Raw genomic sequence first — 110,842 nt, forward strand, 5'->3', positions numbered from 1 at the left:
ACGGCGAGTTGCTGTCGAGCTGGAAGCGGATGCGGTTGTAATCGACGCCGGTCACGGTCTGGCTGTCGAGGCCGAACAGCGAGTGCTTGAAGGTGAAGGTCTGACGGTCGCCGACCTGCTCCTGTCGGTGGCCGATGCCGAAATAGCCACTGCGGCTGAGTTGTTGGGTGGCGGTGTCGAAGTTGTAGTTCTCGGCGTTCTGCCAGCGGCGCTGGGCCTTGAGGTAATACAGCTCGTTGCTGGCGCTGACCGCGTCGTTGATCTGCCAATCCGTGGTCAGGCGCGTCCACTGATCGTTGTAGTGCTGCTGGTCGTCGCGCACGTTGTAGTTCTTGTAGCGCAGGCTGTCGTGCAACCGGCCATTGATCAGCGGCGTGCCAAAGTAGTTTTGCGGGTGCTGGTCGCCGTAATCGTGGGCGAGGGTGAAGGCCAGATCATCGGTGGCCTGCCAGCGCAGGGCAGCGCTGATGAAATCGCTGGACGAGTCGCCGCGATCAATCCAGCCGTTGCTGCGCAAGCGATTGAGATTGAGGCGATAGCTCAGGGTGTCGGTCAGCGAACCGCCGCTGTCGAAGGCCTGCTGCTGGCTGTCGTAGGAGCCATAGCCGACGCGCACATGGTTTTCGATTTCACCTTCGAACGGCTTCTTCGGGGTCACGTTGACCACCGCGCCGGTCGCGCCTTCGCCGTACAACACCGAGGCCGGGCCGCGCAGCACATCGACGCGTTCCACCGACCAGGTGTCGACCGGAAAGGTCACTGTGCCCATGCCGCTGTACATTCGATTGCCGTCATACAACTGCATCACCGAACTCTGCCCGGTAAACCCGCGTGCCTGCAACGAGGTGCCGCCATCGCCTGGCGTACCGGTGCGGCTGATGCCGGTGCTGCGCGACACGGCGTCCTGCACGCTGCGATCGCCCCGGGCGCGAACCTGTTCGCCGCTGAGGCTTTGGACGCTGGCAGGGGTTTGCATGGCGTTGAGATTCAGGCGCGAGCCGGCGGTGGTCGGCGTGTTGAGGCTGACGCTTGCGTCGTCGATGACCGGTGCGCTGATGGTGCCGGTGGGCAGTGTCAGCGCCTGGTTGTCGGCATGGGCGTTGTTCAGGCCGAACAGACAGAGGCTGGACAAGAGGTACTTGTTCATCGGGGTGGTGAATCACTTCTTCAAAAGAAAGCCCGCAACTTTTGGTTGCGGGCAGAGCGGCATATTTGCGTTATACAGTAACACTAAAAAATACCGGAGTTTAAGCCCCAGCAGTTTATAGATCTGTCTAAACCGCGCATCTCGCCTGCTTCACGATGAAGTTGAGGCAGATTCAGCTTGGCGGCCCAGGCGCGACAACAGCAGGCGATCCAGCAACCACACCACCACCAACGAAGCGCCCACCAGCGGGAAAATCACCGCCAGCGCGAGCATGATCACCACCCCGGTTTTCCATTTCGGCAAATCATGACGCAGCGGTGGCACACCCAACTTGCCCTGTGGCCGACGTTTCCACCAGATCACCACACCACTGACGGCGCTGAGCAAAATCATCAGGCAGATCAGTAGCACGACGATCTGATTGAAAGTGCCGAACATCTTGCCTTCGTGGAGCATCACGCCGATTTCGGTGGCGCGGGCCACCGCGCCGTACTGCTCGAAACGCACATCGGCGAGGACCTTGCCGGTGTACTGATCGACATGCAGGGTGGCGTCGTTGCGAGGGTCGTCGGCGAACACGGCGATGGTGAATACGCCGGTCGCGGTGGTTGGCAGGGTGATGCTGTAACCCGGCTCGACCTTACGTTGGTTGGCGATGTCCTGCACTGCTTGCAGGCTGATGGCAGGCGCGGCGGGGCCTGCGTGGGCGTCACCGTGGGCCATGTGCTCGGCGTGATCGCCGGACATCGGCATCGGCGTGTTTTCCATCGCCCATGGCACGGTCTGGCGGGTGGCGCTGTTAAGGCTGCGGGCCTCGACGTCAGAGGTCGGCACGTTGTCCCACATGGCGGCCGGGAACACGTTCCACACCTGTGCGTATTGTTTGCCCCAGAAGCCGGTCCAGGTCATGCCACTGAGCAGCATCACCAGCAACAGGGTCGCGCCCCAGAACCCGGTGACGGCGTGCAGGTCACGCCACAACACGCGGCCGCGACTGTTCAAGCGCGGCCAGAGAATCCCCGCTGCCTGACCGCGCGGCCACCACAGGAAAAGCCCCGACACCACCAGCACCACGCCCCATCCGGCGGCCATTTCGATGAGACGGTCACCGACAGTGCCGATCATCAATTCGCCATGGATCGCCCGGGCGATGGCTTGCAGGTTCTGCTTGGCATCCTGCTCGCCGAGGATGTCGCCGTGGTACGGGTCGACGAACACATTCAGTTCGTGCCCGGCGTTCTTGACGACAAATTGCGCACTGCGCTCGGCGTTCAACGGTGGCAGGTATTGCGTGACCTGGCCTTGTGGGTAGGCGCTTTTCACCCGTTGTAGCAAGTCGTCGGCCGCAACAGTGTGGTGCCCGGCCGGGACGTTGAGCAGGCTGCTGTACATCAGCAAATCGAGCTGCGGTTTGAACAGGTAAACGATGCCGGTCAGGGCCAGCATCACCATGAAGGGCGCGACGAACAGACCGGCATAGAAATGCCAACGCCAGGCCAGGTTGTAGAAATTCGGTTTGGGCTTTTGCATCACGTTTGCTCCGCTTGGCTTGGATCTTTTAGTTGTTCTGCATTGGGTGGAACACCGCATTACCCCTGTGGCAGCGGGCTTGCTCGCGAAGATGGCGGCACAGCCAACATTGCTGGCGCCTGATACACCGCTTTCGCGAGCAAGCCCGCCCCCACAGGGGAGGGGGGGCAGCTTCGTTAGAAACTCATGTCCACCTTGGTCCAGAGCGTGCGCCCCGGTTCATTGATGGCTTGCGGGTCGTTGGCCGGGTAGCCGAAACCGGCGTTGCCCGCCAGGTTCAGGTGTTCGGCGTAAGCCTTGCCGAACAGGTTGTCGACGCCGGTACTGACCTTCCAGTGCTTGTTGATCCGGTAGGCACCGTTGAGCGAGAACACACCGAAGCCCGAACTCTTGTCGTAGTCCTTGCCGACCACGTTGCCCTTGTTCTGGTCGATACGGTTTTGCTTGGCCACCACTCTCCACAGTGCACCGGCGCTCCAGTTGTCTTCGCTGTAAGTCAGGCCCAAACGTGCGTCGAGCGGCGGCATCTGCGGCAGGGCTTTGCCGTCGCTGCTGTTCTTGCCCCAGGCGTAGGCCAGGGTTGCATCGGCTTTCCAGTGATCGGTGAGTTTGTAAGCCGTTCCGAGTTCACCGCCCATGATTCGCGCGTCGATGTTCTCGGCGCGGGAGGTCGTGCCCATCATCCCGGGGGTGTAATCGAACAGGATGTAATCGCGCACCACGCCGATGTAGCCCGACGCCCAGGCTTCGAGTTCGGCGCTCTTGTAGTTCACGCCGAAATCGAACTGGGTGGTCTTTTCCGGTTTGATCGAGTCGAACGCGTTGACCGAACCTGCGGGGCCCGACTTGGGCGAAAACAGTTCCCAGTAATCCGGGAAGCGCTGCACATGGCCGAGGCCGGCGAAGAGCGTGGCCGGGCTGTCGGCCAGGTCATGCTCGTAACGCACGAAGCCGCTTGGCAGTGTGTCGGCACGGGTGTTGTCGGCGGTTGGATTGGGGCGCGACATCATTCCCGAACCGGTGCTCTGCCGATAATCCTTGGCTGACGCCCGGTCGACCCGAGCGCCGGTGATCAACCGGTCACGGTCCGCGGCGTACCAGGTCATCTCGCTGAACACGCCATAGTTATGGAAGTCGGCGTCCTTGGTATACGGCAGATCCTTGTAGGTATCGATGCCCATCGAACTGCGCTGACGGTGTTCGTTGGTCTGTGCATCCAGCCCGGTGATCAGTTGGATATCGGCCCAGCGCCAGGTCGCTTTGATGCGTGCGCCGAGGGTCCGGCGATCAACGTTGGAGGCCATGGGGCCGGCCATCATCCCCGTACCGGACGGCGTGCGCAGGGTGTAGTTGTCCATCACATGGTCGGCGTAGTTGTAGTAGACCTGTGCTTCGAGTTTCTCCAGCACATCGCTGATGTTGGACTTTTCGAAACGCAGGCCGAGGCTTTCGCGCAGGAACTGCGAACCGTCCATGCCGCGACCGGCGTAGCGGGCTTCGCCGTCGCCCTTGCCGGCAGTCAGCTCGATCAAGGTGTCGGCGTCCGGGGTCCAGCCGAGCGCAACATCGCCGTTCCACTTGTCGTAGCGTGAAGCGACAGTGTCATTGTTGCCGTCGCGATAGTCGTCCGAATGCGCGGTGTTGCCGATCACCCTTACATAACCCAACGGCCCGCCGGCAGCGGCGTCGATGACCTTGTCGAAGCGCCCGTGGGAGCCGGCCAGGATGCTGGCATTCACCCGCGTGCCGAGTTCGCCGAAGCTTTCCGGTTCACGGTCGAACAGCACCGTGCCGGCCGATGCACCGGGGCCATAAAGCACGGTTTGCGGGCCTTTAATGACGGTGAGCTTGTCGTAGGTTTGCGGCGAAATGTACGAGGTTGGCGCGTCCATGCGGCCGGGGCAGGCGCCGAGCATCATGCTGCCGTTGGTGAGAATGTTGAGCCGCGAACCGAACATGCCGCGCAGCACCGGATCGCCGTTGGTGCCGCCATTGCGCACCAGGGCGAAGCCCGGAATGGTCTTCAGGTAATCGCCGCCATCACTGGCCGGCACCGGTTGGCGCGGGTCCTGGGGGTTGGTGACAACGGTCAGTGGCGAACTCGGTGCAATGGCGGTGATCACCGTCGGGCTCAGTTCATCCGCGTGTGCGGCGTGATCATCGGCCAGCACCAGGGGGGACAGCAGGACGCCGCAAAGGACGGCGGTCGCGTGCCTGAAACGAATACGCGATTCGTTCAAAGCGAAGGACGCCTGGGCAGCGCCCGAGCGTGGAACAGCAGAAAACCTGGACATGACAATTTCCATCAAACAGTCGTAAACGACACAGCCGGCAGCCTGAAGCTGTCTTCTCAACCGTGTGCAATCAGAGGGGGTGTTTACGCGGCGACGGGCGGGGCGCGGGGGCGGGCGCCGGGGAAGAAGGTTGGCCGGGCATGGCCCAGGCGCGGGGAGGGCGGGGTGAACGTGTTGGTGTGGGCGATGCTGAACGCGGTAAACGTGCCGCCACCGGTCAGCGCCGGGCAATTGAACAGCAGGCTGCAATAACCGCACTTTGCCCACAGCGCATGATGCGAGGATTGCGGCGGGCAGTGTTCAGCGCTGGGTTTGGCATCGTGCCGGGCATGATCCATGCCCGGCATGTCCATCGACATCTCCATGCTCATCGGCATGGAGGTCGAGGCGTGTTGATCCATCGGCATCGACTGAGAAATCAGTGGGCCGATGAAAATCATCAACATGGCGAACAGGGCAATCCAGCTGCCGCAGGTCAGGTGTTCAGTCTGACGGCGTTGCAGGGATGGCCTGGCGCTCAGCGGGCGCATGGGCGTCGTTAACCGTATCGGTTATTGGGCGTGCGCGTGTTCCGGCATGTCGTGCGGCGGTTTTTTCTGCACGGCGACTTCGACGGTGACGTCCCCGGCCTTCTCGAAATGCATCGTCAGCGGAAAGCGTTTGCCGTCGCTGAGCAGGCTGCGATCGGTCGGGTTGGGCAGCATGACGTGATAGGCCATCGGCGCGAACGTCACCTTGCCGCCGGCCGGAATGTCTACGCTCGGCACTTGCTGCATCTTCATCAGATCGCCCTGCATCACATGCTCGTGCAATTGCGCTTCGGGGGCGATAGGCGAGTCGACACTGAGGAGTCGATCGGCCGTTTTGCCGGCGTTATGAATCACGAAATACGCCGCGACGGTGGGTGCGTTGGGCGGCAGTTCCTGCGACCACGGGTGGGCGATTTCCAGTTCCCCGGCCTTGTATTCATGGGCATGGGCAAAACACGCAGGCAACAGCAACGCAGCGAGGACGATGATTTTTTTCAACATGGCAGTTCTCCAGAACGATTTGAAACGCAGGTCAATTGCGCGAACAAATCAAACCAGAGGGGAAGCGCGGGGATTGAGGCTCGGCCATTGCTGGCGCGGTGTGGGTGTTTGCAGTGAAACCGGCGCGACGCTGCGATGGCTTTCGTAACGGGCGAAATACAGCTGCGGCGCATGCCCCGGCAGCGCCACCAAAGGCGCCGACCCGGAGCAACACCAGCAATGCTGCATGTTGGAATGGCTGTCGCTGGGCGGGGCTTGCTGATCCGTGGCGCCGATGTCGATCGCCACCATTTTCGTCCCGCTGCCGGTGCAGAAACTGCTCCACAGCAGTTGTTCGGCCGGTGAATTGGCCGCTTGCGCCATCGCCCCCGTCATCGGCATGGCGAGCATGTTGAACAGCACTGCAAAGCAGGCGATCCAGGCAATGGCTAGCCGTTGTCGGTTCATGGGACAGATCCGTTGGGTGGGCGATCAGGCGCGGCTATTTAGCCTGATCGGGGCCGATAAGTAAAAAAGCGTCGTGCGGTTTGGTGTCGCAGCGCTCTCTTCAATTACTTGCTCAGTTCACTGGTACGGCATGAACCTGCATATCGACACCAAGCGTAGCGCGGATTACCGAAAATATTCTGGCCAGGTTGTCCATGCTCGGATTACCGTTGGCTGACAGCATTCGATGCAGGCTTTTACTGGGTTTTTGGGTCTCCCTTGCAAGCTCTTCGAAGCCGACCGTCGCGTTAACAAGATCGCGCAAAATGATCCTCGCCATTTCTGGTTCGCCATTCAGGAACAGCGTAGCGGCCTCATCCAGCAATGCTTGAGCAAACTCCGGGTCTCGTTGGGCACGTTCTGCAATTGAATGTTTGTAGCTTCGAGTGAGAACCATCAAATTACCTCCGGTCCTGTTCAGCTTTTTTTCGAGTTCGAAATTCGGCTATCAACGCTTTCGCCTGTTTGATGTCTTTTTTTGTGTGGATTTGTCTCCTCCTCCGAACAAAATGATCAGCCGTTTTCCTTCTTGTACGAGATAGATTCTGTACCCTGGTCCCCAATTGATTCAGTATTCGCCTAGACCGTCGAACCATTTGATGTTGGAAGTGTTGCCCATTTCCAATCGAATCATTGCATTAGAAACCTTGATTGGCGCCTGTACGTTCAGCGTGGAAATCCACCGGCCAAACGGGCTTGATTCATCTTCCTGCAGATATTCTTCGAGTGTGATCACGGCTGGCTCAGAAGGTAACGAATAGGTTACTTATCACGCAAGCTATGGATCTTGCCCTACAGGTCGATTGCCTCCAACGCAGCCAGTGTTTCTTGAAGCGACAGAAACTCCCGATCAGCCCCCGGCAACCCCGGCCGCTTCAACACCAGAACCGGCACCCCACGCTCGCGCGCCACTGCAAGCTTCGGCTCGGTCGCGGTGCTGCCACTGTTCTTGCTGATCAGCACATCGATTTGCCGTCGCTCGAACAACGTCCGTTCATCCTCCAGCAGAAACGGCCCGCGCGCGCCGATGACTTCGCAGCGTTCGTTGCCGGGATAAACATCGAGGGCGCGCAGGGTCCAGAATTGATCCGCCGGGATTTCGTCCAGATGCTGCAACGGTTCGCGACCGAGGGTGAACAGTGGGCGGCGAAACGGCGCCAGAGCGCTGATCAATTCGGTCCAGTCGCTGACTTCGCGCCAATCGTCACCCGGTTGCGGCTGCCATGCGGGGCGGCGCAGGGCCCAGCAGGGGATGCCGGTCAGTTGCGCGGCGGTGGCGGCGTTCTGGCTGATTTGCGCGGCATAGGGGTGGGTGGCGTCGAACAGCAGATCAATGCCTTCGTCACGGATGAATTGCGCCAGCCCTTGGGCGCCACCGTAGCCGCCGATGCGCACCTGGCAGGTCAGGTCGGTGGGCACACGGCCCACCCCGGCCAGGCTGTAAATGTGCGAAGGCCCTAAAGTCCGGGCGATGGCCAGTGCTTCGGTCACGCCGCCCAGTAGCAAAATGCGCTTCATGCAAACCCTCCTGCGTGACCGACGATGCCGCCCTGACGGTCAATCGCAAACACTTCGACCTGTACCTGCGCCGGCACCACGCTGCGGGCGAAATTCAGCGCATGACGACACACCTCATCGCCCAGCGCGATCCCCACCGCACTGGCCATGGCCAATGCCTGCTGGCTGGTGTTCGCTGCACGAATGTCGCGCTGCAAACCTTCATCGGCACCGATGGCGGCGGCCCATTCGGCCAGTTGCGGCAAGTCGATGCTGGAATGTCGCGAGTGCAGATCCATATGCCCGGCCGCCAATTTACTGATCTTGCCGAAGCCACCGCACAGGCTGAGTTTATCCACAGGCACCTTGCGCAGATGCTTGAGCACGGCACCTGCGAAGTCGCCCATTTCGATCAGGGCGATTTCCGGCAGGTCGTAGACCCGGCGCATGGTGTCTTCGCTGGCGTTGCCAGTGCAGGCCGCGATGTGCAGAAAACCGTTGGTCTTGGCGACGTCGATGCCTTGATGGATCGATGCAATGTACGCCGCGCAGGAAAACGGCCGGACGATGCCGCTGGTGCCGAGGATCGACAGCCCGCCGAGAATGCCCAGGCGCGGGTTCATGGTTTTCAGCGCCAGCGCTTCACCGCCCTCGACATTCACCGTGACCTCGAAGCCGCCAGCGTATCCGGTCTCGGCGGCGAGCAGGCTCAGGTGGTCGCTGATCATCTTGCGTGGCACCGGGTTGATCGCCGGTTCCCCCACGGCCAGCACCAGGCCCGGGCGTGTCACGGTGCCAACGCCCTTGCCGGCCATGAAACGAACGCCTGGCTCGGTCATCAGTTGCACCTGCGAGTAGAGCAGCGCGCCGTGGGTCACGTCCGGATCGTCGCCGGCGTCCTTGATCGTCCCGGCTTCCGCGCCGTTGTCGGTCAGTCGACAGAACTCCAGACGCATCTGCACCTGTTTACCTTTGGGCAGCACGATTTGCACGGCGTCGGCTGCAGTGCCGCCGAGCAACAGGCGTGCGGCGGCGAGGCTGGTGGCCGTGGCGCAACTGCCGGTGGTCAGGCCGCTGCGCAGTGGTGCGGGTTGTTCGGCGGTTTCGTCACGCATCGAGAGGTTTGACCAGATCGAGCAAGGTGATCGGCAGCGCCTGACGCCAGGTGTCGAACTCGCCCAGGGGTTGCGCCTGGGCGACGTGGATGCGCGTCAGCTCGCCGCCGTAACGTTCGCGCCAGTTCATCAAGGTGATTTCGCTTTGCAGGGTCACCGCGTTGGCGACCAGACGGCCACCGGGTTTGAGCTGCTCCCAGCACGCCTCGAAGACACCTTCGCGGGTTACGCCGCCACCGATGAAAATCGCGTCCGGGCGCTCCAGACCGGCGAGAGCCTGCGGCGCACGACCACGGATCAGTTGCAGCCCCGGCACACCCAGCGCCTCGCGGTTGTGTTCGATCAATTGCTGACGGCCCTCATCGGCTTCGATGGCCAGCGCCCGGCAGCCCGGGTGGGTGCGCATCCATTCGATGCCGATCGAGCCGCTGCCGGCGCCGACATCCCAGAGCAATTCGCCCGGCGTCGGGGCGAGGCGGGCGAGGGTGATGGCGCGCACGTCGCGCTTGGTCAGTTGACCGTCATGCCGGAAGGCCGAGTCGGGCAGGCCGGCGAGGCGCGACAGACGCGGAGTGTGGCTGTCGGCCAGGCATTCGATGGCAATCACATTGAGATCGGCCGTCGGCGCGTTGTTCCAGTCATTGGCGCTGCTGTCGAGCCGCCGCTCGGCCGCACCGCCCAGATGCTCCAGAACGCTCATCCGGCTCGCGCCAAAACCACGATCACGCAACAGCGCCGCCACAGCCGCCGGGCTCTGCCCGTCGTTGCTCAACAGCAACAGGCGCACGCCGCTGAACAATTGGGCATTGAGCGCCGCCAGCGGCCGGGCGACCAGTGACAGTGTCACCACGTCCTGCAATGGCCAGCCGAGGCGGGCAGCGGCCAGCGAACAGGAGGACGGCGCGGGCAGAATCAGCATCTCGTTGCTCGGCACCTGACGCGCGAGGCTGGCGCCAACGCCGTAGAACATCGGGTCACCGCTGGCCAGCACGCAGACGGCCGCGCCGCGTTGTTCCAGCACCGGCGCGAGGGAAAACGGGCTCGGCCACAACGCCCGCTCGCCGCGAATGCACACTGGCAGTAAATCCAGTTGCCGCTGGCCACCGACGATCCGCGAGGCGCCCATCAGGGCTCGCCGGGCGTTTTTGCCCAAGCCCTTGAAGCCGTCTTCACCGATTCCCACAACCGTCAGCCAGGGTGACATCTATATTCCTCTAAACATGTCGATCCGACGGGCAGACTTTTCATGCCACCGGACAAAGCAGGCATAATACCGCGCCTTCGTCCACGAAGCGCCTTTCCCACGCAGCCGGTCAGCCCCTTGAACGAACGCCCGATGTCCACCGCCATACGCCCCTCGGCCTGCCCGGGGTTGCTGCGTATCGTCCAGGCATTGGACGGTGGCATCTGCCGGATCAAGCTCAATGGCGGCTCGATCACCGCGGATCAGGCCGATGCCGTGGCGCAGGCTGCCCAGCAGTTTGCCGGCGGCGTGATCGAGGCGACCAACCGCGCCAACCTGCAAATTCGCGGGATCGGCTCGCACAGCGCCGCCCTGATCGACAGTCTGCTGGCCGCCGGTCTAGGGCCGCGAAGTGCTGCCGGCGACGATGTACGCAACCTCATGCTCAGCCCTGCCGCCGGTATCGACCGGCAGATGCGTGTCGATACCCGCGCACTCGCCGCGCAGATTCTCGACACCTTGCAAAGCCACCCACGCTTCTCTGAGCTGAGCGCCAAGTTCGCCGTGCAACTGGACGGCGGGGAAGCGCTGGCAATGCTCGAACATCCGCATGATCTGTGGCTGTCGGCGTTCGAACACGACGGCGAAGTGCTGTTGGCGTTCGGGTTTGCCGGATGCCCGACGGACCGGGCAGTCGGCGCCGTGTCGCTGGAAAACGGCCATGCGCTGGTCGTGGCGGTGCTGACGTTGTTCCTTGACCTGGCCCGACCAGAGCAGACGCGCATGCGTCATTTGCTCGAAGAGTTGCCCATGCGGGCCTTTCTTGAGCGGTTGCGAGAGCGTGTGCCGGTTAAATCGGTCATGGGCTGGCAGCGCGCATCAGCGGCGGATGATTTGCACATCGGCGTTCATCCGCAGCACACCGATAACCGGGTCTATGTCGGTGCCGTGCCGCCACTGGGGCGTCTCGACCCGGTCATGCTGCGTGGCGCGGCACAACTGGCGCGTCAGTTCGGTGATGGCAGCCTGCGTTTCACACCCTGGCAAAGTCTGTTGCTGCCCAACGTGAAACCGTGTGACGCGGCGCAGGTGCTGCGCAGCCTGCAACACCTGAACCTGTTGACGCAGCCCCTCGAACCGTTGGCGCGACTGATCGCCTGTACCGGTTCTGACGGCTGTGGCAAAGGTCTGGCCGACACCAAACAGGATGCCCGCCTGCTGGCGCCACTGCTGCCCCCGGGTGTGAGTGCGCACCTGTGCGGCTGCCCGCGTTCGTGCGCCGCCGCCCACTGTGCCCCGGTGACCTTGCTGGCCGTCAGTCCCGGTCATTACGACCTCTATTTTCGCGATGCTTTGCTGCCGGGATTCGGCGCGTTGCGCGCAAGCAACCTTACTATTGAAGCGGCCGCGACCCTGCTCGACGCCCGCTCTCGGAGCTCCCTTGATGCTTGATTACATCCGCGACGGTCAGGAGATCTATCGCAACTCCTTCGCGATCATTCGCCGCGAGGCCAATCTGGCGCGCATCCCGGCCGACCTGGAAAAACTCGCGGTGCGGGTGATCCACGCCTGCGGCATGGTCGAGGCTGTCGACGGTCTGCAATTCTCGGCAGGGGCCGGCAAGGCCGGGCGCGATGCGCTCGCTGCCGGTGCGCCGATCCTCTGTGATGCACGCATGGTCTGCGAAGGCGTGACCCGCGCGCGTCTGCCGGCCAACAATGAAGTGATCTGCACCCTGCGCGATGAGAGCGTGCCGGTGCTGGCGCGTGAGTTGGGCAACACCCGTTCTGCCGCCGCGCTGGAACTGTGGCGGCCGCATCTGGAAGGCAGTGTGGTGGTAATCGGCAACGCGCCGACCGCGCTGTTCTATCTGCTGGAAATGCTCGACGCCGGGGCGCCGAAACCGGCGCTGATCCTCGGCTTCCCGGTGGGCTTCGTCGGCGCCGCTGAATCGAAAGCCGCGCTGGCGGCCGACAGCCGAGGCGTGCCGTTCGTGATCATGCAAGGCCGGCTCGGTGGCAGCGCGATGGCCGCCGCCGCCGTCAACGCCCTCGCCACGGAGATCGAATGATGCAGGCAAAAGGTCGTTTGATTGGCCTGGGCGTCGGCCCCGGTGACCCGGAACTGATTACCGTCAAGGCGCTGCGCCTGCTGCGCGAGTCGCCCGTGGTGGCGTACTTCGTGGCCAAGGGCAAAAAGGGCAACGCATTCGGCATCATCGAAGCGCACCTGCAAGCAGCACAGAACCTGCTGCCATTGGTTTACCCGGTGACCACCGAAGCGCTGCCGGCACCGCTTTCCTATGAACAGGTCATCAGTGATTTCTACGATGAAGCGGCCCAAACGGTGGCCGCGCATCTGGATGCTGGTCGCGACGTCGCGGTGATCTGTGAAGGGGATCCGTTCTTCTACGGCTCCTACATGTATTTGCACGATCGCCTCGCCAGCCGTTACGAGGCGCAAGTGGTGCCGGGCGTGTGCTCGATGCTCGGCGGCGCTTCGGTACTCGGCGCGCCGTTGGTGTATCGCAATCAGAGCCTGTCGGTGCTGTCCGGGGTCTTGCCCCATGAAGAGTTGAAACGACGCCTGGCCGATGCCGATGCGGCGGTGATCATGAAGCTGGGGCGCAATTTCCCCAAAGTGCGTCAGGTGCTCGAAGAGCTCGGTCTGGCTGAGCGCGCGCTGTATGTCGAGCGCGCGACCATGGCCAATCAGAAAATCGTGCCGATGGATCAGGTCGAGCCGATGTCCTCGCCGTACTTCTCGCTGATCATCGTGCCTGGCGAGCGGTGGCAAGGCTGATGACTCACTCCACACCCGCCATCGTCATTCTCGGTCAGGGCAGCCTGGCCACCGCCCGCCGTATTCAGCAGGTATACCCCGCTGCGCAGATCCATGGCCTGGCCGGTCGGGTCGAAGGCGCTGACTGCACCTATCCGGAGTTCGGCGCCACGCTGCGTGACTTGTATCAGCAGGACACGCCGATCATTGCCCTGTGTGCGGCCGGGATTGTCATTCGCACGCTGGCGCCGCTGTTGCTGGAGAAGGGCGCCGAGCCTGCGGTTCTCGCCGTCGCCGAAGACGGCAGCGCCGTGGTGCCGCTGCTTGGTGGCCTCGGCGGCGTGAACGTCATGGCGCGGGAAATCGCCGCCGGGCTGCAAGTCGCCCCGGCCATTACGACCAGCGGCGAGCTGCGTTTTGGCACCTGCCTGCTCAATCCCCCGAGCGGCTACGCACTGGCGGATCTGGAGCTGGGCAAGCGTTTTGTCTCCGATCTGCTGGCCGGGCACAGCGTGCGCATCGAAGGCGCCGCGCCGTGGCTGGCGCAGGCACAGTTGCCGGAAGATCCGCAGGCGCAGCGTTCAATTCATGTGAGCAGTGCCGAGCGCGAAGCCAGCGCCAATGAGCTGCTGATCTATCCGCGCAGTGTGGCGGCGCTGGTCAGCGCCGACGTCGCCGATCTGCCAAACACCCTGCGTACAGCGTTGCACGACGCGAAAGTGGCGGTGCAATCGTTGGCGTGTCTGGTGGCGATCGACACGCAGATGGCTTCGGCGAATCTGCGTGAAGCGGCGTTGGAACTGGGCGTGCCGCTGCGGTTTATTGGCGCAACGGACGAACTCCCGGCATTGCCGGGCGTGTCGATGATTGAATCTGTACACGGCATCACTTTGGCTCTCGCTGAGCAACCGTTGGACATCGCGCAAGTTGGGCGTGCGCGCGGTCGTCTCGCCGTCATCGGCCTCGGCCCCGGCGCTGCCGAACTGATGGTGCCAGCGGTGAAAGCCGAACTGGCCCGCGCCACCGACGTGCTCGGCTACGAAACCTATGTGCGTATGGCCGGCCCGTTCCGTGACGATCAGGTGCAGCATTGCACCGACAACCGTGAAGAGATGCAACGTGCCCGCCACGCCTTCAGGCTGGCGGCTGCCGGGCGTTCGGTGATTGTGGTGTCGTCCGGTGATCCGGGGGTGTTCGCCATGGCTGCGGCAGTGCTCGAAGCGCTGCACGAGTCCGATGACCCGGCCTGGCACAGCGTTGATCTGGACATTCTTCCGGGCGTCTCTGCTTCACTTGCCACCGCCGCTCAGGCCGGCGCGCCGCTGGGGCATGATTTCTGTGTGATGTCGCTGTCGGACAACCTCAAACCCTGGTCGATTATCGAAAAACGTCTGGATCTGGCCGGCGAAGCGGACCTGGCACTGGCCTTCTACAACCCGATCTCCCGTGCGCGCCCATGGCAATTGGGCCGCGCGCTGGAAATCGTGGCGCAACATCGCAGCGCCGAAACGCCCGTGGTACTGGGGCGAGACATCGGGCGTCCGGGGCAGACCTTGCGTACGACGACCCTCGGCGCCTTGACCCCCGATCAGGTGGACATGCGCACCATGGTGTTGATTGGTTCTTCCACCACTTGCACTTTTGCCCGTGCCGGCGGTGGAGATTGGGTCTATACGCCACGCTGGTATGGGGAAAAACCGGTTTCTTGAAAAAAACCATCGTTGCAGCGTCGAGAATGTTGTAAGCAACTTCAAGTCGACGTGACATCGGGTTAATACTTTTCGCGTTTAAAGTCAGTGCGTATAAACAAGGCCGCGAACCTTCCGGGTTCGCGGCCTTGTGCGTTTATTGGTTTGAAATGCCCCGGCGCAGTTGTTGCCGAATTATGCCGTTGTCGACGCTGAATGTTGTTCAATGTTTCGTTTGACATTACTTGCGTTTCTTCACTTTTGAGTGCTCCGTGTTTACGCCTTAGTTTTGTCCGACTTTTGAATAGTTGATTCAAGGATGAGAGCGATGAAAAAGAATACGGATGACTACAGGTTCATATCGGCTGAAGATTATTCAGCACTTCAAATGGCATTGAGCGAGTTTGCCGGTTCCGCCGAATACACGGCACTGGCCACGTACTATCAATTGTTCAATCAAACGCACAATGAAGCCGAACAATGGCTGTCGCTGAAACTTTTCCAAGAGTCGCTGACAACATTGCTGGACCGCAAGAAGACACCCGTGCCTGTGGAGATCAATCGGATTAAAAACTGGCTGAGTCAGTCGGAGGCGAGGCTGTCGGCGACGGTGGACATGCTTCATGGCGTCGCCCGGCCAGTGCCGAAGATCATGCACTTCGTCTGGGTTGGTGGCAGTGAAGTCGGTGACATCCAGCGTGATTACATGAACATCTGGCGCGCAGTACTGGAGCCTGAGGGGTATCGGTTCAATCTCTGGTTCGACAGTGATGCATTGTTGGCGTTTGAGATGAACCGGGTGATTCTCGACAGTGCAAGAGCGCATGCCATGGAGGCGGGAGGCGACAAGGTCACCCACCCCAACTACCTGGCACGGATGATCGAGGATCGCGCACGGGTGTTGAAACACCAGATGTTCGAGTATCTCGAACAACCGCAATGGCGCGGTCAAGCGGACGCGGCACGCATTGACCTGATGGTCCGCGCTTACGGCAAGGACCGTGCAACCCTCGACGCCTTTCGCCAGCGCTGCCTTGAGACGCATCTGGCAATGGCCGGCCAGGATCTGCAGTTGCGTGACGTCAGGCATGAGTTCTCCGACCACTTTTTACAGGATGTCTACCAGCGAGAAGTCGCCCTGCGTGGCAATTTTGCCGCGGCCAGTGATGTTGTGCGGTTGCAGGCCGAGTATTTGGAGGGTGGTCGTTACAGCGATATGGATTACTTGCCACCGCTGGCCGATAAGTTGGGTGGGGTGGATATCAGTGGTTTCGATGATGTACAGCGGTTGGGTGTCTTGCAGTTGTTACTCAATCACAACGAGGCACTGATGCCGGGACGGGATCGCGCACGTTATGCGGATAAAACCGACAAAATTCCTGCCAGTCACAAGGCGTCGCTGCTCGCTTTCGCGCGCGGCAAGCCGGATGCCCGTGACATATTTGTTCCATCGGCCGATGCGCGAGTGCCCGAGAATGGATTTCGCATGGGCATTCAATTCGACCGACAAATGAATGCGCACTTCCTGGCACATCCTCGTAGTGGTATGACCCTGTCGATCATGCAGTTGATTCGCTTCAATTATGACGCTTTGCAAACCGTTGAACGCAGGGCTGCCGAGGCGGGTATCAACTGGTCGGAAATCGACAAGTTGTCGGGTCTGATTGAAAACGTCATGAACGAAAAAAGAGCAGAAGGAAAGCTCACGCCATCAGTCGAAGATTTTCTGAGTCATTTGGCTCAGTCCATTTTAAGTTACTACCAGGACGGTATTCGCATCGACGCTCGCGGCACAATAAACCTGACGGGCCCCGGTGCCGCCAACATAGGTTTGCGGGGATATATCGAAACTCATCTTCAAACCGACTACGTCGGCATCATGAACAGACTGGCGCTGAGTGAAGGCTATAACTTCAATACCGAAGAGGAAACGATCTCCGGCTGGACCGTCAATGCCCAGCCTGAAGAGTGGTTGGCGAAAGAGCAGGAAAAATGGCAAACCGGCAAACTCAAATCACGTTATGCCGGCAATCTGGCAGAGTTGCTGAATCAGCAGACCCTGACGTTCAAACAAGGCTGGCCGGTGATTGAAGGCAAGCCGGTGCTGTTGACCTCGGTATTGCAACAACTGATGGATGAGTTGGGCGAACCGTTCAATCGTGCAATGAAGGACAAGTTGAGTGGTGACATCACCTTCAACAAAAACGTTTCCATCGGATTCGACGCACGCCAGGAAATCCTCGCGCAGCCTAACAGTGACTTACCCGTTTCTCATGGGGCGCAGTCCACCACAAACTTGAACGAGCTGTTCTCCCATGTTGCTCACGGTTCACTGACGCTTGAGCAGTTGAGCCCGCTGCAGCGGGTCATGCTGGGCGGTATTTTCGGTGCCATGCACCTGGATGCCAACGGGTTTGCCGGCGCATGGCAAGAGGTGCTGACTATCGCTCGCGAAACCTCTGAAGGGGGAGTGTTTGCCCGTTTCAATGCCATTGAAAAAGCCTTGCGCCAGCGTCCGTCACCGGCATTTCAGGCAGGCCTTGCGCGCGGTGGCGTATCCGACAAACACACGGCGCGCGAACTCAAAGTGCTCGCGCTCAACGAACCGCTGACTCTGAGTCAATGGGGCGAGCGCCTCGGGCAAATCAACAACACCGCGCAACGTCACTATCACCTGCGCATCCTCAATCGCGGTGCCCAGGTTCGTGAGGCATTTGTCAAGGCAGGCGCCGTTTCTTCCCGGCAGGTGCCGCAAGACCTGCTGATGCAGACAACCGGTGACCCCGGCCGCAGGTGTTATCCGCTGGCACTGTTGATGGCGGCGGCACTGCCTCGTGGCGAGTCAGCGGAGCGGGCGTTGATCGGCAGGGTGGCCAACGCCAGCCAGACCCCTGAAGACGCAGACGCCCGGACCTTGCAGCAGGCGCTGGATGAATTGCATGACTTGCCTCTGAGTGATGTCGGCAAACCGTTGGGCAGCCAAAGCCTGGAACACATCGCACAGGCGCTTGAGGCGAAAACGGCGCCCGTCGTCATGCTGCTCGATACCGGTAATCACGCCCTGCTGGTGGCGAAAACCAGAGTGGGTGATCAGAGCGTCTATCGTTTTTATGAGCCGAACTTTGCGATCTATGGGTTTGCAGGTGTACAGGAACTGAAGCAGGGCGTGGCGCATTACCTGAGTGCCGAGAACGGCGCCTTGGCCAGGTTGTACGGTCTGGGTGACGGCGTTCATCCGCAATTCAACGTCATCGAGTTGAATACCGCGGCGATTGCGCAAAAGGTTGCGTCGGTGAATCTGCTGCTGGACGGCTTTGTGCAAAACTCCGCCGTTGTTGACACGCAAACCGCCACGGTGTGGGACAAACAAGCCATCGCGCGTACACGCTCGTTAAACGACAACAGCCGGATGGGGGCCAGTCTGGCGCAACTCGATGCTCGGTACTGGGCAGGTGAGCTTGAACAGGCCACTCATGCCTTGCGCACTGAACACAAAGTGGGGCGCGAGTATTTACCCCTGCTGGAAACGGTTCGGGAAGATTCCGATAGCCGTTACAGCGTGACGCTGGTGGATGCGCGCAACCCGCAAAAGACCTTGAATATCACCACCCTCGATTCGCGGCTAAGCAACGTCAAAAAACATGTGCAGCGTCTGGTGAAAAGCCTGGCGGGCGCTGACCGCGCATCGGGTGAAGCCGATGGCGGCAGTCGTTTGAGTTTTGCCTTTGCGATCCAGACGCTGATCACCGAAATGCGTCATCGCGACTATCAGGCCGGGCACGGGCAGGTACCGGCATTGTCGATAGCCCTGCAGGTGCAGGTGTATGTCAGTTACGCCCAGTTGGGGTATGGCGTGTTGAGCGATTCGCTACAGACAATCCGCCTGGTGCGTCAGGTGGCGGCCAGTGAGCAGAGTCTGGCGCTACGCCAATCGTCATTGTCCGGACGGCTTCTGGGGCGTGCAGCCACAGGCGTCGGAACTGTTTTTTCCGTGGCCAATATCGGCTTCGACATTTACGGCCTGGCGGTTGCCACCCACCAGGAGCAGCGCTCGCGGCTGGCCACGCAACTGGTGTTCGATGCGTCAGCGCTGGGGCTGGATATCGTCGCACTGGCCGCGGGTGGAACCGTCGGCGCTGCCGCCGCTATTGTGTCAGTGCCGTTGCTCGGTGTTGGCATCGGTGTATCGGCCATCGCCAGTAACCTGGGGCAGATCAGCGACAAGGCCCGGGCCGTGGGTGCCCATTTGCGCAAGATTCAGAATGCTTACGGAACGGCCGGTTACACGCGCAAGGGCCGTGTGCTGCGCTTCGAACCGGAGGCGGTCGTCACGCGCTTGGATCTGCAAAATAGCCAGGTTTATTTTGACAGCCAGAAGTTCTACCCCATGGATCGCGCAGGGTTGGAGTTACCGCAGTACAACGATGATCCGAAGCGAATTCATCAAGCCATCGATATCCGTCAGTCGCTGGGACTGCCCGGGCGAATCGATCTGGTCAGGGTCGTGCCCGACGATATCCAGACGGTCGTGCTGCCGTGTACGCCGACCTGTTATTACGGTTACGAATACCAACTCGGAACGCCGGGTTTTGCCTACACGCCAATGCCCGGAGAATGGCACGAACCACGGGCCAGCAGCGAGGTCCCGACATCCTTCGCCTCGTACGTTGTGCCTGGCCTGGCATTGCTGGATTACGCCAGCGGTAGCATTGAAACCTGGTACCCGGATTTGCGTAACAGCGCAGTAGAAAAGCTGGAGTACGACGAGCATGGTCATCAGCGTTTCTATTTCACGGTCAACACACCGTTTCCGCACATTCTCTACAAACTGCACCCGGTCTATAAGCCGACGACGATCGAGGTGCAACTGGACGAGCATGTGCGTCAGTTGGTGGTGCCGGAGCTGCCGGCGGAGTGGAAAAATCTGGTTTCCTATGAAATCACCGCTCAAACCGGGCTCTACCATTTCTGGCTCACACCAGGGATTGTCGCCGTGACGCTCCCGCAAGGGCGCGCTCAATGGGTGGTTCGCGCGCCTTGGGCCAGCCTCGAACGCGTGACCTTCGACGATCCCCAACTGAAGGTCGACGGCATTGTGCTCAATGCCTTCGACGGGTTTATTGAGCTGGCCGGGGGCGAGTTATTCCGGATCGACTGGAATGACCTCAGATTGCATCTGGTCTCGATCACGCTTGATGCCAGCCGCAGCATGGCGCAGGTTCTGGCACATCTGCGTAAACGGGTAAACGAGCAGCGATGGGTGACCGGGTATGTGCCTCTTTACGCGTTCAAGGTGCCTTTCACTCCGGGTGAGCGATCGGTGTTCACCACCGCTTTCTATGATGTGCTGCGGGATCGAATGTTGTATGCCCGCAATCTGCCGGTTGTTGTCAGGGAGGGGATCGTGCTCGGTGGTGCCAGCGTCGACCATGCCTGGTTCTACCACCCTGATCACGCGACGGTGTGGTGTGTCGACGCGGTCACCGGCACAGTCGTTCACCGTTTTCGTTTGATGAACCCGGCGAGTGGCTCGAAGATCATCGGCTGCCTACAGGATGACGACGGTACGCTGCGGGTATCGCAACGCATGCTTGAGCAGACGGAGGTCGAGGTCACGTTGCATTACCGGATCGCGGATTGGAACGTGGTGCTGACGGGGATCAAGACTTCGTCTCTTGCGCGCGACTATGTCAACAAGCCAGGCGCCGTGTACTGGGCTTCCCTTATCAATCACTTCGCGACGCCACGTCCTTTCAGGGATGAAACACCGGGCATGATGGCCGGGACAAGCACCTGGCAATCCGCCTTGTTCGTTCACGCCCGGGCCTACATTCTTGAAGGTCTGCACGATCAGGCCTGGCTTGGCGAGGGTGGCACCGGCAAGTACTTTCGCGCCGAACTGGGCAGTGACCGGGACATGGTAATGCTGATGCCGCATGAGCCTGATGACTTCGCGATGCTCTTTTACAGCAAGCAAAGCCGGCTGATCAGCCGAGGCGTGGCGCCTGGAGTGGCGGGTGGTTTTTATCGAAACGAAGTGCTTGAGCGTGACGTCATCGCGGTCACGCAGGCTGGTAAACGCTACATCGCCACCAAGGCCGATGGCCGGCTATTGGAGATCGATAAACACGGTGCTCTTGAGTTTGTCGGCCTCGGCCAGCAATGGCTGAAAAGGCACCCGGACTGGCTGACCGCGCTACCTGCGCTGGCCGAATCGTACAAAGGCGCACCTTTCCCGATCATCGGGTTAAGCAACGTGTCCGGTAGTGGCTTCGTGGCTGTGTGGTGCATTGACGGGCAGGGAGTGCTGGTCGACAACGCCGATGGCAAGGAGCTGGAACTGCTGGGGCTGACGCCTGACAAACAGGCCGTCTGGCTGCTGGATGTTTCTGTGGGGCAGCTTTACCGGCAGGCGTTGGTCACGTTCGAGACGTTGCGCCAGGCTTTTGCCGATGGCACGCGGCTGGTGTCTGCCGAGCAACTGCCGTTGGTACAAAAAGTCTGGCCGCAATGGGCGTTCGTCCAGGTGCTCAAACATGGGCAGGGTCTGTTGGGGCGCACCCGCGAAGGTATCAATCTGGAACTGCTCGACCAGCAGCCTGCTCGCATCGTCAGTGTCGAGAATCAGTGGTCGCAGGTTCAGGGGCAGACGCCTGCACAGTTGCAGGCGCGTTTGAAGGCGCTGCTGGATGGGCAATCCCACGCCTCGGTACTGCAAGTCGAGCAGTCTGCGGATCGCTATCAGTATTACGTGCCGGAACTGGATCGCCTGTTCGCTGTTACAGGACGGGCCGACGGGCAGTGGGCGGTGTTTCTCGGTACTCGCCAGGCGTCGATACCGATGCTGTTTGACCCGATTGACGGCCTGATCTTCAGCCCTGACGCTGCCGATCGTTCGTGGGGGCCCGGTAACTATGCGCATCGTGAGGAGGACGTCCTGTCGCTCGAGTTGAGCGGTGAGATCGCGCAGGTTATGGAGCTGTTACCCGACGGCGTCGACACGTTGATTCTGGCTTTCGGTTCGCAGGTGTCGAGCTATCGGGTGTCGGAACAGGCGTGGCAGCGGTTGAGCTGCATCGTGGTCGATAGTCGGCGTTCTTCAGGAGATCAAATGCCAAGCGCTTGCACACTGGTTCTGGACATGGCCGCCAGCGAGCGGCTGATGATGTCGCTGGTCGATGGGCAACTGGTGTTCACCGATCCGGACAATGCTCACAGCCTGATTGTGCGAGACGTGAAATCCGATGAGGGTGAGCCGGGTGTGCCAGTGCAGATAAGTGTCCGGATCGATGGTCAGCACCACATGCATGGGGTCGAACATTGGCTGAAAGCCTTGTCGCAAGCCAGAGTCGATCAAGGGGTTGCGACCCTTGAAAAGGTCATTCAAAAGATCGTCTGAAACATCGAGCCAGACTAAAAATAAAAGGTCGTGAACAAACAGTTCGCGACCTTTTTAATTTTGATGCCGGGCAGGAATGGGCCCACTGGCGGGCTCGGCGTTCGCTGGGTAGACGTTGTCGATAACCCTGCTCAGTGCACCAGATACCCTTTAACGCCGGTAAAGATAATCTGCGCTGCCAGTGCGCAAACAAACAATCCCATCAAGCGACTGACGATCTGCAAACCCTGATCGCCGAGAATCCGTTCGATACGGTTGGACAGATAAAGCACCACGCCAACGGTAAAACTGGCCAGCGCAATACTCATGATCGCCGTGAGTTTATCGTCCCAGTGCGGCTGGCTGACGCCCATCACCAACAAGGCACCGATGGTGCCGGGGCCGACAGTCAATGGAATGGTCAGGGGGACGATAGTCACATCCTGCTGCACATTGTCGGCCTGCACTGCGGGTTTGCCCTGTGCCATGCCCAGTGCCGAAATGAACAGCACGCTGCCGGCGCCGATGCGGAACGCATCCACAGTAATGCCGAACACATCGAAAATCACCCGTCCGAACAAGTACAGCAGAACGCTGGAGACCAGCGTGGCGACGGCCACTTTCCAGGCCAGGCGGCGTTGCTCCTTGCGCGAATAGCCACGGGTCAGGCTGATGAAACAGGACAGCACGAAGAACGGGCTGTAGAGAACCAGCATTTTCAGGTAAACGCTGAATAACACGTGGAGCATGGTCTTGGCTCGCAGCAGTAGAGTGTAGGGAGAAGTCTATCAGTCGTTCAAGGACTTGTGGGTATTGTCTTTTAGAGTGTTATGCATAGTTGTTTGTTTGCTTGTTAGTTGCTGTTTTTTTGTTTTGGTAATTGGTGTTACATGTTTAAGTTTGTGCGTTCTTGGTGGGTTGGTTATTGTTGTTTTCGCAAGTTCATGAGGACTTGTTTAAATGATGATAAGGAATTCGTTATGAGTAACCAAGTAATGCAACAAGGGTTTATTGCTAGCTGCTTAAAAGATATTCAGCAGTATGAGGTCGATCAAGTGCCTGCTATTCATAGTCGCAGTTTTACCTCGGGTATTACCGCAGGGGATGCTGTTGAAGTACCGGGTAAAGGCTCTATCGTGGGTGAAGGTATCTTGTCCTTTACGGGTAACCTCAGTGAGGTAAATCGAACCGATGCGCAAAATGCCTTTCTTTTCGCCAGCCTGGCGGCGAACAAAAAGTATCCTCAGGAAGATCAAGGCCAGGATTGGTATCTTCATTTCCGTAAGGCCATGACCTCCACGGGCTGGACGCCTACCAGTATCTACTACAGTGATCTTGAAGTCGGCGGCACCAGTGTCCGCATGGACAAACTGGTGTTGGAGATTCTGGGCTCTGTGCTCGCGGGTGTCGCAGTGCCCGGTCCGACCAGCGCATTGATGCTGAAAGTGGCAACTGATGCCGTTGCGGCCCTCAGCAAACGTGAGACGGCGTTAACGCTGTATGAACGAAACCTTCTGAATAACGGCGTAGGTGGTATCTCCACCGGTGCCTGTACCGAAGTAAACGGCGTACCCAAAATGGCTGTCGGTGCCGTTCGTTTTCTGCGCAGGAACACATCGGACAAAGTGTTGTTTGTCGATGTGGATATTCGCAACGTAAAAATGTACCGCGGCGAAACAGTATTTGAAAAGAATAATGATGTCGCCAACGCAACGCGCGAGTATATCCGCAATGCATTGGGTCTGAATGCGCTTACTAAAATTGAAGAGTTCGAGATTTAATAAGTAACGCAGGGCAGTCGAATGTCGACTGCCCGTTTTTATATTCAAGGGGATGATATGGTCGACGAATATTTAACGGTGGTTGTTGGTAATTCCATTGTGCTTGTGCCTGAGGCTGATGGTGTGGCGGCTTACGACGATCAGCTCAACTCGACCTTGCTGGCGCAATTGGTGGCTAATAAAAAGGTCGAAAAATCCACCGGGATAAACTGGTATGACGCTTATGTAGGTGTTCTCGATGACTTCTGGTTGCGCCAGAAAAAGACGAAACAGACATGGGAGTTCAGTCTTGACGCCGAAGAACTCGCGCCCGACGTGTTTACTGCCATGTTGACTAACGGTGCTTTGGGTGAAACCCATACAATCGCCACGGTTCTAGCGCGAATTGCAAAGTTGCCGGGCGACGATCCCGCGCTCCAACTGCTGCGCCGTTGCATGCAGGCATCAGTTGAGCCCGAGCCGAGCGCAGAGCCAGCGCCGCTGGCGGATGTACGTTTGCTGGTGATATGCGCGAAATCTCCCACCTCGATCACCAGTGCGTATGTCGAGTTCAAAACTCGACGAGTATTAGGCCCCAATCCATTCCAGCAGCCATACCCCACTTGTGATCTGCAAGGTTTGGTTTACGTGCATCACGCTCGGGCAAATCTTTCCGAAACCCTTTACGGCCCTGCGCGTGATGCGATTGCCTTGAAAGTCAGCGGCAAGGTCGCGGGCAATGTTGCGACGTTGACCCTGCCAACGGAGATTGAATCATGACGGATCAGATGACACCGCAAGCAGCGGTGGTGGGGGGTAGCGTTGTGTCATTTGCCGGTGGCCTGCCCGCGTCACACCGAGATGACATCTGCATGAGCACCGCTTATGCACAAAGGGCTACGCGCGCGGCGTTTGAAGATGGGTTATCGGGGGACTGGTTCGAGTACTACCGCAACGTACTCAAGTTTGTCGGTTGGGATGTGCCGAAGCCACAAACCTTGCCGCCCTTGCAGAACAATCTGATGGCCGGCCAGGGCGCGCAGCGGATCTCAACCCTCATGGGCGAGGCGTTTTCCGAGCCCATGCGTCGTGCGCTGGTGGCGATGGAGCGAAACGCATCGGCGCGAGATGTGTTCGAGTCCACCAGCCTGCACGGCAGTGTCGGTATCTTTCAATTGATCCCCTGCATCATGAGCGGGCCGAACAAGGTGGAGATGGGCATTTATTCTCGACAGTTCAAGATTGAGCGCCAGGTGCCCGGATTCCTGTACTCCGAGGATGAATCACTGGTCTGCGAAAGCGTTGAGCAATTTGCAGCCATCACCTTCAACACACTTCACTACGCCCAGTTTCGGGAAAAGGTCAAAAAGTCGGTGATAACCGGCTCGCTTAAATACCTGAGCAGTCTCCAGATTTGATCGAATCGATGTACAAGGCCACTCAGAAGGTCGATGCCGTCCGGTTTTGCTGGTCACGCTGTGCGACCCAATGTTCGACCAATTCACGCAACTGCGACAGTTCGACAGGCTTGGACATGTGCCCGTCCATCCCGGCCTGGCGCGCGCGTTCCTTGTGCTCTGCAAGGATGTGCGCCGTCAGCGCGACGATTGGCGTGCGGATGCGTTGGTTGCTGACTTCCCAGGCGCGCAATTGCTGCGTCGCGGAGAAACCGTCGAGAATCGGCATTTCGCAATCCATCAATACCAGGTCGTATCGCTGGGCTTTCATCGCTTGCAAGGCTTCTTCGCCGTTGCTGGCGGTGTCCGGTTGCAGGTTGAGCTTGCCGAGCATGCCGCGAATCACTTTGGTCGAAATCGTGTTGTCTTCGGCGACGAGGATGCGGAAGTCGCTCGGCACTTTTGCCGCCGTGGCGGGGGTGACCACTTGCGGCTGGAACACCACCTGGCCTTTGTTGCGCTGGTTGAGTTCGTCCGCCAGGGTTGTCTTGAGGGTGTAGCCCGCCACCGGTTTGGCCAGAATGCGTTTGATCCCCGAGTTGCGCGCAATGATCTTGCTCGGCGCATTGCTGATGCCGGTGAGCATGATCAGCAGGATGTCGTGGTTCAGGCTCGGGTCTTCCTTGATCTTGGCCGCCAGTTGCATGCCGGTCATGCCTGGCATGTTCTGATCAAGTAGCACCACATCGAAGTAATCGCGCAGGTGCGCCTTGGTACGCAGCAGCGCCAGCGCCTCCTTGCCCGATGGCACGGCGCTGACGTTCAAGCCCCAGGCGCTGCATTGCTGCACCAGTACTTTGCGGCAGGTGTCGTTATCGTCGACGACCAGTACCCGTGCACCTTGCAGCGGACTGTCGAGATCGGAGGTGGGGTGTTCGAGACGGTCGGGGTCCAGTGGCAGGGTCAGCCACAAGGTGCTGCCCTGATTGGCGCCGCTCTTGATACCGAATTCGCCTTGCATCAAACGGATCAGTTGGCGTGCGATCACCAGCCCGAGATTACCGCCCAGACGATTGGCCGAAAGGAAGTGCTTGCTGTGCAGTTCGGCGTGCATCAGGGCATCGCGCTCTTCCTGCTCCATTGGCGCGCCGCTGTCTTGTACGGCAATACGCAGGCGTGGCTTGGCGCTGCGCTCGTCGAGAGCGACGACGATCAGCACTTCACCTTCATCGGTTTTCTTCAGGGCGTTTTCCAGCAGGCTCAGCAACGTTTGACGCAGACGGGTCGGGTCACCGCTGATGACCCGTGGCACTTGCGGCTGAATGAAGCTGATCAGTTCGACGTTCTGTTGCTCGGCCTTGGCCCGATAGATGCTCAGGCAATCGTCGATCAGGGCGTTGAGATCGAATTGCACGTCATCGAGTTCGATCTGTCCGGACTCGAGCTTGGAGATGTCGAGGATCTCGTTGATCAACGTCAGCAGTTCGTTACCGGCACTGTGGATGGTCTGCACGTAGTCGCGTTGCTTGACCGATAACGGCGTGCCGAGCAGCAGTTCGGTCATGCCCAGCACGCCATTCATCGGCGTGCGGATCTCGTGGCTGATCTTGGCGAGGAATTCGGCCTTGGCGTTGATCTCGGCATTGCTGGCGGCCAGGTCGCGGCTGATGCTGAAACGACTTTCGGTGATGCTGCGCTGGCGCTCGCCCAAAGCGATGCTCATCAGCAGGCCGCTGATGCAGATGAACGCCATCAGGGTCATGATCAGGCCTTGCGGAGCGACCAGGGTCAGCCCCAGCAGCGCTGGCAGGATAATCAGTGTGCCGATGTTGAACACAACCATTGCTGCGACGAACAGGCGTGCCGGACGATAACCCTTCTGCCAATGGTAGGAGCCGACCAGCAGCATGCTCAGGCCGGCGAGGGCCACCAAGGCGTAGGTGATGATGTTCAGCGGCAGGGTGTTGACGAACAACAGCAGCAGGCTGCAGATCACGATGAACAGAATGTCGCCCAGCAACAGTTTATTCAGCGGGTGCGGGCCGAGCGGAGCGAAGAATCGGTAGGCGAACATCAAACCCGCCGGGGCGGTCAGCAGCAGCGCCAGATAAGCCCCTGGGGTCTGGATCGCGTGCCAGTTCGGCAGCCAGGGGCCTGCGAGGTTAAGCAACAGCAACAGGCTCAGACTGAGCAGAACTTCGCAGACCGCAAGCCACAGACTGCTGCGAGAGCGGGTGTAGGCGTAGCGGATGAGATTGTGCAGGATCAGCATGCCGAGGCAGCCGAACAGCAGGCCGTAGAGCAGCGTCTGGTTGTGGTTGGCCGCGCTCATCACGGCTGATTGCAAGGTGATGTACGGACGCAACTGATGGTCGGAAACCATCCGCAGATAAACGTCGAGGGGCTTGTCGCTCTGGGGCAGCGGCAACAGGAAGTCACTGCTCGGCAGCGGCCGCTCGGACTGGGGCTGGTCGTTGCCGGTGTTGCGTTGCTCGATCAGCTTGTCGCCGTCCAGCACGTACAGATTGAGGTGTGAAAGGTCGGGGGCGAAGATGCGCAGCACTTGTTCGTGCTTGCCGGGCGCCAGTCTGAATCGCAGCCACAACGCGCCATCGGGCTCGGCTGCCGTGAGGCGGTCAAGGTCGATGGGGCTGAATTGATTGGTGTAGCGGGCTGAGCGGATGTCGCTCAGTTGCAGATTGCCCTGATCATCAAGCAATACCGACCAGCCACTGCCTTGTGCGGCCAGGGCCGGGAGCATGCAGAGCAAGGTCAGCAGCGTGACGGTGAAGCTTATGGCAATCCTGAGCCAGCGCACGGCGAAATCCCTTCGTAGGTTGATGCCAGAATATAACGATGCGCGGCGGCGGAACAGCCCGGCGAGGAACGGTATCCCAGGCCGGACTTGATGCACAGCTTATTCCTGGGTTTCGCCACGTTCACGGGCAATGGCGCGGTAGCCAATGTCCTTACGGTAGAAGCAGCCTTCCCAGTCGATGGCCGCCGCCAGCTTGTAGGCTTGCTGCTGAGCTTCGCCGACACTGGCGCCCATGGCAGTGGCGCAGAGTACGCGACCACCGGCCGTCACCACATTGCCATCCTTCAGCGCAGTACCGGCATGGAAGACTTTGCCTTCCAGGCCTGCGGCTGCGTCCAGACCGTTGATCGCTGCACCCTTGGCGTAGTCGCCCGGGTAACCGCCGGCGGCCAGTACAATGCCGACGCTTGGACGTGGGTCCCATTGCGCTTCAACTTTGTCCAGCGCTTGTGCCAGAGCCGCTTCGACCAGCAGAACCAGGCTCGACTGCAGACGCAGCATCACCGGTTGGGTTTCCGGATCACCGAAACGGCAGTTGAACTCGATGACTTTCGGGTTGCCCGCCTTGTCGATCATCAGACCCGCGTAGAGGAAACCGGTGTAGACGTTGCCTTCTTCGGCCATGCCGCGCACGGTCGGCCAGATCACCAGATCCATCACGCGCTGATGCACGTCGGCGGTGACCACCGGGGCAGGGGAGTAAGCCCCCATGCCGCCAGTGTTCGGGCCGCTGTCGCCGTCGCCGACGCGTTTGTGGTCCTGGCTGGTGGCCATGGGCAGTACATTCTTGCCGTCGACCATGACGATGAACGACGCTTCCTCACCGTCGAGGAACTCTTCGATGACCACGCGCGAACCGGCGTCACCGAAGGTATTGCCGGCGAGCATGTCGCGCACGGCGTCTTCCGCTTCAGCCAGCGTCATGGCAACGATCACGCCTTTACCGGCGGCCAGGCCGTCGGCCTTGATCACGATCGGCGCGCCTTTTTCACGCAGATAAGCCAGGGCTGGCTCGATCTCGGTGAAGTTCTGGTAGTCGGCCGTCGGGATCTTGTGGCGCGCCAGGAAATCCTTGGTGAAGGCTTTGGAGCCTTCCAGCTGTGCAGCGCCGGCGGTCGGACCGAAGCAGTCCAGGCCACGGGAGCGGAACAGATCAACCACGCCAGCCACCAGCGGCACTTCCGGGCCGACGATGGTCAGGGAAACGTTTTTCTCGGCGAAGTCGGCAAGCTGCTCAAGGGCCAGCACGTCGATGGCGACGTTCTCGCACTTGGCTTCGATCGCCGTACCGGCGTTGCCCGGCGCGACAAAAACCTTCTGTACGCGCGGATCCTGAGCCACTTTCCAGGCCAGGGCGTGTTCACGGCCACCGCTGCCAATGATCAAAACATTCATTTCTAAAACCTCGGATGACGCTCATTCTGGAGGCAGCAATGAAGCTGCTTTTTTGTGGGAGCGGCGGTGCGACGATTCGACTTGCTCGCGAAAGCGCAGTGTCAGTCGAAACCGTTGTCGCTGACAGATTGCATTCGCGAGCAAGCCCGCTCCCACATTTGGATCGCGTTGAATCAGTGACGGAAGTGGCGCATGCCGGTGAACACCATGGCGATGCCGGCTTCATCGGCCGCTGCAATCACTTCAGCATCACGCATCGAACCACCCGGCTGGATCACCGCAGTGATACCGACCTTGGCCGCGTTGTCCAGACCGTCGCGGAACGGGAAGAACGCGTCCGATGCCATGACCGAGCCCGCCACTTGCAGGCCGGCGTGTTCAGCCTTGATCGCGGCGATACGTGCCGAGTTCACGCGGCTCATCTGGCCGGCGCCGACACCGATGGTCTGACGGTTTTTCGCGTAGACGATGGCGTTGGATTTAACGTACTTGGCGACTTTCCAGGCGAAGATCAGGTCGTTGATCTCTTGCTCGGTCGGAGCGCGCTTGGTCACGACTTTCAGGTCTTCGCTGCCGATCATGCCGATGTCACGGCTCTGTACCAGCAGGCCGCCGTTGACGCGCTTGTAGTCCCACGCGGCAGCGCGGTCAGCCGACCACTCGCCGCAGGCCAGCAGGCGCACGTTGGCTTTGGCCGCCACAATGGCGCGGGCTTGTTCGCTCACCGACGGGGCAATGATCACTTCGACGAACTGACGCTCGACGATGGCTTTGGCGGTTTCAGCATCCAGTTCGCGGTTGAAGGCGATGATGCCGCCGAACGCCGATTCGGTGTCGGTGGCGTAGGCCAGTTCGTAAGCTTGACGAATGCCGCCTTCGGCGTCCGGGCTCACAGCCACGCCGCACGGGTTGGCGTGCTTGACGATCACGCAGGCTGGCTTGACGAAGCTCTTCACGCATTCCAGGGCAGCGTCGGTGTCGGCCACGTTGTTGTACGACAGCTCTTTGCCCTGCAGTTGGGTCGCGGTGGCGATACCGACTTCGGCCGGTTTGGCTTCAACATAAAACGCCGCGCTCTGGTGCGGGTTCTCGCCGTAACGCATTTCCTGAGCCTTGATGAACTGGCTGTTGAAGGTGCGCGGGAATTCGCTGCGACCTTCAGTGCTCAGTGTCTCGGCAGCCTGGTTCACGGTGCCCATGTAGTTGGCGATCATGCCGTCATAGGCGGCGGTGTGTTCGAAGGCCTTGAGCATCAGGTCGAAACGCTGAGCGTAGGTCAGGCCACCGGCTTTGAGGCTTTCGAGGACATTGGCGTAATCGCTGGCGTTCACCACGATCGCTACGTCTTTGTGGTTTTTCGCGGCCGAACGGACCATGGTCGGACCGCCGATGTCGATGTTCTCGATGGCGGTCGGCAGGTCGCAGCCAGGCTTGTTGATGGTGGCTTCGAACGGGTAGAGGTTAACGGCAACCAGATCGATGGGCTTGATGCCATGCTCGTTCATGATCGCGTCGTCGATACCGCGACGGCCGAGAATGCCGCCGTGGATTTTCGGGTGCAGGGTTTTCACCCGACCGTCCATCATCTCTGCGAAACCGGTGTAATCCGCGACTTCCACTGCGGCAACGCCGTTGTCCTGCAGCAGCTTGAACGTCCCGCCGGTGGAGAGGATCTCGACGCCCAGCGCTTCTAGCTCCTTGGCGAATTCGAGGATCCCGGTCTTGTCGGAAACGCTGATCAAGGCGCGGCGGATCGGCAGGCGGGTAGTCTGGTCGGTCATCTCAATTTCCATCAAAAGCAAAGGAAGTCAGCAAAAAAGGCGACCGGTTTTACGCGGGCGCCTTTCTGGTTTGATTGAATGCTTACAGCAGATCGTACTGCTTGAGTTTCTTGCGCAGTGTGCCGCGGTTAAGTCCCAGCAGCTCACTGGCCTTGGTCTGGTTGCCCTTGACGTAGTTCATCACGCTTTCGAGCAGGGGAGCCTCGACTTCGGAGAGCACCAGGTTATACACGTCCGTGACGGACGCGCCCTCAAGGTGGGCGAAATAATTGTGCAGCGCCTTCTCGACACTCCCGCGAAGGGTCTGACCTTCTTCGCTCGGGGTGTTGAGGTGCTGTTTCAAATTCACGTTGTCGCTCACGGGTGTTGTTCCACTCACTAAAGTCTCGGTCATCATCGTCATGCGGCCACCCCTTCTTCGTCCCCTGTCAGGCTCTTGTAACGCTCGGCGAAGAACTCCCGAACGTTGGCGCATTGTGTTTCCGTACCATCCAAACGATTGAAGTGGGCGCGAAACTCCCTGGCGCCCGGCAAGGTTGCGAGATACCAGCCCACATGCTTTCGAGCAATGCGTACGCCCATCACGTCTCCATAGAAAGCGTGAAGTGCGGCCAGATGCTCAAGCAGAATGCGTTCCACTTCGACCAGCTTCGGCGCCGGCAATTTCTCGCCGGTACGCAGGAAGTGATCGATCTCGCGAAAAATCCATGGCCGCCCTTGAGCGGCACGGCCTACCAACAGGCCATCGGCACCGGTCGCGTCAAGCACGTAACGGGCCTTTTCCGGTGAATCGATATCGCCATTGGCAAATACCGGGATCGACACGGCCTGCTTGATCGCGGCAATCGTGTCGTACTCGGCAACGCCGGTGTACAGATCGGCGCGAGTGCGGCCATGCACTGCCAGCGCGGTGATCCCGGCCTGCTCGGCGATCTTCGCCACGGTCAGGCCGTTCTTGTTGTCGCGATCCCATCCGGTGCGGATCTTCAGGGTGACCGGCACATCAACCGCGGCCACGACGGCCTGCAGGATCTCGGTCACCAATGCTTCATCTTTCAATAACGCGGAGCCGGCGGCCTTGTTGCAGACCTTCTTTGCCGGGCAACCCATGTTGATGTCAATAATCTGTGCGCCCAATTCGACGTTGGCCCGTGCCGCCTCTGCCAGCATTTGCGCGTCGCCACCGGCAATCTGCACCGAGCGTGGCTCGGGATCGCCTTCGTGGATCATGCGCAAGCGCGACTTGCGGGTATTCCACAGGCTCATGTCACTGGTGACCATTTCCGAGACCACAAGCCCTGCGCCCAGACGCTTGCAGAGCTGACGAAAGGGCTGATCGGTGACCCCCGCCATCGGGGCGAGAATCAAGCCGTTCTGCAATGTGTATGGGCCGATGCGTACCGCCGACATAGGACTTCCCTGAAGTGGGGCCGGATCATGAGAGTTCGAAAAAGGGTTGGCATGATACCCGCTCTCGATGACTGGATAAAGGCTGAATTGAACAAAATCTGAACAGTTAATCTGTTATCGCCAGCGGTTTGGTTGGGCGCGGCGCAGTCAGAAAACTGCCGTCAATCAGGAAACGATGAAGCGGTTCACTCGGGTGAGTGAAAACTCAGGCTGTAATTCACCGCTTTCGGGCCTGGGTCGAGAATGTCCAGCGCGATGTGGATCGGTGTTTGTGGCGGCATTTCCGCCAGACCTTCCAGGTCGCCGCTGAGGTATTCCCCCGGTTTGAAGCGACGACTGGCGATCAGATGACCGTTGAGGTCGGCAAAACGCAGTTCCAGTAGCGGGAACGGCTGGGAGAACGTCGCGCGGTTATAGATGATCGCGTCGACGACCAGTGCGCCGCTGAACTCGGGATGACTGCGCACGACCAGATTGCTGCTCTTGATTCGGGCGATATCGACCTTGGACGGCACCGTGCAACCGATCTGCGGGCAGAGTTGCTGGAACCACGGGCGGTATTGATCCTGGCGCGCCAGCTCATCGAAATGATAGGCGATGTATTGGCCGGCGAGGGCGCCGGCTGCCAGTAGCACCAACAGCATCCATAGCAGGCGGCGGCCCCACGGTGAGCGGCGTTTCTGCCAGTCCAGTTGCAGCGGGTCGTCGGTCAGGTCTTGCAGGACTTCGCTGCGCTCGCGTTTTTTGCGTTGCGGTTCGATCAACGGCAGATCGTCGTCATCGGCTTCGTGACTGGCGGACCGGCGTTCGCGGCGGGCATTCGGATCGATTGGGTCGTGCAGGCGCAGTTGCGGGATCGCGGGTTCGTCATCCAGCTCCACCGGTTCCAGCGACAGCGATGGCTCGGTCCGCGCCGATTTGACTGGCTCGATGTCGACGATATCCTTTTCTGCTTCGGGTCCCGGCGTTCGCTCGTCAGCGGGTGCGCTGAACAGGCTGTCGGGCCATGTCGACTCTTCCGGCTCGTGACTGTCGCGACGGGCGCTCAGGGCGTCTTCGCGCGGGCGACCGAGTTCGCTGGCTGGCTGAATTTCCCGTTGTTCGAGGCGGGCGAGCTCTTCATCCAGATCCAGGCTGTCGAGATCCAGCTCCGAGGCGCTCCACTGCTTTTGGCTGATGGCGCGCGGCGCGGGCGGTTCGACGATGGCTGGTGGCTCGATAGCCGGTAGCTCTTCGGCGGGCGGCGCTTCAATCGGCGGTGCGACCGGCATCACCGCGTCCTTGCCGGCGTGTTGCTCAAGCAGCTGTTTGGCGGCATTGAATACTTGCAGGCAGGCGCCGCAGCGAACCACCCCGCGGGCCACGCTCAATTGAGCATGGCTGACACGGAAACTGGTTTGGCAATGCGGACACTGGGTGACGAAGCTGTCGGTCATGCGGCGATCCGGATTATGCAGGTGGCCATTCTAGCGCCGACGTCCGGTGATGCGCACCCAGCCATCGCGATTGGCGATCGGGTCGAGGTCGAAGTCCTGAGCATACGCGGCAGCGACTTCTTCACCTTGTTCGGCAAGAATGCCCGACAGCGCCAGGCGCCCGCCGGACTTGACCAGGCTGGACAGTTGCGGGGCCAGCGAAACCAGCGGCCCGGCGAGGATATTGGCGACCAGCACGTCAGCTTTGACCTGCGGCAGATCTTCCGGCAGGTACAGCGGGAACAGCTCTTCGGCGATGTTGTTGCGTCCGGCGTTGTCACGCGAAGCTTCCAGTGCCTGCACGTCAATGTCGGTACCGACGGCTTCTTTCGCACCGAGCAGCAGGGCGGCGATGGCCAGAATCCCCGAGCCGCAGCCGAAATCCAGCACATTGCAGTCTTTCAGGTCCTGACCGTCGAGCCATTCCAGGCACAGCGCGGTGGTCGGGTGGGTGCCGGTGCCGAAGGCCAGGCCCGGGTCCAGCAGCAGATTGACCGCGTCAGGCTCGGGCGCGGCGTGCCAGCTCGGCACGATCCACAGGCGCTGACCGAAGCGCATTGGCTGGAAACCGTCCATCCAGCTGCGTTCCCAGTCCTGGTCTTCGATGACTTCGCTGTGATGCTCCGGCAGCGGGCTGCCGGTCAGCAGTTCCAGGTGGGCCAGTACCGGTGCGGGTTCGGTGCCGCCCTCGAACAGGGCCAGCAGATGTGTGTGCGCCCACAGCGGGGTGGTGTTGAGTTCCGGCTCGAAGATCGGCTGATCTTCGGCGTCCATGAAGGTCACCGATACGGCGCCGACTTCAAGGAACGCGTCTTCGTAGGTTTCGGCTTGTTCCGGGCTGATGGCCAGACGTACTTGCAGCCAAGGCATGGCGGGCACCTTTGAAAAAATATGATTGCAGCCTAGCGGCCAGCGAGAAGCGCGCAAGTTTACGCGAGCGCGCAGGTTTTGTGGGAGCGGCATTGCACCCTGTGTGGGGCTTGCTCGCGAAAGCGGTGTGCCAGACAAATAAATGTATCTGATACACCGCATTCGTGAGCAAGCCCGCTCCCGCAAGGGGTATTTGAAAACTGTAGAAACAACAAAGCCGCCCGAAGGCGGCTCTGTCAGGTGCGGGCTGAAGCTTAGTGCTTCTCGCCTGCCAGCTTGTGCTCGAGGTAGTGAATGTTCACCCCCCCTTTGCAGAAGCCTTCATCACGCACCAGATCACGGTGCAGCGGGATGTTGGTCTTGATCCCGTCAACCACGATTTCGTCCAGGGCATTGCGCATGCGAGCCATGGCTTCGTCGCGGGTGGCGCCGTAAGTGATCAGTTTGCCGATCAGCGAGTCGTAGTTCGGCGGAACCGCATAACCGCTGTACAGGTGCGAATCGACGCGAACGCCGTTGCCGCCTGGGGCGTGGAAATGCTTGACCGTGCCCGGGCTCGGCATGAAGGTTTTCGGGTCTTCAGCGTTGATCCGGCATTCCAGCGAGTGACCGCGGATCACCACGTCATCCTGCGTGAACGACAGCTTGTTGCCAGCGGCGATGCTGAGCATCTCCTTGACGATGTCGATACCGGTGACCATTTCCGAAACCGGGTGCTCCACCTGAACACGGGTGTTCATTTCGATGAAGTAGAAACGACCGTTTTCGTACAGGAACTCGAAAGTGCCCGCGCCACGGTAACCGATGTCGATGCACGCCTTGACGCAGCGAGCCAGAACTTCCTGGCGAGCCTGCTCGTCGATGCCCGGTGCCGGCGCTTCTTCGAGAACCTTCTGGTGACGACGTTGCAGCGAGCAATCGCGGTCGCCCAGATGGATGGCCTGGCCTTGGCCGTCGGACAGCACCTGTACTTCGACGTGACGCGGATTGGTCAGGAATTTTTCCAGATAGACCATCGGGTTGCCGAACGCCGCGCCTGCTTCGGAGCGGGTCAGTTTTGCCGAGGCGATCAGGTCTTCTTCCTTGTGCACTACGCGCATGCCGCGACCACCGCCGCCGCCAGCGGCTTTGATGATCACCGGGTAACCGACTTCACGACCAATGCGCAGCGCCGTTTCTTCGTCTTCCGGCAACGGGCCGTCGGAACCTGGAACGGTTGGCACGCCTGCTTCGATCATCGCGTGCTTGGCCGATACCTTGTCGCCCATCAGGCGAATGGTGTCGGCTTTCGGGCCGATGAAAGCGAAGCCGGAGTTCTCGACCTGCTCGGCAAAATCGGCGTTTTCCGCGAGGAAACCGTAGCCTGGGTGAATGGCGGTAGCGCCAGTCACTTCAGCGGCAGCGATAATGGCCGGGATGTGCAGATAAGACTGGGCGGCAGACGCCGGGCCGATGCAGACGGATTCGTCTGCCAGACCCAGGTGCATCAGCTCTTTATCGGCCTTGGAGTAAACGGCGACGGTCTTGATGCCCATCTCTTTGCAGGCACGCAGAATCCGCAGGGCGATCTCACCGCGGTTCGCGATCAGAACTTTTTCCAACTTCGCAGTCATCAAAGGCTCTCCGCAGTTCAAACGATGGTGAACAGCGGTTGGTCGTACTCAACCGGCTGGCCGTCTTCGACGAGGATGGACTCGATCACACCGCTGGTTTCAGCTTCGATGTGGTTCATCATCTTCATGGCTTCAACGATGCACAGGGTGTCGCCTTTCTTCACGGTCTGGCCGACTTCGACGAAGGACGGCGAGGTTGGCGAAGACTTGCGGTAGAAAGTGCCGACCATCGGCGAGCGGGCAACGGTGCCGTTCAGCGCTGGAGCAGCAGCGGCAGCCGGGGCGGCAGCAGCCACCGGAGCAGCAGCAGCGACAGGTGCAGCGGCCGGCGCTTGCATCGGAGCTGGCGCGTAGTACTGCTGAGCCGGGGTCTTGCTGTGGCGGCTGATACGTACGGACTCTTCGCCTTCCTTGATCTCGAGCTCGTCGATGCCGGACTCTTCCAGCAATTCGATCAGTTTCTTAACTTTACGGATATCCATGAATCATCAACTCCCAAGGGTCGGTCAGGGGCGTATAGCTTGGTGTTCAAGCTGCTCTAGTGCAGCCTCCAGGGCCAGTCGGTAACCGCTGGCGCCAAGGCCGCAGATCACTCCTACCGCTACGTCGGAGAAGTAAGAGTGATGGCGGAAAGGTTCGCGTTTGTGCACGTTGGACAAATGCACTTCGATGAATGGGATGCTCACTCCCAGCAGCGCGTCACGTAATGCGACACTTGTGTGCGTAAAAGCCGCTGGATTGATCAGGATGAAGTCCACCCCTTCGCCGCGAGCGGCGTGGATGCGGTCGATCAATTCGTACTCGGCATTGCTTTGCAGATACAGCAGATGATGGCCTGCTTCGCGGGCGCGGCGTTCCAGGTCCTGATTGATCTGCGCCAGGGTCGTCGACCCATAGGTGCCCGGTTCACGGGTGCCGAGCAGGTTCAGGTTGGGGCCGTGCAGCACCAGTAGGGTTGCCATCCGCGTAGTCCTTGTCATGAGTGAGCAATCGTCAGAACCCGGCGACTATGCCGCAAAGGCTTTGTGACTGTCCAGTTCTATGCAATAGCCAGCACGATGGCCGATGTTTGCGCGAAATTTGTGACCGTGTCATTAAGTCCGGTCATTTGTGATGGTTGGAAGCCTTCGTGAGCAAGCTCGCACACAGGATTGTGAACAACACCGATTGATTGTGGGAGATTGCCCGCAAAGGCGATCGATCAAACGCGGAAGGCCTGAACGGCTGTATGCAGTTGCCCGCCCAGCACCAGCAGGTTCTCACCCTGTTCACGTCCCTGACCGATTCGCAGCAAGTTATCCCCACCCAGTTGATGAATCCGTTCGCTGTGATCGCGAATCTCGCTGACCGCGCCGCTCTGCTGGGCGGTGACATCGGCAATGCGAATTGCCGTGTCGGAAATGGTCTGGATCGCGCCAACGATTTTATCCAGCGCGCCATCCGCCGCTTGCGCCTGATTGGCCGTGGCTTCGGCGTGTTCGACCTGCGCGCGCATGCCTTCGACCGATTGCCGGGCGGCGGTTTGCAGGCCAGCGATCAGTGTTTGGATTTCTGCCGTCGCTCCCGCCGTCCGCTGCGCGAGCGAGCGCACTTCCTCGGCCACCACGGCGAAACCGCGGCCCATTTCTCCGGCGCGTGCCGCTTCAATCGCTGCGTTCAGCGCCAGCAGGTTGGTCTGGTCGGCAATCGAGCGGATCACCGTCAGTACGCCGCCAATGGTCGCCGACTCCTCGGCCAGATGCTCGATCATCTGCGCGTTGCCCTGCACTTCACCCACCAGTGCGTGCAGTCCCGTCAGGCTCTGGCCGATGACGGTCTGGCCGTGTTCGACGGCCAGGCCTGCATGGCGACTGGCATCCGCTGCCTGCTGAGCATCGTCGGCGACTTGCTGGATGGTGGCCTCAAGTTCGCCGAGAGAGTCACGGATCAGCGCCGTATCACCGGCCTGATGTTCGGCGCCGCTGTGCAAATCGTTGCTCAGTTCGGCGAGGGTCCGACTGCTGCCCGCCACTTGCTCGGCATTGCCGCGAATGGTGCCGACCAGATCGACCAGATAGGCACGCAGGCGGTTGAGCGAGGCTTCGATGTCGTGCAGTTCGCGGTTGGTTTTGCCCAACTGAATGTCACGGCTGAAATCGCCTTCGGCCCAGGTCGACAGTGCGGGTGCCAGGTGGGTCAGGGTGCGGGCCAGCCGTCGCTGCAGGGTATCGATCAGCAGCGCAATCAACAGAATCAAGCCGATCATCGCGCCCTGCATGAGTCGCACTTCGCCCTGGATTTGTCCGTGCTGGGCGCGCACCACCGGCTCCAGTCCGGCGATGGCTTGCTGCACGGCGGCGATTTTCAAGTGTGTGGCGCTGCTCAGGTCCGTGCGTTTCTGGATCTGCTCGCGGGTGCGTTCCAGCTCCGCCGGGTAGCGGCCGAGCAGGCTGTTGAGTTCACGCTTGAGGCCGACACCGGCGTCTTCGGCGACGGCTTTTTCGGTGTTCTCGATGCCCATCATCGCGGCGAAGTCATCGCTGTTCGATTCATTGCTGGCGACCACGCCGAGCAAGGGCAGGGCGTCGATCACCTGCGCCTGGGCGCGGATATTGCTGACCTCTCGCTCAACGTCGGCGGCTAGTTCGCTGCGTCCGCTGCTGACCAGTTTGTCCCGCGCCAACGACAGTTTGCCCACGTGCTGAGACGCGACGAGGAGCGGCGTCAGGTAGGCCGCGTTGCCATTGGCGTAAGTGCTGAGTTGCTCGAGGCTGGCGCTCAGTTCGCGTTCGGCCTGTAGCAGGAGTGCCTGCGGATCACCGGCCAGTTTGCCGGCAGCGAGCAGATCGGTTTTGCTGAATTCTTCGAGGCTCGACAGGCTCGGGTGCAGCGTGTCGGCCAGTGCCTTAGGCCAGTCGCCGAGTTCTTTTTGCAAGCCTTCGATGGCCTGGCTGGCGCTGCTCAGGCGCAGTGCATCGCCACTGGCAAGGTAGTCCTCGACATTGCGCGCCACCTCATTCTGAAATTGCTGCGACAGCCCGAGATAACGCTCCATCAGCAAATACGGACGCTCCAGGGCTTTTTGCGACCACCACAGGGTGGCGCCGAGTGCCACGCACACGGCGACCAGCAGCAGAGTATTGAGATTGGTGAGCAACTTCAGGCGCATGACGGCTACCAACGGCAGAAATGGTAAGCGCCTGAATTTATTGCGGTTCTATTACAAGGTTATGACCGAATCGGTTGATTCCGATGAAAAGATGGCACTTTGCTTTGAGTCCCGCGCGGCCTGCACCCGATTACGTCCCGCACCCTTGGCGCGGTACAGCGCTTCGTCGGCTTGGCTGGCCATCATCAGGCTGTCGGAATCGTCATGCATTTCCACCACGCCCGCGCTGAAGGTGCACCACAAGTCTTGCGGTTGCGCGGGGTAGTGGATTTCGGCAAAGCGTTGACGAATCTCGTCGAGCACTTTGTGCGCGGCTTCGATATCGGTGTCAGGCATGACGATGGCGAATTCTTCGCCGCCGTACCGGCCGATGAAATCGGTTTTGCGCAGACGTTGCTTGAGAAACAGTGCGAGGCTTTTGATCACGCGGTCGCCCATTGGGTGGCCGTGGCTGTCATTGACCCGTTTGAAGTGGTCGATGTCGAGCATCGCAAAGCTCAGCGGCTTGTTCTCGCGGCGGGCGCGGAACGAGCAGTCTTCGAGCAACTGCAGAATGTGCGTGTGGTTGTACAAACCGGTCAGGCTGTCGCGCACCATCCGCGCCTTGAGGTTGCGCGCTCGGGCGGCGCGGTTGCGCACGGTGGTGATCAGGTGGCGTGGCTTGATCGGTTTGGTCAGGAAGTCGTCGCCGCCCTCGCTCATGGCGTCGAGCTGTTTATCCAGATCGTCTTCGGCCGACAGGTAAATGATCGGCACACTGACGTAGCGGTCGTTGTGGCGGATCACCTTGGCCAACTCAGTGCCTGTGCAGGCCGGCATGTACATGTCGAGGATGATCAGGTCTGGCTGGAAATCCGCCAGTTCGGCCATGGCCTGAATTGGTTCGATCAGAGTGCGGGTGACGATCCCGGCGCTGTTGAGCAGGCGTTCGGTGTGCAAGGCCTGGGCGCGGGAATCATCGATGATCAGCACTTTATAAGGTTCGTACTGAGCGACGCAGGTGAGGACTTCGATCTTCTCCAGCAGGCTCGACGCTTCGAGGGTGCCGGTGAGAAATTCCTGACCGCCGGCGCGCACGGCGGCGAGACGGGTCGGGGTGTCGGTTTCGTGCAGGCTGAAGAACAGCAACGGTAGCGGCTCGTCCAGGCCCACTTGCGCTTCGGCGGCGAGCTTCAGACCCACGCCAGCGCCGCTGAAATCCACGTCCATGACGATCGCGGCCGGCAAACGCTCGACCATCGAGGAGCGAAACGCTGGCACGCTATCAAGCGCCTGAGCGCTCAGGCCGAAAAATTCCAGTTGTTTGGCCAGCCGCTCTGCGCGGTCGTGGTCCTGCAGCATGACGTAGATCGGTTTGCGCAGCGGCGGCAGAAAGGTCTGGTCGAGTTGGTCGCCATGGCGCAGGCCGGTGCGCGACAGGCGCTGCATCAGGCGATTGAGTTCAGTGATCAATCCGCTGCTCAGTCGGCCACGATTGGCATCCACCGCTTCCAGCGATTGACCGATGTGGCGCGCAAGCTGGGTGTGTTCGGGCTGTTCGAAGCGCTCGGCAAAACGCAGCAGGCGCAAGTTGGCCTCGCTCAGTTCGGCGAGGTCGACGGTGGACCACTCACTGCGTTGCAGGCGCTGCCATATCTCAAGAATCTGACGTGCCTGATGAATTACCCGCTGGGCAAAGTGGTGCTTGAGACGCTCACGGCTGGGGTCTTCTGGCTCGGTCATATCCTGACTACTAGTTAGGCTGCATGCTGAGATCGACTGGTGGCTCTATGCTAGCACCTCTTTTCCCTTAGACGAGTGTCATGAGTCAATAATCTGCAGTGCGTCACTATTCAGTTCCTGACCCGTTGGTTTTGTTTTTGACCTGTTCATCGGCGAAGTCCCGTTGAATCGGCAATTTGCTGTGTGATCTGCTTAACTCTGAGTGATTTTCAGGTGCCCATCTCATCAGTGCAGTGAATGCGCTGTGCGAGGGTTTTCACTGCCCTGAGACGCTATGGATGTGGGGAGTCGGTATCAGGGAAACCCTTAGTTCAAATGTTGCTTCATTCGCTCGAACGAATTACTGCTTATCTTTAATGGCGGGTGCCGGCCCAAGGCACGTTGTTGTATGGTTGTGGTCGAACCGTTGAACCCAAGTGATTGAAAGGATATCGCCATGCTGGACTGGAAAAACCGCGCGGGCAGCGCGCCTGAACGTGCTGCCGAGCCGAAGTCGGCAACCCGCAGCTATGCCGGCGGGGTGTTGTTCAGCCGTGCGCTGGCCACGCTGGTCGGCATCTATCTATTGGTGACCATCGGCCTTGGCTGGTACTGGAGCCAGGAGCCGGCGCTGTTTGCGGTGGCACAAAACGCGCAGGTGGCTGCCGAGAAAGAAGGCAAGCAAATGGTGATCGGCTACACCACCGTCGAAACCCTCAAGACCGTTGCCAGCACCTTGCTCGACAAACCGGGCGGTTACATTTCCAATGACCGCTTCCCGCCAGGCCTGTGGATGGACAACACGCCGAGCTGGGAATATGGCGTACTGGTGCAAGTGCGCGACTTGACCCGTGCCCTGCGCAAAGACTTCGCCCGTTCGCAATCGCAGTCGGCGGAAGATGCCGATCTGGCCAAGGCCGAACCGCGTTTCAACTTCGACAACAAGAGCTGGATCCTGCCATCCAGTGAATCGGAGTATCAGGAAGGCATCAACTCCTTGAGCCGTTATCAGGCACGCTTGTCTGATCCGACCCAGAAAAACGCGCTGTTCTACGCCCGTGCCGATAACCTGAACAACTGGCTGGGCGATGTCGGCACCCGCTTGGGTTCGCTGTCGCAACGGCTTTCGGCAAGCGTTGGCCGGGTCAAACTCAACACCGCGCTGAAAACCGAAGCGCCGGCCGTTGGCCAAGTGCCGCAGGTCGACGAAGAAGTTGTCGAAACCCCGTGGATGCAGATCGACAATGTTTTCTACGAAGCTCGCGGTCAGGCCTGGGCGCTGTCGCACTTGCTGCGCGCCATCGAAGTCGACTTCGCCGACGTGCTGGCGAAGAAGAACGCCACCGTCAGCGTGCGTCAGATCATCCGCGAACTGGAAGCCTCGCAGGAACCTGTCTGGAGCCCGATGATCCTCAACGGCAGTGGCTTCGGCGTGCTGGCCAACCATTCGCTGGTCATGGCCAACTATATTTCCCGGGCCAACGCCGCCGTCATCGATTTGCGTCAACTGCTCAATCAGGGCTGATTCATGACTCAGAGCGCCAAAGAGGCGGCGCATCGCGCTGCCTCGGATGCCGAACACATTGCCTGGGTTGACGAGCAGGACAACCTGCTCGGTGCCTTGGTACGTGCCGATTTGCGCGATAGAGGGCTGATCGGTCGCGGCACTTACATCATGCTGTTCAATTCTGCCGGCGACCTTTGCGTACACCGGCGCACGTTGAGCAAGGCCATTTATCCCGGTTACTGGGACGTGGCGGCCGGCGGCATGGTTCAGGCGAATGAGACTTACGCCGAGTCGGCGGCCCGTGAGCTGGAAGAGGAACTGGGTGTGAGCGGCGTTGAACTTACCGCTCACGACCATTTCTACTTCGAAGACACCGGCAACCGTCTGTGGTGTTCGGCGTTTTCCGCGGTGTGGGATGGTCCGCTGATCCTGCAGCCCGAGGAAGTGCTGGAAGCGCGCTTCATTCCCGTCGAACAAGTGATGCGCGAAATCGAGCAAAAGCCTTATTGCCCGGACTCTTTGGCTGCGCTCAAGCGCTATCTGAAGGCTCAGCAAAGCGACGTCGCAAAGAACACATAAATTGGCGCTGATTGGCTCTTAGCAATCGGCGTTTTTGCCGTTACACTGCGCGACCTTTTCAAGCTGTACCGGACTGCTTTCAGTGAAGCGTCGGTGCAGTAGCGCTGCCCCTGCCTGAGTGGGGCTTCGCGGTCGATAACCTTGCCCAAGGTTGCGATCAGTCTTTGTCCTCCCAAGAGGATTGCCGGTGGCCAAAAAAGCCGCATCCTTCGCCGCCCTAGGTGGCCTGGTATTTTCCACCGACGCAGGTCGTCATTGCCCGGAATGCAGTAAACCGGTGGACGCCTGTATCTGCAAACAAACCGTGATCCCGGCCGGTGACGGCATTGCCCGCGTGCGTCGCGAGAGCAAGGGCCGTGGCGGCAAGACGGTGACCACCATCACCGGCGTGCCGCTGGCTGAAGACGCGCTCAAAGAGTTGGCGACAACGTTGAAGAAACGTTGCGGCACCGGTGGGGCGTTGAAAGACGGGATCATCGAAATCCAGGGCGATCATGTCGAGCTACTCTTGGCTGAGCTGATCAAGCACGGTTTCAAAGCGAAGAAGTCCGGCGGCTAGCAGCCTCTGTGAAACCCACCTGCGGCTTGATCCGGTTCTGAACAGTTTCAGCATCGGCGTCGTCTCCATGGTTTCACAGAGCCTGTTCATGACCGGTTTCTAAACTCCACGCTGTCAGCGCGGTCTACCGCCGCGCTGACGAACCGTCATTTTCATTCTTTAGACTGCGCCGGCCTGAGATCAGGCGACGCACTATGACTTCTTTATAGGGGACTTCGATGTCCGTAAGACGCACACGCAAAGACGATGGCAGCCAATGGACAGTTGCGGACAGCCGCAGTGTTTACGGGATTCGCCATTGGGGGGCCGGGTATTTCGCGATCAATGACGCCGGTCGCGTCGAAGTTCGTCCGAACGGCCCGAACAGTTCGCCTATCGACTTGTTCGAGCAAGTCGACCAACTGCGCCAAAGCGGTTTGTCCTTGCCGTTGCTGGTTCGCTTCCCCGACATCCTGCAAGACCGTGTCCGTCAACTGACCGGTGCTTTCGATGCGAACATCGAGCGCCTGGAGTACCAGAGCAAGTACACCGCGCTGTACCCGATCAAGGTGAACCAGCAAGAAGCGGTGATCGAGAACATCATCGCCACTCAGGACGTCTCCATCGGTCTGGAAGCCGGCTCCAAGCCTGAGCTGCTGGCCGTGCTGGCACTGGCGCCGAAGGGCGGCACCATCGTCTGCAACGGTTACAAGGACCGCGAGTTCATTCGTCTGGCGCTGATGGGCCAGAAGCTCGGTCACAACGTGTTCATCGTCATCGAAAAAGAGTCCGAAGTCGCGCTGGTGATCGACGAAGCCGCCTCGCTCAAGGTCAAGCCACAGGTCGGCCTGCGCGTGCGTCTGTCGTCGCTGGCGTCGTCCAAGTGGGCGGACACCGGTGGTGAGAAGTCCAAGTTCGGTCTGTCGGCGGCGCAACTGCTGTCGGTTGTCGAGCGCTTCCGCGCGGCCGGCCTGGATCAAGGCATTCGCCTGCTGCACTTTCACATGGGTTCGCAGATTGCCAACCTGGCTGACTATCAGCACGGCTTCAAGGAAGCGATCCGTTACTACGGCGAGCTGCGCAATCTTGGTCTGCCGGTCGATCACATCGACGTGGGCGGCGGTCTGGGCGTCGACTACGACGGCACGCACTCGCGCAACGCCAGTTCGATCAACTACGACATGGATGATTACGCCGGTGTCGTGGTCGGGATGCTCAAGGAGTTCTGCGACGCGCAGAGCCTGCCGCACCCGCACATCTTCTCCGAAAGCGGCCGTTCGCTGACCGCGCACCACGCGATGCTGGTGGTGCAGGTAACCGACGTCGAGAAACACAACGACGACGTGCCGAAGATCGAGAACAAGGAATCGCTGCCGGAAACCGTGCAGTGGCTGGTTGACCTGCTGGGTCCGACCGACATTGAAATGGTCACCGAAACCTACTGGCGCGCCACGCACTACATGAGCGACGTGGCAGCTCAGTACGCCGACGGCAAACTGACCCTGGCCGAGAAAGCCCTGGCCGAGCAGTGCTACTTCGCCGTGTGCCGTCGCCTGCACAACTCGCTGAAAGCCCGTCAGCGTTCGCACCGTCAGGTACTCGACGAGCTCAACGACAAGCTGGCCGACAAGTACATCTGCAACTTCTCGGTGTTCCAGAGCCTGCCGGACACCTGGGCCATTGATCAGGTACTGCCGATCATCCCGCTGCACCGCCTCGACGAAGAGCCGCTGCGTCGTGCCGTGCTGCAGGATCTGACCTGCGACTCCGATGGCAAGATCAACCAGTACGTCGACGAGCAGAGCATCGAGACCAGCCTGCCCGTGCACGGCCTGAACGAAGGTGAAGACTACTTGCTGGGTGTGTTCCTGGTCGGCGCCTATCAGGAAATCCTCGGCGACATGCACAACCTGTTCGGTGACACCGACTCGGTGAACATCTACCAGAACGCCGATGGCAGCGTGTACCACGCCGGCATCGAAACCCACGACACCATCGAAGACATGCTGCGTTACGTGCACTTGTCGCCGGAAGAACTGATGACTCACTACCGCGACAAATGCGCCAGTGCCCGCATCAGTGCCAGCGAACGTACGCAATTTCTCGATGCCTTGCGTCTGGGCCTGACCCGCTCCTCCTACCTGTCCTCCTGAGGCCAGGTTGCAATCTCGCCGGGTTGTCTGAAATTTTCCCAAACGCTGCGGAAAAATCGGATGGCTCGGTGGGATACATCCCAAAATCTTCGCGAAATGCTTGGCTATCCAGGCCGGCAAAGTCATCCGGTCTGCTTTTCGCGTAGGTCATTTCCTAAGTTGTACTTCGGCACTCTACTCGGCACGGGGTCTCGGCGAGAATCCCCGACCGCCCCTCCTGTAGAGATCCGCCCATGTTCGATCCAGTCAACGAGTCGTCGTTTCGTCTCGATGTAGCGGGCCTGTCCGCCCCTTTCGAAGTCCTGGCCTTTACCGGTAGCGAAGCCCTCAGCGAGCCTTTTGCGTTCGAGATCGATGTGTTGATCGACGATCCGCAGCTGGATCTCGCCGGCCTGCTTTACCGTTCGGCGTTCCTGTGTTTCGGACCGTCGGGGGAGGGCTTGCACGGGCAGTTGCAGAGTCTTGTCCAGCATGAGCACGGGCACGGTTCGCGGCTGAGCCGGATCCGTCTGGGGCCGAAACTCGGTTGCCTTGACCTGCGTATCAGTCAGCGGATATTCAGTGGCCGAACGGTGCCGCAGATCATCGATCAGGTACTCAGGGAACACGGGATTGTCGGCGCTCAGCGACGCTTCGCGTTGCGCGGCGACTACCCGGCCCGCACGTTCTGCACGCAATACCGTGAGTCCGATCTGCAACTGCTCCAGCGCTTGTGCGCGCAGGCACGGATTCACTATTTCTTTGAACACGCGCACGACCGGCATTGCCTGGTGTTCGGCGATGATCCGGCACAGTTGCCATTGGCTGACGTCGCGCAGTATCAAGGCGAGCACGCCGATCCTTTTTCTTCTCCCGCGGTACACCATTGGCAATTGCTGGAATCGTTTCAGGGCGAGGGCGCGTGGCAGGCGCCAAATGCTGAAGGACGCAGTGATTTGGCGGCGTTGCGCAGCGGTCAATGGCTGCGCCTGGCCGATCATCCGTTCGCCGAGTGCAATCGCCATTGGTTGTTGACGCGGATTGAACATAGCGCGGATCCGGCCCTTGATCTGCCCTATGCCAACCGACTGTTCGGCGCGCTGCAGTTGCCGCCGTCTGCGGCGGCCGCAATGCCGTCGAGACCACGCATGCACAGCCTGCAGCGGGCCTGGGTGGTGACGGTCGATGAGCCGCAGCCTGACTGCAGGCGGCCGGTGGCGGTGCAGTTCGATTGGCTCTATCAGGGCGAAGGTGCGGCGCCGAGTCATTGTTGGCTGCCGCTCGCACCGGCCTTGGCCGATGCGCCGTTGGCGGCGCTGAGCGATGGCGTGGAAGTGGTGGTGAGTTTCTTTGAGGGCGATCCAGATCAACCGGTGATCAGCGGCGTTCTCCTGCCGTCGGTCATGGAGGCGCAGATCAGCGATGAGCCGCCGGTGCCTGTGCCGGACCGGCTGGTGAGTGAAGGCTTGCAGCAACTGCTGACGTCGGGCGAACCATTATTGCTGCTGTGCCTGATTCCGGGAGGTGGCAGTTTCAGCCACTGCGCAGAGTCGGTCTGCAGTTGTCGGCTGGTCGCGGCGCTTGAACAGAGCGGCGCAACATGAGTGGCGCGGCGCATGAGCCAACGGCGCAATGGCTGTTGCTCGACGGCGCGGATGCCGCGCGGGCATTGACGGTATTGCATCAGGGCTTCCCCGGAGTGCGGCGCTTAAGGCTGTTTGACGGTACCGAGTTTCAACCGGTCAGTGAGCACGGTCCGGTGCTGGTCGACTTGCACGATTGCCCGGCATTGGCGTCGTTGTGTCACAGCGACCCGGATACCTGGCGCGGTCTGCTGCTGGGCAGCGAGGCAACGGCGCAGGAGCTGCTCAGCCACTTGCAGCGCATGCTCACGGTCTCGTTCGGCTTGAGCCATCGGGCCTTGCTCAGCTATTACAACCGCCAGACCGCGAGCTATTTTTTCGACGCCTGCGACGCTGGCGAATTGAGTCGCTGGCTCGGGCCGATCCGCCTGTTGCGTTGGTTCGGTGGCACCTGGGCCGACTACGCGATTGGCAGTCAGGGTTGGCAGCAGTTGCGTAACCCCGGGCTGGCCGTCGAGCCACTGAACATTGAAGAAAACCTCACCCGTCGTCAGCGCGAGCGCCTGCAAACCTGCCTGCTGGAGCAGCACATCTGGCGCTGGTGCCAATCGTTGGGAACCGATTACGCGGCAATGGCCTCCCATGTCCAGCAAGGCCTGGAGCTGGGGTTCAGCGACCGCACCGTGCTCGATGGCTGGTTGTGGCTACGCTTGCTGCATCCGCGTGCCGTGCTGGTGCCTCCCCCGGTGGGGCTGACCCAGCAGGAGCGGCTTGACCATGTACGTCGCCAGTGGCACGGCGATCAATTTTGAGATGAGGTTCTGCGCGTATGGCAGGTTTTTTCCGGCAAGGGTTCGGCGCAATGCTGGGGGGCGTGTTGCTGTTGGCACTGAGCGGTTGTTCACCGGTCAAACTGCTCAATGCGCTGACCCCGGACACCACGTTCGACAAAACCAGGGGCATTGCTTATGGCGACGATCCCCGGCAGAAGCTCGATGTGTATGTGCCGCATCATGCGTTGCCGGATGCGCCGGTGGTGGTGTTTTTCTACGGTGGCAGTTGGAACAGTGGCGAGCGTGAAGACTACACGTTTGTCGGTGAGGCGCTGGCATCGCGGGGGATAGTCGCGGTGGTGGCGGATTATCGCTTGTATCCGCAGGTGCGTTACCCGCAGTTCTTGCAGGATGGCGCCCGGGCGGTTGCCTGGACCAAAACGCACATCCGCGAGTTTTCCGGCAATCCGCAGCGCTTGTATCTGATGGGCCACAGCTCCGGTGGCTACAACGCGGCGATGCTGGCGCTGGACAAGGACTGGCTCGCGGCGGTGGGCATGTCGCCCGGTGACATCAGCGGCTGGATCGGTCTGGCCGGGCCTTATGATTTTCTGCCGATCAAGAATCCAGACGTGCGCCCGGTGTTTTTCTGGCCGGACTCACCGCCGCAATCGCAGCCTATCAATCACGTCAGTCGCCACGCTCCACCGGCTCTGCTGATCGCCGCGAACAAAGATGATCTGGTCAACCCGACACGCAACACCGGCGGCCTTGCGCGCAAACTGCGCGAGGTCGGGGTGCCGGTGCAGGATTTGTATTACTCGCGGCCCAATCACATAACGCTGGTGGCGACGCTGTCACGGCCACTGCGTCGACTGGCGCCGGTGCTTGATCAAGTGGTCGGGTTCATCGAACACACGCCGACTCAGTGAGTCGCGCCGCTGAACCAACCGTCGTTGCGCTTGAGCCAGAGGGCTTGCGCGCCGAGGGTGAGACTGCGCAGCACCATGAACAACAGAAACGTTATCCACAGACCGTGATTGCCCAAACCTTGCAGCGCCCACGCGAACGGCACCAGCAGTAGCACTGTCAGCAGCATGCCGTTGCGCATTTCGCGCGCACGGGTGGCACCGATGAACAGACCGTCGAGCAGGTAACTCCAGACCGCAATCAACGGCAGCACGGCGAGGTAGGGCAGATAAATGAACGCCGTGTCGCGCACGCTCTGGATGTTGGTCTGCATTTCGATAAACACATGCCCCGCCAGCAAAAACAGCGTGGCGAATCCGAGGCTGGCGATCAGCGACCAACCGCCGGCCACCACCAGAGAACGGCGCAACGCGAGGCGATCACGGGCACCGATGGCGTGTCCACACAACGCCTCGACCGCGTGGGCCAGACCGTCCAGCGCGTGAGCAGTCAGCAGCAGGCCGTTGAGCAGCAATGCGTTGGCCGCGACAGTGGCATCGCCGAGACGAGCGCCTTGCACGGTGATCATGAAAAACACTGATTGCAGCGCCAGGCTGCGGATGAAAATGTCGCGATTGACCGCCAGTAGCGGGCGCCAGCTCTGCCACACCTTGAGGGCGGCCCAGACAATATGCCCCGGATAGGCGCGCAATGCTTTGCGGGTCAGCATTAGCCCCAGAAGGGCACCGCTCCATTCGGCGATCACGGAAGCCCGAGCCGAGCCGACCACGCCCCAGTCCAGCCCCATGACGAACCACAGGTTTAGCACGATGTTGATCAGGTTGGTGGTCAGCAGTATCGCCAGCGGCGCCCGGGCGTTCTGCGTGCCGAGGAACCAGCCGACCAGCGCGTAACTGGCCAGCGCGGCGGGCAAGCCGAACAACCGGGTGTGGAAAAAGTCGCGGGTCAGTTGATCAAGTTCCGCCGACGGTTGCATGAAGTGCAACGCCACGCCGCTTAACGGTACGCCCAAAGTGCCGAGCACCAGCGACAGTCCCAGCGCCAGCAGCAGACCTTGCAACAGAATTTGCCGCAACGCCGCGCCATCACTGCGCCCGGCCGCTTGCGCGGCGAAGCCTGTGGTGCCCATGCGCAGAAAACCCATGGCCCAGGCGAGAAAGGTGTACAGGCTGGCGCCCACCGCCACCGCGCCCAATTGATGGGCGTGAGGCAGGTGGCCGATGACGGTGCTGTCGACCAGCGCCACCAGTGGTACGGAAATATTGGAAAGGATCATCGGCGCAGCAAGCGCCCAGACCTTGCGGTGAGTCGGGCGATCACGCCAGTCGGCAATCAGGTTGGACATGCGGGCTCCTTGGGGGAGCGGGGATTGTAGCGATTGATGCGGGTTGCAAGGCGATCAATTGTGGGGGCGAGCCTGCTCGCTCCCACAGGGTTTTGCGGTGTCAGTGGATGATCCAGCTCAGCAGCCATAACCCCAGCAGCAACCAGATGATCCCGGCAATGATCGATGCATTCATGAATGCGCGGATCGCGGACCACAGCAGCATCAAGCCGACGATCAGCGCGATGATGCTGATGATCGACGTATCCATGCCCAAGGTCCTGGCCAAACCGTCGACAAAGTTGCCGCCGGCATTGCTCAACAGGTTGAACAGCCCGCTGAGGCCATCAACGATAAAGCGGATGACCGAGCCGAGTGCCTGGCCGAGCCATTCGAAAAAGCTTTCTACCTGCATGTGTGCATCCTGATGAAAGAGCTGAGCCTTGGGCCACAACGTGGGTGGCCGAGTTCCCTGCAACTATAGAGGGTTTGCCTCAATCCTGTGACAGCCCCTTGCCTTCAACCGGCATCCCCCCGAAGCTATACGCCTTCAGGAGAGCCCGATGAACCTTGTTGAACTGACCGAACGCCTGCACGCCATTCGCGACCGCAATGACTGGCGGCAATTTCACAGCCCGAAAAACCTCGCCATGGCCGCCAGCGTCGAGATGTCCGAACTGGTGGAAATCTTCCAGTGGCTGAGCGAAGACCAGTCGCGTCAGTTGCCGGCGGACAAACTGGCCCACGCCGGGCAGGAAGTCGGCGATATCGTCCTGTATCTGTTACTGCTGTGCAGCGAGTTGGGGTTGGACATGAATGACGTGGTGCGCAGCAAGCTCGCCGACAGCGAACGGCGGTTCAGCTGATGAGCGACCGGCATTTCGATCAGTTGGCGACCCGTTTCGCCGAAAAAATCTACGGCGGTGCCAAAGGCGCGATTCGCCTCGCAGTGTTGCAGGCGGACCTTGCCGAAGCGCTGCCGGATCGACCGTTGCGCGTATTGGACATCGGTGGCGGGTTGGGCCACATGTCGCTGTGGCTGGCCGAGCGCGGGCATGATGTGACCTTTACCGAGCCGGCCGAGCCGATGCTTGAAGGTGCGCGCCAGCGGTTTGCCGATGCCGGGCAAACCGCGACGTTCATTCAGGCGCCGTGGCAGGAACTGCTCGGGCAACTCACCGAACCCTACGATCTGGTGATCTGCCACGCGGTGCTGGAATGGCTGGCCGAACCCCACGCGATCCTGCCGGTGTTGCATCAACTGACCACGCCCGGCGGCTGGCTGTCCCTGGCGTTCTACAACCGTGATGCGCTGATCTACCGCAACCTGCTCAAAGGCCATTTCAAGAAGATGCGCAAGAACGTCATGGCCGGCGAAAAACAAAGCCTGACCCCGCAGATGCCCCTCGACCCACGGGAACTGGCGACGCAACTCGCAGGCCTGTGGCAGGTCGAAACCCAAAGCGGGGTGAGGGTGTTCCACGATTACATGCCGGTCGAATTCCAGGCCCGCGCCGAACTCGTGGATTTGCTCGAGATGGAACTCGCTCACCGTCGTCACCCAAGCTTCGCCGGGCTTGGGCGTTACTTGCACTGGATCTGCCGGCCGATCTGATCGGAGCCTGAAATGAACGCTCAATGCGGGTTATTGCTGATGTGTCTGGGGTTGGCCGCCTGCCAGGGCAACAACCCCTATGTGGCGCAGTCGCTACCCTTGCCGCCCGCGCCGCCGCAAGCGGCCAACACCTTTGATCGCAGCGCCTACCCGGCGCCACCACGCGATTACGGGCGTTATCGCAGTTGGGCGTGGCTCAACGGACAATTGCCACCCGGCACCGCGTGGGCCGATTCGGCGCAAGTGGCCGAAGCGGTCAGCAATGGGCTGGACCAGCGCGGCTTGCGCCCGTTGCATGACAACCGCCCGGCCGACCTGTTGGTCAGCGCCCGTCTGAGCCTGCAAACCCGCCTGCGCCAGGTGCAGGACAACAGCGGTTACTACGGCGGATACGGCGGCTATGACCGTTATGGTCGCGGTTACGGGATGTACAACACGGTGCCCATCGTGCGCACTTATCAAGAGCAGGTAGTGGTGGTGCAGGTCGACTTGTTCGATGCCGGCACCGGTCAACCGGTCTGGAGTGCCAGCGCCGAAACGGCGGACAACGGCAGCCAGATCGATCGCACCGATGCCATTCGCGAGGCTGTGGAAAAAGCCTTGTCGGCGTATCCTCCGAGTTAGCGCTCAGCAATGGGGGCGCTGTCGCAGGTTCATGTCTTCAACCGGAGAAATTCCATGTTCCGCCGTCTCGTTTTACTGGCCATGGCCGCGCTGCTCAGCGCCTGCGCCGCCAACCCGGTCAATCATGATTTCGATGCCAGCCGCGACTTTGCCGCGTATCGCAGTTGGAGCTGGAAAGAGCCCGCCCTGCAATACCGCCCCGATGACCCTCGGATCAGGAGCGACCTGACCGAACAACGCATTCGCCAAGCGGTCGCCGATCAACTCGATCAGCGCGGCTTGCGCCCGGCCGCGGCCGGCGCCAAGGGTGATTTGAGTGTGCAGACTTACCTGATCGTCGAGGATCGTCAGCAGCAAGTGACGACCAACTACGGCGGCGGTTGGGGTGGGCCGTGGAATGGTTACTGGGGCGCGCCGATGTACAACGAAACGCGCAACATCACCTACAAGGTCGCGACCCTCCAGATCGACCTGCTCGATGGCAAGGACGGCAAACTGGTGTGGCGCGGCAGCGATGAGCGCATGCTCAGCAGCACCCCCAACCCGGCGGATCGCAGCGCTGCGGTTCGAGAAACGGTCGGCCGGATTCTGGCGAACTATCCACCGCGCTAACCCATCCTCAGGTTGACGCCATCCCACAGGGTTCGTCGTCAGGTGACGTGGCGTTCTGCCAGCCGTCTCGCTCAGCCCCGTCTACACTCAACTCCATCAATGGAGGTAGCGCTCGGCAGTGCGCCGGCAAAGGAGTGCGGCATGTCGCCTCGTTCGCAGTTCAATGGTCCGGCCCGGCAGCGGGGGGCAATCGGTTTGATGGCGGCGCTGACCCTGGGGTTGGCGCTGGTGTTGATGCTGGTGGTGGTCGACAGCGGTCGGCTGTACATGGAACAGCGCAAGCTGCAGCGAGTCGTCGACACCGCGGCGCTTGAGGCCGTGAGTCGCGGTGGTAGTTGTCAGTCCGGTCTGACCGCTGCCAGTTACGCCGGGCAAAGCGCCGTGCGCAATGGCTTCGCCGTCAATGCCAGTAACACTCTGGCGACGACCTGCGGCACTCTGCTTACCGGGCCAACCGGTCTGCGTACCTTCACCGTCAGTGCAACCCAGGCGACCGCCATCAAAGTCGCCGCCAGTCACACCGTAGCCACCAGTTTTGCCAATGCTGTGTATGCGTTGTTCAGTGGGGCGTCGGTCAGCCTCAACACCGTACTTCGTGCTTCTGCCGTTGCTGCCCAGCCACAGCCACCGGTTGCCCAATTGAGCATCCGCAGTACGCTGGGCAGTATCAACACAGCGCGATCGAAGATTCTGAACCCAGTGTTTTCGGGGTTGCTCGGAGGCAACGTCAACCTGACGTTACTCGGCTGGGACGGGTTGCTCCACACGGACATCAATCTGCTCAAATACCTGGACCAACTGGCGATCAACCTTAATGTGGCCGCCGGTGATTACACCCAGCTACTCAACACCCAAGCCTCGGTGACCCAGCTGATTCAGGCCGCTGCGGCCGTAGTTCAGGCCAATGGTGCGACTGCCGAAGTGATTACCGCTCTAGGCAACCTGCAAGCGGCGGCGCTCAGTGCCGCCCCCGTCAAACTGGGAGACATTTTACAACTGCAGACCGGCACCACATCGGCCGGGCTGGATGCCGACGTGCAGTTGCTGCAGCTGATTCAGGGCGTCGTGCAACTGGCGAACAGCAAAAGCGCGGTGGCTGCGACATTGCCAATCAGCGTGCTTGGGCTGGCGAATGTCACGGTGCGGGTCAAAGTGATCGAGCCGCCGCAGTTTTCCGCCATCGGCAATCCGGCGTTGGCCAAGATCAACCCCACCGGGCCTGACCGGATTTATGTTCGCACTGCACAGATCCGCACGATGCTGTCAGTGAATCTGCCGGTGCTGACTGGTGTGAGCGGGCTGAGCAACGCAGTGCTGGGGCTGGTCGGTACTTTGACCCCGACTCTCAATTCACTGTTGAGTCTGAACCTGGTCGCTACGCTCAACTCGGCCGCTTGCCTGCTGGGTGCCGGTTGTCAGCAACTGGATCCGAAATTGTTGCCGTCGCCCCAAATCGATATCAGCCTGGATGCCGGTGGCGCCACCAGCTACGTCACTGACTACACATGCCCAACCGGCACCAGCGGCACCAAGAGCCTGACGGCTCATACCACCACGTCTATTGCTGATCTCAAGGTCGGCAAAATCGATCCGACCAATGCTTTTTCATCGGCCGCCGAACCCACGGTTACGCCTTTGCCGTTGATCGACCTCGGCATTGTGACCTGCCACAAGATTCTGGGGATCGGCAGTTGTGATGCCAGCACCCATGTTCAGTATGGCGCCGGCGGCATCGCGATCATGGCCAGCACCAGCGTGGCGGGCAGTACTCAAGATCTGCTTTATTCCAGCACTACACCTTTCCCAATACCGGCCAACCTTAAACTGCCGCCGAGCACGTTGTCCGCCACGCCCTCCAGCAATGTTGTCGGTAGCCTGGCGAGCACTCTGGCCGGTATTAATCTGATTGTTTATAAGCCGCAAGGCGGTAACCCGTTTGGTGCCATCGTTGCGGGCGTTGCCAGTTCGATAAGTGATGTCGCCAGCATTCTCCAACCGCTGATCACCAACCTGTTGAGCCCGCTGCTCGATCCGTTGCTCAACAACTTGCTAAATAGTCTTGGCATCAACCTGATGGCTGTCGATGTCGGCGCCAATATGACCTGTGGCCAGACCGGCAAGGCCTATCTGGTGATCTGATCGTCCTCGGCCATCGGCAGTTCGATACAAAACCGCGCGCCCTCGTCACCATTGCGCACGCTCAGGCGTCCGCCCATGTTGTCGACGATGCCGTAGCTGACCGACAACCCCAACCCGGTGCCGACGCCGACCGGTTTGGTGGTGAAAAACGGTTCGAAAATCCGTTCAATCAAGCGCGGGTCAATACCGCCACCGTTGTCCTCGACCCATAGCCGCACCACATGCTCATCGCACTCGGCATAGACCGCGATCCATGGCTGGAAGTCGCGGTCAGCCTCGCGTTTGCCGAGCAAGGCGTCGCGGGCGTTGACCATCAGATTGATCAGCACCTGCTCAAGTTGATCGACGTAACCGCGCACCTGGACTTCAAAACCGGCCTCTTTGATACGCAACTCGACGCCTTTACCGCGCAAGCCCTCGGACAATAGCGACAACGTGCCTTCAATGGCGTCGAGAGGGTTGAACGGATGCTGTTCGATTTCCGAGCGGCGCCCGAACACGCGCATGTGATCCACCACCCGCGCTGCCCTTTGAACCTGGGCGTCGATGCGATTGAGCTTGTCGGTCAGGTAGTCGATCTGCGCGTCGCCATTGTTCAAGCGCTTGAGCACATTGACGATGGCCATGCGCATCACATTCAGCGGCTGGTTGATCTCGTGGGCCAGGCCGGTGGCCATTTCGCCGAGGGTGGCCATTTTCGCGCTCTGGGTCAGTTGTTGTTGCGAGCGGCGCACCTCGGTGTTGTCGCGACCCACGGCTTGTACCTCGATCAGTTGCCCGTGTTCATCGAATACCCCGCGATCCGACCAGACCCACCACGCGTGTTCGCGGCCGGGCAGGCGCAGATTGATCTCGGCGGTGCTCACTGGCAGTTGCGGGGTCAGTTGTGCCAGGCGCTGGACGAACGCCTGGCGCTGTTCGTCCGACATCCAGTTGCCCAGATTTACCCCGGGCAACTGCTCCGCTGTGCATTCCAGATAAGTCGCCAAGGGCCGGTTGCCGAAGGTCAGGGTCAAGTCCGGGCGATAGCGGCAAATCATCGCTGGGGAATCTTCCACCAGCATCCGGTAGCGCTCTTCGCTGGTCTTGATTTGCTCGGCGGCGAGGGTCGCTTCGGTGACGTCCAGCCATAAACCCACGGCCTCGACCGGCAGGCCCAAGTCGTCGCGCAGCAGTTTGGCTTCGTCGAGCAGCCAGTGTGCGTTGCCTTGGCGGTCGAGCATCCGATATCGCGTGCTCACCGAGCCTTCGCGCAGCAACTGCCGCGTGCGTTCGAAATAGCGAGGACGGTCTTCGGGGTGTATGTGTTCCACCAGTCGGCCATCGTCACAGTCGGTCAGCGTCCAGCCCAGCAAGGGTTGCAGGCTGGCGCTGAAGAAGGTTGGTTGCAGCGCCCCCTCGACGTAGCGTTGCACGTAGATCACGGCGGGGGCGCTGGCGATCAGATTGTCCAGGCGTGCATGGGCGGCGGCGGCCTGTTGCTGTTGATTCTTGATGTCGCTGATGTCGAGCATGAAACCCACCAGCCTTCGCTCGGCGCCGATGCCCAAAGAGCGACCTTGCAGGCGATACCACAGCGGCTGCGGTTGATCGCTGCGTTGCAGGCGCACGCATACTTCCAGCGGAGCGCCCTCATCCTGCAAGGCTTGCAGGCGACTGCGCAGCTCATCGCGGTCGGCAGGATGCACAGGGGCGAACCAGTCCTGAATCGGCAACCGTTCAAGCGTCACACCCAGGCTGGCAGCCAGTGCCGGGGCCAACTGTATTTCGCTGCCGTCGTGGGTCATCTCCCACCAACCCGTACCGAGCAATGCTTGCAGAATCTCCAGGCGCTCCAGTTGCTGGTGATGGTGATGCTCGCGCAGGCGCTCCAGCAGAGGGGCGGCGACGGCAGCGGCCAACAGCAGCCAGTCGTGATCGTTCAGGTCCGGCGCCTGTTGCTTCGCGTTGTAGCCTGCGCAAAGCAACCACGCCGCCACACCTTGGGCATCGCGGTAAGGCACGGCGAAGCTTTCGTCGAGACCGAACAGCGCACTCAGGCGTGGTTGTTCGCTGGCCAGCAAGCGTTGTGGTAACGCACCGTTGAGGCTGTCGAGCCCGGTCCCCAATCGTTGCTGGTCATGCCACATCTGCGGTGCATCTGGCGCGGCGTAGTGCTGATGAATCTGCCAACCCAGGCCTTGCTCATCGAGCAGGGCCACTGCCAGACATGGAATGTGCAACTGCTGGCTCAAGCGTTGCAGTTGTTCGCCAAGCACATCGGGCAGGCGCGCAAGGCTGCACAAACGCAACTGATCGCGCATCTGCGTGGCCAGCCACTGGCATTGCTCACGATTGCGCGCCTGAAGCCGCTCACCCAGCAAGTCACCGATGTCCAGCAACTGCAAAAGCCAGCCATCGCCCTGGGCCTGCACCCAGCCGCGCAAGTGCAGCGGTGCACCGTTCTGGCTGAAAAAATCGAGGTCGAGCAATTGTCCTTGCCAGTCGGCGGGGCGACCTTCTATCGCCAGGCTGCTGTAGGGCAACACATACTCCAGCAGATGCGCGGGCTGGGGGCCGGACATCCGCTGCGCCAGCACATGGCGCAAGGGGCCGCTCAAATGATTGACGTGGCCTTCGCCGTCCAGATACAGCTGCAGGCCGACACTCGGCACCACAGGGCTGTCCAGAGGCTGTGGCGTCTCGGGTTGTCGATTGAGCAGGCGAGCGAACAGCTTGTCACCGGAACTCAAAATTGCAGGCTCGAAGACGCGCTCAATGTCACTGGCAGACGCGGCACCGAACCGATGCCGGGCAGCACCAGAAACGGCAGCGCCTGATTGAGCTTGGCGGTGGGGTAGTTGACCGTCACCGTCAGCACGCCGCCGACATAGGTGATGTTGCTGTCGGTGGCCGCATCGAAATTCAATGCGCCGGGCAGCCAAGCCAATTGGCGGGTCAGCTCGGTACGGGCCGTGGTGATGACGGTGGTTGAGTAATCGGCAGAGGCCGGATCCAGCGCCACGCTACGGCGCACGGCCTCGGCAGTGGACTCATTGAACGACTGCATCAGCAACAGCGGCAGGCTGTAGCTGACCAAGCCATAAAACACGGCGAAGAACACGATGAACACCAAGGCGAATTCGATGGCGACAGCGCCTTTTTGCTTGCGGGGGAGGCTGGATTTCATGAGTGCGTCTACCCTGACATTCACTGCTTAATATCAGCATAGAATCATTCAGCCAAAAGGGACGTTTTTTACCGCATGCACAGCTTTGTCCTACTGATCTGGCTGACACTTTGCGCGGCGCAGGATGCCCGACAACGGCATATCGGTAACGGCCTGACTTTGGGTGTTGGAGGGTTGGCCACCGTTTATCTACTGACGACCGGCAACACTTGGCTCGGCGCCGAACCGGTTCAAGGAGCCTGGGCGGTGCTGCTGGCCCTGGCGTTCACCCTTCCCGGTTATGCGCTGAAACGTTTTGGCGCAGGCGATGTGAAACTAATGACAGCCTTTGGCGTTGCGACGGACGGTGCTCACTTGCTCGGCGTGTTTATCGGCGCAGCGCTTGCCAGTGCACTCTGGGTCCTGTTGGCGCCAAGGCTCTGGTTGCATATGAGTCAAAGGCTTAGAGAACGTCTTCGATATATGAGGCCTGAAGCGTCAAAAAAGCTGCCATTTGCACCGTTCGTGCTGGCAGGGTCAATTCTCACCTTGTTGTGGCTCCATTAGTCGCGCCTTGCCACTACTGCTATGTACATAGTCGGAAAGTGGGTCTACTTTCAAATCAGTGTTTGTACGGCAGCGTACTGTAAGTACAGGAACGGTCAGCCTTTGGCCCGAGCATGGAGTGGCATGTGAACGAGCTTACATCTGTTGTAAAGGTGCTGGTGGTCGACGATCAACCGCTGATTGTCGAGGAACTCTGCGAATTCATCGAGAGCAGTGGCTACCGATGTGTGCCTTGCGAGTCGAGCAAGCAGGCCATTGAACAATTCACCGAGGACACCGCCATTGGCCTGGTGCTGTGCGACCTGCACATGCCGGACATGGACGGCATTGAACTGGTGCAGGAACTGCAGCGGTTGTCGGGTAAACATCGGGTCTTCGAGGCCATCATGCTGACCGGGCGCGCCGACAAGCAGGACGTGATCAAGGCCTTGCGTGCCGGCATTGCCGATTACTACCAAAAGCCCATTGACCTGGACGAACTGCTCGAAGGTTTGCAGCGTCAGGAAGCGGCATTGCGGGAACGGCAGAAAACCCTGCAGCTGGGCCACCTCAATCAAAAGCTGCAATACCTGTCCGAGTCGATCGACGATCTTTACCAGGACCTCGACAAAGTACGCCGCGGGCCTTCGACGGTGAGTGAAGAGGCGTCGGGTGATGGCGAGGGGGTGGAGATACCGGAAATCTTCAATCAGTTGTCGCCCCGCCAGATCGATGTTGCACGGTTGGTCGGCAAGGGCCAGACCAACTATCAGATTGCCTGTGAACTGGGGATTACCGAGAACACGGTCAAGCTCTATGTCTCGCAGGTCTTGCGCCTGACACACATGCACAATCGCACCCAATTGGCGCTGGCGTTGTCGCCGAGCAATTCGGGTATGCGTCATCGGGTGACTGCGCATTGATCCCCTCTGACCCCGGTGTTATGCGGGGTCAGCTACCTCAAACGATGTGGGCTTTGGACTTGGGAAACAGGTTGTCCAGGGTTTCCAGCAACCGTACGTGATAGATCGGTTTACGGAACAGGTCCAGCACCTGCAGGCGCAGCATATCGCTGACATCCTCCATGTCCGCATGCCCGGACGTGACGATCACCGGCAGATGCTGGCGTGAGGTGTGTTCACGCAGCCGCTTGATCAGCGACATGCCACTTTCTTCGGGCATGCGCAGATCAGTGATCACCAGGGCGATATCCGGGTGGCGGGTCAGATGGTGCAGGGCCAGCTTCACCGACGTGGCGGTATGACAGGTGAAGCCTTCACCCTCCAGCAACTCTGCCAGCTCCAGCAGTGCGTCTTCTTCATCGTCGACGAGGAGCAACTGCTGGCGCGGGGAGTATGGAGAGTTCATGGGCAACACCTGCAATGGACTGAGTGCTGACGGTAGAACCCAATGGGCGTATTGACAAGTTATCGGTCCGATCAGGTGAGGGCGGTCTGGATTGTAGTCAGGATGGTGGTGACCGCGTTGCCTATACCGTTGCCGAATGCGGCAATCACCAGCGCCACCAGGCCGACGACCAGCGCGTACTCGATGGCGGACGCGCCTTCAGTGTCTTTGCCCAAGCCTTTGTAGAGGGCGAGATGAGATTTGATTTTTTGAGCAACCTTGGAATACGACATAAGCATTCTCCTTGGGGCACACCAGGTGTTGCGCGTTCGCAACATGATTTCCCTGTGCCACCCTCAGCATTGTTGGCAATTGCCACCCCTTCAACTGTAAGAACGGATTAACACCTAAGTAGTAGGGCGCCGTTTAACGGCAGAAAACCACATTTGGCGCCTTAGACCTCTACTTTTGCTGGATATTTCCCACTTCGTAATGGCGTTTTGTTCTGCCTGCGCTACGGTTAAATAGCGAAATAGTTACTTGTTCATAGCTGCCTGATTGCGAAGTTATCTCGTTGGAATTCACGGGACATTGCATGAGAGACAAAGCGATGCGGGAAAGGGAGAGCCGTCATGAACAGTCGCGTCACTCTGGGTCTGGCCGGGTTGTTACTGGCGGGCGCCATCATTGCCGGATATTGGGGGCTTACCTTGAGCCGGGCACCGGTCGCTGAACCGGTCGCTACCCCCGCCACTGAGCCTGTGGTGCCGTCAGCCGTCAAAACCGAACCTGTGGAAGACCCGACGCGTCAGCCCGTCGTCGTACTGCTGCGAGACATCCCGCCGTTCGTGAACATCACCGCCGCCGACGTTGCCGTGGAAAAACTGCGCACTGCGCCTGCCGGCAGCCTGGGCAATGTCAATCAAGTCATCGGCCGTGCGCCTTGGCGGCACTTGAGCGCCGGCAGTTGGCTGAGTGACGAAAGCTTCGAATCCGGCAGCTCACTGGCCCGCATGATTCGCCCCGGCGAACGGGCGGTGGCGGTGGCGGTGGACGAAGTCATCAACGCCGGCGGGCAATTGGCCCCCGGCGATTACGTCGACGTGCTGCTGTTTCTGCGCAAGGACGAAAACAATCCACAGCCCTCGGCACAACAAGTGGTGTCGGCGGTGCGTGTGCTCGGCGTCGGCAACCAGTTGGGCCTGACCAACGACGGCCAGCCTGCAGATCCCGCACGCAGTGATGAGGAGCGACTCAAACAGGAACAACAGCGCCAGGCCGCCCGCAGCGTGCTGCTGGCCGTGCCAGAGACGCTGGCCAGCCGCTTGATGCTGGCGTCCAGCGCTGGTGTCTTGCGCCTGGCCGTGCGCAGCGCCGATGAGCAGCAACTGGCGAAATACTGGGCGGGCGAAAACAATGTCGCTACCCAGCTCGACACGCCTCGCCGCGAACTGATCGAGTTCAGTCAACTGTCCCAGGCCCCGCCGCCCAAACCCATGGCCGTGGCCGGCCAGCCCGGCCCACGCAAACCCACCGTTGAAGTCATCCGCGGTGCTGAAACCGCCCAAACCACACCCTGAATCGAGCAAGGACGCCTTTACATGCGCATACGCTTTACGCCTCTGTTCAACGGTTTGCTCTGGGCCTCGCTGCTGAGTGTCACCTCGATCGGCAGCGCCGTCGCCGCCACCGGCAATTGCGCCGCGCTGGGGCCATTGCCCTCGGTGCTGGAAGTCGGCGAAGGTTTGCAGCAGGCGTTGCAATCGCCGGTGGCGATCACGCGGGTCGCTGTAGGCGATCCGAAAATCGCCGACGTGCGTGCCACCGGCGATAAGGCCGTGTTGCTCACAGGCGTTGGGCCCGGCGCAACCACGCTGATGATCTGGACGGCCTGCGCCAGTGCTCCACGGCAAAGCATGGTGTTCGTGCAAGGTAAGGCCAGTGCGGCGATGAAGACCGTTTCCCTGCCGGTCACGGATGATCCGACCTTGCCCTCGCAGGTGCAGACCGACATACGTTTTGTTGAAGTCAGCCGTACCAAACTCAAAGAGGCCGGCACTTCGATTTACGGCAAGGGTTCGAACAACTTCCTGTTCGGCACTCCGGGCACGGTGCCCGGCACCGGAGTCAGGCCGGGTACGGTGCCGATCACTGCGCCGAACATTCCCTTGGCCAACGACATGTTCAACATTGTCTGGGGCGGCGGCAGCAGTAAATTTCTCGGCATCGTCAATGCATTGGAGGGCAGCGGTTTCGCCTACACCCTGGCGCGACCCAGCCTGGTGGCGTTGAGCGGTCAGAGCGCGAGTTTTCTGGCCGGCGGCGAAATCCCGATCCCGGTGCCCAGTGCCAACAGCAACAGCTATTCCATCGAATACAAGGAATTCGGCATCCGTCTGACGCTGACCCCGACCGTGGTCAGCCGTGACCGCATCGCGCTCAAGGTCGCCCCGGAAGTCAGTGAACTGGACTACAACAATGGCGTGACCATCGGCGGCACCACGGTGCCGGCCTTCACTATCCGCCGCACCGATACCAGCATCTCGCTGGCCGACGGCGAGAGCTTCGTGATCAGCGGCTTGATCAGCACGCAAAATGCTTCCCAGGTGAGCAAATTTCCAGGGCTGGGTGACATTCCGGTGATCGGCGCGTTTTTCCGCAATTCATCGATCAACCGCGAGGAGCGTGAACTGCTGATGATCGTCACCCCGCACCTGGTTCAACCCCTGGCGGTCAATGCACCACTGCCTTCGCTGCCCGGGGAAAAACTGCGCAACTACGACCCCAACTGGTATCGCCTGTACTTCCTTGAAAACGGCAACTTCGATAAACGCAGCGGATTATCGCAATGAGCCAGAGCCTGAATCAGACCTTCCTCGCCATCACCCGTAACGACACCGATCTTGAGTGGCTGCAAGGCGCGCTAGCACCGCTGGGGCAGGTGGTCAGTGCCGGTGGCGGCAGTCTTGATGAACTGCTGGCGCTGGTCGACGTCACCTGCGCCAGCCTCGTCTTCGTCGGGCTCGACCCCGAACATCTGGTGGCCCAGAGCGCGTTGATCGAAGGCGTTCTGGAAGCCAAACCGATGCTCGCCATCGTCGCCCTCGGTGACGGCATGGACAATCAGCTTGTACTCAATGCCATGCGGGCCGGCGCGCGAGACTTTGTTGCCTACGGCTCACGTTCCAGCGAAGTCGCCGGGCTGGTGCGGCGCCTGAGTAAACGTCTGCCGGCGGTGACGCCGAACACCCCGTTGGGTGGGCTGACGGTGCTCTACGGTGTGCAAAGCGATGCGGACGGCGCACTGCTGGCCAACCATATGGCGCTGGTGGTGCACAAGAGTGGTCAACAAACCCTGTTGCTGGATCTGGGGCTGCCTCACGGTGACAGTCTGGCCTTGCTGGGGCTGGAGAGTTCCTTCCATTTCGGCGATGCGTTGCGCCACTTGCGACGCCTCGACGCGACCCTGATCGACAGCGCCTTCACCAGCACCGAAGCCGGTCTGCGCATTCTCGCCTATGCCCCTGCCGATGAGCCGCTGGAGCGCACCAGCACTGCGGAGCTGTACATGTTGCTCAGCGCCTTGCGCCAACACTTCCAGCACATCGTGGTCAACCTCACCGGCCAGCCTGACAGCGAAGCGCTGCGCACCTTTGTCAGCCATTGCGACAAGTTGCTGTGGTACACCGACCAGAACGTGCTCGACTGCCGGCGCAATCTGGCGGTGCTGAACCAGTGGCGCGAGAAAGGCGTGAAACTCGACCACGGCCGCTTGCTGGTGGATCGCTACCTGCGCAACGTTGCGCCCGACTCAGAGGCACTGGGCAAGACCTTCGGCCTGGAAGTGATCGCCGTGCTCGCCTACAGCCCGGAACTGCGCCTGAACGCCAAAAATCAAGGCGTGACCCTGTTCGAACTGGCGCCGCGTGAAGCCCTCAGCCAAAGCCTGCGCACCCTCGGTGAGTGCCTGGCCAAACGCTCTGAAGGCCTGGCCAAACCGAAGGTCACCTGGTTCGACCGCTTGCGAGGCACCTCATGAACGGCGAGCAATTGTTCGGCGGCCCACAGCGCCAGGCGACCGGTAATACCGATCACGATGGCCTGAAACTGGTGCTGCACCGCTACATCATCGACGCCATCGAAGAGTCCGGGAAAAACCTGCTGGAGGGCTCGCGGCAGGTGCTGGCGCAATTCGTCATCGACAAAGTCGCCGAATACATCGCACGCCTGCACCTGGCGATTTCCCGTTATGAAATGGAGCGTCTGGCCGAAGAAATCGTTGATGAACTGACCGGCTTCGGCCCGCTCGAAGTGCTGCTGCGCGACAGTTCGGTGACGGAGATTCTGGTCAACGGCCCGCACAAAGTGTTTATCGAACGCGATGGCCTGCTGCACCTCAGTGACCTGCGTTTCATCGATGCCCACCACGTCGAACGCGTGATGCAGCGCATCCTGGCGCCGCTCGGTCGGCGTCTGGACGAGTCGTCACCGATGGTCGATGCGCGCCTGCCCGATGGCAGCCGGGTCAACGCCATCATCCCGCCGATTGCCCTCGACGGCCCGTGCCTGTCGATCCGCAAATTTCGCAAGGACATGCTCAAAAGCACTGACCTGATGGCCATGCAAACCATCGATCAGGCGATCTACGATTTCATTCAGGAGGCGGTGGGCAAGCGCTGCAACATTCTCATCAGCGGCGGCACCGGTACGGGCAAAACCACGCTACTGAACATTCTCAGCCAGTTGATCAACCCCAGCGAACGCCTCGTCACCATTGAAGATGTCGCCGAATTACAGCTCGGCCACCCGCATGTCGTGCGTCTGGAAACCCGGCCACCGAATGCCGAGGGCCATGGCGAGGTCAAGGCCAGCGACCTGATCCGCAACGCCCTGCGGATGCGTCCCGACCGGATCATCCTGGGCGAGATCCGAGGCGTCGAAGTGGTCGATGTACTGACGGCGATGAACACCGGTCACGACGGCTCCATGAGTACCGTGCACGCCAACAATGCCCAGGATGCCTTGCTGCGCCTGGAAACCCTGGTGGGCCTGACCGGCCGCGCCATCGCCGAGCGCACCCTGCGCCAGATGATCTGCGCCGCGCTGGATGTGGTGATTCAACTGACGCGCCTGCCCGATGGTCGGCGCTGCGTCAGCGAAGTGGTGGAAGTGGTGGGCGTGCGCGAGGACGTCTATGTCACCAACACCTTGTTCCGCCTCGACCGGCGCACAGGCGTCGGTTTTCTGCGTGAGGCGGTCAACCCGGCCGGCGACAAGCTGCGCCACGAATCGACGCTCGCGCACTGAGGGCCACGGCATGCTTAAACCGCTGCTGCTGTACTTGCTCAGTCTGGCGTTGTTCGGGCAATCCATGCGTCTGTTCTATAAGGCATGGCGTCTGAGCGGTGCCACTCGTGTAATGGAGCGATTGAATGAGGGACTGCCGCATGAAAACGCCCCCCCAACGCGTTGGGCTGGCCTTGAACGGGCCTTCTTGCGCGCGGGCCTGGGGCGGCCGACCGAACGTCTTGGTGCATGGGTCTTGCTATGGATGTTCGCCATCGTGCTGGGTCTGGCGCTCGCCGGATGGATCGGCGTACTGGTGATGGTGGTGTTGCCGCCAGTGGCCGTGCGGTTGTACGTCAGTTGGCGCTACCAACGGCGCTTGCGACGAATGATCGAGCAACTGCCGCAACTGCTCGACTACACCGTGCGCAGCCTGAAGTCGGGTCGCACGTTGGCCGACGCGGTGCTGGGTGGCATCGAGGTCAGCGAAGAACCGCTGAAAAACGCCATGGGCCGGGTGCAGCGCAACGTCCAGTTGGGGGTGAGTTTGCCGGACGCGGTGTCGGATCTGGCCGAACTCTACGAGCGAGACGAGTTTCGTCTGTTCGCCCTTGGCCTCAAGGTCAATCATCGCTACGGCGGCAATGCCAGTGAGTTGCTGGAAAACCTGATCAAGATGATCCGCGAACGCGATCAGGCTGCGCGCCAATTACGCGCCATGACCGGTGAAACCCGCCTCACCGCGTGGGTGCTGGGATTGTTGCCGATTGCCATGGCTGGGTATTTCCTGATGGCCAATCCGGTTTATCTGGTCGCCATGTGGCACGACCCGTCCGGGCAGCGAATGCTCGCCACGGCGTTCGGCATGCAGGTGATCGGCAGTCTGTTGCTCTGGCGGATGTTGCGCAGCCTATGACGACGCCTCTGATGATCAGCGCCTTGTTGTTGCTCGGCGCCGCCGTGTTACTGATCGCCCATCTGCTGGAGCAGCGTCGCCGCGCGCGGCAAATCATCCGGCGACTGGACGGCGACCTGATTCGCGAAAACCGCCTCGGCAACCTGTTGCAGTCGCTCGGCGAGAGCAAGGTCGGGCAGCACAGCGTCAAGCTCGACAACGAAACGCAAACCCTGCTCAGCCGTCTCGGCTGGCGCAGCGCACGCCAGCGTTCGCTGTTCGCTGCCTGTCAGATCGGTGCGCCGTTGTTGATGCTGGCCCTGGCAGTGCTGTTGCAATCGGTGTTTTTCCCCACCGTGGAAAAACAATGGATCGCGCCGTTGTTCGCCCTCGGCGTCGGCTACCTGCTGCCCAAGCGGTTGCTGGTGATGGCCGTTGCCCAGCGACAGAAACAACTGGCCAGTGAGATCGGCACGTTTATTCCGTTGCTGCGCATCCTCTTCGAGTCCGGCATGGCCGTGGAGCAGGCACTGCGTGTGCTGAGCCATGAAGGCCAAGCGTTGCTCCCCGTGCTGACTCATGAGTTGCGCCTGGTGCTGGCCCGGGTCGACTCGGGCCTTGAACTGGGCGAAGAACTGAACAAGGCCACGCAACTGTTGGCGGTGGATGAGTTCACCGACACCTGCGTGATTCTCCAGCAGTTGCTGCATCAGGGCGGTGGGGCGATGAAATCGCTGTTGTCGCTCAAGCAACTGCTCGATGACCGGCGCCTCACGCGCCTGCAGGAATACATTTCGAAGATGTCGGCAAAAATGTCCGTCGTGATGATGCTGTTTCTCTTCCCTGCATTATTGATCGTCCTGGCCGGCCCGGGCTTCACCGCCCTGGCCAAGGCATTGGGGGCATGAAGGAGTGGTGATGAAAGCAATGATGGCTGGTGTTTGCCTGTTGTTGCTCGGTGGCTGTGCCAACACCGGGCAAAACCCCTGGGAGGCGCTGACCAGCAGCGCCAGTTGCGGCAAGTTGAGTTCCGATCAGCAACTGTCGCTGAACCTGGCCGACGACATGGCCAACGAAGGCAAGCTCCACGCCAGTCTGGCCAACCTGCAAAGCCTGCCGGACAACCTCGCCGATGTGCGTCTGCGCAAGGCCAGGGTTTACCGCTTGCTCGGTCGCAGCGAGGCCCAACCGTTGTATCGCAGCTTGCTCGGCACCTGCCTGGCGGCCGAAGCCGAACATGGTCTGGGCCAACTCGCGGCCGCGAAGTCCGACTACGGCCAGGCGCAGGCGCACCTGCAACGCGCCGCACGCCTGGCCCCGACCGACGAAAAAATCCGCAACGATCTGGGGGTGGTCTACCTCAATCAATTGCGTATCGAAGATGCGCGTTTTGAGTTTCTCACCGCCATGGAACTCAAGCAGAGCGATCAATTGGCCGCACTGAATCTGGTCACGCTGTTGCTGTATCAGGATGACTGGAACCGCGCCGCCGAACTGGTCAGCCGCCTCGGCCTGAGCCCCGCGCAGTTCAGCGAAGCACAGAGCCGCGCGGAAAAACTCAAAGTGCCGAGCCCATCTCCCGCCGCCGTTACGGCGATGCTCAAATAAGGAGACCCGCGATGAAAGCCATCATTGTTTGCCTGGGCTTGCTGGCCCTGCCGCTCACCAGTCACGCCATCGACGCCGGCCCGGCCTCGGCCCAGCAACAGGAAACCGAAGGCTGGCTGCTGCTGCAAAGCCGCAACAAAGTGGCCTCGCCCAAACCTCAGACCCAGACGCCGACTGAGCGCGAACTGGTGATGCAGCGTTGGCTGAAAAGCTACCAGCATGAGATCCCGCCGTTTTTCGATCAGGAGCAGGGTGGCAAGGTCAGCAGTGGAACGGGTGGCGGCGGCTGACAGTATTCAACAGGCTCGCCGCGTCATCGTTCTTCGCGAGCAAGCCCGCTCCCACAGGTTGAAATGCATTCCACGATTTGAAATGCATACCCCTGTGGGAGCGGGCTTGCTCGCGAAGAGGCCCGTCCATACGATCCATCTCATGCTGGATGCATTCCGATATAGATACCGCCTTAAATATTGACGCCATCGCATTGACGTTTTAGTGGTGTCAAAGTGATGGCTCGTGTAGATTTCACCGCGCCCGAACCAGGTGGTCTGGTGGGGTCGGTAGGGATGCCTGATTGAATGTGTGAGCCCTGCTGAAACTGTTTTTTGGTTGTTTCGGAAGGGAATCTCTTTGAATACCGTTCGCTTGCGCCACTCGTTGCTGGCGCTCTCCATTGCCGCCGCTGTGCACACCGGCAACGCTGTCGCCGATATTGATTACGACATCAGCACCACGCCGTTGGACAGCAATCTGCTGAACACCACCGGATTGGTCGACCTGCACGGCAACTTGAACGCCACACCCGTGGCAGCGCCGGGGCTGACTTTCGGCGCTCAATTCAAGGGGCTCAGAGCACGGCAGTTGCGCAACAATGACAGCATCCGCATTGACGGCGCCACTCACGGTGTTGGCATCAACCTTGGTTCCTCAGGTTCGGTGGACAGCAACATCACGCTGAGCCTGATCAACGACGGCTCGATTTCTGTACATGGGTTGGCTGGGGCGGGGAGCTCAACCGGTATTTCCGATATCGGCAGTACGGTGGGCAGCGCCGTTATGAATACCGGCAGTATCGATGTCAGCGGCGCTACCTCCAGCGGCGTGATGCTGGTGCATACGAACATGGGCTCGTTCCTTAACACCTACAGCGGCACCATCAGTGCCAGCGGCACGGATGCGCTGGGGGTATTTCTCGATGGCGCGACAGTCAAGGGCAGTATCAGTAACTACGGGACGATTCGTGCCAGCGGTGCCAATGCCGAAGCGCTCAATCTGGAGGGGGTCACCTTCGATCGTGCGTCGAGTCCAGGCACGTTCATGTTGTTCAACTACGGCACGATTTCCGGCGAGTCCATCGGCGTGCACGTCAGCGGCCAACCGGCCGGTGGCAGTCCTTTCAGCATTTACCAACTGACCGGTTTGATCGAGGGTGGTAAAGCAGCCATTCAAATCGATGACGGCGAAAGCTATTTCAATTTCTTTGGCGGCACCGTGAAGGGTGATCTGTTAGGGCTGACCGGTGTAAAAATCGACGGCGATGCAATTTTTGACGGTTCGACCATCAAGTCCGGCTACGTCACGATCGAAGATGGCACGCTCACCTTGATGCGACCGCATACCACGATCATTGGCGACTTCGACATGGAAGAGTCCGACTCCGTGCTTGAAATGTACCTGGGTAATGACACCAACCCGTCGCTGCCAGTGTTGAAGGTCACGGGCACTACCGATATCGCACCGGGCGCACAACTGCGACTTCTCGCACGCTCCGGTGATTTTCGCGTGACCCCGGGCGGCACGCGTTACACGTTGATCAGTTCGGGCAATCTGATTGGTGGCAACAACCTGACCGTGACGTCCTCCTCTGCGTTGCTGGATGTGAAGAGTTTCGGTGTCACGAATAACGACATTACGTCCGTGGTGACGACCAAGTCGAGTGAGGTCTTGGCCCAGAACACCTTGGCGGTTGGCGGCAGTCGCAACGCGGCAACAGCGATTGGGCGCTTCTCCAGCGTCATGTCGCAAATCGATGAGCAGGACCCGGTGTTCCAGGCTTTCGCCAACGCGAGCACAGATGCGCAACTGGCACAGTTATCCGAGTCCCTCAGCCCGGACGTCAGCCGTGGTGTGCTGCACGCCGCCACCAACAGTCAGACGCTGGTTTCTGGCGTGATCAACGAGCGCTCCAGCCGTGCGCGTAATGCAATCGGTTCGACGGAGAGAGGCGTGTGGCTGCAAGCCTTGAGCAACGACGCCAATCAGGACGAACGCCGTGGCGTGGCCGGTTATGACGCCGACAGTCACGGGATTGCCGTGGGTGCAGACGGCCAGTTGAACGCCGACACGATGGTGGGCCTGGCTTACAGCTACCTCGACTCGAATGTGAAGTCTGATTTGGGCAGTAAGACCAAAGTGACTGGTCACGCGCTGACCGTGTACGGCAACTGGGTGCATGACAACTGGTTCGTCGATACCTCGTTGATGTACGGGTGGAACGACAACGAGTCCAAGCGCTACATCGCCGGCACCCGCGCCAAGGGTGATTACCACAGTGATGTATTGGGCGTGAGTGCCTTGGCCGGATACAGCCTGCGCCTGATCCCGGATGTGGTGCTTGAGCCGCAGGTCGGCGCGCGCTACGCCCATGTGGGGATGGACTCGTACCGCGAGAAGGGCAGTGCTGCGGCGTTGAATGTCGGCAGCCAGCGTTACGAAGTCGGTGAGCTGGGCATGGGCGCGCGTCTGGCTGCCGCGTTTGCTGTTGGCACCGGCAGTCTTGAACCTGAAGCGAAGCTGATGGCCTGGCATGACGTGATTGGCGATAAGGTCTCCACCACCTCATCGTTTGTCCTGGGCGGTGACTCTTTTACTAGTCGCGGCACTACGCCTGTGCGTGACAGCTATGAACTGGGCCTGGGCGCCAACTACCGAATGGGCGCGTGGAGCGTCGGTGGTTCCTACAACTACGTGACGGCCAGCGGGTTTGACTCCGATGGTTTCACGGCGAAAGTGCGCTACGCGTTCTGACCCCGCCTCGACACCGCGTCATCGTTCTTCGCGAGCAAGCGTTCTGACAGGCGCCAGCCGTTTCTATAGCTGATAACTGAAACTGATGCTGTACCGTGCCCGGCGGTTGAACGTGTCCAGTGCTTCATCCGACATTGCCTTCGCTGCCTCCAGCGAAATGTTGTAGTACTTGGCATCGCCGAACCTCAGCCCGACTGCCGCCGACGACAAATTGTTGGCCTGTACCGGCAGTTTATTGAACCAACTGCGCGAGCGATCGAGCACCACGTAGGGTTGCAGGATGCGCAGCCAGTTGCCGTCGCGGTTGAAGCTGTAGTTGACCTCGTACGCCACCCCCCAGCCCTTGTCGCCGGACGCCTGATCGTCGGGGTAGCCGCGACCGAAATTCTGCCCGCCAAATACCGCGCGTTCGCTGTCGGGCAGGGTGTCGTCGCTCCAGTACAACGCGGCCGAGAGCACGCCTTGCCAGTTGTCGAGGAACTTGTCGCTTTGCACCCCGGACAGGCGCAGACGCAAGAAATTGAGGTCCAGCGCGCTGTTGTTGGTTTTCGCCCCCATGCTGTCCAGCCCTTGATACAGGCCGCCGCTGAGGATGCGCAGTTGCCGGGCATCGGCCTTGCGCCAGTCGCTTTCGAAGGCGAGGGCGCGGATGTCGGTGCGCTCCTCGACGCTCAGCGGGTAGCCGATCACTTTATAGCGGGTCTTGTCGTTGACCGCGTAGAGCCGCGAGCCGGCGGTCAGCAGTTCGTTGGGCGCTGCAATCAGCGGCAGGGTGAAACCGATCGAGTAGCGATCATTCTCACGGTGCGGTTTGAGTTGCAGGCCATTGTCGAGCAACACGTTGGTGCCGGGGTCGGCACGGTAGCGTGAGGCGGACAGGGCGAGTTGCGTACCCTCGCTGTCGAGGAACTGGTTGTAGTCCAGGCGATAGTAATGCTCGTGGTCGTCACCCGGTGGGAACAGACCGCTGAGGGTCAGTTGTTCGCCCATGGACGTTTGCGAGTTGCTGCTGACGCCGAGCAGGGCCTGCGTGCCGTTGCGGTTGTCTTCGGTGGTGCTGAGTGTGCTGGTGAACGGTTTGCGGCTGGCCTGGGCGACCAGCGTCGTGGCGCCATCGGTGGTGCCGGGTGGCGGCACCTGGGCCTGAATGGTGACGCCGGGAATGCGCGTCATCAGCGTGGTGTAGCGCTCGAAAGTCTTGCGGGTCAGTGGCCGTTCGGCCTGGATTTTCGCCGCCAGTTTGTCGAGCAGGCCTTTGACCCGGCCGACGTCGCCCTGCATTTGTATGTCGCGAACATAGCCTTCGACCAACACAACGCGCGCCACGCCGTCGTCGAAACTTTGTTGCGGCAGGAACGCGTAGGACAGCAGATACCCATCCTGCTGGTAGCGCCGGGTGATGTTGCGCGTGGCTTCGATCAGGTCGGCGAGGCTGCTCTGGTGACCGATCAGCGGTTTGTAGATGTCGGCCAATTCGTTGAGCGGATAGATCGTGCCGCCTTCGATCTGCACGGTCTTGAGATTGACTTTGGTCTGCATCATCAATGGCTGTGCGGCGGCTGCGCCGGGGTCAGGCACTTGCAGCGGCGTAGCCGTCGGGCGATAGGCGTCCGCCGGTAGATTGGGTACGGGCAGGTTGCGAATGGTTTCGTTGCTATTGAGGAAGCTGGGGAGGGTGTCGGCGAGGGCGGCGGAACTGAGACTGAGGAACAGCAGGGATGCCATAAAGCGCATAGGACACTCCGTGGTCAGATCACAGCGCAGGGCTGATGTTCTCCTAAGAAAGAAGCGGAAGACTCGTAGGAATCTTCCGCCCTCAACCAAGAGTAGGCGCTGTAGGTGCGGCCGTCGAATCGGCCAGGTGCAATTTAGTGTTTGTTACCACCCAGAGCGCCGGTCAGGCCACCCAGAACACCGCCCAGACCACCGGTGGTGCCGCCGCTGGCGGTGCCTCCGTTGACCAGACCGCCAGCGGCAGTGACGACACCGCCGACGTTGCTGACCAGGCCCCCGACAGCGGTAGTGACCGGGTTATTAGTGGCGGCAATCGCACCGCCGAGATTGCTCACCGCGCTGCCGGCCTGGCCGGTGAGGCTGGCCACAGGACTGCCCAGACCCGTGGCGGCGCCCACCTGTTGCGTCAGGCCGGTGACTGCGCTGGTGACCGGGTTGAGTGCGCCGCCGACATTGTTGCCGAGCGCGGCCAACGGCGCGGTTGTGGAGGTGATCGGGCTACCCGAGCCACCGAGGACAGTGTTCAGCGAGGCGACAGCATTGCCCAGCCCGCCCGCCGTCACGCCACCGGCACTGACCGCGCCATTGGTGCTGCCAGCGTTCAAGCCTGTGCCCACGTTGACGACGGCGCCGCCGACGGTTTGCAGCAGGCCAGTACCGCCCAGGCCACCACCGAGACCGCCAAGGCCACCGCCCACGCCGCCACTGGAGCCGGTGCCGTTGGACACCAGGCCGCCAGCCTTGCCGGTAGCGGTGCCTGCGTTGCTCAAAGCGCCGCCGAGGGTGTTGCTCAGCGCATTGCCATTGCCGGCGCCAGTCACCTTGTCGCCGACACCGTCAACGGTGCTGCCGACTTTCTGGATCACGCCTTGGAGTGGGTCACCCAGGCCGGTGGCATCGCCGACTTTGTCGGTGGTGCTTTCGACCATGGCGATCACTGGTACCAGACTGCTGCCGAGTTTATTGGTCAGTTGGCTGGTCGGGCCGTTGCTGAGGGTGGTGTTGAGGGTATCGCCGAGCATGGTGACTTTCTGGCCGACACCGTCGAGCACCGGTGCGACTTTGGTGACCACGCCGCCGACCACTGGAACGCTACTGGTTGCGGTTGCCAGTTTGCCGCTGAGGTCGGACACGCCGTCGCCGACATCCTGCACCACGCCACCGACCGAAGCCACGGTGGTGGTCAGGCCGTTAGGGTCGGTGGCGAGTTTGCCGATGCCGTTGGTGACGCCGTCACCCAAGGTCGTGACCACATTGCCGGCGGTTCTTGCCGCGCTCTGCACGACGCCACCGACCACAGGAGCGGTGCTCAAAGAATCGCCAATCTGGCCGACGCCATCACCCAGGCCACTGACGGTTGTGCCGACATCCTGTACGAGGGTGGTGGTCACCAGTCGTGCGGCGGGCGGATTGGTCGGGTTGGTTGGATCGGTTGGGTCAGTCGGATTGGTTGGGTTGGTCGGATCGGTGCCGCCCGTGCCGCCAGTACCACCGGTTCCACCTGTGCCAGCGGTATCACCGCTGCTACCAGTCCCGCCAGTGCCGGCGGTTGAACTGTCTGGCGAAGAACTGCCGGAGCTGCTGTGATGGCCGCCACCGCCGCTGCTGCAGCCAGCGAGACCAAGGGAGAGGATCAATGCCAGAGCGATTGCTGATTTGCACCACACGTCTTGAGTTTTCATGATTGAGATTCCTTGCACCTGGTACAACGTTCGTTGTCTTCGATGGCTTGCCGGTCTGTCGCTGGCAATGCCTCGTCCGTGGTGCCAATCTCGATCCGGGCGCTGATTCACGCCATTCTCTAGATGGTATTAACGCCTTTATATATAGGCTGTTCGCAGTGCCTAAGGACTAATACCCAAGCGATAAGCGCGCAAAAAAAAGCCTTGAAAATCAAGGCTTGGTGTTCTTCAAGTCAGGGCAAAAGCCGGAAGAAAACTTAAGTTATATATATACAATTTACGGGTGTTCCCCGGCGCATGAGGTCACCCCATCGGCTGCCAGCGCCCAACCATATGCTCCAGATTCTGCGTGCCGACCAACTGCAACTCTCCGCTGGAGCCCGCTGTTGTGGCGAGCAGTGTGACCTCGCTGGGCAGTCGCACCGGTTTGCGAAAGTACACGGTGATTTCAAGGTTGGCCTTGGGCAAGTGATCGGCCAGCGCCGCGAGCGTGCGCGCCTTGTTCCACAAGCCATGGGCGATAGCGGTAGGGAAACCGAACAGCTTGGCGCTGGGCGCACTCAAGTGGATCGGGTTGTAGTCGCCCGAGACCTTGGCATATTGCCGGCCGATGTCTGCCGGGGCTTTCCACTTCGCCACCTCCACCAGCGATTGCGAAGGCTCCCAGTGCTGCTCCAGCGGTTCGCCATCGAGCTTAACGCCGCGACAGAGCATCTGGCTTTCGGCTTCCCACAACGGCCCGAGTTGATCATCCAGCGTGGTCAACACATCGAACGTCGCGCCTTTGGGATGCGGTTGCAGATTGTGCACCCGCACGCTGATTTGTGCGCGACTTATCCCGCCCATCGGCCGCAACACACGAATGCGGTTGCGCAAATGAATCAGCCCCAGCAGCGGAAACGGGAAGTCCTTGGCCGTGAGCAATTGCATCTGCAACGCGAAGGCGAGGATGTGTGGATACGTTGGCGGCAACAGACCGTCGTCGGCAAAACCGCAGACCTTGCGGTAGGTGGCCAGCCGTTTGCCATCGACATCAACGAAGCAACGCAAACCGCTGTCGGGTAATTGCGTGCCGGTGATCTTGCGTCGCGTCGCTGCCCGCGCATACAGCCCGGGAAGGCTCGGTTCACGGTCCAGTGTGTGCCATTCGATGCTCATGCCTAAGCCCCCAGAACACTTTGTCCACAGACCCGCAACGCCTGCCCGGTGAACGCGCCGGTACCCGGTTGCGCCAGCCACGCCACCGCCTCGGCGACGTCTTGCGGCAAGCCGCCCTGGCCCAGCGAGCTCATGCGGCGCCCGGCTTCACGCAGGCCAAACGGGATGTGGGCAGTCATCTGGGTTTCGATGAACCCTGGCGCCACGGCGTTGATGCTGATGCCGCGTTCCAGCAGCGTCGGCGCCCAGGCTTGCGCCAGACCGATCAATCCGGCCTTGCTCGCGGCGTAGTTGGTTTGCCCACGGTTGCCGGCGATACCGCTGATCGAGGCGAGCAAAACGATTCGCGCGTTGTCGTGCACAGTGCCGCTGTCGAGCAGAGCCTTGGTTAGCACTTGTGGCGCGTTGAGGTTGACCGCCAGCACGGCGTCCCAGAATTCCGGGGTCATGTTGGCCAGAGTTTTGTCACGGGTGATCCCGGCGTTGTGCACCAGAATGTCGAGGCCGTCGGGTAGCTGTTCGATCAGTTGTGCGCCAGCGTCTTCGGCGCAGATGTCGAGGGTAATGCTGCGCCCGCCAAGGCGCGCGGCGAGGGCGTCGAGATCAGTCTTGGCCGGCGGCACGTCAAGCAGGATGACGTCAGCACCGTCGCGGGCCAGGGTTTCGGCGATGGAGGCGCCAATGCCTCGCGCAGCACCGGTCACCAAGGCTTTGCGTCCAGCCAGTGGCCGTGTCCAGTCGGTGACCGGTGTCGCACACGAGGTCAGGCGAATCACCTGCCCGGACACGAACGCACTTTTCGGCGAAAGGAAAAACCGCAGCGGGCCTTCCAGTTGATCTTCGGCCCCTTCGCCAACATAGATCAACTGCAGCGTGCCGCCGCTGCGCAGCTCTTTGGCCAGCGAGCGGGAAAACCCTTCGAGTGCCCGTTGGGCGCTGGCGGCGAACGGATCTTCCAGGGTTTCCGGCGCTCGGCCAAGCATCACCAGATGGGCGCTGTGCTCAAGATTCTTCATCAACGGCTGGAAAAACTCGCGCAGTTGCTTGAGGTGGTCGGTGTGCTGCAAATGACTGGCGTCGAACACCACGGCCTTGATTTTCGGGCCATGGCCGGGAATCCACGCGGTGGCCATCGACGGTTCGGTGCCATAGCTGTAGATCGCATCGGTCAGGCGGTTGGCGAACGCATTGACGCGCTCAGTCAACGGCCCGCCCCCGATCAGCAGTGCACCGTCCACCGGCCGCAGGCGGCCGCCCTGCCAGCGTTCCAGCCGCACCGGCGACGGTAGGCCCAGAGCCCCGACCAGACGATGGCCGATGGACGAATTGGCGAAGTCGATATAGCGGTCAGACATGGAACGCTCTCCAGAAGTTGGGGTTCAAAGTGTGGACTACCCACGGCAATCAATCGTTCGATCCAGGCATTAAGGCCTACGCTAGAACAGCAGAGTAGTTTGCCCAGGCTGTTTTGTTGCCGGCTCCCACAAGGTTCCAGGTGAATCAGGATATTCAATAAGGAGGTTTTCATGAGTCAGTTGCGCCGCGTCGCGATCATCGGCGGTAACCGTATCCCTTTCGCCCGTTCCAACGGCCCGTACGCCACGGCCAGCAATCAGGCGATGCTCACCGCTGCCCTCGAAGGCCTGATCGAGCGCTACAACCTGCACGGCCAGCGCATGGGCGAGGTGGTGGCAGGCGCGGTGCTTAAATTGTCACGGGATATGAACCTGACCCGCGAATGCGTACTCGGCTCACGTCTTTCGCCGGCTACGCCTGCCTATGACATCCAGCAAGCCTGCGGCACTGGCCTTGAGGCCGCGTTGCTGGTGGCCAACAAAATCGCCCTCGGGCAGATCGATTGCGGCATCGCCGGCGGTGTCGACACCACCTCGGATGCGCCGATCAGCGTCAACGAAGGCCTGCGCAAAATCCTCCTGCAAGCCAATCGCGCCAAAACCACGGGCGACAAACTCAAGGCTTTCCTGCAACTGCGGCCCAACCATTTGATCCCGGAGTTTCCGCGCAATGGCGAACCGCGCACCGGCCTGTCGATGGGCCAACACTGCGAATTGATGGCGCAGACCTGGAACATTGCTCGCGAAGATCAGGATCAACTGGCGCTTGAAAGTCATCACAAGCTCGCCGCGTCCTACAGCGAAGGCTGGCACAACGACCTGATGACGCCGTTCCTTGGCCTGACTCGCGACAATAATCTGCGCCCGGACCTGACCCTGGAAAAACTCGCCTCGCTGAAACCGGCCTTCGAAAAAAGCGCCAAAGGCACGCTGACGGCGGGCAACTCCACACCGCTGACCGATGGAGCCTCTGTGGTCTTGCTGGGCAGTGAGGAATGGGCGAAGGAACGTGGTTTGCCCATCCTGGCCTACCTGCGCGATGGCGAGGCGGCGGCGGTGGATTTCGTCAACGGCGCCGAGGGCCTGTTGATGGCGCCGGTGTATGCGGTGCCACGGTTGCTGGCGCGTAACGGCCTGACCCTGCAGGATTTCGACTACTACGAGATTCATGAAGCGTTTGCCGCGCAGGTGTTGTGCACGCTAAAGGCCTGGGAAGATCCCGAGTACTGCAAAACCCGCTTGGGGCTCGATGCGCCGTTGGGCTCGATAGACCGCAGCCGTCTCAATGTGAAGGGCAGTTCGTTGGCGGCCGGGCACCCGTTTGCCGCGACAGGTGGGCGGATTGTCGCGAATTTGGCGAAGTTGCTGGACGCGGCTGGGAAGGGCCGGGGGCTGATTTCGATTTGTGCGGCGGGTGGACAGGGGGTTACCGCTATTATCGAGCGTTGACGCCCATTTCACTGTGGGAATGGCGTCATGTCAGATTCTGTCGCAAATGCCCTCAACGCCATTTGCCAATATTCATGACCGGCTCCGCTATGATTGGCCGCGGTCGATTTTCCGGCACAGTGTGTGCATCTTCAACGTTCACAGGTCGGCACCCCCTCCCCGAGATGCGAGGATTGCCGTATAACGAGTGACATTCGCGTGTTTGGTAATAAAGGACCCACAATAAAAGCTGATGAAGACTCCAAAACGCATTGAACCCCTGATCGAGGACGGTCTGGTCGACGAAGTGCTGCGTCCACTGATGAGTGGTAAAGAAGCAGCTGTTTATGTGGTGCGCTGTGGCAATCAGTTGCGTTGCGCAAAGGTCTACAAGGAGGCGAACAAACGCAGTTTCCGTCAGGCGGCCGAGTATCAGGAAGGCCGCAAGGTGCGCAACAGCCGACAGGCTCGCGCCATGGCAAAAGGCTCCAAGTTCGGTCGCAAAGAGACCGAGGATGCCTGGCAGAACGCCGAGGTGGCGGCACTGTTCCGTCTGGCCGGTGCCGGGGTGCGAGTGCCCAAGCCGTACGACTTCCTCGATGGCGTGCTGTTGATGGAACTGGTGGCCGACGAATTCGGCGAGGCCGCGCCGCGTCTGAATGACGTCGTGCTGGAGCCTGATCAGGCCCGCGAGTATCACGCGTTCCTGATTTCGCAGATCGTGCTGATGTTGTGTACCGGTCTGGTGCACGGTGACCTCTCCGAGTTCAACGTGCTGCTGACACCGACCGGCCCGGTCATCATCGACCTGCCGCAAGCGGTGGACGCGGCGGGCAACAACCACGCGTTCAGCATGCTCGAACGTGACGTTGGCAACATGGCTTCGTACTTCGGCCGTTTTGCGCCGGAGTTGAAGAAGACCAGGTACGCCAAGGAAATGTGGGCGCTGTACGAAGCCGGCATCTTGCACCCGGGCAGCGTGCTGACCGGCGAGTTCGACGATCCGCAGGATCTGGCCGACGTCGGCGGGGTGCTGCGTGAGATCGAAGCGGCGCGGCTGGACGAAGAGCGCAAGCAAGCGATTCGGGCAGCCGATGATGAGCCCAAGGGCAAGTCAGAGGAACCACCGCCACCACCGTGGATGCAATGATCGTTTAGAAAAACCGGCTTCGGCCGGTTTTTTGTGCCCGCCCCATTCTCGCCTGCACCGAAGTTCCCCTGTGTGCGGGCTGGCTCGCGAAAGGGGCGTGTCAGTCGTCATCAATGTTGCCTGATACAACGCGTTCGCGAGCCAGCCCGCTCCCAAAGGTTCTATGGTGTTGCTCCAATGTGTATGGGAATCTTGTTTGCCTGCGCGCACTCAAGGACTGAATGTGACCCCTCCTCGCAACGCCCACCTGATCATCACCGCCCGGCTGATCTCCGATTTCGGCGCCTTCCTCAACATGGTCGCGCTGGCCACATACGTCTACTTGCTGAGCAACAGCGCCATGAGCGTGGGGATCTTCCTCGCCAGTCGCGTCGGTGGCGGGATCTTCGCCAGTCTGATCGGCACGCGGTTTTACCGACGCTTCAGCGGGCGTGTACCGCTGATCGCGTTCGATCTGTTACGCGCCGCTGTGCTCGGTTTGCTGTTGATCGTGCCGGTCGCTCAGCAAGCGTTGCTGTTGCCGTTTATTGCGTTCGGCCTGGGCCTGGGCAATTCGATGTTTGCCATCGGCCTCAACAGCCAGTTGCCGCGTTTGATTCCTGAGGCGCAGTTAATCAAGACCAATGCCTGGATCACCTCGGCCTCGTCGGCGGCGATGGTCGGCGGCAGTCTGGTCTCGGGGTTATTGGTGGCAGGCTTCGGTTTTGAAACGGTGTTCGCCCTGAATGCGCTGACCTATTTGCTGGCGGCTTTGTTGATTGTGCCGCTGCGTTTCGCCCCATCGACCCTCAATGAAGCGCCTGAACGCGGCGAATGGTCAGCCCTCAAGCAAGGTCTGCGCAGTGCCCCGGTGATTGCCGCGATGCTCGCCGTGACGATGGCCGACACCTTGGGCAGCGCCGCGCACAACGTCGGTTTCCCGATCATTTCCAAACTGCTGTCGCCCGATTCGGCCAGCACAACCCTGGGCTTGATGCTCGCGGTGTGGGCCAGCGGCAAGCTGCTCGGCGCACGGATCGCCAGTCGCCTCAAAGGCTCGGACAACAGCCATCTGGAGCGGCGGTTTTTCTTTGGCGTGGCGCTGATGTCCTGCGGGTTCATCCTGATGTTCCAGCAACACAGCCTTTTGGGATTGTTGCTGTTTTCATTGCCGGCGGGATTGGGCGACGGCTTTTCCGAGGTCGGTCTGCTGTCGCGTCTGCAACGTGAGCCCGAACACCTGCGCCTGCCGATCTTCAGCTTTTTGACCCTGCTGCAAATGACCGGGTTCGGCGTGGGTATGCTGATCGCCGCCCCGTTCTATGGGTGGTGGACGCCGGGTGCTGTGGTCATGCTGTTTCACGGCATTCCCTTGGGCACGTTACTGGCGGTGAGAGGGCTGGCGATCAGACGCGAACGGGTTGCGCGCAGCAGCCCGACGCCAGTTCCTTGAGGATCGGGCAATCGGGGCGATGGTCACCGTGGCAGTGCTCGACCAGATCCTGCAGGGTGTCGCGCAACTGGCCAAGCTCGCGGATCTTGTGGTTCAACTCGTCGATGTGCTGACGGGCCAACGCCTTCACATCGGCACTGGCCCGTTGGCGATCCTGCCAGAGGGTCAGCAGTTTGCCGACCTCTTCCAGTGAAAAGCCCAGGTCCCGCGAGCGCTTGATGAACGCCAGCGTGTGCAGATCATCGTCGCCGTAAATCCGATAGCCGCTGTCGGTGCGATGGGCCGCTTTGAGCAAACCGATCGACTCGTAATAGCGGATCATTTTCGCGCTCAGGCCACTGTGCTTGGCTGCTTGGCCGATGTTCATCGGTGCTCCTCCAGATCCTTGGGCTTCCAGGTTTTCAACAGTAGCGCATTGCTCACCACGCTGACGCTCGACAGCGCCATCGCCGCGCCGGCCAACACCGGGTTGAGGAAGCCGAACGCTGCCAACGGAATGCCGACCAGGTTGTAGACGAAGGCCCAGAACAGGTTCTGGCGGATCTTCGCGTAGGTCTTGCGGCTGATGTCCAGCGCCGCCGGCACCAGCCGTGGATCGCCGCGCATCAGGGTGATGCCCGCCGCATGCATGGCCACGTCGGTGCCGCCTCCCATGGCGATGCCGATGTCGGCGGCGGCGAGAGCCGGGGCGTCATTGATGCCATCGCCGACCATGGCGACGACGCCGGTTTTCTTCAGTTCGGTGACGGTGGCGGCTTTGTCGGCTGGCAGTACCTCGGCGTGCACGTTTTCAATGCCCAAGGCCTCGGCCACCACGCGGGCGCTGCCACGGTTGTCGCCGGTCAGCAGATGACTGTGGATGCCTCGTGCGGCCAGTTGTTGCACAGCTTCCAGTGCCCCGGGTTTCAACGTGTCACCGAAGGCGAACAACCCGAGAATGCGCGGCTCGGGGCTTTGTTCAATCAGCCACGACAGGGTGCGGCCTTCGGCTTCCCAGGCTTTGGCGGATTCGCCCAGAGTCCCGGCGTTTAAACCGTTGTCTTCGAGCATCCGCCGATTGCCCAGCGCCAGACGCCGACCTTCGAAAGTGCCGGCAATGCCGCGACCGGTCAGCGACTGGCTGTCGCTGACGTCGGGCACCGTCAGATCACGTTCGGCAGCGGCGTCCAGCACGGCTTTGGCCAGCGGATGCTCACTGCCGCGTTGCAGGGCGCCGGCCAGTTTCAGCAGGGTGTTTTGATCACCGTCGACCGCGTTGAAATGCGCGATGCGTGGCGCGCCGGAGGTCAGCGTGCCAGTCTTGTCGAACACCACGCTGCTGACTTCATGAGCGCGTTCCAAGGCTTCGGCGTCCTTGATCAGGATGCCGTGACGCGCTGCCACGCCGGTGCCGGCCATGATGGCGGTGGGCGTGGCGAGGCCCAAGGCGCAGGGGCAAGCGATGACCAATACGGCGACCGCGTTGATCAGCGCGGTTTCCATCGGCGCGCCGTACAGCCACCAGCCGATCAGCGTTGCCAGGGCCAAAACCAACACGGTTGGCACAAACACCTGGCTGACTTTATCCACCAGTTTCTGGATCGGTGCTTTCGCCGCCTGAGCGTCTTCCACCAGACGAATGATCCGCGCCAGTACGCTTTCGGCGCCCAGGGCGGTGGTGCGCACCTGCAACCGGCCTTCCCCGTTGATCGCGCCACCGGTGACCTTGTCGCCGGGTTGTTTCGGCACCGGCAGGCTCTCACCACTGATCAGGGCTTCGTCGGCGTGGCTCTGGCCCTCCAGCACTTCACCGTCGACCGGGAAGCGCTCGCCGGGTTTGACCAGAACCACGTCGTTCAGATGCAGGGCGCTGATGGCGACGTCCTGTTCGCGACCGTCGATCAATTGAATCGCCCGTTCCGGACGCAAGGCTTCGAGCGCGCGGATGGCGCTGGCGGTCTGGCGTTTGGCGCGGCTTTCCAGGTATTTGCCGAGCAACACCAGGGCGATGACCACCGCCGATGCTTCGAAGTACAGGTGCGGCATGCGCCCGGCAGCGGTGGCCCACTCGTAAAGGCTCAAGCCATAACCGGCGCTGGTGCCAAGGGCGACAAGCAAGTCCATGTTGCCGGCGCCGGCGCGGACGGCTTTCCACGCCGCGATATAGAAGCGTGCGCCGAAAATGAATTGCACCGGAGTAGCGAGAGCAAATTGCGCCCAGGCCGGCAGCATCCAATGAATGCCGAACGGTTGCAGCAGCATCGGCGCCACCAGTGGCAGGGCGAGGGCGATCGCACAGATCAGCGCCCAACGTTCGTGTTGCAGGTGTTGATGCTGTTTGTCGGTTGGCGGGTGTTCGGCTTGCCAGACGCTGGCCGAATAACCGGCCTTGCTCACCGCGTCGAGCAGGGTTTGCTCATCGACCTGCCCAAGCAGCTCAAGGTGGGCGCGCTCGTTGGCCAGGTTGACGCTGACGCTTTTCACCCCGGGAACTTTGTTCAGGGCGCGTTCGACGCGGCCGACGCAAGAGGCGCAGGTCATGCCGTCGATGCTCAGTTCGAGTGTCTGTTGCGGCACGCTATAGCCGGCGCGCTCTATCGCGTCCATCAAGGCCGGCAGACTGTCGGCGGGGGCCTGGACGCGGGCCTGTTCGGTGGCGAGATTGACACTGACGGCACTGGCGCCGCTGACTTTGCTCAAGGCCCGCTCGACACGCCCGGCGCAACTGGCGCAGGTCATGCCGGCAATCGGCAGATCGAAAGTGATGGATTCGGACATCGGTCGTACTCCCTGTAGAGGATGCCTACAAGGATCAACCTTGCCATGCGGGCAAGGTCAAGCGCCAATCGGCACGATGTCGCAGGGCAAAAAAATGCGAGCGGGCTGGCTCGCGAAGAGGCGTGACATTCAAGGTCTTTGTTGAATGACACAACGCTTTCGCGAGCCAGCCCGCTCCCACATTCTGGACGGGCTTAATATTCGAGGGCGGCGGGCCGCAGGTACAAGCCTTTGGCGGATGAGGCGATACGGTACTTCACCACATCGCCAGCCTTGAGCGAGATCTCCTGCGCCGGTGGTGCCAGCATGCCGGGCTGACAACCCGATACTTGACCTGGCTCCAGTTTCAGACGAATCGAAAAAGTACCATGGGGCAGGTTGAACGAGGTGGACTGCTCTTGAAGCAGTCGCCCTGCAAACTGATCCTGGATGTACACGCCAATCTCGCAAGACGTCGGCACTTCCAGACGCTCGCGCGAAATGATCAGAACGGCGTAGTCCTCCCCGGTCGCGTTGGCCTGAGGCAGGAAGGCGAAGAGGCTGAGCAAGCCAAACAGGCTGAAAGCTGACCAGCGCATGGCTGAATCTCCTGAATTTAGGTCATTGATGCACGCAGCTTGGCCGAGCGCGGCGCCGATTGCCAGCCCGGCCGTTTATTCAAGAACTTGACCTTGTCACCGTGGCAAGCTCAAAACTGCTGGCAACCTCACTCAAAGGAGTCATCCCATGCAAGTGTTCAACGTTCAAGGCATGTCCTGCGGCCACTGCGTCAAAGCGATCACCAACGCGGTGCAAGCCAAGGATCCGGCGGCCGTTGTGCAGGTTGATCTGGCAGCCAAAGAGGTCGGTGTCGACAGTGTAATGACGGCCGATCAGGTGATCGCCGCCATCAGCGAGGAAGGTTACGCCATCAAACTCGTCTGATTTTTAATAGTTAGCGAGCTATCGGAATGTTCAAGGCGTCCGGGCGCGGCTAAACTGTCGGGCTGCCGACTTGCCAACCTGGATGCCTGATGAACTTCCGTACCATTCTGATTCTCGGTGCCTTGACCGCCTTCGGTCCCTTGGCGATCGACTTTTATTTGCCTGCGTTTCCCTCCATGGCGCTGGCATTCGCTACCGATGAAAAACACGTCCAGATGACGCTGGCCGCGTACTTCCTTGGTCTGTCGATTGGCCAACTGGCTTACGGCCCGGTAGCGGATCGCTTCGGTCGACGGGTTCCGTTGCTTATTGGTCTGGCGCTGTTCACGCTGGCGTCCCTGGCCTGCGCTTATGCGCCAAATCTGGAATGGCTGATCGGCGCACGCTTCGTGCAGGCGCTGGGTGGCTGTGCGGGGATGGTGATTTCTAGGGCGGTGGTCAGCGACAAATGCGATGCGGTGGGCTCGGCGAAGGTCTTTTCGCAGCTAATGCTGGTGATGGGCCTGGCCCCCATCCTGGCGCCGATGCTCGGCGGCCTGCTGGTCAACACCACGGGTTGGCAGTCGATCTTTCTGGTGCTGACCGTTTTCAGTGCATTGGCCGGCTTGGCGGTGGCCCTCGGTCTGCCGGAAAGTATGCCGGCGCATATACCGCGCCAACCGTTGTCCGGTGCCTTACGCCAGTATGGACGCCTGTTGAAGGATCCGGTTTATATCGGCCATGCCCTGACCGGCGGCATCGCCATCGCCGGGATGTTTGCCTACATTGCGGGCTCACCGTTCATCTTTATCAAACTGTATGGCGTGCCGGCGGAGCATTTCGGCTGGCTGTTCGGCACCAACGCGGCGGGGTTCATTCTGGTGGCGCAAATCAATGCGCGGCTATTGGCCAAGCGAGGCCCGGCGTTTCTGCTGTCGCGCGCGGTCTGGGTTTATCTGGCCGCCGGTCTGACTTTGCTAGCGGTCGCGGCTTTGCACACCGAGGCACTGTGGCCGCTGCTGATCCCTTTGTTCATCTGTGTGGCCAGCCTTGGCTGCATCAGTCCCAATGCCGCAGCCTGTGCAATGAATGGGCAGGGTGGCCGCGCCGGCAGTGCGTCGGCGTTGCTCGGCTGCATGCAGTTCAGCGTCGCCGCTGGGGCTTCGGCGCTGGTGGGCGTGTTGCACGATGGCTCCGCCGTGCCGATGGCAATGGTCATCAGCCTGTGCGGTTTGTTGGTGGTGAGCGCCGCGATGCTCACCCGGCGTTTACAGAATGCCCGAACACTGGCGCAAGCCCGGGCCGAGGCATAAGAAAACCTCAACCGGCAGCGCGTTGCTGGCTGAGGTCGGGGATCTGATGGGGCGCGCAAATGCGCGCTTCGAGGGTGCGGATGAAGGCCAAGGCTTCGGCTTCACTGCGGAATGTCACGGCGTGCTGGTCCAGGCGAACCTGCCATTGAGACTTTGCCACTTCTTTTATCAGGATCTTCATTGCTGACCTCCCTTGCGTAAAAGATGTATCGCAGAGGCGTCGATTGTAGACCTGAATACGATCGCAATTGTGACAAGGATCAACTGTCAGACTGACGGCCCAAAAAATATCGCAGCCCCCGCCAGCCCGTTATTGGCGCTGCCGAAGACTGCGATTTTTTGCTGTTTAGAAACCTTCTAAAACAATTTTTCCCTTGGCTTTGCCGCTCTCCAGCAATTCATGCGCCCGACGCAGATTCGCCGCATTGATGCTGCCAAAGTGCTCGCCAACCGTCGTCTTCAATGTTCCGGCATCAACCAGTTCGGCCACGCGGTTGAGCAGGTTGTGCTGTTCGATCATGTCCGGCGTCTCGAACAGCGAGCGGGTGTACATGAACTCCCAGTGCAGTGACAGGCTCTTGCGCTTGAGCTTGGTCACGTCCAGCGACTTCGGATCGTCGATCAGCGCCAGCTTGCCTTGCGGCGCCAGGGCTTCGATCAGTTGGTCCAGGTGCTGCTCGGTCTGGGTCAGGCTGGCGACGTGGGTCACTTGGTTGATCCCGGCACGCTTGAGCGCTTCGCTCAGCGGCTGGCTGTGATCGATCACCAGGTCCGCGCCCAACTCGCTGACCCAATCGCGGGTCTGCTCACGGGAGGCGGTGCCGATCACGTTCAGACCGGTCAGTTGCTTGGCCAGTTGCGTGAGGATCGAGCCCACGCCGCCCGCCGCGCCGACGATCAGCAGGCTCTGGCCTTCGGCGGTTTTACCTTCGCGAATTTGCAGGCGTTCGAAGAGCAACTCCCACGCGGTGATCGCGGTCAGGGGCAGGGCGGCGGCTTCAGCGAAACCCAGGGATTTGGGCATGTGCCCGACAATTCGCTCATCCACAACGTGCCGTTCGCTGTTGCCACCCGCGCGGGCGATGGAACCGGCGTAGAAGACGTTATCGCCAGCCTTGAACAGCGTCACTTCACTGCCCACAGCCTTGACCACTCCGGCCACGTCCCAGCCCAGCACTTTCGCCGCGCCGCCTTCAGGGGCGACGTTCTGGCGGATTTTGGTATCCACGGGATTGACCGAAATGGCTTTGACTTCCACCAGCAAATCGCGCGGGCCAGCCACCGGTTCCGGCAGTTCGATGTCTTGCAGGGATTTTGCGTCGCTGATCGGCAGGGAGGCGTAATAAGCAATGGCTTTCATGAGGGGCTCCGTAAAGGTAATAAAAGAAAGGTTCAGGCGATGCTGCCCAGACGTTTGAGTTCGAAGTGTTCGATGCACTGGCCGGCAGTGGCCTGGAAATTCTGAAAGTGTGCGCTGGCGTTGTGCGCTTGCAGGATGGCTTCGCTGGCCCAGTGTTCGATTACGTAGAACACCTGCGGGTCGGTCAGGTCGCGATGCAAGTCATACTGACTGCAACCGTCCTCGGCACGGCTTGGCTCTACCAGTGCGCGCAACGCCTGCTCAAGGGTGTCCTGCTGGCCGGGTTTGGCGGTCAGGGTGGCAATAGCGGTGAATGGCTGGGACATGCTCGGCTCCATAGAAGCGGGATGAATTCGATGGCGCAGATGATTGGCTATTTCTCTGCAAGATAAAACCGGCTAAAAGAGCAGTCTCTTTCAATGTTTTTTTGATAATCGAGGCTGTGGATGCTGCGTTTCGATGACTTGCAGTTGTTTGTTCGGGCGGCGGATCTGGGCAGCCTGTCAGCGGCGGCGCGGGTGATGGACATGTCCGCCGCGGTGGCCAGTGCGGCGTTGAAGCGCATTGAGCAGCAACTCGGCGCACGGTTGCTGGCGCGCTCCACGCGCAGTCTTCGCCTGACCGCCGAGGGTGAAGGCTTTCTCGAATACGCCCGGGCCGCGCTGAGCAACCTCGATGAGGGCCGACGTCTGTTGGCCAGCGGGCAGGAGCAGGTCAGCGGGGTCTTGCAGTTGTCGGCGCCTTCGGATTTCGGGCGCAACCTGTTGTTGCCCTGGCTCGACGAGTTCCAGCGTGAACATCCGAAACTGACCGTACGCCTGTTGCTCGGCGACCGCATCGCCGACCTGTTTCGCCAGCCGGTGGACATCGCCCTGCGTTATGGCGAGCCGGAAGACTCCAGCCTGATCGCCTTGCCCATCGCCCCGCATAACCGCCGCGTGCTTTGCGCATCCCCGGCCTATCTGGCGCGGCACGGCGAACCGCGCCAACTCGAACAACTGGCTCAGCACAATTGCCTGTTGTACATGCTCGGCAGCCGGGTGCATGACCACTGGAGTTTTCACGACGGTAAGCGCGAAGTCGGTTTGACCGTCAGTGGCGATCGTTTCAGTGACGACGCCGACGTCGTGCGGTTGTGGGCGGTGGCCGGCGCGGGCATTGCCTACAAATCCTGGCTGGACGTGGGCGCCGATGTCCTCGCCGGGCGCCTCAAAGTGCTGTTGCCGGAGCTGCTTTGTGAGCGCGCTCCGCTGAATCTTTTGTGCGCACATCGCGCACAATTGAGTAAGCCGGTGAACCTGCTGAGGGAAATGCTCGCCAGCCGTTGCGCTGATTTGAGTAGTCAATTTCCCGTTTTCCAGAAACTTGATCATTAGTCGCAGGTAAATAGAGAAATTTCTGTCAGGAACAATCACCACACGTGCAGGCCGCGACGCGGGACGGGGCGTGCATCCCGCTTATACTAGCGCCCGCCTCATGCCAGTACCGAAACCCGGCCCGGACGACGTCACACCCAGCAGTCCCTGTTCAATTCAGGGCTGTGCAAGGGTGGCGGGTTCTATGCCGGAACATGTTGTGTCAATGGCCTGCCTTGCCCCGGCTCAGGGCGATTTTCACGTCTTGGCCGCCGACCCATTACTGGTCAAGATGTCTCCGAGCAGTAGACGATACGATTCCACAGGGAGTGAATACATGGAACATGCACCTTGCATCAGCCAGATCGCCACGTTGCTGGCCGACCCCAAGCGCAGCGCGATGATGTGGGCGCTGATGGACGGCTCGGCCCGGCAGACCGAGGAGCTAGCGCTACTGGCAGGACTGTCGCCGTCGTCGGCCAGCGCGCATCTGGCACGCTTGTCCACCGGCGGTCTGTTGAAGGTTGAAGTTCGTGGTCGCAAGCGGTTTTTCCGTCTTTCGGCACCGGAGGTGGGGGCGGCGATAGAAGCGCTGGCCAGCGCGACCATTGCCAGTGCTCCGCGGGAAGTCGCCGAAGTGTTCAAGCGCGCCACACCCATGGCCAAACCTCAGACGGCACCCTCATCGCTATTGCGCGCACGTTTTTGTGATGACCATTTGGGCGGCACGCTGGCTGCCGATCTGTACCAGCGACTGCTCGACGCCGGCTGGATCGAACAGCTTGAACAACGCGTGGTGGTGACCCATAAAGGCGCTAAACAGTTGGCCAGTCGCGGCGTGTTCATCCAGGCGCTGGCCCATCGCAACGTGCAGGTGGCTTGCGCTTGCCCGGACTGGAGCGAGCGTCGTCCGCACATGGGCGGTTCACTCGGTGCGGCATTGCTGCAGTTGTTCATGCAGTCCGGTTGGCTGACATTGCCCAATGATTCAAGAGCCCTGCAACTGACGGACACCGGCCAGCGGGAATTGCATCGATTTGCCAAGGAAACCGAGCTGGAGATGGCGTGATAGAGCATTCGAGATCGACGTCAGGCGTGTCGACGTCGTCTACGACTGCGAGCAGGTCGCATCCAGTACGGCCTCTGTATCACCATCGCGCACACTCAATCCGGGGATATTTCGGATGGGGGAGGCGATATGGACACTCAAGGCTTCAGCGCGGCAGAACGCTTGGAAAGACTGCCGATCAGCGGTTATCACCGGATCATTTTCATCATCATCGCCCTGGCGTTTTTCTTTGACTCCATGGACCTGGCGATGATGACGTTCCTGCTCGGCTCGATCAAAGCCGAGTTCGGCCTGAGCAGTGCGCAGGCAGGGCTGCTCGCCAGTTCGAGTTTCTTCGGTATGGTGCTCGGCGCGTCGTTGTCCGGCATGCTCGCCGACCGTTTCGGACGCAAACCGGTGTTTCAGTGGAGCATCGTCCTGTGGGGGCTGGCCAGTTATCTCTGCTCGACGGCGCAAACGATCGAGTCGCTGACGCTGTTCCGCATCCTGCTGGGGATTGGCATGGGCATGGAGTTTCCGATTGCCCAATCGATGTTGTCGGAGCTGATTCCGGCTCAGCGACGCGGGCGCTACATCGCCTTGATGGACGGCTTCTGGCCGCTGGGTTTTGTCGCGGCCGGGGTGCTGTCGTATTTCCTGCTGCCGCTGATTGGCTGGCGCGACATCTTTCTGGTGTTGGCGGTGCCGGCGGTGTTTGTGCTGGCGATCCGTTTTTTCATTCCCGAATCACCGCGCTGGCTGGAACAGGCCGGAAAACATCAGGCCGCCGATAAGGTCTTGAGCGGGATCGAAGCACGGGTGCGCGCATCGCTCGGTGGCGCCGCGTTGCCGTTACCGCTGCGTATACCGCGCACTGTGACGCCCCCGGGCGACTTCTTTTCGGCGCTCAAGCAGATCTGGTCGCCACAGTATCGCCAGCGCACAACGATGATCTGGAGTGTGTGGTTCTTCGCGCTGCTGGGTTTTTATGGCCTGACGTCCTGGCTCAGCGCATTGCTGCAACAGTCTGGTTTCGCCGTGACGCAGTCGGTGTATTACACGGTGCTGATTTCCCTGGGCGGGATTCCCGGTTTCCTGATGGCGGCGTGGCTGGTGGAACGCTGGGGACGTAAACCGGTGTGCATCGTCACGCTGCTCGGCGGGGGGGTAATGGCGTTTCTGTATGGGCAGAGCGCGGTGTTCGGCGGCAATGTGGCGCTGCTGATCAGCACAGGGTTGCTGATGCAGTTCTTCCTGTTTGGCATGTGGGCAGTGCTCTACACCTACACGCCGGAGTTGTATCCGACGTCAGCCCGGGCGACGGGCTCGGGATTCGCCTCGGCGATTGGTCGGGTGGGGTCGCTGCTCGGGCCTTTGGTGACCGGGCTGGTGTTCCCGGTGACCGGGCAGGGTGGGGTGTTTGCGCTGGGTGCGCTGTGCTTTGCGATTGCGGCAGGGGTGGTGTGGCTGTTCGGGATGGAGACGCGGGGCAAAACGCTGGAAGAGCTGACTGAAACACAAGTCGCAGGCTGAACATAAATGCCATGGTGGGAGCGGGCTTGCTCGCGAAGGGGGGGTGTCATTCAACAACCATGTCGACTGATACGACGCCTTCGCGAGCAAGCCCCACTTTAGCTCTTCAGTGTTGTTACGGTTTTACCAACCGTGCATCCAGGCTGTTCTGTGCCAGACGCTTGGCCTGATCCTGGGTCATGCCCAGGTGCTCGTGCAGCGCGTGGAAGTTCTCGGTCACGTAGCCGCCGAAGTACGCCGGGTCATCTGAGTTCACCGTAACCTTCACGCCACGCTCAAGCATGTCGAGAATGTTGTGCTGCGACATGTGATCGAACACGCAAAGCTTGGTGTTCGACAGCGGGCACACGGTCAACGGGATTTGCTCATCGATGATCCGCTGCATCAGGCGCTCGTCTTCGATGGCGCGCACGCCATGGTCGATACGCTGGATTTTCAGCAGGTCGATGGCCTCCCAGATGTACTCCGGTGGCCCTTCTTCACCGGCGTGGGCGACGGTCAGGAAGCCTTCGTGACGAGCGCGGTCGAACACGCGCTGGAACTTGCTCGGCGGATGACCCATCTCGGAACTGTCCAGACCGACGGCGACAAACGCGTCACGGAACGGCAGCGCTTGATCGAGGGTTTTCTGTGCTTCGTCTTCGCTCAGATGGCGCAGGAAACTCAGGATCAAACCGCTGCTGATGCCCAGTTGCTGCTCACCATCTTTCAAAGCGGCGGCGATGCCGTTTAACACCACTTCGAACGGGATACCCCGATCGGTGTGGGTTTGCGGGTCGAAGAACGGTTCGGTGTGAATCACGTTCTGCTCTTTGCAGCGCAGCAGATAGGCCCAGGTCAGGTCGTAGAAATCCTGGGAGGTGCGCAGCACGTCGGCGCCCTGGTAATACAGGTCGAGAAATTCCTGCAGATTGTTGAAGGCGTAAGCCTTGCGCAGGGTTTCAACGTCGTTCCACGGCAGGGCGATCTTGTTGCGTTCGGCCAGGGAGAACAGCAGTTCGGGCTCCAGCGAGCCTTCCAGGTGCAGGTGCAGTTCAGCCTTGGGCAGGGCGTTGAGCCAGTCGTACATAGTCTTTTCTCATCAGGTGCAATGACGGCATTCTACAGATGCTTGCCGAAACAATTGGCAAAACCTGACCAAGCGATCCATCAGATCGCCTCCTGTTCCCGCCGATAGGCGTAGGTATCGGCGAAGCGCGAGAGCAGGAATTCGGCGCAAGTAGTGGTCGGATATTTCGCCGGATGCTGTGCGTCCCGGCAACCGGGCAGGCATTCGATGCGCGTGTCCGGGTGTGGCTCGGCGAAGAACGGCATCGAGTAGCGATCCACGCCCAGCGGGCTGATCACCCGGTGCGGTGTCGAGCGATATCGGTCGTTGCTCCAGCGCGCCATCATGTCGCCGAGGTTGACCACGAAGGTGCCGTCAATCGGCGGTGCGTCGATCCATTGGCCTTGGACGTTCTTCACTTGCAGACCACCCGCCGCATCCTGATGGAGCAAGGTGATGCAGCCGTAATCGGTGTGCGCGCCAGCGCCTTGTTGCTCGGCAGAGCTGGCAGTGTGGCGTGGCGGGTAATGGATCATCCGCAACACGCTGACCGGCTCATTGAAACGGCTGTCGAAGAAATCACGCTCAATGCCAAGGGCTATCGTCATGGCGCGCAACAAGGTTTGCGCGAGGGCCTGCATGTCGAGGTAGTGCTGCTCCATCAAGGGTTGCCATCCCGCTTGCTCAGGATGGCGGTTCGGCCCGCGCAAGGGTTTCTCCGCCAGCACGTCGGGATGATCGACCGGCAGATGCAGACCCATGTCGAACGTTTCTTTCAGGTCGCTGGGTTTGCTCGGGTCGAGTTGCTCGGTGGCGATGGCGCCGTAGCCACGGTGATGGCGGGTCTGGGTGATGTCGATCTTGAGTTTTTCTGGCGCCGGTTGCGCAAAAAAACGCTGTGCGTGGTCGAGCAGTGCGTCGATGCGTTGCGCCGAAACAGGATGACCCTTGATGTAGAAGAACCCCCACTCGCGGCAGGCCTGGTCGATCTGCTCGGCCACGGCGGGCCAGGCGTTTTGGTCGTCGCTATAGAGCGGGCTGATGTCGATGATCGGAAGCTGATCCATACACAATCCTTGAAAGCACTGGAGAGCCAAACGTGACAACGGGCTTGCTCGCGAAGGCGGTGTATCAGGCCATTGCGTATCGACCGACACGACGCCTTCGCGAGCAAGCCCGCTCCCATAGGTGTGCGCTTACTTCGGCATCTCGGCCTTCATGCCTTCCACGTAATAGTTCATCGAGGCCAGTTCTGCGTTGGTTGCACTCACGCCCGCCGGGATTTTTTCGACCCCGGCCTGATCCTTGATCGGCCCGGTAAACGGCTTGAACGCGCCGCTCTTGATGTCGGCGATGATCTGCTCGGCTTCAGCCTTCACGGGCGCCGGCACCAGGTCGCTGATCGGCAGTTCAACCGTGCCTTCTTTCAAACCGCCCCAGTAGTCCTGGGATTTCCAGGTGTGGTCGATCACGCTTTGCGTAGCCTGAATGTAGTGCGGCGCCCAGTCGTTGACGATTGAAGTCAGCACCGCTTTCGGCCCGAAGTGCGCCATGTCGGAGGCGTAGCCCACGGCGTACACGCCACGACGTTCGGCCGCTTGAATCGGCGCGGGGCTGTCGGTGTGCTGGAACACCACGTCCACGCCCTGATCGATCAGGGCGTTGGCCGCATCGGCTTCCTTGCCCGGATCGAACCATGAGTTGACCCACACCACTTTGATCTCGGTGCCTGGGTTGTACTTGTTCAGGGCCAGTTGAATAGCGTTGATGTCGCGGATCACTTCCGGAATCGGGAACGAGGCGACGTAGCCGATTTTTTTGCTCTTGGTCATCTTCGCCGCGAGGAAACCACCGACGTAGCGACCTTCGTAAGTGCGTGCCAGATAGGTGCCGAGGTTCTTGTCCTGCTTGTAGCCGGTGGCGTGTTCGAAAGTCACTTTGGGAAACTGTTTGGCGACTTTCAGCGTCGGGTTCATGTAGCCAAACGAGGTGGTGAAGATCAGGTCGTACTTGTCCTTGGCCATGTTGCGGATCACCCGCTCGGCATCGGCACCTTCGGCGACGTTTTCCACAAAGTGGGTGGTGATCTGATCGCCGAATTTCTCGGCCAGTGCCTTGCGCCCCTGTTCATGCTGATACGTCCAGCCGTGGTCGCCGATCGGGCCGATATAGACGAAACCGACCTTCAGCGGATCGGCAGCGCTGGCGCTCAGACTGATCCCCAGACCGAGGACGGCGCACAGCAGTTTGTGCAGCGGACGTATTTGCATGAATTGGAGCTCCGTTTTGTTGTGTGTGGACAGCGTCAATGCAAATTGCTGACCAACAGGACAACAAACGTCTCCAAACCGCATAACGGCCTTCGCGAGCACGCTCGCTCCCACAGGGGAATGCATATCAATGTGGGCGCGGGCTTGCTCGCGAAGAGGTCGGCGCGGCCAATAAAAGTGCAACGAATGAAACGGCCGCCATTCACTGGTGCGCTAAGGTGTAACGAAACGTTAGCGCCGTTCCGCAGTCAGTAGCTCACTCGCACTCTCCGGCAAAAGGCCCGCCATGCTCACGATCCTCAAGCAAGAAAGCTTTCTACTGTTGGCGCTCATCGCCGCACTCGTCGCTTATCCACTGGAACACTGGCTGCTGCACAGCGGCCAGATCGTCGCCCTGGGCGCCGGGCTGGTGTTGATCGCGTTCATCGTCGTCGCCTCAATGCGCGTCGCCCACCACGCCGAACTGCTCGCCGAAAAAGTCGGCGACCCTTACGGCACGATGATTCTCACACTGGCCGCCGTGCTGGTCGAAGTGGTGATTCTGGCGATCATGATGAGCAACGAAGCGTCGCCCACCCTGGTGCGTGACACGATCTATTCTGCGGTGATGCTCGACATCAACGGCATCCTCGGCCTCGCGGCGCTGATGGGCGGGATCAAGCACGGCGAGCAGTCCTACAACGACGATTCGGCGCGCAGCTACAGCGTGATGATCCTCACCGCCATGGGCGTGTCGATGGTGGTGCCGGAGTTCATTCCCGAGGCTAACTGGAAGGTTTATTCGGCGTTCACCATCGGTGCGATGGTGGTGCTTTACACCTTGTTCCTGCGCATGCAGGTCGGGCCGCACAGCTATTTTTTCAGCTACAGCTACCCGGACAAGCGGCGCAAGAAAGAGCCGGTCGAACAGCAACCGAAACCGCTCAGATTGGGCTTGTCGATTGGCATTCTGGTGTTTGGTGTGGTGGTGATCGGCGCGCTGGCCGAGGTGATGTCGAAAACCCTCGATCTGGGCCTGGAGGGAACAGGGGCGCCGCCGGTGATCACGGCGATTCTGGTGGCGGCAATCTCGGCCGCGCCGGAAATTCTCACGGCATTGCGTGCGGCGCTGGCCAACCGCATGCAGTCGGTGGTCAACATCGCGATGGGCGCGTCACTGTCGACGGTGATCCTGACCGTGCCGGTGATGGAAGCCATGGCGCTGTATACCGGTCAGCCGTTTCAGATGGCGATGACGCCAGTGCAGACGGTGATGATCTTCATCACCCTGATCGTCAGTGCGATCAACCTCAACGACGGCGAAACCAACGCCATTGAGGGTATGACGCACTTTGTGTTGTTTGCGACGTTCATCATGCTGTCCCTGCTCGGGCTCTAGGAACACCACAATTCCAAATGAGGGAGCGGGCTTGCTCGCGAAAGCGGTCTGTCAGGCAGCTTAAAACTGACTGACACGACGCCTTCGCGAGCAAGCCCGCTCCCACAGGTTTTATCGGTGGTGAATCAGGTGCCGGCGATCAGTTGGCGCGCGGCCTGGCTGTGATCGGCAATCAAGCCCTTGAGATCCAGGCCTTCGACCTGGCCGTCAACCACACGCCACTTGCCGCCGATCATCACTCGATCCGCACGATCGGCGCCACACAGCAGCAGCGCCGAAATCGGATCATGGCTACCGGAGAAGCGCAGCTCATCGAGCTTGAACAGTGCCAGATCGGCCTGCTTGCCGACCGCCAGTTCACCGATGTCGGTGCGGCCCAACAGGCTCGCCGACCCCTTGGTCGCCCACCCCAGCACACGCTCGGGGGTAATTTTCTCGGCGCCATAACGCAGACGCTGGATGTACAACGCCTGCCGCGCTTCCAGAATCATGTTCGACGCATCGTTGGACGCCGAGCCGTCGACCCCCAGACCAAACAGCGCGCCAGCGTCGGTCAGATCGATACTCGGGCAAATGCCGGAGGCCAGACGCATGTTCGAACTCGGGCAATGGCAAATGCCGGTGCCGGCCTGGCCGAGGCGGGTGATTTCGTCCGGGTTGAAGTGGATGCCGTGGGCCAGCCAGGTGCGCGGGCCGAGCCAGCCGACGCTGTCCAGATAATCGACGGTGCGCAGGCCGAAACGCTGCAGGCAGAAGTCCTCTTCATCGAGGGTTTCGGCCAGGTGCGTGTGCAGGCGCACGTCTAGCTGGTTCGCCAGTTCAGCACTGGCCGACATGATTTCCGGCGTCACCGAGAAGGGCGAGCACGGTGCCAGGGCGATCTGGATCTGCGCGCCATCGCCACGCTCGTGGTACTCGCGAATCAGGCGCTGACTGTCGTCGAGAATCACCTGGCCTTCCTGCACGGTCTGCTGCGGCGGCAGGCCGCCGTCCTTCTCGCCGAGACTCATCGAGCCGCGAGTGAGCATGGCGCGCATGCCCAGTTCACGCACGGTTTCGACTTGTACGTCGATGGCGTTTTCCAGACCGTCCGGGAACAGGTAATGGTGGTCGGCGGCGGTGGTGCAACCTGACAGCAGCAATTCAGCCAAAGCCACTTTCGTGGCGAGGGCAAGTTTTTCAGGCGTCAGGCGTGCCCACACCGGGTACAGGGTTTTCAGCCAGGGAAACAAGGGCTGGTTGACCACTGGCGCCCAGGCGCGAGTCAGGGTTTGGTAGAAATGGTGGTGGGTGTTGATCAGGCCCGGCAGGATCACATGTTCGCGGGCATCGAACACTTCATTGCACGGCGCGGACGGTTGCTGACCGGCCGCCAGCACTTCGACGATCACGCCGTCTTGCAGCACCAGACCACCACGGGCATCGAGCGCGTTGGCCGTGAAAATGGCGAGGGGATTTTTTAACCAGGTACGGATGGCAGGCATTGTGGCCGGCTCCTCTGAAAGTTGGGTTCAGGGTTGCCAGCTCAGTGTTGCCCTGTCTGCTGATCCAGGGTCGCCGCGAAGGACGAGCCGCGCAGTTTCAAACAAAACGCGATGCCGGGCAAGCCCCACCCGACAGGACAACACACACCACCCCTTATGGGAGAGGGCTTGCTCGCGAAAGCGCTGAGTCAGGCACGGGTGTATTGACTGACACGACGCCTTCGCGAGCAAGCCCGCTCCCACAGGGGTTATACGGTGCTTACCAAGGAATGGTTTCACCCTTGTAATTGACGAAGTGGTGCCCGCCCTTGCCAGTAAACGCATTCACCTGATCGACCAGACCGCGCGTGCTGGTCTCGACATCAATGTCGGCACCCTCACCGCCCATGTCCGTCTTCACCCAACCCGGATGCAGCGACAACACCGTGAGTTTCTGCTCGCCCAACTGGGTCACGAAAGTGTTGGTCATCGAATTCAGCGCAGCCTTGCTCGCCTTGTACAGCGCCAGTTCCGGCGCATCCGGCATGGTCACGCTGCCGAGTACCGAACTCATGAACGCCAACACACCGCTGCCATCGCGAATCTGCCCGACGAAACGCTGGGCCAGATTGATCGGTGCCACCGCGTTGGTGAAAAACAATTTCCCGACTTCGGCCAGTGTCGCGCCGCCCGGGGTTTGTGCATCCGGGCCTTTGACCCCAGCGTTGACGAACAGCAGGTCGAACGTCTCGCCCTTGAGTTGCTGACTCAGGGCGATCACCGCTTGCTGGTCATCCATATCAAGCTTCTCGATGCGCACCTTGCCCAGCGCTTGCAACGCGTCGGCGTTCGAAGGATTGCGCACGGTGGCCGTCACTTGCCAGCCATCGGCCAGCAGGGTTTTCACCAACCCGAGGCCCAAACCACGGGAGGCGCCGATGATCAGTGCGTTTTTTGCCTGGGACATGATGGGTTCCTTGAAAAGTTAACGTGCAGGATTCAATGGACACGCCTGAGCGAGCCGTAGTTGCAACTCCTGACGCAGTGCGTCGAGTTCACTCATACGGGTTTCGATCAGTTGCAGTTTGTCGCGCAGCAATTGCGGCTGACGGCGCAGGCCTGAGCTTATTCACCACTGCGCATTGACGCACTCAAAAGAGGTATTGGCCGTGGAGCATACTCCTCTTCGCGGGCAAGCCCACACAGTGTCCGTGTCGTACACAAATGGGTAATCACCGCCGAACCTGTGGGAGCGGGCCCGCGAAGAGGCCAGTCTCTTCAGCGCATCAATGCCCTGCCTGCCACGGCTGCCCCAACGACACCGGCGCATATAACCGCGTACGCAGCGCATCGCGCGACAACAACACCAGCACCACAATCGTCGCCACATACGGCAGCATCGCCAGCAAGCTCGACGGAATCGCCAGCCCCATCCCCTGTGCCACCAAATGCAGGATGCTGGCGAGCCCGAACAGATACGCCCCCAGCAACAACCGCCACACCCGCCAACTGGCAAACACCACCAGCGCCAGCGCGATCCAGCCGCGCCCGGCCGTCATGTTCTCGGCCCACATCGGCGTGTACGCCAGTGACAGATACGCCCCGGCCAACCCGGCCATCGCCCCGCCAAACAGCACGGCCAGCGTACGCACGGTCAACACTGGCAAGCCCATCGCACTGGCCGCATCCGGATTTTCACCGACGGCCTGAATGATCAGCCCGATACGACTTTTGATGATCACCCACGCGACCAGCGCAAACAGCGCGAACGACAGGTAAACCAACAGATCCTGAGCAAACAGCATCCGCCCGATCAGCGGAATTTCACTCAAGTACGGAATCGCCATTGGCTCGAATCCGGTCAGTGGTTTTCCCACCCACGCCGCGCCGACAAAGGTCGACAACCCCACACCAAAAATCGTCAGCGCCAGCCCGGTCGCCACCTGATTGGCGTTGAACACCAGCGCCACCAGGGCAAACAGCGACGACAACAGCATCCCCGCGAGCATCGCCAGCAACACGCCGAGCCACAGGTTGCCGCTGCTGAGGGCGACGATAAAACCGATCACTGCACCAAACAGCATCATCCCTTCCTGGCCGAGGTTGAGCACGCCGCTCTTCTCGCAGATCAGTTCACCCAGCGCCACCAATAACAGCGGCGTGCCGCAACGCACCATGGCGTAGAAAATATTGCTCAGCAGATCGATATCCATCACAGCGCTCCGGCGGTTACGGCAGTGGTCGAGGCGCGCCGTCTCCAGCGCAGTTTCAGGCGCGGCCGATAGAGGATCAGCACGTCACAGGCCAGCAGGAAAAACAGCATCATTCCCTGGAACAGTTGGGTAATCGCTTGCGGCAGGTTGAGGGCCATCTGCGCACTCTCGCCGCCGATGTACAGCAACGCCATCAACAGACTGGAGAACAGAATCCCGATCGGATTCAGCCGCCCGAGAAACGCCACGGTGATCGCCGCATAGCCATACCCTGGCGAAACCTGCGGCACCAACTGACCAATCGGCCCGGTGACTTCGCAGACCCCCGCGAGCCCGGCCAAACCGCCGCTGATCAGCAGCGCCAGCCAGATCAGCCGTTTCTCGCGAAAACCGACAAACCCCGCCGCACGCTTGTCCAGCCCGAGCACTTTGATCTGAAAACCGACAAAGCTTTTCTGCAACAACACCCACACCGCCACCAAGGCGAGCAGGGCGAAATACACCCCGGCGTGCACGCGGCCATCCTCCATCAACAGCGGTAAACGGCTGGCATCGCCAAACATCGCCGACTCGGGAAAGTTGAAGCCGGCCGGGTCTTTCAACGGGCCGTGTACGCAGAACAACAACAGGTTGAGGGCAATGTAATTGAGCATGATGCTGGTGAGGATTTCGTTGGCGTTGAAACGCGTGCGCAGCCATGCCGTCAGCCCGGCCCACGCCGCGCCGGCGAGGGTGCCGGTGAGCAGAATCAGCACCAGTGCCCAACGGCTTTGCATGTCGATGATGTTCACCGCCAGCGCACTGCCGGCCAACGCGCCCAGGAGCAATTGGCCTTCGGCGCCGATGTTCCAGATTCGCGCTTGATAGGCCACGGCCAAGCCCAACGCGCAGAGCAGAATCGGCAGGGCTTTGACCAGCAATTCGGACACGCCGTACACGTCGCTGACCGGTGCGATCAACAGGGTGTGCAAAGTTTGCAGTGGATCATGACCCAGAGCGATGAACAGCAGCGAACCGCAACCGAGGGTCAGCGCCGCCGCCAACAACGGCGAGCACCAGAGCATCAGGCGCGATTGCTGGCCACGGGGTTCGAGAGAAAGCAGCATGTTGAAAACTCCGTTAAACCGTGGCGTGTTGTTGAGGGGCATCGAACTGGCCGGCCATCCAGCCACCAACATCGCTCAGTAGGGTGTCCGCCGTGTTGTGCAACGCGGACATCTTCCCGCCGCACAACGCACCGAGGCGGTCGCTGATCTGGAACAGTTCGTCGAGGTCTTCGGAAATCACCAGAATCGCCGCACCGGCATCGCGCAACGCAATCAACGCACGGTGGATGGTGGCCGCAGCGCCGACGTCCACGCCCCAGGTCGGGTGCGCGGCGATCAGCAGTTTCGGCTGCTGGAGGATTTCCCGGCCAAGAATGAATTTCTGCAAGTTGCCGCCGGACAGGCTGCGCGCAACGGTTTGCGTGTCCGGGGTTTTCACGCCGAAGCGTTGAATAATTTGTTGCGCGAGGGCTTCGACCTTGCCGCGCTGGATCAGCCCGTTGCTGACCAATCCCTGCTGGAAGGCCGTGAGCAGGGCGTTGTCCGCCAGACTCAACTCGGGCACCGCGCCGTGGCCGAGGCGTTCGGCGGGGACGAAGGCCAGACCGAGTTTGCGCCGCGCATCCGGGCGTAAGTCAGCGACAGCTTGTTCACCGAAGCGAATCGTCGTCGCCTCGGCGCTCGGCAGGGTTTGTTCGCCGCTGAGCAGGGCGAGCAACTCATCCTGACCATTGCCGGCGACCCCGGCGATGCCGACGATTTCACCGCTGCGCACTTGCACATTAATGTCGGTCAACGAGCAGCCAAACGGATCGGGGTTGCGCCAACTCAAACCGCTCACCTGCAAAAAATCCGCGCCGCCGCTGACTTTCGGATAATCACCGATCAACGCCGCCGCTTCGCCGACCATCAACTGCGCCAATTGTTGATCCGAACACTCGGCGGGTACGCAATGCCCGGCCACTCGTCCGCCGCGCAAAACCGTGGCGCTGTGGCACAAGGCGCGGACTTCGCCGAGCTTGTGGCTGATAAACAGAATGCTGCAGCCCTCGGCGGCGAGGCGCCGCAGCGTGATGAACAAGTCGTCGGCCTCTTGCGGTGTCAGCACCGAGGTCGGTTCATCGAGAATCAGCAGACGGATGTCCTGCATCAGGCAGCGGATGATTTCCACCCGTTGTCGCTCACCGATCGACAGGCTGTGGACAAGTCGCTCAGGCTCCAGCGCCATGCCGTAACGGCGCGACACTTCGCGAATTTTCGGTTCCAGTTGTTTGGGCGTACCGGCCGCTGCGCCCATCGCCAGAGCAATGTTCTGCGCCACGCTGAGGGTTTCAAACAGTGAGAAATGCTGGAACACCATGCCGATCCCCAACTGCCGCGCCTGCGCCGGGTTGCGGATATTCACCCGTTGACCTTGCCAGAGCATCTCGCCCGCATCGGCCTGGGTGACGCCATAGATGATCTTCATCAGCGTACTTTTGCCCGCGCCGTTTTCACCGAGCAGCGCATGGATTTCCCCAGGGGCGATGCTCAGGTCGATGGCATCGTTGGCCAGACAACCGGGGTAGCGTTTGCTGATGTGGCGCAGTTGCAGGCGCGTGTTGGGCGGATCGATTGGCATGACAGGCTCGACTTGCTTGGAGTTGTGCCTGTGGATAAAGCAATTTCCTGGCCATTGAGTCAGGAACCCGGGGCGAGCGTGTGCATCAGGGCTCGGCGCAAAGCGTTCAAGGCTGCATCGGGTAATGCCCCGGCACCAATTCAGAGCAAAGCCGTTGAACAGGCTCCAGTTTTGCCCTTCGGTGACTGATCAAAAAACGAGCAAAGACGCGGGGGCTAGACAGAGTCTGCAACTGCGCCAGCCATGAACGGGTTATCCACAGGTTGCTCCACAGTTATTGTGCGCAAGCTTTAAACCCGGGCATAAGCACTGCAAGGCTTTCTTCTAATGGTGCTAAACGTTATTAACTGATTGTTTTTAGGCAAATTTTGAATTTTTCAGGAGAGATTGAACGAAAAATGAACAAACCGCGCAAAGCCGCGTGACAGAAGGGTTACAGCGCAATGTGCTCAGGTTATCCACAGTCGGGTGCACAGCCGATGTGGGCAACTCGGGGTAATAAGGAAATCAAGCGATGCCCTAAAAGATCGCAGCGCTTGAACGCTGAAGCAAAATCCGCCCACGACTCAAATCAGCCAACTGGCGTTGCAATAATTCGATCTGCATTTCACCCACGGCTAGCTGCAATTCGACGCCGTTGGCAGTGAAGTTTTCCTCGACCACCAACCCGCCCAGATCCGCCACCCGCAACTTCACCAGCGCCAGCTCGGCAAACCCACAGGCACAACGCAGCGGCACACGGCTGATCAACTCGACTTTCGCCGCCGTCTGCAGGCACTTGTTTGCGCCGCCGCCATAGGCGCGGGCCAAACCGCCGGTGCCCAGTTGAATGCCGCCGTACCAACGAATCACCAGTACGGCGACCTGATCGCAATCCTGCGCTTCAATCGCCGCCAGAATGGGCCGGCCCGCCGTGCCGCCAGGCTCGCCGTCGTCATTGCTACGGTATTGATCGCCCAGTTTCCACGCCCAGCAGTTGTGCGAGGCGTTCAAGTCGCTGTGCTGTTCGAAGAACGCCTGCGCGTCGGCCGCGCTGCTGATCGGCGTGGCGTAGGTGATGAAGCGGCTTTTGCGAATCTCTTCGCGGTATTCGCAAAAACCACTGAGGGTGAAAGGCATAGACGTCTTATAGAGAGGGAGTGAGGCCGCAGCCTTTGAGGATGATGCGGATCAAATTGTTGCCGGCGTCTTCCATGTCCTGCTTGGTCAACTTGCTGCGACCGCTGACTCGGCAGATCTGCGTGGCAAAGTCGGCGTAATGCTGAGTGCTGCCCCACAACAGGAAAATCAGGTGTACCGGATCCACCGGGTCCATTTTGCCGGCATCGATCCACGCTTGAAAAACGGCCGCTCGCCCCTGGAACCAGGCGCGGTAATCCTGATTGAAATATTCGCTCAGGCATTCGCCGCCGCTGATCACTTCCATCGCGAAAATGCGCGAAGCTTGCGGCTGGCGGCGGGAGAATTCCATTTTTGCGCGGATGTAGCGGGTGAGCGCCTCGGCCGGATCGTCCTCGGCCGTCAGGGTGTTGAAGGTGCTGTCCCACAACTCGATGATGTTGCTCAGCACCGCCACGTACAACCCCAGCTTGTTGGTGAAGTAGTAATGCAGGTTCGCCTTGGGCAACCCGGCATTCTGGGCAATGGTGTTCATGCTGGTGCCTTTGTACCCATGACGGGCGAACTCGTCTTCGGCGGCTTTGAGAATGGTCTCTTCGTTCTTCTGACGAATGCGGCTGGCGGGCTTGCCGCCGTGAGCGGGGACTTCAAAGGTCATAGGCACTTCCGGGTTTGTCTGTGGGCGCAACCAGTTGCGTTGATAGCGCACCCACAGGCTTCAGACAAGTCCTGAAGCAATAAAACCGTTACGCCTGTTCGACCTTGTTCACCGGCACATGGGCTTCGCTGGTTGTGGTTTTTGCTTCCGGCAGCAGCAGGCAGAGCATGATTGCGGTCAGCCCGCCACTGGTGATCGCCGAGTCGAAAAGGTTCTGCACCAGTTTCGGCAGCAAGTGCAGCAAGTTCGGTTGCGCGGCAATACCCAGGCCGACGCCGAACGAGGTGGCGATGATCAACATGCTGCGTCGATCCAGCGGTGATTGCGCGAGGATACGCACACCCGCCGCCGCAACGGCACCGAACATCACCAGCGTCGCACCGCCAAGCACCGGTTTTGGAATCTGTTGCAGCACCGCGCCGATCATGGGAAATAGGCCGAGACAAAACAGGATCGCACCGATGTACAAACCGACGTAGCGACTGGCGACACCGGTCAACTGGATCACGCCGTTGTTCTGCGCGAACGTGGTGTTGGGAAAGGCGCTGAAAGTGGCCGCGATCATGCAGCTCACGCCATCACCGAGAATGCCACCGCGCAAACGGCTTATATAAGAAGGGCCGCTGATGGGCTGGCGGGCCAGCATGCAGTTGGCGGTGAGGTCGCCGACGGTTTCGATGGTGCTGATCAGATAAATCAGCGCGACGGGCAGAAAAGCCGTCCAGTCGAAGCTGAATCCAAACTTGAACGGTGCAGGAATACTCACCAGCGGCAAGTCAGGCAAAGGCTGCACCACCAGTTTCCCACTGAACCATGCCGCCAGACTGCCGAGTACCAGGCCGATGATGATTGCCGAGAGCCGCACCCACGGCGTGTTCGAGCGATTGAGCAGGATGATCGTCAGCAGCACGAACACGCCCAGCGCCAGATTGCCCGGCGCACCGAAGTCCGGCGCATTGAAACCGCCGCCCAGATCCGTGATGCCGACTTTGATCAGGCTGATTCCGATCAGGGTGATGACAATGCCGGTCACCAACGGCGTAACGACGCGACGCAATTGGCCAATGAAGCGGCTGAGGACGATCTGTACGATCGCGCCGAAAAAGCACACGCCGAAGATCATCGCCAGAATGTCCTGTGGGCTGCCGCCGCGCTGTTTGACCAGAAAACCTGCCGACAGTACGGCGCCAAGAAAGGCGAAACTGGTGCCCTGCAGACAAATCATCCCGGCACCAATGCCGAACGGTCGGCGTGCCTGAATAAAGGTGCCGACCCCGGACACCATCAGCGCCATGCTGATCAGGTACGGTAAATGCGCGTTCAAGCCGAGCGCCGAACCGATCACCAGCGGCGGGGTGATGATGCCGACGAAACTGGCGAGTACGTGTTGCAGGGCGGCAAGAATCGCGGCGGGCGGTTTGGGGCGGTCGTTGAGGCCGTAGATCAGGTCGCTGGACGGTGCGGAATCTGGCTGCATGGACTTGGACTTCTTGTTGAAGGATCGGGGTTGATCCTGCTCTGCAAAAAGCTGTCCACTTGCTCAGGTTATTGGGCGATTTTGTCTGTTAGGCCCAGCGTGGCTGGGCCTTGCGGGTTTTTCAACGCGTCGCCGCCAAGCTTTCAAGAAAACTTTCCAGCACCAAATGGGGGCGCCGGCCCTTGCGCGTGACCGATGCGAGGCTCAGGTCATAGAAACGTGTCTTGGCCTTGAGCGCGCGCAGACGCCCCTGTTGCACCCAAAGGCTGGCGTAGTGATCCGGCAGATAACCGATGTAGCGCCCGGTCAGGATCAGGAACGCCATGCCTTCACGGTCCGAAGCGCTGGCGGTGCAGTTGAGCGCCTGGTAATGCGCCTGAATGTCTGCCGGCAAACGGAAGGTGGGGGCGATGGCGTCCTGACTATTCAGGCGTTCGTCGTCCAGTTGCTTGTCATCGACGTAAAACAGCGGATGCCCGACCGCGCAGTAAAGCAGTGAACGTTCGCTGTACAGCGGCTGATATTCCAGACCGGACAGCGCACTGGCCTGCGGCACCACGCCAACATGCAGGCGGCCGTCGAGCACGCCTTGTTCGACTTCATTGGGCGCGATCATGCGGATCTGGATCTGCACGTCCGGGCCGCGTTCTTTTAATTGCGCGAGGGCGTGGGTGATGCGCATGTGGGGCAGGGTGACCAGGTTGTCGGTCAGGCCAATGATCAACTCGCCGCGCAAGTGCTGGTGCAGGCCGTTGACCTCGGTGCGAAAGCTTTCCAGCGCACTTAACAGTTGCAGCACCGATTGATAGACCTCGCGGCCTTCTTCGGTCAGCGAGAATCCCGCGCGGCCGCGTTGGCACAGGCGTAAGCCGAGGCGTTGCTCCAGGTCGCTCATTTGCTGGCTGATCGCCGAACGCCCAATGCCGAGCACGGTTTCCGCCGCCGAGAAGCCGCCGCATTCCACCACGCTGCGAAAAATGCGCAGCAAGCGAATATCAAAGTCACTGACCTGGGCCAGCGGATCGGGACGGCGGCTGCTCATGCTTGATCACTCAAAGTTTAGTGGTGGGCTGACTGAAGGTTAGAAGAGTTGGATTTCACCGACTTTATCGCCGTGGCAATTTAGCTGCAACAACGCTTTCTATCTCCCTGACGCTTATGCCCTGCGAGGTTTTGCCCGATGAACATGCCTGAAACCGCTCCGTCGCCACTGGCCAGCCAACTGAAGCTGGACGCGCACTGGATGCCGTACACCGCCAACCGTAACTTCCAGCGCGATCCGCGTTTGATTGTCGGTGCCGAGGGCAGTTGGCTGTTCGACGACAAGGGCCGCAAGATCTACGACTCGTTGTCCGGTCTGTGGACCTGCGGCGCCGGGCACACCCGCAAGGAAATTCAGGAAGCGGTCTCCAAGCAGTTGGGCACACTCGATTACTCGCCGGGCTTCCAGTACGGCCACCCGTTGTCCTTTCAGTTGGCTGAGAAAATCACCGATCTGACTCCGGGCAACCTCAACCATGTGTTCTTCACCGACTCCGGCTCCGAGTGCGCCGATACGGCGGTGAAAATGGTCCGTGCCTACTGGCGTCTTAAAGGCCAGGCGACCAAGACCAAAATGATCGGCCGCGCCCGTGGCTATCACGGTGTGAACATCGCCGGCACCAGCCTGGGTGGCGTCAACGGCAACCGCAAAATGTTCGGTCAGGCGATGATGGACGTCGATCACCTGCCGCACACGTTGCTGGCGAGCAATGCGTTCTCCCGTGGCATGCCGGAGCAGGGCGGTATCGCCCTGGCCGATGAACTGCTGAAGCTGATCGAACTGCACGATGCGTCGAACATCGCCGCCGTGTTCGTTGAACCGATGGCCGGTTCCGCTGGCGTGCTGGTTCCGCCTCAGGGTTATCTGAAGCGCCTGCGTGAAATCTGCGATCAGCACAACATCCTGCTGGTGTTCGACGAAGTGATCACCGGTTTCGGCCGCACCGGTTCGATGTTCGGCGCCGACAGCTTTGGTGTCACTCCCGACCTGATGTGCATCGCCAAGCAAATCACCAACGGCGCGATCCCGATGGGCGCGGTGATTGCCAGCTCCGAGATCTACCAGACCTTCATGAACCAGCCGACGCCGGAATACGCGGTGGAATTCCCCCACGGCTATACCTATTCGGCGCATCCGGTGGCTTGCGCCGCTGGCCTGGCGGCACTCGACCTGCTGCAAAAGGAAAACCTGGTGCAGAGCGTGGCCGAAGTCGCGCCGCATTTTGAAAACGCGCTGCATGGCTTGAAGGGTTCGAAGAACGTCATCGACATCCGTAACTACGGTCTGGCCGGTGCGATCCAGATTGCCGGTCGTGACGGCGACGCCATCGTGCGTCCGTTCGAGGCGGGTATGGCGCTGTGGAAAGCGGGGTTCTACGTGCGCTTCGGCGGCGACACCCTGCAGTTCGGCCCAACCTTCAACAGCAAGCCGCAAGACCTTGATCGTCTGTTCGACGCGGTCGGCGAAGTGCTGAACAAGCTCGACTGATTTTTCCCTCTATATAAGTACAAATTGCCGGCGCCTCTTCGGCGGCGCCGGCGGACAAAATTCAGGAGTCCCCCGATGAGCGTTATCCCGCATTTGATCAATGGCGAACTGGTGACCGAGAACGGTCGCGCGGTTGATGTGTTCAACCCGTCCACCGGTCAAGCGATCCACAAGTTGCCACTGGCCAGCCAGGCAACCATTCAGAAAGCCATTGATGCTGCGAAGGCAGCGTTCCCGGCCTGGCGTAACACGCCGCCGGCCAAACGCGCCCAAGTGATGTTCCGCTTCAAGCAACTGCTGGAGCAGAACGAAGCGCGCATCTCGCAATTGATCAGCGAAGAACACGGCAAGACTCTCGAAGACGCTGCCGGTGAACTGAAACGCGGTATCGAGAACGTCGAGTTTGCTTGTGCTGCGCCGGAAATTCTCAAGGGCGAGTACAGCCGCAACGTAGGCCCGAACATTGATGCGTGGTCGGACTTCCAGCCGTTGGGCGTAGTCGCCGGTATCACGCCATTCAACTTTCCGGCCATGGTGCCGCTGTGGATGTATCCACTGGCGATCGTCTGTGGCAACTGCTTCATCCTCAAACCGTCCGAGCGTGATCCAAGCTCCACGCTGCTGATTGCTCAACTGCTGCTGGAAGCCGGCCTGCCAAAAGGTGTGATGAACGTGGTCCACGGCGACAAGACGGCGGTGGACGCGCTGATCGAAGCGCCGGAAGTCAAAGCGCTGAGCTTCGTCGGTTCGACGCCGATTGCTGAATACATCTACGCCGAAGGCACCAAGCGCGGCAAACGCGTTCAGGCACTGGGCGGCGCGAAGAACCATGCGGTACTGATGCCGGATGCCGATCTGGATAATGCGGTCAGCGCACTGATGGGCGCGGCGTATGGTTCTTGCGGCGAGCGCTGCATGGCGATCTCCGTTGCGGTATGTGTGGGTGATCAGGTGGCGGATGCGTTGGTGGCCAAACTGGTTCCACAGATCAAGGCGTTGAAGATTGGTGCGGGTACTTCGTGTGGTCTGGACATGGGGCCACTGGTGACCGGTCAGGCGCGCGACAAGGTCAGCGGCTATGTCGATGACGGCGTGGCAGCGGGTGCGACTCTGGTGGTCGATGGTCGCGGCTTGAGTGTCGCGGGTCACGAAGACGGCTTCTTCCTCGGGGGTTGCCTGTTCGACAACGTCACTCCAGAGATGCGCATCTATAAAGAGGAGATCTTCGGGCCGGTGCTGTGCGTCGTCCGGGTGAGCAGCCTGGAAGAGGCGATGCAACTGATCAACGATCACGAATACGGCAACGGCACCTGCATCTTCACGCGTGACGGTGAAGCGGCGCGTCTGTTCTGTGATGAGATCGAAGTCGGTATGGTCGGCGTCAACGTGCCTTTGCCGGTGCCGGTGGCTTATCACAGCTTTGGCGGCTGGAAGCGTTCGCTGTTCGGCGACTTGCATGCCTATGGCCCGGACGGTGTGCGCTTCTATACCCGCCGCAAGGCAATCACTCAGCGTTGGCCGCAACGTGCTAGCCACGAAGCCTCGCAGTTCGCCTTCCCTAGCTTGTAAGCAGGGATGAAGAAGGCCGATCTTTAGAGGTCGGCCTTTGTGTTTTCGGTGTTCTTTGACTGATATGACAGAAATATGAAATTAACGGTTGACGGCAGATTCTGGAAGCCTATAATTCGCCCCACTTCCGGCGCAGTCGAAACGGAAAACTCCTTGAGATTCAATGAGTTATGAAGTTTTCGGCAGCAAGCTGCTTCGGTTCATCGAAGCCAGAAAGAAGTTGAAAAAGAGGTGTTGACAGCAGCGTGTAACGCTGTAGAATTCGCCTCCCGCTAACGAGAGATCGAAGGCGCAAGTGGTTGAAGTTGTTGAAGAATTCTTCGAAAACTTCTGAAAATAATCACTTGACAGTAAATGAGGCTGCTGTAGAATGCGCGCCTCGGTTGAGACGAAAGATCTTAACAAACCGCTCTTTAACAACTGAATCAAGCAATTCGTGTGGGTGCTTGTGGAGTCAGACTGATAGTCAACAAGATTATCAGCATCACAAGTTACTCCGCGAGAAATCAAAGATGTAACCAACGATTGCTG

Annotated in this window: 92 protein-coding genes and 3 pseudogenes (1 of these 95 running past the window's edge); 42 read left to right on the top strand and 53 right to left on the bottom strand. The window is 60.5% G+C overall.

The window, feature by feature from the left end; genetic code table 11:
* From AACY18_RS07270 to cbiE, 11 genes and pseudogenes are all read right to left on the bottom strand, one after another.
* A protein-coding gene (locus tag AACY18_RS07270; RefSeq protein WP_339431825.1) for a TonB-dependent receptor crosses the window boundary here: on the bottom strand, window positions 1–1,147 show its 5' portion. 977 nt of this gene lie to the left of the window's left edge; 1,147 of the gene's 2,124 nt are visible here — the first part of the coding sequence; the start codon lies at window positions 1,145–1,147; its stop codon lies off the left edge, out of view.
* A gap of 150 nt (window positions 1,148–1,297) precedes the next feature.
* Window positions 1,298–2,677 carry a PepSY-associated TM helix domain-containing protein gene (locus AACY18_RS07275; RefSeq protein ID WP_339431826.1) on the bottom strand — a complete coding sequence of 460 codons (1,380 nt, stop codon included), beginning with the start codon at window positions 2,675–2,677 and terminating at the stop codon, window positions 1,298–1,300.
* A gap of 176 nt (window positions 2,678–2,853) precedes the next feature.
* Window positions 2,854–4,971: a TonB-dependent copper receptor gene (locus tag AACY18_RS07280; protein ID WP_339464601.1), complete on the bottom strand. Its 2,118-nt coding sequence runs from the start codon at window positions 4,969–4,971 to the stop codon at window positions 2,854–2,856.
* Between the two features lie 83 nt (window positions 4,972–5,054).
* The gene (locus AACY18_RS07285; protein ID WP_339464602.1) at window positions 5,055–5,501 is read right to left on the bottom strand and encodes a DUF2946 domain-containing protein; all 447 of its coding nucleotides are present in this window, start codon (window positions 5,499–5,501) and stop codon (window positions 5,055–5,057) included.
* Between the two features lie 21 nt (window positions 5,502–5,522).
* A complete protein-coding gene (locus AACY18_RS07290) occupies window positions 5,523–6,002 on the bottom strand; it encodes a copper chaperone PCu(A)C (protein WP_339464603.1) in 480 nt (159 codons plus the stop codon).
* Window positions 6,003–6,050: 48 nt separating this feature from the next.
* Window positions 6,051–6,449 (bottom strand): DUF2946 domain-containing protein, encoded by a 399-nt coding sequence (locus AACY18_RS07295; protein WP_339431830.1) that lies wholly within the window; start codon window positions 6,447–6,449, stop codon window positions 6,051–6,053.
* A 112-nt stretch (window positions 6,450–6,561) separates the two neighbouring features.
* Window positions 6,562–6,885, bottom strand: a complete 324-nt coding sequence (locus AACY18_RS07300; protein WP_339431905.1) for a helix-turn-helix domain-containing transcriptional regulator — start codon at window positions 6,883–6,885, stop codon at window positions 6,562–6,564.
* 4 nt (window positions 6,886–6,889) lie between these two features.
* Window positions 6,890–7,224: pseudogene (locus AACY18_RS07305) on the bottom strand (type II toxin-antitoxin system RelE/ParE family toxin).
* A 56-nt stretch (window positions 7,225–7,280) separates the two neighbouring features.
* A complete protein-coding gene (locus tag AACY18_RS07310) occupies window positions 7,281–8,006 on the bottom strand; it encodes a cobalt-precorrin-6A reductase (protein ID WP_339464604.1) in 726 nt (241 codons plus the stop codon).
* Window positions 8,003–9,100 (bottom strand): cobalt-precorrin-5B (C(1))-methyltransferase, encoded by a 1,098-nt coding sequence (locus AACY18_RS07315; RefSeq protein WP_339464605.1) that lies wholly within the window; start codon window positions 9,098–9,100, stop codon window positions 8,003–8,005. The genes AACY18_RS07310 and AACY18_RS07315 overlap by 4 nt, the downstream gene beginning before the upstream one ends.
* Window positions 9,093–10,304, bottom strand: a complete 1,212-nt coding sequence (cbiE, locus tag AACY18_RS07320) for a precorrin-6y C5,15-methyltransferase (decarboxylating) subunit CbiE (protein ID WP_339431833.1) — start codon at window positions 10,302–10,304, stop codon at window positions 9,093–9,095. The genes AACY18_RS07315 and cbiE overlap by 8 nt, the downstream gene beginning before the upstream one ends.
* A 132-nt stretch (window positions 10,305–10,436) precedes the next feature.
* Between cbiE and cobG the strand changes: the two genes are divergently transcribed.
* From cobG to AACY18_RS07345, 5 genes are all read left to right on the top strand, one after another.
* Window positions 10,437–11,735, top strand: coding sequence for a precorrin-3B synthase (cobG, locus tag AACY18_RS07325; RefSeq protein WP_339464606.1), 1,299 nt, complete (start codon window positions 10,437–10,439; stop codon window positions 11,733–11,735).
* Complete coding sequence (locus AACY18_RS07330; RefSeq protein ID WP_339431835.1) at window positions 11,728–12,354, top strand: precorrin-8X methylmutase; 627 nt, start codon at window positions 11,728–11,730, stop codon at window positions 12,352–12,354. Before cobG ends, AACY18_RS07330 begins: the two co-directional genes overlap by 8 nt.
* Window positions 12,351–13,085, top strand: coding sequence for a precorrin-2 C(20)-methyltransferase (locus AACY18_RS07335; protein WP_401159178.1), 735 nt, complete (start codon window positions 12,351–12,353; stop codon window positions 13,083–13,085). Before AACY18_RS07330 ends, AACY18_RS07335 begins: the two co-directional genes overlap by 4 nt.
* Window positions 13,085–14,773 carry a precorrin-3B C(17)-methyltransferase gene (cobJ, locus tag AACY18_RS07340; protein ID WP_339464607.1) on the top strand — a complete coding sequence of 563 codons (1,689 nt, stop codon included), beginning with the start codon at window positions 13,085–13,087 and terminating at the stop codon, window positions 14,771–14,773. Before AACY18_RS07335 ends, cobJ begins: the two co-directional genes overlap by 1 nt.
* A gap of 307 nt (window positions 14,774–15,080) precedes the next feature.
* Window positions 15,081–22,151 (top strand): TcdA/TcdB pore-forming domain-containing protein, encoded by a 7,071-nt coding sequence (locus tag AACY18_RS07345; protein WP_339464608.1) that lies wholly within the window; start codon window positions 15,081–15,083, stop codon window positions 22,149–22,151.
* Window positions 22,152–22,282: 131 nt separating this feature from the next.
* On the opposite strand, the gene AACY18_RS07350 is transcribed toward AACY18_RS07345, so the two are convergent.
* Window positions 22,283–22,879 (bottom strand): MarC family protein, encoded by a 597-nt coding sequence (locus AACY18_RS07350; RefSeq protein WP_221732815.1) that lies wholly within the window; start codon window positions 22,877–22,879, stop codon window positions 22,283–22,285.
* Window positions 22,880–23,110: 231 nt separating this feature from the next.
* On the opposite strand from AACY18_RS07350, the gene AACY18_RS07355 reads away from it, so the two are divergent.
* Genes AACY18_RS07355 through AACY18_RS07365 form a run of 3 tightly spaced genes read left to right on the top strand, consistent with a single transcriptional unit; the run spans window position 23,111 to window position 25,308 of the window.
* Window positions 23,111–23,911, top strand: coding sequence for a hypothetical protein (locus tag AACY18_RS07355; protein WP_339431838.1), 801 nt, complete (start codon window positions 23,111–23,113; stop codon window positions 23,909–23,911).
* A gap of 21 nt (window positions 23,912–23,932) precedes the next feature.
* On the top strand, window positions 23,933–24,670 hold the full coding sequence (locus tag AACY18_RS07360; protein WP_339464610.1) for a hypothetical protein: 738 nt from the start codon (window positions 23,933–23,935) through the stop codon (window positions 24,668–24,670).
* Complete coding sequence (locus AACY18_RS07365; RefSeq protein WP_339431840.1) at window positions 24,667–25,308, top strand: hypothetical protein; 642 nt, start codon at window positions 24,667–24,669, stop codon at window positions 25,306–25,308. Before AACY18_RS07360 ends, AACY18_RS07365 begins: the two co-directional genes overlap by 4 nt.
* Window positions 25,309–25,330: 22 nt before the next feature.
* Here the strand turns inward: AACY18_RS07365 and AACY18_RS07370 are convergent, their stop codons facing one another.
* The 12 genes and pseudogenes from AACY18_RS07370 to gcbA all read right to left on the bottom strand — a co-directional run bounded on the left by AACY18_RS07370 (window position 25,331) and on the right by gcbA (window position 41,519).
* Window positions 25,331–28,105 (bottom strand): hybrid sensor histidine kinase/response regulator, encoded by a 2,775-nt coding sequence (locus AACY18_RS07370; protein ID WP_339431841.1) that lies wholly within the window; start codon window positions 28,103–28,105, stop codon window positions 25,331–25,333.
* Window positions 28,106–28,204: 99 nt separating this feature from the next.
* Window positions 28,205–29,500, bottom strand: coding sequence for a phosphoribosylamine--glycine ligase (purD, locus tag AACY18_RS07375; protein WP_339431842.1), 1,296 nt, complete (start codon window positions 29,498–29,500; stop codon window positions 28,205–28,207).
* Window positions 29,501–29,673: 173 nt separating this feature from the next.
* Window positions 29,674–31,281, bottom strand: coding sequence for a bifunctional phosphoribosylaminoimidazolecarboxamide formyltransferase/IMP cyclohydrolase (gene purH, locus AACY18_RS07380; RefSeq protein ID WP_339431843.1), 1,608 nt, complete (start codon window positions 31,279–31,281; stop codon window positions 29,674–29,676).
* An 82-nt stretch (window positions 31,282–31,363) separates the two neighbouring features.
* Entirely contained in the window at window positions 31,364–31,684 is a 321-nt protein-coding gene (fis, locus tag AACY18_RS07385; RefSeq protein WP_002555375.1) for a DNA-binding transcriptional regulator Fis, read from the bottom strand.
* Window positions 31,681–32,691 (bottom strand): tRNA dihydrouridine synthase DusB, encoded by a 1,011-nt coding sequence (gene dusB / locus AACY18_RS07390; protein WP_339464612.1) that lies wholly within the window; start codon window positions 32,689–32,691, stop codon window positions 31,681–31,683. Before dusB ends, fis begins: the two co-directional genes overlap by 4 nt.
* A 185-nt stretch (window positions 32,692–32,876) precedes the next feature.
* Window positions 32,877–34,127 carry a DUF3426 domain-containing protein gene (locus AACY18_RS07395; protein ID WP_339431845.1) on the bottom strand — a complete coding sequence of 417 codons (1,251 nt, stop codon included), beginning with the start codon at window positions 34,125–34,127 and terminating at the stop codon, window positions 32,877–32,879.
* Between the two features lie 30 nt (window positions 34,128–34,157).
* Complete coding sequence (gene prmA / locus AACY18_RS07400) at window positions 34,158–35,036, bottom strand: 50S ribosomal protein L11 methyltransferase (RefSeq protein WP_339431846.1); 879 nt, start codon at window positions 35,034–35,036, stop codon at window positions 34,158–34,160.
* A 254-nt stretch (window positions 35,037–35,290) separates the two neighbouring features.
* Window positions 35,291–36,649: an acetyl-CoA carboxylase biotin carboxylase subunit gene (gene accC, locus AACY18_RS07405; RefSeq protein WP_339431847.1), complete on the bottom strand. Its 1,359-nt coding sequence runs from the start codon at window positions 36,647–36,649 to the stop codon at window positions 35,291–35,293.
* A 17-nt stretch (window positions 36,650–36,666) separates the two neighbouring features.
* Complete coding sequence (gene accB, locus AACY18_RS07410; RefSeq protein WP_096819740.1) at window positions 36,667–37,131, bottom strand: acetyl-CoA carboxylase biotin carboxyl carrier protein; 465 nt, start codon at window positions 37,129–37,131, stop codon at window positions 36,667–36,669.
* 24 nt (window positions 37,132–37,155) lie between these two features.
* Window positions 37,156–37,611 (bottom strand): type II 3-dehydroquinate dehydratase, encoded by a 456-nt coding sequence (aroQ, locus tag AACY18_RS07415; RefSeq protein WP_064593231.1) that lies wholly within the window; start codon window positions 37,609–37,611, stop codon window positions 37,156–37,158.
* Window positions 37,612–37,850: 239 nt separating this feature from the next.
* Window positions 37,851–38,357 (bottom strand): annotated as a pseudogene (locus AACY18_RS28005) (methyl-accepting chemotaxis protein); the annotation flags it as partial.
* 1,491 nt (window positions 38,358–39,848) lie between these two features.
* Window positions 39,849–41,519 (bottom strand): diguanylate cyclase GcbA, encoded by a 1,671-nt coding sequence (gene gcbA / locus AACY18_RS07425; RefSeq protein WP_339431849.1) that lies wholly within the window; start codon window positions 41,517–41,519, stop codon window positions 39,849–39,851.
* Window positions 41,520–41,955: 436 nt separating this feature from the next.
* Here gcbA and AACY18_RS07430 point away from each other — a divergent pair, with 436 nt between their 5' ends.
* The 7 genes from AACY18_RS07430 to AACY18_RS07460 all read left to right on the top strand — a co-directional run bounded on the left by AACY18_RS07430 (window position 41,956) and on the right by AACY18_RS07460 (window position 49,542).
* Entirely contained in the window at window positions 41,956–43,023 is a 1,068-nt protein-coding gene (locus AACY18_RS07430) for a DUF2333 family protein (RefSeq protein ID WP_339431850.1), read from the top strand.
* 3 nt (window positions 43,024–43,026) lie between these two features.
* Entirely contained in the window at window positions 43,027–43,584 is a 558-nt protein-coding gene (locus AACY18_RS07435) for an NUDIX hydrolase (RefSeq protein ID WP_339431851.1), read from the top strand.
* Window positions 43,585–43,771: 187 nt separating this feature from the next.
* Window positions 43,772–44,143, top strand: coding sequence for a translation initiation factor Sui1 (locus AACY18_RS07440; RefSeq protein ID WP_007914613.1), 372 nt, complete (start codon window positions 43,772–43,774; stop codon window positions 44,141–44,143).
* A gap of 218 nt (window positions 44,144–44,361) precedes the next feature.
* Entirely contained in the window at window positions 44,362–46,275 is a 1,914-nt protein-coding gene (gene speA / locus AACY18_RS07445) for an arginine decarboxylase (RefSeq protein ID WP_339431852.1), read from the top strand.
* Between the two features lie 233 nt (window positions 46,276–46,508).
* Window positions 46,509–47,858, top strand: a complete 1,350-nt coding sequence (locus AACY18_RS07450; protein WP_339431853.1) for a type VI secretion system Vgr family protein — start codon at window positions 46,509–46,511, stop codon at window positions 47,856–47,858.
* Window positions 47,855–48,649, top strand: a complete 795-nt coding sequence (locus tag AACY18_RS07455) for a DUF4123 domain-containing protein (RefSeq protein ID WP_339464615.1) — start codon at window positions 47,855–47,857, stop codon at window positions 48,647–48,649. Before AACY18_RS07450 ends, AACY18_RS07455 begins: the two co-directional genes overlap by 4 nt.
* A gap of 17 nt (window positions 48,650–48,666) precedes the next feature.
* Window positions 48,667–49,542 carry an alpha/beta hydrolase gene (locus AACY18_RS07460; protein WP_339464616.1) on the top strand — a complete coding sequence of 292 codons (876 nt, stop codon included), beginning with the start codon at window positions 48,667–48,669 and terminating at the stop codon, window positions 49,540–49,542.
* Here AACY18_RS07460 and AACY18_RS07465 read toward each other — a convergent pair.
* Together AACY18_RS07465 and AACY18_RS07470 are read right to left on the bottom strand one after the other, a co-directional pair.
* Entirely contained in the window at window positions 49,536–50,885 is a 1,350-nt protein-coding gene (locus AACY18_RS07465; RefSeq protein ID WP_339431856.1) for an MATE family efflux transporter, read from the bottom strand. The genes AACY18_RS07460 and AACY18_RS07465 overlap by 7 nt on opposite strands.
* Window positions 50,886–50,985: 100 nt before the next feature.
* Window positions 50,986–51,279, bottom strand: coding sequence for a hypothetical protein (locus tag AACY18_RS07470; protein WP_339431857.1), 294 nt, complete (start codon window positions 51,277–51,279; stop codon window positions 50,986–50,988).
* Between the two features lie 148 nt (window positions 51,280–51,427).
* On the opposite strand from AACY18_RS07470, the gene AACY18_RS07475 reads away from it, so the two are divergent.
* The 5 genes from AACY18_RS07475 to AACY18_RS07495 all read left to right on the top strand — a co-directional run bounded on the left by AACY18_RS07475 (window position 51,428) and on the right by AACY18_RS07495 (window position 55,854).
* Window positions 51,428–51,730, top strand: a complete 303-nt coding sequence (locus AACY18_RS07475; protein ID WP_221732792.1) for a MazG-like family protein — start codon at window positions 51,428–51,430, stop codon at window positions 51,728–51,730.
* Window positions 51,730–52,479 carry a methyltransferase gene (locus tag AACY18_RS07480; RefSeq protein WP_339431858.1) on the top strand — a complete coding sequence of 250 codons (750 nt, stop codon included), beginning with the start codon at window positions 51,730–51,732 and terminating at the stop codon, window positions 52,477–52,479. Before AACY18_RS07475 ends, AACY18_RS07480 begins: the two co-directional genes overlap by 1 nt.
* 12 nt (window positions 52,480–52,491) lie before the next feature.
* Window positions 52,492–53,103, top strand: coding sequence for a DUF4136 domain-containing protein (locus tag AACY18_RS07485; RefSeq protein ID WP_339464617.1), 612 nt, complete (start codon window positions 52,492–52,494; stop codon window positions 53,101–53,103).
* Window positions 53,104–53,157: 54 nt separating this feature from the next.
* Entirely contained in the window at window positions 53,158–53,715 is a 558-nt protein-coding gene (locus AACY18_RS07490) for a DUF4136 domain-containing protein (protein ID WP_339431860.1), read from the top strand.
* Between the two features lie 141 nt (window positions 53,716–53,856).
* On the top strand, window positions 53,857–55,854 hold the full coding sequence (locus AACY18_RS07495) for a pilus assembly protein TadG-related protein (protein WP_339464618.1): 1,998 nt from the start codon (window positions 53,857–53,859) through the stop codon (window positions 55,852–55,854).
* Here AACY18_RS07495 and AACY18_RS07500 read toward each other — a convergent pair.
* Entirely contained in the window at window positions 55,839–58,586 is a 2,748-nt protein-coding gene (locus AACY18_RS07500) for a PAS domain-containing sensor histidine kinase (protein WP_339464619.1), read from the bottom strand. The genes AACY18_RS07495 and AACY18_RS07500 overlap by 16 nt on opposite strands.
* Window positions 58,583–59,023: a TadE/TadG family type IV pilus assembly protein gene (locus AACY18_RS07505; protein ID WP_339431863.1), complete on the bottom strand. Its 441-nt coding sequence runs from the start codon at window positions 59,021–59,023 to the stop codon at window positions 58,583–58,585. The genes AACY18_RS07500 and AACY18_RS07505 overlap by 4 nt, the downstream gene beginning before the upstream one ends.
* A gap of 75 nt (window positions 59,024–59,098) precedes the next feature.
* Here AACY18_RS07505 and AACY18_RS07510 point away from each other — a divergent pair, with 75 nt between their 5' ends.
* Together AACY18_RS07510 and AACY18_RS07515 are read left to right on the top strand one after the other, a co-directional pair.
* Complete coding sequence (locus AACY18_RS07510) at window positions 59,099–59,569, top strand: A24 family peptidase (protein ID WP_339431864.1); 471 nt, start codon at window positions 59,099–59,101, stop codon at window positions 59,567–59,569.
* Between the two features lie 125 nt (window positions 59,570–59,694).
* The gene (locus AACY18_RS07515) at window positions 59,695–60,471 is read left to right on the top strand and encodes a response regulator transcription factor (protein ID WP_339431865.1); all 777 of its coding nucleotides are present in this window, start codon (window positions 59,695–59,697) and stop codon (window positions 60,469–60,471) included.
* A gap of 37 nt (window positions 60,472–60,508) precedes the next feature.
* Here AACY18_RS07515 and AACY18_RS07520 read toward each other — a convergent pair whose 3' ends face one another.
* Together AACY18_RS07520 and AACY18_RS07525 are read right to left on the bottom strand one after the other, a co-directional pair.
* Window positions 60,509–60,916, bottom strand: a complete 408-nt coding sequence (locus AACY18_RS07520) for a response regulator (RefSeq protein ID WP_339431866.1) — start codon at window positions 60,914–60,916, stop codon at window positions 60,509–60,511.
* A 71-nt stretch (window positions 60,917–60,987) separates the two neighbouring features.
* The gene (locus tag AACY18_RS07525) at window positions 60,988–61,188 is read right to left on the bottom strand and encodes a Flp family type IVb pilin (RefSeq protein WP_339431867.1); all 201 of its coding nucleotides are present in this window, start codon (window positions 61,186–61,188) and stop codon (window positions 60,988–60,990) included.
* Window positions 61,189–61,527: 339 nt separating this feature from the next.
* Between AACY18_RS07525 and cpaB the strand changes: the two genes are divergently transcribed.
* The 9 genes from cpaB (at window position 61,528) to AACY18_RS07570 (ending at window position 71,711) form a co-directional block, all read left to right on the top strand.
* Window positions 61,528–62,475, top strand: a complete 948-nt coding sequence (gene cpaB / locus AACY18_RS07530; protein WP_339431868.1) for a Flp pilus assembly protein CpaB — start codon at window positions 61,528–61,530, stop codon at window positions 62,473–62,475.
* A gap of 21 nt (window positions 62,476–62,496) precedes the next feature.
* Window positions 62,497–63,747, top strand: coding sequence for a type II and III secretion system protein family protein (locus AACY18_RS07535; RefSeq protein ID WP_339464621.1), 1,251 nt, complete (start codon window positions 62,497–62,499; stop codon window positions 63,745–63,747).
* Window positions 63,744–64,934 carry a pilus assembly protein gene (locus tag AACY18_RS07540; RefSeq protein ID WP_339431870.1) on the top strand — a complete coding sequence of 397 codons (1,191 nt, stop codon included), beginning with the start codon at window positions 63,744–63,746 and terminating at the stop codon, window positions 64,932–64,934. The genes AACY18_RS07535 and AACY18_RS07540 overlap by 4 nt, the downstream gene beginning before the upstream one ends.
* A complete protein-coding gene (locus tag AACY18_RS07545; RefSeq protein ID WP_339431871.1) occupies window positions 64,931–66,202 on the top strand; it encodes a CpaF family protein in 1,272 nt (423 codons plus the stop codon). Before AACY18_RS07540 ends, AACY18_RS07545 begins: the two co-directional genes overlap by 4 nt.
* A gap of 10 nt (window positions 66,203–66,212) precedes the next feature.
* On the top strand, window positions 66,213–67,097 hold the full coding sequence (locus AACY18_RS07550; RefSeq protein ID WP_339464622.1) for a type II secretion system F family protein: 885 nt from the start codon (window positions 66,213–66,215) through the stop codon (window positions 67,095–67,097).
* Window positions 67,094–67,984 carry a type II secretion system F family protein gene (locus AACY18_RS07555; protein WP_339431873.1) on the top strand — a complete coding sequence of 297 codons (891 nt, stop codon included), beginning with the start codon at window positions 67,094–67,096 and terminating at the stop codon, window positions 67,982–67,984. Before AACY18_RS07550 ends, AACY18_RS07555 begins: the two co-directional genes overlap by 4 nt.
* 10 nt (window positions 67,985–67,994) lie before the next feature.
* Entirely contained in the window at window positions 67,995–68,684 is a 690-nt protein-coding gene (locus tag AACY18_RS07560; RefSeq protein ID WP_339431874.1) for a hypothetical protein, read from the top strand.
* 11 nt (window positions 68,685–68,695) lie between these two features.
* A complete protein-coding gene (locus AACY18_RS07565; protein WP_339464623.1) occupies window positions 68,696–68,974 on the top strand; it encodes a DUF3613 domain-containing protein in 279 nt (92 codons plus the stop codon).
* 340 nt (window positions 68,975–69,314) lie between these two features.
* The gene (locus tag AACY18_RS07570) at window positions 69,315–71,711 is read left to right on the top strand and encodes an autotransporter family protein (protein ID WP_339464625.1); all 2,397 of its coding nucleotides are present in this window, start codon (window positions 69,315–69,317) and stop codon (window positions 71,709–71,711) included.
* 63 nt (window positions 71,712–71,774) lie between these two features.
* Here AACY18_RS07570 and AACY18_RS07575 read toward each other — a convergent pair whose 3' ends face one another.
* The 4 genes from AACY18_RS07575 to AACY18_RS07590 all read right to left on the bottom strand — a co-directional run bounded on the left by AACY18_RS07575 (window position 71,775) and on the right by AACY18_RS07590 (window position 77,640).
* Window positions 71,775–73,445, bottom strand: a complete 1,671-nt coding sequence (locus tag AACY18_RS07575; protein WP_339464626.1) for a ShlB/FhaC/HecB family hemolysin secretion/activation protein — start codon at window positions 73,443–73,445, stop codon at window positions 71,775–71,777.
* Window positions 73,446–73,579: 134 nt separating this feature from the next.
* Window positions 73,580–75,127 (bottom strand): collagen-like triple helix repeat-containing protein, encoded by a 1,548-nt coding sequence (locus tag AACY18_RS07580; protein WP_339431877.1) that lies wholly within the window; start codon window positions 75,125–75,127, stop codon window positions 73,580–73,582.
* A 303-nt stretch (window positions 75,128–75,430) separates the two neighbouring features.
* Complete coding sequence (locus AACY18_RS07585; protein ID WP_339464627.1) at window positions 75,431–76,285, bottom strand: MaoC family dehydratase; 855 nt, start codon at window positions 76,283–76,285, stop codon at window positions 75,431–75,433.
* Between the two features lie 2 nt (window positions 76,286–76,287).
* Window positions 76,288–77,640, bottom strand: coding sequence for a 3-oxoacyl-ACP reductase (locus tag AACY18_RS07590; RefSeq protein WP_339464628.1), 1,353 nt, complete (start codon window positions 77,638–77,640; stop codon window positions 76,288–76,290).
* A 171-nt stretch (window positions 77,641–77,811) separates the two neighbouring features.
* Here AACY18_RS07590 and AACY18_RS07595 point away from each other — a divergent pair, with 171 nt between their 5' ends.
* The 3 genes from AACY18_RS07595 (at window position 77,812) to AACY18_RS07605 (ending at window position 81,650) form a co-directional block, all read left to right on the top strand.
* Complete coding sequence (locus AACY18_RS07595; RefSeq protein ID WP_339464630.1) at window positions 77,812–79,089, top strand: acetyl-CoA C-acetyltransferase; 1,278 nt, start codon at window positions 77,812–77,814, stop codon at window positions 79,087–79,089.
* Window positions 79,090–79,321: 232 nt separating this feature from the next.
* Window positions 79,322–80,218 carry a PA4780 family RIO1-like protein kinase gene (locus AACY18_RS07600; protein WP_339431881.1) on the top strand — a complete coding sequence of 299 codons (897 nt, stop codon included), beginning with the start codon at window positions 79,322–79,324 and terminating at the stop codon, window positions 80,216–80,218.
* 223 nt (window positions 80,219–80,441) lie between these two features.
* Window positions 80,442–81,650, top strand: coding sequence for an MFS transporter (locus AACY18_RS07605; RefSeq protein ID WP_339464632.1), 1,209 nt, complete (start codon window positions 80,442–80,444; stop codon window positions 81,648–81,650).
* Here the strand turns inward: AACY18_RS07605 and cueR are convergent.
* The 3 genes from cueR to AACY18_RS07620 all read right to left on the bottom strand — a co-directional run bounded on the left by cueR (window position 81,604) and on the right by AACY18_RS07620 (window position 84,985).
* Complete coding sequence (gene cueR, locus AACY18_RS07610) at window positions 81,604–82,017, bottom strand: Cu(I)-responsive transcriptional regulator (RefSeq protein ID WP_221734183.1); 414 nt, start codon at window positions 82,015–82,017, stop codon at window positions 81,604–81,606. The genes AACY18_RS07605 and cueR overlap by 47 nt on opposite strands.
* Window positions 82,014–84,407 (bottom strand): heavy metal translocating P-type ATPase, encoded by a 2,394-nt coding sequence (locus AACY18_RS07615; RefSeq protein ID WP_339464633.1) that lies wholly within the window; start codon window positions 84,405–84,407, stop codon window positions 82,014–82,016. Before AACY18_RS07615 ends, cueR begins: the two co-directional genes overlap by 4 nt.
* A 194-nt stretch (window positions 84,408–84,601) precedes the next feature.
* The gene (locus tag AACY18_RS07620) at window positions 84,602–84,985 is read right to left on the bottom strand and encodes a hypothetical protein (RefSeq protein WP_221734181.1); all 384 of its coding nucleotides are present in this window, start codon (window positions 84,983–84,985) and stop codon (window positions 84,602–84,604) included.
* 148 nt (window positions 84,986–85,133) lie between these two features.
* Here AACY18_RS07620 and AACY18_RS07625 point away from each other — a divergent pair, with 148 nt between their 5' ends.
* Complete coding sequence (locus AACY18_RS07625; RefSeq protein WP_221734180.1) at window positions 85,134–85,331, top strand: cation transporter; 198 nt, start codon at window positions 85,134–85,136, stop codon at window positions 85,329–85,331.
* Between the two features lie 89 nt (window positions 85,332–85,420).
* A complete protein-coding gene (locus AACY18_RS07630; RefSeq protein WP_339431885.1) occupies window positions 85,421–86,623 on the top strand; it encodes a multidrug effflux MFS transporter in 1,203 nt (400 codons plus the stop codon).
* 7 nt (window positions 86,624–86,630) lie between these two features.
* Here the strand turns inward: AACY18_RS07630 and AACY18_RS07635 are convergent, their stop codons facing one another.
* From AACY18_RS07635 to AACY18_RS07645, 3 genes are all read right to left on the bottom strand, one after another.
* A complete protein-coding gene (locus tag AACY18_RS07635; RefSeq protein WP_339431886.1) occupies window positions 86,631–86,804 on the bottom strand; it encodes a hypothetical protein in 174 nt (57 codons plus the stop codon).
* 165 nt (window positions 86,805–86,969) lie between these two features.
* A complete protein-coding gene (locus AACY18_RS07640; protein ID WP_339431887.1) occupies window positions 86,970–87,983 on the bottom strand; it encodes a zinc-binding alcohol dehydrogenase family protein in 1,014 nt (337 codons plus the stop codon).
* A gap of 32 nt (window positions 87,984–88,015) precedes the next feature.
* Complete coding sequence (locus tag AACY18_RS07645) at window positions 88,016–88,309, bottom strand: putative quinol monooxygenase (RefSeq protein ID WP_339431888.1); 294 nt, start codon at window positions 88,307–88,309, stop codon at window positions 88,016–88,018.
* 120 nt (window positions 88,310–88,429) lie between these two features.
* On the opposite strand from AACY18_RS07645, the gene AACY18_RS07650 reads away from it, so the two are divergent.
* The 3 genes from AACY18_RS07650 to AACY18_RS07660 all read left to right on the top strand — a co-directional run bounded on the left by AACY18_RS07650 (window position 88,430) and on the right by AACY18_RS07660 (window position 91,919).
* A complete protein-coding gene (locus AACY18_RS07650; protein ID WP_221734175.1) occupies window positions 88,430–89,359 on the top strand; it encodes a LysR family transcriptional regulator in 930 nt (309 codons plus the stop codon).
* A gap of 316 nt (window positions 89,360–89,675) precedes the next feature.
* Window positions 89,676–90,407 carry an ArsR/SmtB family transcription factor gene (locus tag AACY18_RS07655; RefSeq protein WP_339431889.1) on the top strand — a complete coding sequence of 244 codons (732 nt, stop codon included), beginning with the start codon at window positions 89,676–89,678 and terminating at the stop codon, window positions 90,405–90,407.
* A gap of 129 nt (window positions 90,408–90,536) precedes the next feature.
* On the top strand, window positions 90,537–91,919 hold the full coding sequence (locus AACY18_RS07660) for an MFS transporter (RefSeq protein WP_339431890.1): 1,383 nt from the start codon (window positions 90,537–90,539) through the stop codon (window positions 91,917–91,919).
* 115 nt (window positions 91,920–92,034) lie between these two features.
* On the opposite strand, the gene AACY18_RS07665 is transcribed toward AACY18_RS07660, so the two are convergent.
* The 3 genes from AACY18_RS07665 to AACY18_RS07675 form a co-directional block, all read right to left on the bottom strand.
* The gene (locus AACY18_RS07665) at window positions 92,035–92,988 is read right to left on the bottom strand and encodes an adenosine deaminase (RefSeq protein ID WP_339431891.1); all 954 of its coding nucleotides are present in this window, start codon (window positions 92,986–92,988) and stop codon (window positions 92,035–92,037) included.
* An 80-nt stretch (window positions 92,989–93,068) separates the two neighbouring features.
* Window positions 93,069–94,034, bottom strand: a complete 966-nt coding sequence (locus AACY18_RS07670; RefSeq protein WP_339431892.1) for an isopenicillin N synthase family dioxygenase — start codon at window positions 94,032–94,034, stop codon at window positions 93,069–93,071.
* A 129-nt stretch (window positions 94,035–94,163) separates the two neighbouring features.
* On the bottom strand, window positions 94,164–95,237 hold the full coding sequence (locus tag AACY18_RS07675) for a BMP family ABC transporter substrate-binding protein (protein ID WP_339431893.1): 1,074 nt from the start codon (window positions 95,235–95,237) through the stop codon (window positions 94,164–94,166).
* A gap of 286 nt (window positions 95,238–95,523) precedes the next feature.
* On the opposite strand from AACY18_RS07675, the gene AACY18_RS07680 reads away from it, so the two are divergent.
* Window positions 95,524–96,615, top strand: a complete 1,092-nt coding sequence (locus tag AACY18_RS07680) for a calcium:proton antiporter (protein ID WP_339431894.1) — start codon at window positions 95,524–95,526, stop codon at window positions 96,613–96,615.
* A 125-nt stretch (window positions 96,616–96,740) separates the two neighbouring features.
* Here AACY18_RS07680 and AACY18_RS07685 read toward each other — a convergent pair whose 3' ends face one another.
* The 10 genes and pseudogenes from AACY18_RS07685 to AACY18_RS07730 form a co-directional block, all read right to left on the bottom strand.
* The gene (locus AACY18_RS07685; protein WP_339431895.1) at window positions 96,741–98,099 is read right to left on the bottom strand and encodes an 8-oxoguanine deaminase; all 1,359 of its coding nucleotides are present in this window, start codon (window positions 98,097–98,099) and stop codon (window positions 96,741–96,743) included.
* A gap of 259 nt (window positions 98,100–98,358) precedes the next feature.
* The gene (locus AACY18_RS07690) at window positions 98,359–99,045 is read right to left on the bottom strand and encodes an SDR family oxidoreductase (protein ID WP_339431896.1); all 687 of its coding nucleotides are present in this window, start codon (window positions 99,043–99,045) and stop codon (window positions 98,359–98,361) included.
* A gap of 18 nt (window positions 99,046–99,063) precedes the next feature.
* Window positions 99,064–99,180 (bottom strand): annotated as a pseudogene (locus AACY18_RS07695) (MerR family transcriptional regulator); the annotation flags it as partial.
* A 184-nt stretch (window positions 99,181–99,364) separates the two neighbouring features.
* Complete coding sequence (locus AACY18_RS07700) at window positions 99,365–100,291, bottom strand: ABC transporter permease (protein ID WP_339464634.1); 927 nt, start codon at window positions 100,289–100,291, stop codon at window positions 99,365–99,367.
* Window positions 100,291–101,397: an ABC transporter permease gene (locus AACY18_RS07705; RefSeq protein WP_339431898.1), complete on the bottom strand. Its 1,107-nt coding sequence runs from the start codon at window positions 101,395–101,397 to the stop codon at window positions 100,291–100,293. The genes AACY18_RS07700 and AACY18_RS07705 overlap by 1 nt, the downstream gene beginning before the upstream one ends.
* Window positions 101,398–101,410: 13 nt before the next feature.
* Window positions 101,411–102,958: an ABC transporter ATP-binding protein gene (locus AACY18_RS07710; RefSeq protein ID WP_339431899.1), complete on the bottom strand. Its 1,548-nt coding sequence runs from the start codon at window positions 102,956–102,958 to the stop codon at window positions 101,411–101,413.
* A 519-nt stretch (window positions 102,959–103,477) separates the two neighbouring features.
* Window positions 103,478–104,077 (bottom strand): IMPACT family protein, encoded by a 600-nt coding sequence (locus AACY18_RS07715; protein WP_339464635.1) that lies wholly within the window; start codon window positions 104,075–104,077, stop codon window positions 103,478–103,480.
* Window positions 104,078–104,084: 7 nt separating this feature from the next.
* The gene (locus tag AACY18_RS07720; protein ID WP_150617871.1) at window positions 104,085–104,735 is read right to left on the bottom strand and encodes a TetR/AcrR family transcriptional regulator; all 651 of its coding nucleotides are present in this window, start codon (window positions 104,733–104,735) and stop codon (window positions 104,085–104,087) included.
* A gap of 88 nt (window positions 104,736–104,823) precedes the next feature.
* Window positions 104,824–106,212 carry a uracil-xanthine permease family protein gene (locus tag AACY18_RS07725; RefSeq protein WP_339431901.1) on the bottom strand — a complete coding sequence of 463 codons (1,389 nt, stop codon included), beginning with the start codon at window positions 106,210–106,212 and terminating at the stop codon, window positions 104,824–104,826.
* 121 nt (window positions 106,213–106,333) lie between these two features.
* Window positions 106,334–107,254: a LysR family transcriptional regulator gene (locus AACY18_RS07730; RefSeq protein ID WP_221734345.1), complete on the bottom strand. Its 921-nt coding sequence runs from the start codon at window positions 107,252–107,254 to the stop codon at window positions 106,334–106,336.
* A gap of 138 nt (window positions 107,255–107,392) precedes the next feature.
* On the opposite strand from AACY18_RS07730, the gene AACY18_RS07735 reads away from it, so the two are divergent.
* Together AACY18_RS07735 and AACY18_RS07740 are read left to right on the top strand one after the other, a co-directional pair.
* Window positions 107,393–108,742 carry an aspartate aminotransferase family protein gene (locus AACY18_RS07735; RefSeq protein ID WP_339431902.1) on the top strand — a complete coding sequence of 450 codons (1,350 nt, stop codon included), beginning with the start codon at window positions 107,393–107,395 and terminating at the stop codon, window positions 108,740–108,742.
* A gap of 75 nt (window positions 108,743–108,817) precedes the next feature.
* Window positions 108,818–110,311 (top strand): CoA-acylating methylmalonate-semialdehyde dehydrogenase, encoded by a 1,494-nt coding sequence (locus AACY18_RS07740; RefSeq protein ID WP_339431903.1) that lies wholly within the window; start codon window positions 108,818–108,820, stop codon window positions 110,309–110,311.
* Window positions 110,312–110,842: the final 531 nt, after the last annotated feature.

The organism is Pseudomonas sp. EA_65y_Pfl2_P74, from assembly GCF_963970575.1.
GTDB classification, from domain to species: Bacteria; Pseudomonadota; Gammaproteobacteria; order Pseudomonadales; family Pseudomonadaceae; genus Aquipseudomonas; species Aquipseudomonas baetica_A.

What these genes read in the sequence shown, in the direction of transcription:
- AACY18_RS07600 (WP_339431881.1), top strand. Translation starts at nt 79,322, where the DNA reads ATGAAGACTCCAAAACGCATTGAACCCCTGATCGAGGACGGTCTGGTC.
- cueR (WP_221734183.1), bottom strand. Translation starts at nt 82,017, where the DNA reads ATGAACATCGGCCAAGCAGCCAAGCACAGTGGCCTGAGCGCGAAAATG.
- AACY18_RS07430 (WP_339431850.1), top strand. Translation starts at nt 41,956, where the DNA reads ATGCTGGACTGGAAAAACCGCGCGGGCAGCGCGCCTGAACGTGCTGCC.
- AACY18_RS07595 (WP_339464630.1), top strand. Translation starts at nt 77,812, where the DNA reads ATGAGTCAGTTGCGCCGCGTCGCGATCATCGGCGGTAACCGTATCCCT.
- prmA (WP_339431846.1), bottom strand. Translation starts at nt 35,036, where the DNA reads ATGCCTTGGCTGCAAGTACGTCTGGCCATCAGCCCGGAACAAGCCGAA.
- aroQ (WP_064593231.1), bottom strand. Translation starts at nt 37,611, where the DNA reads ATGGCAACCCTACTGGTGCTGCACGGCCCCAACCTGAACCTGCTCGGC.
- AACY18_RS07335 (WP_401159178.1), top strand. Translation starts at nt 12,351, where the DNA reads ATGATGCAGGCAAAAGGTCGTTTGATTGGCCTGGGCGTCGGCCCCGGT.
- AACY18_RS07540 (WP_339431870.1), top strand. Translation starts at nt 63,744, where the DNA reads ATGAGCCAGAGCCTGAATCAGACCTTCCTCGCCATCACCCGTAACGAC.
- AACY18_RS07510 (WP_339431864.1), top strand. Translation starts at nt 59,099, where the DNA reads ATGCACAGCTTTGTCCTACTGATCTGGCTGACACTTTGCGCGGCGCAG.
- AACY18_RS07645 (WP_339431888.1), bottom strand. Translation starts at nt 88,309, where the DNA reads ATGTCCCAGCCATTCACCGCTATTGCCACCCTGACCGCCAAACCCGGC.
- AACY18_RS07470 (WP_339431857.1), bottom strand. Translation starts at nt 51,279, where the DNA reads ATGCAGGTAGAAAGCTTTTTCGAATGGCTCGGCCAGGCACTCGGCTCG.
- AACY18_RS07715 (WP_339464635.1), bottom strand. Translation starts at nt 104,077, where the DNA reads ATGCCTTTCACCCTCAGTGGTTTTTGCGAATACCGCGAAGAGATTCGC.
- AACY18_RS07545 (WP_339431871.1), top strand. Translation starts at nt 64,931, where the DNA reads ATGAACGGCGAGCAATTGTTCGGCGGCCCACAGCGCCAGGCGACCGGT.
- AACY18_RS07705 (WP_339431898.1), bottom strand. Translation starts at nt 101,397, where the DNA reads ATGCTGCTTTCTCTCGAACCCCGTGGCCAGCAATCGCGCCTGATGCTC.
- cpaB (WP_339431868.1), top strand. Translation starts at nt 61,528, where the DNA reads ATGAACAGTCGCGTCACTCTGGGTCTGGCCGGGTTGTTACTGGCGGGC.
- AACY18_RS07350 (WP_221732815.1), bottom strand. Translation starts at nt 22,879, where the DNA reads ATGCTCCACGTGTTATTCAGCGTTTACCTGAAAATGCTGGTTCTCTAC.
- purD (WP_339431842.1), bottom strand. Translation starts at nt 29,500, where the DNA reads ATGAATGTTTTGATCATTGGCAGCGGTGGCCGTGAACACGCCCTGGCC.
- AACY18_RS07635 (WP_339431886.1), bottom strand. Translation starts at nt 86,804, where the DNA reads ATGAAGATCCTGATAAAAGAAGTGGCAAAGTCTCAATGGCAGGTTCGC.
- purH (WP_339431843.1), bottom strand. Translation starts at nt 31,281, where the DNA reads ATGACCGACCAGACTACCCGCCTGCCGATCCGCCGCGCCTTGATCAGC.
- AACY18_RS07460 (WP_339464616.1), top strand. Translation starts at nt 48,667, where the DNA reads ATGGCAGGTTTTTTCCGGCAAGGGTTCGGCGCAATGCTGGGGGGCGTG.
- AACY18_RS07675 (WP_339431893.1), bottom strand. Translation starts at nt 95,237, where the DNA reads ATGCAAATACGTCCGCTGCACAAACTGCTGTGCGCCGTCCTCGGTCTG.
- AACY18_RS07310 (WP_339464604.1), bottom strand. Translation starts at nt 8,006, where the DNA reads ATGAAGCGCATTTTGCTACTGGGCGGCGTGACCGAAGCACTGGCCATC.
- AACY18_RS07315 (WP_339464605.1), bottom strand. Translation starts at nt 9,100, where the DNA reads ATGCGTGACGAAACCGCCGAACAACCCGCACCACTGCGCAGCGGCCTG.
- AACY18_RS07740 (WP_339431903.1), top strand. Translation starts at nt 108,818, where the DNA reads ATGAGCGTTATCCCGCATTTGATCAATGGCGAACTGGTGACCGAGAAC.
- AACY18_RS07295 (WP_339431830.1), bottom strand. Translation starts at nt 6,449, where the DNA reads ATGAACCGACAACGGCTAGCCATTGCCTGGATCGCCTGCTTTGCAGTG.
- AACY18_RS07285 (WP_339464602.1), bottom strand. Translation starts at nt 5,501, where the DNA reads ATGCGCCCGCTGAGCGCCAGGCCATCCCTGCAACGCCGTCAGACTGAA.
- AACY18_RS07565 (WP_339464623.1), top strand. Translation starts at nt 68,696, where the DNA reads ATGAAAGCCATCATTGTTTGCCTGGGCTTGCTGGCCCTGCCGCTCACC.
- AACY18_RS07720 (WP_150617871.1), bottom strand. Translation starts at nt 104,735, where the DNA reads ATGACCTTTGAAGTCCCCGCTCACGGCGGCAAGCCCGCCAGCCGCATT.
- AACY18_RS07620 (WP_221734181.1), bottom strand. Translation starts at nt 84,985, where the DNA reads ATGCGCTGGTCAGCTTTCAGCCTGTTTGGCTTGCTCAGCCTCTTCGCC.
- AACY18_RS07630 (WP_339431885.1), top strand. Translation starts at nt 85,421, where the DNA reads ATGAACTTCCGTACCATTCTGATTCTCGGTGCCTTGACCGCCTTCGGT.
- AACY18_RS07365 (WP_339431840.1), top strand. Translation starts at nt 24,667, where the DNA reads ATGACGGATCAGATGACACCGCAAGCAGCGGTGGTGGGGGGTAGCGTT.
- AACY18_RS07690 (WP_339431896.1), bottom strand. Translation starts at nt 99,045, where the DNA reads ATGTCCCAGGCAAAAAACGCACTGATCATCGGCGCCTCCCGTGGTTTG.
- AACY18_RS07700 (WP_339464634.1), bottom strand. Translation starts at nt 100,291, where the DNA reads ATGGATATCGATCTGCTGAGCAATATTTTCTACGCCATGGTGCGTTGC.
- AACY18_RS07555 (WP_339431873.1), top strand. Translation starts at nt 67,094, where the DNA reads ATGACGACGCCTCTGATGATCAGCGCCTTGTTGTTGCTCGGCGCCGCC.
- AACY18_RS07560 (WP_339431874.1), top strand. Translation starts at nt 67,995, where the DNA reads ATGAAAGCAATGATGGCTGGTGTTTGCCTGTTGTTGCTCGGTGGCTGT.
- AACY18_RS07575 (WP_339464626.1), bottom strand. Translation starts at nt 73,445, where the DNA reads ATGCGCTTTATGGCATCCCTGCTGTTCCTCAGTCTCAGTTCCGCCGCC.
- AACY18_RS07360 (WP_339464610.1), top strand. Translation starts at nt 23,933, where the DNA reads ATGTCGACTGCCCGTTTTTATATTCAAGGGGATGATATGGTCGACGAA.
- AACY18_RS07475 (WP_221732792.1), top strand. Translation starts at nt 51,428, where the DNA reads ATGAACCTTGTTGAACTGACCGAACGCCTGCACGCCATTCGCGACCGC.
- AACY18_RS07725 (WP_339431901.1), bottom strand. Translation starts at nt 106,212, where the DNA reads ATGCAGCCAGATTCCGCACCGTCCAGCGACCTGATCTACGGCCTCAAC.
- AACY18_RS07535 (WP_339464621.1), top strand. Translation starts at nt 62,497, where the DNA reads ATGCGCATACGCTTTACGCCTCTGTTCAACGGTTTGCTCTGGGCCTCG.
- AACY18_RS07300 (WP_339431905.1), bottom strand. Translation starts at nt 6,885, where the DNA reads ATGGTTCTCACTCGAAGCTACAAACATTCAATTGCAGAACGTGCCCAA.
- AACY18_RS07290 (WP_339464603.1), bottom strand. Translation starts at nt 6,002, where the DNA reads ATGTTGAAAAAAATCATCGTCCTCGCTGCGTTGCTGTTGCCTGCGTGT.
- cobG (WP_339464606.1), top strand. Translation starts at nt 10,437, where the DNA reads ATGTCCACCGCCATACGCCCCTCGGCCTGCCCGGGGTTGCTGCGTATC.
- AACY18_RS07505 (WP_339431863.1), bottom strand. Translation starts at nt 59,023, where the DNA reads ATGAAATCCAGCCTCCCCCGCAAGCAAAAAGGCGCTGTCGCCATCGAA.
- AACY18_RS07280 (WP_339464601.1), bottom strand. Translation starts at nt 4,971, where the DNA reads ATGTCCAGGTTTTCTGCTGTTCCACGCTCGGGCGCTGCCCAGGCGTCC.
- dusB (WP_339464612.1), bottom strand. Translation starts at nt 32,691, where the DNA reads ATGTCGGCGGTACGCATCGGCCCATACACATTGCAGAACGGCTTGATT.
- AACY18_RS07275 (WP_339431826.1), bottom strand. Translation starts at nt 2,677, where the DNA reads ATGCAAAAGCCCAAACCGAATTTCTACAACCTGGCCTGGCGTTGGCAT.
- accB (WP_096819740.1), bottom strand. Translation starts at nt 37,131, where the DNA reads ATGGATATCCGTAAAGTTAAGAAACTGATCGAATTGCTGGAAGAGTCC.
- AACY18_RS07480 (WP_339431858.1), top strand. Translation starts at nt 51,730, where the DNA reads ATGAGCGACCGGCATTTCGATCAGTTGGCGACCCGTTTCGCCGAAAAA.
- AACY18_RS07395 (WP_339431845.1), bottom strand. Translation starts at nt 34,127, where the DNA reads ATGACCGACAGCTTCGTCACCCAGTGTCCGCATTGCCAAACCAGTTTC.
- speA (WP_339431852.1), top strand. Translation starts at nt 44,362, where the DNA reads ATGTCCGTAAGACGCACACGCAAAGACGATGGCAGCCAATGGACAGTT.
- AACY18_RS07585 (WP_339464627.1), bottom strand. Translation starts at nt 76,285, where the DNA reads ATGAGCATCGAATGGCACACACTGGACCGTGAACCGAGCCTTCCCGGG.
- AACY18_RS07680 (WP_339431894.1), top strand. Translation starts at nt 95,524, where the DNA reads ATGCTCACGATCCTCAAGCAAGAAAGCTTTCTACTGTTGGCGCTCATC.
- AACY18_RS07525 (WP_339431867.1), bottom strand. Translation starts at nt 61,188, where the DNA reads ATGTCGTATTCCAAGGTTGCTCAAAAAATCAAATCTCATCTCGCCCTC.
- AACY18_RS07590 (WP_339464628.1), bottom strand. Translation starts at nt 77,640, where the DNA reads ATGTCTGACCGCTATATCGACTTCGCCAATTCGTCCATCGGCCATCGT.
- AACY18_RS07615 (WP_339464633.1), bottom strand. Translation starts at nt 84,407, where the DNA reads ATGTCCGAATCCATCACTTTCGATCTGCCGATTGCCGGCATGACCTGC.
- AACY18_RS07355 (WP_339431838.1), top strand. Translation starts at nt 23,111, where the DNA reads ATGAGTAACCAAGTAATGCAACAAGGGTTTATTGCTAGCTGCTTAAAA.
- AACY18_RS07735 (WP_339431902.1), top strand. Translation starts at nt 107,393, where the DNA reads ATGAACATGCCTGAAACCGCTCCGTCGCCACTGGCCAGCCAACTGAAG.
- AACY18_RS07485 (WP_339464617.1), top strand. Translation starts at nt 52,492, where the DNA reads ATGAACGCTCAATGCGGGTTATTGCTGATGTGTCTGGGGTTGGCCGCC.
- AACY18_RS07685 (WP_339431895.1), bottom strand. Translation starts at nt 98,099, where the DNA reads ATGCCTGCCATCCGTACCTGGTTAAAAAATCCCCTCGCCATTTTCACG.
- AACY18_RS07495 (WP_339464618.1), top strand. Translation starts at nt 53,857, where the DNA reads ATGTCGCCTCGTTCGCAGTTCAATGGTCCGGCCCGGCAGCGGGGGGCA.
- AACY18_RS07710 (WP_339431899.1), bottom strand. Translation starts at nt 102,958, where the DNA reads ATGCCAATCGATCCGCCCAACACGCGCCTGCAACTGCGCCACATCAGC.
- cbiE (WP_339431833.1), bottom strand. Translation starts at nt 10,304, where the DNA reads ATGTCACCCTGGCTGACGGTTGTGGGAATCGGTGAAGACGGCTTCAAG.
- AACY18_RS07450 (WP_339431853.1), top strand. Translation starts at nt 46,509, where the DNA reads ATGTTCGATCCAGTCAACGAGTCGTCGTTTCGTCTCGATGTAGCGGGC.
- AACY18_RS07550 (WP_339464622.1), top strand. Translation starts at nt 66,213, where the DNA reads ATGCTTAAACCGCTGCTGCTGTACTTGCTCAGTCTGGCGTTGTTCGGG.
- gcbA (WP_339431849.1), bottom strand. Translation starts at nt 41,519, where the DNA reads ATGACCGAGCCAGAAGACCCCAGCCGTGAGCGTCTCAAGCACCACTTT.
- AACY18_RS07345 (WP_339464608.1), top strand. Translation starts at nt 15,081, where the DNA reads ATGAAAAAGAATACGGATGACTACAGGTTCATATCGGCTGAAGATTAT.
- AACY18_RS07670 (WP_339431892.1), bottom strand. Translation starts at nt 94,034, where the DNA reads ATGGATCAGCTTCCGATCATCGACATCAGCCCGCTCTATAGCGACGAC.
- AACY18_RS07490 (WP_339431860.1), top strand. Translation starts at nt 53,158, where the DNA reads ATGTTCCGCCGTCTCGTTTTACTGGCCATGGCCGCGCTGCTCAGCGCC.
- AACY18_RS07640 (WP_339431887.1), bottom strand. Translation starts at nt 87,983, where the DNA reads ATGAAAGCCATTGCTTATTACGCCTCCCTGCCGATCAGCGACGCAAAA.
- AACY18_RS07435 (WP_339431851.1), top strand. Translation starts at nt 43,027, where the DNA reads ATGACTCAGAGCGCCAAAGAGGCGGCGCATCGCGCTGCCTCGGATGCC.
- AACY18_RS07655 (WP_339431889.1), top strand. Translation starts at nt 89,676, where the DNA reads ATGGAACATGCACCTTGCATCAGCCAGATCGCCACGTTGCTGGCCGAC.
- AACY18_RS07625 (WP_221734180.1), top strand. Translation starts at nt 85,134, where the DNA reads ATGCAAGTGTTCAACGTTCAAGGCATGTCCTGCGGCCACTGCGTCAAA.
- AACY18_RS07520 (WP_339431866.1), bottom strand. Translation starts at nt 60,916, where the DNA reads ATGAACTCTCCATACTCCCCGCGCCAGCAGTTGCTCCTCGTCGACGAT.
- AACY18_RS07730 (WP_221734345.1), bottom strand. Translation starts at nt 107,254, where the DNA reads ATGAGCAGCCGCCGTCCCGATCCGCTGGCCCAGGTCAGTGACTTTGAT.
- accC (WP_339431847.1), bottom strand. Translation starts at nt 36,649, where the DNA reads ATGACTGCGAAGTTGGAAAAAGTTCTGATCGCGAACCGCGGTGAGATC.
- AACY18_RS07665 (WP_339431891.1), bottom strand. Translation starts at nt 92,988, where the DNA reads ATGTACGACTGGCTCAACGCCCTGCCCAAGGCTGAACTGCACCTGCAC.
- AACY18_RS07465 (WP_339431856.1), bottom strand. Translation starts at nt 50,885, where the DNA reads ATGTCCAACCTGATTGCCGACTGGCGTGATCGCCCGACTCACCGCAAG.
- AACY18_RS07455 (WP_339464615.1), top strand. Translation starts at nt 47,855, where the DNA reads ATGAGTGGCGCGGCGCATGAGCCAACGGCGCAATGGCTGTTGCTCGAC.
- AACY18_RS07650 (WP_221734175.1), top strand. Translation starts at nt 88,430, where the DNA reads ATGCTGCGTTTCGATGACTTGCAGTTGTTTGTTCGGGCGGCGGATCTG.
- fis (WP_002555375.1), bottom strand. Translation starts at nt 31,684, where the DNA reads ATGACGATGATGACCGAGACTTTAGTGAGTGGAACAACACCCGTGAGC.
- AACY18_RS07580 (WP_339431877.1), bottom strand. Translation starts at nt 75,127, where the DNA reads ATGAAAACTCAAGACGTGTGGTGCAAATCAGCAATCGCTCTGGCATTG.
- AACY18_RS07330 (WP_339431835.1), top strand. Translation starts at nt 11,728, where the DNA reads ATGCTTGATTACATCCGCGACGGTCAGGAGATCTATCGCAACTCCTTC.
- cobJ (WP_339464607.1), top strand. Translation starts at nt 13,085, where the DNA reads ATGACTCACTCCACACCCGCCATCGTCATTCTCGGTCAGGGCAGCCTG.
- AACY18_RS07660 (WP_339431890.1), top strand. Translation starts at nt 90,537, where the DNA reads ATGGACACTCAAGGCTTCAGCGCGGCAGAACGCTTGGAAAGACTGCCG.